A 114,338-nucleotide genomic window follows, 5' to 3' on the forward strand; every position below is an offset into this window, starting at 1 on the left:
TGCTTTCTTTGGTTACTTTCTTTGCAGCAGCAAAGAAAGTGACCCCCGCCCCGGGGAGGGGCAGTGCTAATAGACCGACACGAAACCGGGATCCGGCGAAACCCCCATCGACCTCTCCCGCGCCCTACCTCAATCGACGTGCGCAGCGAACCCCGTCCTCCCCACCGCCAGCTCCTCACGCAACGTGAGAAGAGGAATCGCATAATCCCCGTGATTCTGCTTGCGAAACGCGATAGGCGCGTCATCCCAGAGACGATCGAGCCGCTGCCCGAGCGCATCGTAAGTCGCACGAAGACGCGCATCGTCCATCATGCTCGTGTGATAGAGAACGAACGGCGGCAGCACATCGAACCCGGGATAGAACAACATCCCATGCTGGATCGGAAACAGAATATCGTCGATGGGTCCGTTGATCCCGCGCGGGCTGTAATGCGATTCCCACCCGCCCGTCGTGACGACGATCATCGCGCGCTTGCCCGCCATCATGCCTTCACCGTAACGGTCGCCCCAGTGCGTGTCCGAATGCTCGCCCACGCCGTAGCCGAAACCATACGCATACACGCGCTCGACCCAGCCCTTCATGATCGCGGGCATCGAAAACCACCACATCGGGAATTGCAGGATCAGGGCGTCGGCCCAGCGCAGCTTGTCCTGCTCGATTTCGATATCACGGCTCTGCAGACCGTTCTCGAATGCGTGCTTCGAGTCGAGGGCCGCATGAAACGGCGCATCGCCGTTACGTTCGCGGACGTCGTTGGCATCGAGCGAGGCTTTCCAGTTCATCGCGTACAGGTCGGAAACCTGCACCTCGTGGCCGTTGGCGCGCAGGCGCTCGACGGTGAAATCATTGATGGCGCCGTTCAGCGAACGACGTTCCGGATGGGCATACACGATCAGCACTTTCATCAGGCAATCTCCAAATCGGTTCAGGAATGATGGCCAGCTTAGAGACTGCGCGGGTATAGTGGAAATGAATATCTGAAATTGCAGGCATTGACATGAATAATATCTTGAGAAGGCTCGATCTCAATCTGCTCGTCACGCTCGATGTCCTGCTCGCCGAGCAGAATGTCACGCGCGCGGCCGAACGCCTTCATTTCTCGCAGCCGTCCGTGAGCGTGCATCTCGCCAAGCTGCGCGATATCTTCGGCGATCCCTTGCTGTTGCCCGGACCGCGCGGCATGCGGCCGACGGCGCGCGCCGAAAGTCTGCGCGAGCCATTGCGCGAGGCGCTCGCGTCGCTCGAACGCGCGGTGTCGCCGGAAGCCGCGTTCGATCCCGCGACCGCCGACAACACATGGCGCATCGCCGCCACCGACTACACCGAATCGACCGTGCTGCTGCCCGCGTTGAGCGGCTTGCGCGCGGCCGCGCCGCATACGCGGATCGCGGTGCTGGAGATCATGCCGCAGCGGCTCGCGAAGCAGGCGGAGAACGGCGAGATCGATCTCGCGTTTCACATCACATCGCCCGAAACGGCCGGCTTTCATCAGCAAGTGCTGTACACGGAAAGCTATGTGCTCGTGGGACGCAAGGATCATCCGCGATTGAAACGGCGGCCTACGCTCGCGCAGTTCTGCGCGTTGGAACACGTGATCGTGTCGCCCGATGGCGGAGGCTTCGCCGGGCCCACGGATGCCGCGCTCGCTACGCTCGGCATGACGCGGCATGTGGCGCTTTCGGTGCCGCACTTCCTGTTCGTGCGTTCCGTGCTCGCAACGACCGATCTCGTTTCGATGCAGCCGCTCAGGCTCGCGAAACACTGGCCCGAGTTGCGCAGTGTCGCGCCGCCCGTCGATGTACCCGGCTACGAGATGTCGATGTACTGGCACGAACGCGTCCATCGCGATCCGGCGCATCGATGGTTGCGCGACTTCATCGCGCAAGCTGTCTGAAAGCATTGCCAATCATTGATGACGTTTCCGCATGACCGTCTTTATCGTTAGTACCGATTCAGCGCATGAAACGTGAGTGCTACTGTTTGTCGGCAAATCCTTAATTGCTGCATGTGTCATGTGTCTGGTTGGCGTCGCTCCACGATCGTTTCGCGATTACAAAGAGGAGACTGATGATGTCAAAGGGCAAGTCGCGGCGGGGAATGAGTACCGTCATTGCAACGGGTACGGTGATGGCGGGGCTGGGCCTCTCGGCCACGGCGCACGCAGCGGGCGAGCCGATCAAGATCGGCGTCATCAGCGAAGAGTCCGCCGTGGCCGGTGCGTCGATCAGCAAGGCCGCGCAACTCGCCGCGGAAGAGATCAACGCCAAGGGCGGCGTCGATGGCCGGCAGATTCAGATCATCGCGTATGACGACCACTCGTCCGCGTCGGACGGCGTGCGTGCGTTTCAGCGCGCCGCGAGTCAGGACAAGGTGGTCGCGATCATCGGCAGTTATATCAGCGAAGTGGCGCTCGCGATGGAGCCGTGGTCCGCGCGCCTGAAGATGCCGTTCATCACGCCGGGCGCGGCGAGCAACGAAATCTCGAAGCGCGTCCACGACGATTACGCCAACTACAAGTACACCTTCCACGGCTGGATGACGTCCGCGTTCATCGCGCAATCGATCTGCGATTTCTCGCATGACGTGCTCGTCGGCGAGTTCAAGATGAAGACGACCGTCGTGATGAGCGAAGACGCCGCGTGGACCAAGCCGCTCGACGAACGCTACCTCGAATGCCTGCCGAAAGCGGGCCTGAAAGTGCTGGATCACATCCGCTTCAATCCGGACACGTCGGACTTCACGCCGATCTTCAATCAGATCGAAGCGAAGCATCCGGACACGATCACGACGGGCATCAGCCATGTCGGCGTGCAGCCGACCGTGCAATGGCACGATCAGCAAGTGCCGATTCCGATGTCGGGCCAAAGCTCGCAGGCCACGACGACGAGCTTCTGGAAAGACACCAACGGCGCGACCGAAGGCGTCATCACCGCATCGGCGGCGGCGCCCGGCGTCGCGATGACACCGAAGACCGTGCCTTTCGTCGAGTCGTACCAGAAGCACTTTGCCGGCGTATCGCCCGCATACGACGGCTTCACGAGCTATGACCTCGTGTACATCATCGCCGATGCGATTCATCGCAACCAGGGCTCGACCGATCCCGACAAGATGGTCGATGCGCTGGAGAAAACCGACTACGTCGGCACGATCGGACGCTGGCAGTTCTACGGCAAGAACGATCAGTTCACCCATGCGCTGAAGTACGGTGAAGGCTATATCACCGGCATCAACCTGCAATGGCAGAACGGCAAGCAGGTGGCGATCTGGCCGAAGTCGGTGGCGAACGGGAAGGTCAAGTTTCCGGCCTTCGTGAAGGTGCAGGCGGCCGCGAACTGAACGCCTTTGCGTCGCGCAAGGCGCGTGCGCCTTGCGCATGTTGCGGGGACCGGTTCCACGTGGACATCGACTAAAAAGGCCGCCATGCTGCCACTGCAAATACTCATCGATGGCTTCGCCATCAGTTCGCTCTATGCGCTCGGCGCGATCGGCTTCACGCTGATCTTCGGCGTCTCCGGCGTGCTCAATCTCGCGCACGGCGGCGTGATGCTGATCGCCGCGCTGCTCGGCTGGGCGCTCGCCGGCGAAGCGGGTCTGAGCACGTACATCGCCACGCCGCTCGGCGTGATCTGCGGGATGATCGCCGCTTTCATCACCTATTTCATGGTGGTGCGGCCGATTCAGAATTCCGCCGCGATTCCGCGTGAAGAGAAGGAGATCTTCGTGCTGACGGGCACGCTCCTCTGGGGCATCATGATCCAGCAGGGCATGGCCTATCTTTTCTCCGACAACCCCATCACGATGCGCCCGCTGATTCCCGGCGTCGCGAGCGTCGCGGGCGTGCGCGTGCCGTACAACGAGATCATGATCGCCGTAGTGTGCTGGGTCGTGATCGGCCTGTTGTGGCTCTTCGTGAATCGCACGAAAGCGGGCAAGGCGCTGCTCGCGGCATCGATGAATCCGCGCGGCCTCACGCTGCTCGGCTTCGAGCTGTCGCGCATCTATCTGCTCGCGTGGACGCTATACGGCGTGCTCGCGGGCATCGCGGGCGTGCTGCTCGCATCGTTTCTCGGTGTGAGCACGAACAACACGGGGCAACTCACGGCGAGCGCGTTTTCCATCGTCGTGCTGGGCGGTCTCGGGAGCGTCTCGGGTTCGTTGATGGCCGCTTATGTGGTGGGCTATCTTGAGACCGTCACCGCGTATCTCATCGCGCCGACGCTGCGGCCGCTGCCCGCGCTGCTGCTGCTCGTGCTCGTCGTGTATGTGCGGCCGCAAGGCTTTCTCGGACGGCGCTGATCATGAAAGACATCGTTCGCTCGCGCCTGACAATGTCCGCGATTCTGCTCGCGATCGTCGCCGCGACGCTGCCGTGGTGGCTCACCGGCTATATCCTCGGCGTGCTGACCGTCGCGTATTACTTCGGCGTCTTCGCGATGTCGTGGGACTTGCTGTTCGGCTTCGCCGGCGAGGTCAACTTCGGTCCGACATTCCTGATCGGACTCGGTGCCTATTCCGCCGCGATACTGAACGCGCACGCCGCCGCGCCGATACCCATATGCGTGATGGCGGGCGGCCTCGTCGCGCTCGTCGGCGGCCTGCTGCTCGCGGTGCCCGCATTGCGATTGCGCGGGCCGTACTTCGGCCTCGTCACGCTCGTCGCCGTATTGCTGCTGCAGAACGCGATCGTGATCTTCGCGGGCATCACGGGCGGCGAGATCGGCATGATGGTGCCCGACGTGATGTCCGTCGACGCAAGCAACAACTACTGGATCGCGCTCGCGTTCCTGATCGGCTGCGCGATCATCCTGTTCGGCCTGTCGCGCTCGGCGATCGGTCTCATTCTGCAGGCGAGCGGGCAGGACACCGTCGGCGCGCAGGCGCTCGGCTTCAACGTCGTGAAGCACAAGCTCGCGGCCTTCTGCATCAGCGCGGTGTTCTCGGGCGTCGCGGGCGCGATGCTCGTGTTCTATCAGGGCACGGCGTCGGTGAGCACGGTGGTCGATATCGGCATCGGCGTGCAGATCATCATCGCGGCCGTGCTTGGCGGGCGGCGCACGATACTCGGCGCGGTGCTCGGCTCGATCTTTCTCATCGTGGCGGGCGAATTCCTGCGTCCGCTCGGGCAGATCAACACGTTCGTGGTCGCGGCCGTCGCGCTCGCGGTCATCCTGTTCTTTCCGGATGGATTGCTCGGCAACATTCTCCGCGTGAAGGAGCGCGAATGAACGATTCACCTCTGCTCTCCGTGCGCGGTCTGACGAAACGCTTCGGCGGTCTCGTCGCGGTGAAGGATATCGGCTTCGATATCCAGCCCGGCGAGATACTCGGCCTGATCGGTCCGAACGGCTCGGGCAAGTCGACGGTGATGAAGCTCATCATGGGCATCGAGCGGCCCAACGCGGGTTCGATCAAGGTCGATGGCGTCGAGATGGCCGGCTGGCTGCCGCATCGCATCGCGCGCGCGGGCGTGGGCATCGTGTTTCAGCATTCGCGGCCGCTGCATCGGCAAACGGTGCTGGAGCACATCAAGCTCGCGCTGTTGCCCGACTCGCTCGTGAAGCTCGCCGCCGATCCGCATGTCAATCGCCGCGCGCGCGAGATCGCGGAGCGCGTGGGTCTCGCGAAAGTGATGCATCGTCATCCGGCGACGCTGCCCTTCGCCGATCTGCGCCGCATGGAAATGGCGAAGGCGATTGCGCGCGATCCGCGCGTCGTGCTCGTCGACGAGCCTTTCGCGGGACTCACCGCGGCCGAGTCGGAAACCTTCTCCGAACTGATCCGCGGCTTTCGCGCGGAAGGGCGCGCGGTGCTGCTCGTCGATCACAACGTGAAGAGCCTCGCGGCGCTCGCGGATCGCGTGCTCGCGATGTATCTCGGCGAGTATGTCGCGCAAGGCACCGCCGACGAGGTGATGCGAAACGAAACCGTGCGCCGCGTGTATCTCGGCGGCAAGATCGAGGCGCGCGAGCGCGGCGCGGAAGTGGTGAACAGCAAGCCTTCGATCCTTCAGGTCGACAATGTAGGCGTGCTGTACGGCAAGGCGCGCGCGCTCGATGGCGTGAACATGCATGTGCGCGAAGGCGAGTTCGTATCGGTCGTGGGATTGAACGGCGCAGGCAAGACGACGCTCTTCAACGCGATCTCCGGGCTCGTGCCTTACGAAGGAACCATCCACTACGGCTCGAAGGATCTGAAGGGCATGAGCGGCGCGGCGATCGCACGCGGGGGCATCGTGCAATGCCCGGAAACGCGCGAGCTTTTCGGCGATATGACCGTGCGCGAGAACCTCGATCTCGGCGGCTATCATCTCTCCGACAAGGCGCGCGCCGATCAGCTCAAATGGCTCTTCGAACTCTTTCCGATTCTCGAAGCGCGTGAGAAGCAGACCGCGCGCACGCTGTCGGGCGGCGAGCAGCAGATGCTCGCCATCGCTCGCGCGCTGATGATGCAGCCGAAGCTCCTCATTCTCGACGAGCCGACGCTCGGCCTCGCGCCGGTGATTCTGGAGCAATTGTCGAAGGCGATGGAACTGATGCAGAAGACCACGCCGATCACCGTGCTGCTCGGCGAGCAGAACGTCACGTTCGCGCTGCCTCATGCGGACCGGGTCTATGTGCTCGAACATGCGCGCATCGTGTGGGAGGGCAGCCCGTCGCGTTTCGAGAAGGAGATGGGGCGCGGGTTCCTCGAAGCGGTGCCGTCCGAGCCGATGCAAGCGAGAGCATGACGCCTTCGCTGTTGCGCAAAAACACCACACGTAGTGCACGAAACCACGCATCGCGACAATTGATGTGTTAAAAATCGCGTGCCTTCATGCGTCACGCCGAAGCCGCGTTCATCTAGACAGTGAACTGAAAGGCGACGCATCGAAGCCCCACAAAATCGCTAATAAATAGACGCTCCAACACATCATGAAGACAATCACATCGCGTGCCATCGCAGGAATGGGTGCATCGGTCATCGCGCTCGCCTGTCAGTCCGCATTCGCGCAAACCTCGGTCACGCTCTATGGCGTCGCCGACGTCAGCGTGCGTTATCTCACGAACGCCAACGCCAATAACGACGGCAAGCTGTTCATGACCAACGGCGCGATCACCAACAGCCGATTCGGTATGAAGGGCGAGGAAGATCTCGGCGGCGGCCTGAAGGCGATCTTCCGGCTGGAAAGCGGTGTGGAACTGGAGAACGGCCAGTACTCCGACAGCGCGCGCGCATTCAATCGCGCGGCCTACGTCGGCCTGTCGAGCCAGTACGGCACGGTGACGCTCGGCCGTCAGAAGACGCCGCTCTTCGACATGCTCGGCGACACGTATGATCCGCTCACCGTCGGCAACTACTTCGAGAACGCGTGGCTGCCGGTTGCACTGGGCGCGGGTCTCTATGCCGATAACGCGGTGAAGTACAACGGCACGTTCGCGGGCCTCACGCTCGGCGCGATGTACTCGTTCGGCACGAACTACACGGCGACGGGCGCGGGTGGCTTCTCCGGTCAGGTGCCGGGCCATATGGGCGCGGGCAACATGTACGGCTTCACGGCGTCGTACGCGATGGGCCCGTTGTCCATCGGCGGCGGTTATCAGCAGAACAGCGACAACTCGTCGAACAAGCAGAAGATCTGGAACGCGAACGCGGTCTATACGATCGGCGCGGCCAAGCTCTATGCGGGCTATCTGCATTCGACCGACGACACCGGCTTCGTCGACAGCATCCTGCAACAGCGCGGGCTCGTGTCGGGCACGGATATCCTGAAGGGCTCGGGCCGCCGCGACGACGGTCCGTTCGCGGGCATCACGTATCAGGTCACGCCGGCGCTGCTGCTCACGGGCGCGTTCTACTACGATCACATGAAGAACGCGGCCATCGGCGGCGGCGCGACGGGCAGCGGCAATCGCTACACGGGCGTCGCGCTGGCGGAGTATGCATTGTCGAAGCGCACCGAAGTGTATGGCACCGTCGACTTCAACAAGGTGACGGGCGCGGCGGATGTCGAATTGCCGGGCCGCTCGAATCAGACGGGCGTATCGATCGGCTTGCGCAACATCTTCTGATCGCGCGTCAGCGCACGCGCAAGGTATAGCGCGTGCGCTGACGATACACCGCGTCGGGACGCAGGACGGCACGCTCGCCGTCCATGTTGATCTCGTCCGGAAAGCCGCCTGCTTCGAGACACAGCCCCGCATGTTTGCGATAGCGCGACCCATTGCGCGCGCTCACGCCTTCCAGATAATTCCCCGAGTAGAACTGCAAGCCGCGCGCATCGGTGGCGACGCTCAATTCGCGTCCGCTCGACGGGTCGAACAGCACGGCGACCGTGCGCGGCTCTTGCGCGTCTTCGCCCAGCACATAGCAATGATCGAAGCCGCCCGCGAGCGCGAGTTGCGGATGCGATGCATCGAGACGCGCCCCGATCGATGCAGCCTCGCGCAAATCGAACGCGCTGTTCGCTACCGCTTCGCGTGCAACGGGAATCGACCTTGCATCGATCGCAAGATACGTGTCCGATGCAATCGATATTTCATGATCGCGAATGCTCGCGTCATTGCCCAGATTGAAGTACGCATGGTTCGTGAGGCTGACGGGCGTCGGCGCATCGGTGTGCGCTTCGTAATCGATCGATAACGTGCCCGCGTCGTTCAGTGCGTAGCGCACGGTCACGTCGAGATTGCCGGGAAAGCCCGCCGCGCCCGCGGGCGAGTGCAGCGTCATGACGAGCGCGTCATCGGCTACGTCCACGCGCCACATCTGCCGATGAAAACCCGCCGAGCCGCCATGCAGATGATTCGCGCCTTCGTTGCGCTCGACCTGATACGCGATGCCGTCGAGCATGAAGCGTCCATCGCGGATGCGATTGGCCCAGCGCCCGATGATCGCGCCCATGAATGCGCTGCCGTTCAGATAGTCGGCGGGCGTGTCGTGACCGAGCAGCACGTCGGCGAAATGTCCGTCGCGATCGGGCGCGAACCATGAGACGAGCGTCGCGCCCAGATCGCTGATCTCGATGCGCATACCCGACGCACTGCGCAGCGTGTAGAGATGCGCGTCGTCCCAGGGACGAATGTCGATGAGAGAAGAGGAGGTCATGCGCGCGATCATCTCACGGACGCGCCGCGACTTCATCGAGATGCAGCAGCAGATCCGCGGGATCTTCATACACGCGCAAGGCGCCCGAGCGCTCCAGTTCGTCGCTGCCATAGCCGCCCGAGAGCAGGCCGACGCCGAGCGAGCGGCATCGACGCGCGGCCAGCATGTCCCAGATGCTGTCGCCGACGACGACCGTATGTTCGATCGGCACGTTCAGGCGCGCGGCCGCGGCGAGGAAGAGATCGGGATCGGGCTTCGCGTACTTCACCATGTCGCGCGTGATGACCACCTGCTTCGACGGATCGACGCCCAGCGCTTCGAGATTGACCTGCGCGGTCTCCATGCGTCCGCTCGTCGCGATGGCCCATTTCGTACCGGCCTGCGTCAGCGCTGCGAGCAGCTCGCGCGCACCCGGCAGCGGGCAGACCTGCGCGCGCAGCCGCTTGTACGCTTCCGCATGCAACAGACGCAGCCGCTCGACGCGATCCGCGCTGATCTCGCCATGCGTTTCGCGCAGCAACTGATTGGTGAAGAGCCCGCCGCTCATGCCGATCTTGCGATGGATGCGCCACACGGACAACTCGATTCCTTCGGCGTCGAGCGCTTCCTTCCACGCGAGCACGTGCTGATAGACGCTATCGACGAGCGTGCCGTCCAGGTCGAACAGGAATGACGTTTCGATACGCATGATCTTCTCCCATGAGTGTGTCCGAGCGACTTCATGATACGCAGGATCGGGCAAGCGGGCTGCCGCAAGTGCGATAATGGATGCTTGCGCCGCGAGCCGGTTACCTCGCGGACAATACGCACAAAGTCCTTGAATTTTGCATCAATTACGCATGACGGAGCCTATCTTGACCCGCATCGACAATCCCTCCCGCGATCAGGAAGCAGGCGTGGCCGACGCCACGCAAGACACGACCCGTATCGACGATACGCGCATCGGCGCCGTGCGTCCGCTGATCTCGCCGGCCCTGCTGCTCGACGAATTGCCGGTGACGCCCGAGGTGCAGACGCTCGTCGAGGAAAGCCGCGGCGCGATCGCGAACATACTGCATGGCCGCGATGACAGGCTCGTCGTGGTCGTCGGTCCGTGCTCCATTCACGATCACGATCAGGCGATGGAATACGCGCAGCGTCTGAAGAAAGTCGCGGACCAGTTGCGCGACGATCTCTTCATCGTGATGCGCGTGTACTTCGAAAAACCCCGCACGACGGTGGGCTGGAAAGGCTATATCAACGATCCGCGTCTGGACGGCAGCTTCCGCATCAACGAAGGTCTGCGCCGCGCGCGCGAACTTCTGCTCGACATCAGCGCGCTGGGTCTTCCGACCGCCACGGAGTTTCTCGATCTGCTGAGCCCGCAATACATCGCCGATCTGATCGCGTGGGGCGCGATCGGCGCGCGCACGACGGAGAGCCAGAGTCACCGGCAGCTTGCATCGGGTCTGAGTTGTCCGATCGGCTTCAAGAACGGCACCGACGGCGGCGTGCAGGTCGCGGCGGATGCGATCGTCGCGGCGCGCGCGAGCCACGCGTTCATGGGCATGACGAAGATGGGCATGGCCGCGATCTTCGAGACGCGCGGCAACGACGACTGCCATGTCATCTTGCGCGGCGGCACGAAGGGACCCAACTACGATGCGGAAAGTGTCGCGGCGGCGTGCGGTGCATTGGCGAAGCTCGGCCAGCGCGAGCAGGTGATGATCGATTGCTCGCATGCCAACTCGAACAAGTCGCATCTGCGTCAGGTGGATGTTGCGCAGGACATCGCGCGGCAACTCGAAGCGGGCGAGCGACGCATCACCGGCGTGATGATCGAGAGCCATCTGGAAGAGGGGCGTCAGGATCTCAAGCCCGGCGTGCCGCTCAAGCATGGCGTGTCGATCACCGATGCGTGCCTGGGCTGGACGCAGAGCGAGCCGGTGCTCGAACTGCTTGCGCAGGCTGTGAGAAAGCGCCGCGCGGGGTGAGCCGGGTAATGCCGATGCGGGGGCGATATAGCGTTTTCGATGGAACGCTACCTCGCCACCGCCGCATTCAACGCATTGACCCAGTTGCCGAATGCGGCTGATTAACGCGCTGCAAGCGACTTGATGAACGATTCGTCATCGAGCAGCATGCCGATCAGCTTTCGGTACAAAGCTTCATACTGCCTCGCTGCTTCAGGAATCGCGATGGCACCCACAAACGGCGAGTCCCACGTCGAATCCACATGAAGTGTCCGATCGTACTGTACGGCCTCGGAACGCGTGACGACAAAGCGCGCCGTCAACGAGGCATTGCCTGTGCCAATAGGTCCATTCATGGTGCTGTCGAGAAGCGTGCCCGAGATTATCGTGTTGGCTTGCGGATCGAGTAGTCCTGCCGATTGCAACTGGACGCGCAATGCCTCACGCAGATATTGAGCCATCGAGTCCTTCACGGGAGAGGTCACGGTACTGCCACGGACGCTGACACTGCGGTCCATGCCTTCCGGTTGCGATGGGTCCAGCGCGAACGTGCCGATCTCCACCTTGCCGGGAGGGGGATTGGCGCGGCGCAGCTTGGCGACATTTTCGACGCTTGGTTGCGGGGCATGCATCGGGATCTGCACACATCCGGCCAAAAGCATGACCGCGCTCAAAGACAGCGGTGCTATCCAGTTGATTGCTCTCATGACGACCTCACTCGAACGCGGGATCGCGTGACAAGTCGTCAAGCGCGTTGCTCAGCACATCGAGCGTCATTTGATTGATGGCATCCAGCGCCGACGGCGACTTCTGCGCGTTCGCTGGCGCACTGGCGTTTCCAATAGTCGTGTGGATCGCGTGACGTGCCGTTTTGACGATCGGCGTGGTCCGATTGGGAGCGAGATAGCTGACGGTGCAGATATACCCATCCGTGACGGTATTGCCGGCGAGCCCGAAGGTCAGACCGGTGACAAAGCCTTTGGAAGCGGCGTCTTCCGTGATGGGGACGTTGTTGAGGGTGACGCTGAGCATGCCCGCGTTTGGCTGCGGGTTTGAGGAAACCGTGGAAAACAGCCCGGAATCCTTGACTTCCTTGCTTACCGCGCTGCTCAACGTATCCGTTGCCCGTGCATTGGGCGCTCCCTTAGTCTGGAACTCGAACACGAGTTGCACTGGTTTCGGATCGGCGACCTTTTTCATTTGGGCAACCGGCACTTGCTTCGTCTGTGTGTCGACATAGACGCTGGTGCACGCAGCGAGAAGCGTTGTAGCGAGTAACACCGATGCGGTGACGATGCGGCGAAAGATCGCCATATTCCCGGGCGTATTTGTTTCGTTATGCATAGTTATATGGATATTGTCATTGGTATTTTGTTCGTCGAACCTGGAGACATCCCGTGCGATGTCGAGCTCAGCATCGCCCACTAACGCACGGCGATGGTAGCAGAGCGAAACACCAAACTTGAAAGTCAAAAGATTGTTTTTTGTCAACGAAAAGCCGGACGAGGCTCTGGCTTTCGACTAGACGAGGGACGTTTCGGATGATCTCGATGTGGTTCGAGCGTGAGGATGGGTAATTGCCGCGAATGGCGCTGTCTGCCGACGCTACGCGATCGAAACGGGCTGCCGCCGAATGCGAGGTTTGCGGATCATCCCTACCTCGCCACCGCCGCATTCAACGCATCGACCAGCGCCAGCGGATCGAACGGCTTGCGCACCTGAACCGCTCTCGGCAACGCGCGCCGCTCGTCATCGCTGAGCGCGAGATCGTAGCCGCTCACGAACACGACGCCCAGCTCAGGCGCTTCGCGACACGCGGCGATGGCCAGATCCACGCCGGATTGCCCCGCGAGATCCACATCCGTCAGCAGCACTTCGAAGCGATACTGGCGCAACAGCGCAAGCGCCTCATCGACGCTGCCTGCATCGATCAGATCAAGCCCGAACGTGCGCAACAACTCGGCGGTGCTCGTGCGCACGAGTTCGTCGTCTTCGACGAACAGCACGCGCATGCACGACAGCGCATCGTTCTCGGCGACACGCGGCACATGCGTGTCGATGTCCGCGACAACGGCTTCCGACGCCTGCGCGGACAGCCCGAGCACATGCCGCACCTTGCGCGCCAGCGCCTCGTGCGTATAAGGCTTGCTCAACAGATCGATGCCTTCGTCGAGCCGCCCCGCATGCACGATCGCGTTATCGGTATAGCCCGACGTGAACAGCACCGCGATGCCCGGCACGCGTTCCCGCGCCTTGCGCGCGAGTTCGGTGCTGCGCAACGGCCCGGGCATCACGACATCGGTGAAGAGCAGATCGAGCGGCACGCCGCTCTCGACGATCGCGAGCGCGCTCTGCGCATCCTTCGCCCGCAGCACGCGATAGCCGAGATCGACGAGCAGCTCGACGACGGTGGCGCGCACTTCCTCATCGTCCTCGACGACGAGAATGGTTTCGCTGCCGCCCTTCGCCGGGCCCGCATCGATATTGATTTCGAGGTCCTCTTCGGCACGCGCGCGCGGCAGATAGAGGCGCACCGTCGTGCCGTGTCCCTGCTCGCTGTACACCTTCACGTGTCCGCCGGACTGCTTGACGAAGCCGTACACCATCGAGAGCCCGAGGCCCGTGCCCTGGCCTTCGCGCTTGGTCGTGAAGAACGGCTCGAACGCGCGTTCCTGCACTTCGGGCGACATGCCCGAGCCCGTGTCCGTCACGGCGACCATCACGTACTGGCCGACCGATACGTCGGCGTTGCGCATCGCGTAGGTTTCGTCGAGCGATGCGTTGCCCGCTTCGATCGTGAGCTTGCCGTGACCGTTCATCGCATCGCGCGCGTTGATCGCGAGATTGAGCAATGCGTTCTCGACCTGGAACGGATCGACGAGCGTATTCCACAAGCCGCCCGACACGATGGTCTCGATCTCGATGCCGTCGCCGAGCGCGCGGCGGAACATGTCGTCGAGGCCGCGCACGAAGCGCCCCAGATTCACGACCTTCGGCGCGAGCGGCTGACGTCTGCCGAACGCGAGCAACTGCGACGCGAGATTCGCGCCGCGCGCGACGCCCGCGAGCGCATTCCTCACGCGCTGCTCCGGCTTGTCCTTGCCGGCGACGTCCTTCGCGAGCAATTGCAGATTGCCGCCGATCACCTGCAGCAGGTTGTTGAAGTCGTGCGCGACGCCGCCCGTCAGCTTGCCGATGGCTTCCATCTTCTGCGCCATGCGCAGCGCTTCTTCGGCGTGACGCAGCGCGTCGGCGGTTTCGCGATCCGCCGTGACGTCGCGGCCCACGCCGTGAATGCGCCGCGTGCGCGGATCGAGCGACACCGTCCACGCGATCCAGCGCCAGCCGCCGTCCGAGCGGCTCAGACGGCATTCGTAGCGCACCGGCAGGCCGTTCGCGCGCAACTTGCCGAGTTCGGCCGTGGCGCCGTGCGAATCGTCCGGATGCACGAGGTCCATCACCGTGTGCGAATGCAGGCGTTGCGAATCGAAGCCGAGTACCGTCGTCCATGAAGGACTGACGCGCAACAGCGCGCCCTCGAAGCTCGCGACGAAGAACAGATCCTCGCTCAGTTCCCATAAGCGATCGCGGTCCGCGACGGCATCGGCCACGCGGCGTTCCAGCGTTTCGTTCAGATCGCGCAGCGCGTCCTGCGCCTTCGTGCGCTCGTCGATCTCGTCCTGCGCGGCCTGATAGAGACGCGCGTTGTCGATGGCGATCGCCGCCTGCGACGCGATGCCGGTCAGGATCCGCTCCGCGCGGTCCGTGAAGATGCCCGGCTCGGGATGGCCGAAGAAGAGTCCGCCGAGCACTTCGCCGTTGCGCGAGACGACCGGCGCGGCGAGATAGCTGCACACGGCGAGATGGCCCTTCGGCATGCCGTGATGCGGCGCGTTGTGACCGTAGCGCAGATCTTTCGTGATGTCGTCGGAGCGCACGATGCCTTCGCCCGCGAATGTCGGGCCGAACACGGCGGTATTGCGCGGCATCGGGAATCGGGAGAACGTGTCCTTCGGCACGCCCGACAGCGTGTAGAGCGTATAGCGGGCGCCCTTGTCGTCGAGCACGTTGTAGAAGAACGAGCCGAAGGCGGCGCCTGTCAGCTCGGTCGCGGCATCGACGACGACCTGCACCGCGCGGCTCAGTTCGAGTTCGCCCGCGACCGTCGTGCCGACGCGGTTGAGAATCTCCAGCGTGCGCGATTCGTCGCGCAGCTTCTGTTCGGTCGCGTGACGCAATCGCGCGAGGCGCAGATTGCTCGCCACGCGTGCGAGCAGTTCGCGCGCGGAGAAGGGCTTGGTCAGATAATCGTCCGCGCCCGCTTCGAGTCCGCCGACGCGCTCCTCCTCGCCCGCGCGCGCCGACAGCAGCACTACGGGCGTCTCGCGCAGCGCCTCGTCCTCGCGCAGCGCGCGCAGGAGCCCGAAGCCGTCGAGGCGCGGCATCATCACATCGGAGACGATCACCTCGGGATGCGCCGTTCGCGCGATGGCGAGCGCGGCTTCGCCATCGGCGGCGACGCTGACCTCGTGGCCCGCCGCGACAAGCATGCGGCGCATGTAGTCGCGCAGGTCGGCGTTGTCGTCGACCACGAGCACGCGGCCCGGCAGCGCGTCGGCGAGCGTCGGCTCATCGGTCGCGTTCACGCCGAGCGCCGTGTCGTCATCGCTCTCGACGACGGGCTGCTCATTCGCGTCGGGCATCCAGCGCATGGCGGCATCGACGTACGAACGCGCGCGTATGCTCGCTTCGGCATGCGGCGCGCCGTCTGCGTCAGCGGCGGGTTCGCGCGGCGCGGGCAACGTGACGGTGAAGCACGCGCCATCGCCGGGCGTGCTCTCCACACGGATCGTGCCGCCGTGCAGCTTGACGAGCTCCTGCACCATCGCGAGCCCGATGCCGCTGCCTTCCATCGAACGGCCCGCCGCGCCCGCGACGCGATGAAAGCGCTCGAACACGCGCGCAAGTTCCTGCTGCGGAATGCCGATGCCGGTATCGCTCACGCAAAGTTCGATGCCGTGCTCCGCGTTCTTGTGCAGCGCAATCCGGATGACGCCGTCGAACGTGAACTTGAACGCGTTCGACAGCAGATTCATCACGATCTTTTCCCACATGTCGCGGTCGATCTCCGCGATCACGGGCGCCGGTCCGGTGTCGATTTCCAGACGCAGGCCGGCCGTTTCGATCGCCGAGCGAAAGAGCGATGCGAGTTCGGCGGTGAACACGGCGATGTCCGTCGGCTGCCGATGAATCTCGATGCGCCCAGCCTCGATGCGCGAGAAGTCGAGCAGCGCGTTGACGAGCTTCAGGAGCCGCAAGCCGTTGCGATGCATGACCTCGACGTTTCGCATGTCCTCCCGGCTCACGCGGCCTGGACTCGCGAGCAGCTCTTCGAGCGGGCCGAGCATCAGCGTGAGCGGCGTCCTGAACTCGTGGCTGATGTTGGAGAAGAACGTGGTCTTCGCGCGGTCGATTTCGGCGAGCGCTTCGGCGCGCCGGCGCTCTTCGTCGTAGGCGTGCGCGTAGCCGATCGCCGCGCCGATCTGGCCCGCGACCAGATTGACGAACGCGCGATACCCTTCGTCGAACAGGCGATAGGGATTGAGCGCGGCGATCAGCACGCTCGAAAGGCCCGTTTCGCCCGAGGGCGCGATGGGCACGATCACCGCGCTCGCCGGCGCGACGCTCCATGCGCCGGTGGGCAGCGGCGCGTCGATGAGGCGATCCAGATGCGTGACGATGCGCGCCTCGTTGTCGCGCAGCACCTCGTGAAAGGGCCACGGGTTCGGGTGCGCCGCGTGCAGGATCGCGGGCGCGGCGCGATGCTCCGGCCCGATGCCGCAAGCGCCGACGAGCGCCGCCGTGTCGCCGCCGGGATCGACCGCATAGAGCAGCGCGAAGGGCATGTCGCGCGATGCGCCTTCGAGCGCGTTCATCGAACGTTCGCACGCCTCGCGCCAGGTGCGCGCGTCGGCCGCCGATGCCGCCAGCTCGCGCAGCACATTCAACTGGCGCTCGCCGAGCACGCGTTGCGTGTCGTCGCTGTTCGCGCAGATGATGCCGCCCGCGCCGCCGCGGTCGTCGGGAATCGGGCTGTAGGAGAACGTGTAATACGTTTCCTCGGGAAAGCCGTTGCGCTCCATGATGAGGAGCTTCTGTTCGACGTAGGTGCCTTCGACGCCCACGAGCGCGGTGTCGAGCAGCGGGCCGATCTCGTTCCAGATTTCGCGCCACACGACCGACGTCGGCCGGCCGAGTGCCTGCGGATGCTTGCCGCCGATGATTGGCTTGTACGCGTCGTTATAGAAGAAGAGCAGGTCGGGCCCCCAGCCGACCCAGATCGGCTGGCGCGACGTCAGCATGATGCGGATGGCCGTCTTGAGACTTTGCGGCCAGTGTTCGGGCGAGCCGAGCGCGGTTTGTGTCCAATCGATTTCGCGGATGAGCGCGCCCATTTCGCCGCCGCCCAGGAGAAAGCTCGGGTCCAGCCCGTTCATCCTCGTATCCGCGATCAGATTGTCAGCTTTCATCGACGCTTGGTCTCCTCGCCCGGTCTCGATGCGGCGACGTCATGTGCCGGCAATGCACGTATTAAGGTTCGAATCGCTTGCGCGATGGTTCACGGCACGCAGGCGATTTTCGAATTCTCGCATGGAAAACGGCTTCGGTTTGTGTCGGCCTTGTGCGCGGCAGGCCCGCCTGCAACCGCGCTCCGGTGTCTTTGCATCATCGGACGGGAACGCGCCGGACGTTCGGAACGCAATTTGCTGAACCGATACCGACACAAGCACATTGCGTACTCACGCAGCCACGACGTTCGAGAACATGTCCAGATCGATGCCCAGAACCACACTCACCTCCGAAGCAGGGACGTACGAAGGCTTCGACATCTACGCGTCGTATGTGGTCAACGCGACGGGCATGCACATCGGCACACTCAAGGTGGTTCGCAAGCGCGACAAGCGCGTGCTCTATCCATTCGATGGCTGCGAGACCATCGGCCCGTTCGAATCGAGCGAGGACGCGCGACATGCCGCCGAAGCGCTCGGCAGACGCATCGTCACGGCGGACATCGCCAATCCCGAGCCTTGATCGCGTGCCGGCGCGAATGTCCTATGACACGCGGTAAAAAGCCCGCGATATCGGCGACGCATCGGCAAGAATCGCCGGTGCTTCGGGGAAAACCCCAGCGTCCCGATCGTCCTAGGACATGCGAGGCATGCGGGATGCGTCTGTATCTTGAACTCAAGGCGGTGCGTGGCGCGCGAACTCGGGCGCAGCACCGGGCCACTGACGCACCCGGACAACGACTATGAGTTACGTGCAACCCTCCACGACGCAAGACGCGCAGTCGCGCGCACCCATCAGACGCGCGATGGCGGCGTCGGCCATCGGCAACGCGACCGAGTGGTTCGACTACGGCATCTACAGCTACGGCCTCACCTATATTTCAGCCGCGCTCTTTCCCGGCAGCACGGCGCAGGCCACGCTCTTCGCGCTCGCGACCTTTGCGATTTCCTTCCTCGTCCGGCCGCTCGGCGGACTCTTCTGGGGACCGCTCGGCGACCGGCTCGGGCGCAAGCATGTGCTCGCGCTGACCATCATCATCATGTCGATGGCGACGCTGCTCGTCGGCGTCCTGCCATCGTATGCGAGCATCGGCCTGTGGGCGCCGGCGTCGCTCGTCGCCTTGCGCATGATCCAGGGCTTCTCGACGGGCGGCGAGTACGGCGGCGCGGCGACCTTCATGGCCGAGTACGCGCCCGATCACAAGCGTGGCTTTTGCGGCAGTTTCCTGGAGTTCGGCACGCTGGCGGGCTTCTCGCTCGGCGCGTTCCTGATGCTCGGCTGCTCGGTCCTGCTCGGCAACGACGCGATGCACGCATGGGGCTGGCGCCTGCCGTTCCTCGTCGCGGCGCCGCTCGGTCTGATCGGACTGTATCTGCGCTCGAAGATGGAAGATACGCCGGTGTTCCGCGAGTGCGCCGAAGCGTCCGAACGCGAGCACCACGCGGGCCTGCCGTTGCGCGAGCTTTTCGCGAGCTACTGGAAGCCGCTGCTTCAACTCGGCGGGCTGGTCGTCGCGCTGAACGTGGTGAACTACGTGCTGCTCGCGTACATGCCGACTTTCATGAAGAAGGAACTCGGCATGAGCGACAACCTTTCGCTGCTGCTGCCCCTGATCGGCATGTTGTCGATGATGGTGCTGCTGCCGTTCGCGGGCGCGTTGTCGGATCGCATCGGGCGCAAGAAGGTGTGGTGGCTTTCGCTCGTCGGCATCTTCGTCGCGGCCGTGCCGATGTTCACGCTGATGTCGCATGGCATTGCCGGCGCGCTGATCGGTCTCGGCGTGCTGGGGCTGCTTTATGTGCCGCAACTCGCGAGCATCTCGGCGATGTTCCCCGCGATGTTCCCGACGCAGGCGCGTTATGCGGGGATGGCGATCGCCTATAACATTTCGACGTCGATCTTCGGCGGCACCGCGCCGATGGTCACCGACTGGCTCATCGGCCGCACGGGCAGCACGCTGGTGCCGGCGTATTACATGATGGGCGCTTGCGCGGTGGGGGCGATTGCGTTGTTGTTCGTTACGGAGACGGTGGGGTGCTCGCTGCGTGGGCGGGAGATTCCTGGTGCGAAGGCGGGCGGCGGGGTGCGGCGCGAGGATGCGCATGAGGGGTTGCCGGAGCATCGGCACGCTTGAGGGGTTTTGGTTTTTGGTTGGTTGGCGGCCCGGGCGCATTTGTGTGCTCGGGCTGTTTTTTTGTTAGCACTTGTGCAACGCGCGGGGATGCGTACGGTCATTGAGGGTGGAACGCCGTGGGCATCGCTCTGTTCGCTTTGTTCTCCATTTAAGACTTTTCCGTTTGGAAAAATGTTAGCAAACGTTTAATCTGAAACGCGCTAGAAGATCTCTCTGCGCGACTTGGAGATCGCGAAGCAACTGTCGTCTACGCGGTCAGTGCTGTTCGCGTTTAATGCTCATGGAGTCGCGGTCCAAGAAGGACGTGGGGTTAGGAAGGAATGGACCAGCAGTTTCTTGATGCTTATAACGCTCAGTTATCCTTCATGATGGAGCTCGCGGGCGAATGGTCCAAGGGGCATAAGAAGGTGGCCCGGCGTCTCGGCATGCAGGTCGAAGGCGAGATCGGCGACCCGTATATCGAGCGACTCATTCAGGCGTTCAGTTTCGTTGCGGCACGTGCGCAATGCAAGATCGACGATAGCTTCCCGCAGTTCACCCAATCGCTGATTGAAACAGTTTTTCCAAACTACAGCGCACCCACACCCGCGGTTGCCGTCGCCCGCTTTTACCCGGGCGAGTTCGAGGGCGATGTCCTGTCCGGATTCAAGATTGCACGTGGCGCGGTATTGACCAGCGCAGCGCCGGTAGGCGAAGACGTCGAGTGCGGGTTTTGCAGCACGCAGGACGTCACGCTCTATCCGCTTGAAATCGTTGCTGCTCAACTGACGGCGGCGCCACCGGATATTCCCTCCCTCGAACGGCGCTCGCCTGACTACCGAAAGGTCCGCGGCGCGCTCAGACTTCGCTTGCGCACCGCAGGCCGCGCAATCAAGGATTTGCTCAACCTCGACCGCCTGCCTGTGTATCTTTCGGGTGACGAAGCGATCGCCTCCAGACTCTTCGAGTTGGTGCATACCGCAGCGCTGGGTTGCGTAATCAGCGTGCCGGGACAGTTCGCGCAGCAGGATGGCGTGTTTCACGTCGTGACGCCCGAAGTGGTGGAGCACGAGGCACTGGAACCGGGACAAGGCGTCCTGCCATTGATTGCCGAGAAGTTCAATGGCCATAACCTGATCCACGAATACTTCAGCTTCCCTTCGCGATTCTGGTTCTTCACGCTGACCGGTTTGCGCACAGGACTGAGCAGAATCGCAGGGCATGAAGCCGAGATCGTCGTGTTGCTCAATCAGCCGCCGCGCGACCTTGCCGAACAGGTCGGTCTCAGCAACTTCGCGCTGTTCTGCACACCGGTCGTCAATCTGTTTCCGCTGGAGATCGAATCGATCGAATTGAGCAATGGCAAGCGCAGGTTTCAGGCCGATAACGAAGCCGTGGTGCGTCCGGTTGCGCCGGACTATGAAGTGTTTCGCATCGAGCGTCTCTTCGGTCATATCGAGTCGACTTCCGAGAAACTGGAATTCCTGCCGCGCCATGACGCCTTCAATCGGGACGAGTCGAACAGCGAGCGCTTCTATACCGTGCGCCGCACGCCGCGGGAGTCACGCGACGCCTCGCGTCGCTATGGCACGCGTACGCCCTATACCGGCTCGGACCTGATCGCGGCCCTGGTCGATCGGCATGAACAGCCTTATGCGTCGCCGCTGAGTTATCTGTCCGCGGACGTATGGGTCACCAACGGTGATTTGCCCAACCTGCTGACGTGCAACGGCAAGACCGATCTCGCTCCGCTCGAGTCGACACCCATCGGCAGTATCGGCCTGGTGCGCGCGCCGAGCGCGCCGAAGCCGCCGCTCGCGCAAGGCCGATCGGCCTGGGATTTGATCGGCCAGTTGAACGCGGGCATGGACACGCTGGATTTATTCGACGAAGACCGGTCGGCCGAAGCGCTGCGCAAGCTACTGCGACGCTTCGTGGAGGAAGGCACCGAGGCGCGCCAGCAGATCGAGTCGATCGTCAGTCTGAAGATTGAAGGCGTCACGCGCAAGCTGCCGGGGCGAGGTCCGATTCCCTTCGGTCGAGGCTACGGCATCCGTCTGACGGTGGATGAAAAGGGCTTCGGCGCGTCCAGTCCTTATCTCTTCGGCGTGGTGGTGGATCGCTACCTTGGCCGTCACGTGTCGGCGCATTCATTCGTCCAACTCGATTTGTACACCCTCCAACGCGGCCTGATCGCCAGTCTTCCGGTGCGCATGGGCGTGCGCGGGGTGGTCTGAGCGGATCGGACGAGAAAAGAAAAATGATGAACAACACAGTATTGCCTGATGTCTTTGGAGGTTCCCGTTGCTGACTTCGTTGCTGAATTTCCGCTCTACGCGCACGTTATCGGTCGATGGCACTGCGATGCCCAAATCGCCGACGGGCGGTCCGCTGCTGCAACTGCGCTCGATCAAGGGCGAGGAAGCGCTGTCCAAGGGGTTCGAATACACGCTGGAACTCACGACGCCCGCGGAAGCCTTCGTGCCCGAGCAAGTGGCGGCGAACATCGATCTGAAAGCGATGATCGCCAAGCCGCTGACGGTGATTGTTCAATGCGAGGGCTTCGGGAAGTACATTCCGGGGCTGCCCGGCGGTCTGGGCATGGGCAATATCGGCGCGTGCGAGCGCGAGATCACCGGTCTGGTGTTCGAGGCCCGATACCTCGGTCAGGGCAATCGGCAGGCGCGCTATGAGGTGAAACTCAAGCCTTGGATCGATTTAGCGCGGGAGCGCACCGATTTCCGTATTTTCCAGAATAAGTCGGTCGTGGACATCGTGCGAGACGTGCTGCGTCCGTACGCACATTCGTGCGATTGGCGCCTTGGTGAAAGCTATCCGGCGCTCGAGTATCAGGTCCAGTATGGAGAATCGGACTACGCATTCGTTCAGCGTTTGATGGCCGAGCACGGCTTGTACTGGTTCGTTGAGCATTCGAACGGCTACCACCGGGTGGTCATCGTCGACAACATCGGTGCGCACAAGCCCGTGGAGAGCGAGGCGTATCAAACGCTGTCGTACTACCCGCCGGGCAACAAGATCGACGAAGAGTACGTCAGCGAGTTCAGTGTCGCTCAGACGCTGCAACCGGGTGTGTGGACCTACAACGACTACGACTTCAGGCAACCGGGCGCCGATCTGACGGCAGAAAAGCAAATGCCGCAGGAGACCATCTGGAATGATCTGGAGCGTTACCAGTGGCCGGGCGATTACGCGGATCCGAAGGCCGGTGGGCGGTTGGCGCTGATCCGCATTCAGGAGCATCGTTCACGCGGTGAGCGGGCCTATGGTGCGGGAAACCTGCGCAATGTGGTGTGCGGCACGGTGTTCAGTCTCGAGGGCTTTGCGCAGAAAGACGCCAATCGCCGGTATCTGGTGATCAAGACCGGTGTCGACGCGCAGGAACGCGGCGACGTGACAGCGGCGGGCAAGACGGAATTCAAGACCACGTTCGAAGTGCAGCCCAACACGGTGATGTTCCGGGCGCCGCGTTCGGATGACAAGCCGCGCACGACGGGCCCGCAGACGGCGGTGGTGACGGGATACAACGATAGCGATATCTGGACCGACCAGTACGGGCGGGTCAAGGTCAAGTTTCAATGGGACAGGTCGCCCGCGAAGGATCACACGTCGTCGTGCTGGATACGCGTGGCGTATCCGGGCGCGGGCGCGCGTTATGGAAGCATCGGCGTGCCGCGCGTGGGGACGGAAGTGATTGTCGACTTTGAGAATGGCGATCCGGATCGTCCGATCGTGATCGGGCAGGTCTACAACGCACAGACCATGCCGCCGTGGAAGCTGCCACAGAACGCCACGCAAAGTGGTGTGCTTACGCGCTCGACCAAAGGTGGTGGGTACGAGAACGCCAATGCGATTCGCTTCGAGGACCGAAAAGGCGAAGAGGAACTCTGGATTCATGCGGAGCGCGATTTGGTCAGCGACGCCGAGCATAACGAGACGATCACGATAGGCAACGATCGCAGCATCACGGTCTCGCAGATGCAGACGACCGAAGTTGGCAAGAACTTCACCCTGCTGGCGGGCGATCGTATCGAAATGACGACCGGTGCGGCGACGCTGGTGATGGAGAAGAACGGCAGCATCACGCTTCGCGGCGTCACGTTGCTGATTGAAGGTGCGGGGCCGGTGCAGATCAACGGCCACGACGTGGACATCAACTAGAGGCTCACGTCGATGCAGTTTCAAAATTTCACGCCATTCCCGGCCATGGCGTTCGGCTCGGTCGCGCCCGGAAATCGACGCTTTCGCACGGTGGTATTGCGTCAGAGCTTCGAGTTGCGCAATGGCGTGCTCACGCTCGCGAAGGACCAGACGCCACTCGCTACCTCCGACATTTACTACGGGGAGCCGAATGAGTCGTCGGTGAAGGCTGAGAGTGATCTCGCGCCTTACAAGCCGCGCTGCGACGTGATCGTGTGCGCCGACGCTCACGTGCCCGGTGGTCGCGCCGTGTCGTGCTTCGATGTCAGCGCGACGTTGGTCGCCGCGAACGGCAAGTCGTTGTTGAACCGCCGCGTGCGGGTCTACGGATCCCGTGAGTTTGTGCGCAAGGGTAACGGTTGGGTATTGAACGACCCCGAACCCTTTGTGACGCTCCCGATGCGCTACGAGCATGCGCTGGGTGGCCAATGCTCAATCAAGCATGACGACGACTCGATGCAGCACGCGGCCTGCCAGAGCAACCCGCTCGGGACGGGCTTCATGACGCAATGGTACATCGATGCAGTGCGGCCTGATCGTGTGCCTGCCCCGAGAATCGAAGCGCCTGAGGCGTCGATCACATCGGAGCATTGGAACGCGTGGCTTGCGAATCCGGACGAATCGCTGCCCCCACCAGTTGGTCTCGGTGTAATGGGCCGCGCATGGGCGCCTCGTCTGCGAAGGGCGGGCACTTACGACGAGCGATGGCTTGAAAGTCAACATCCGGGTCTGCCTGATGACTTCGATTTCGCTTATTGGAACGGCGCGCATCCGGCGCTACAGACAGCGTATCTGAAGGGCGATGAGACGCTGGTGCTTACGAACCTCGTGCCAGTTGATCATCCGCAGGCGCGCGTCAATGCGAACGGCGACACGGAGTTGACCTTGCGCTTGCCGGGTCATCTACCGATGGGCTGGCTCTATATGAACGGTGATCTGACCGATGCGGCGCTGAATCTAGATACGCTGCACGTGGACTTGACACAAGCGGTGCCGCAGGTCGTGCTCGTGTGGCGCGCGGCGGTGTCGCATGAGGCTGAGCGATTCGAGGCCCGCTTCATCTCTAACCAAGAAAAGATACAAATGACGGGGCGGCCGCATGAGTGAGCCACTAGTGATTGTGATCGACCAGGATGCGGCCGACGCGTTTCGTGCGCATTACAAGATCGACAGTCTCAAGCAGGCGCAAGCGGCGCGCGCTAACGGCGACAGGCTTTGGCAGCAGCCGAATCCGTGGAATGAGCCACCGCGTCATGTCTATCGCGACATCTTCGACTGGGCGGCCGATCAGGTGGTTAAGCGCTTCCTGTCGGGGCGCTATAAGCCGCTGAAGTCGCCGCAGGAAGACAAGCACTTTTCGAAGGGTAATAAGCTCGCGGCGCGTCAAAGCGGCAGCTTCAAGGCCGTCAGTTCGACGCCGGATGTCTGCAAAACGCCCTGTGGCGGGGCGACGCCGCCGGTGCCCTATCCGGTCTTCGCGGATTTGTCGGGATCGACGGGCGTGGCGTCGAACGTGCGTTTCAACGGCAAATCGGCCTATACGCTGAGTGAGAGTGTGGTGCCCACCTGCACCGGAGATGAAGCGGGCTGCGCGACGGGGGTCAAGTCGGGGACGGTGGGCGGCGAGGTGAAACCCACCAGCGGCAGCGGCACGGTGAAGATCGGGGGCAATCCGATCATCCGCGACGGCGATCCCTGCACGATGAATAACGGCAATTGTACGGGCACCTATGTGACTGTGCCTCCGACCAGTGGCTCCATCGACGCTGAGGGAAACGTCGTAGGTGACACGAATCCGCCGCCGCAGAAGGGTTTGCTGCATCAGGCGACGGGTGTGGTGACGGGGTTCGGTTCGGCAGCATGGGATGCCGTCAAGGGCGTGGGCCATATGGCATGGGGCGCGACCAAGCTTACGCCCGTGTCGCAGGCCGCTGAAGGACTTTCAGACGCGACAGGTTGGTACGACTATCACGGGTATTCAGAGACGCAGAGGGCGGTCGGAGATACGGTCGACGCGATCCGCGACAACCCGAAGGCAATCGTGGAAGGCATCACCAGGCCGTATATCGAGGCGTGGAGCAACGGCGACTACGGCGAGGCGATCGGACGAGGGGTGTTTGATGTCGGCGGGGTGTTCGTTGGCGGTATTGGCGCCGTGGGTAAAGGCGGAGAGGTGGCCAACGCGGCGGTGAAGGCTGGAGAAGCGGCGAGTACGGCGAGTAAGACTGCAAAGGCGGCGAGTGCAACGGGCAAGGTGGACGAAACGAGCGAAGCCATTTCGCAAGTGGGAAAGGCGGCTGAAATCGGTGAGTCTGGGCCCGTGGGCGACGGAATTAAAGTTCAAGATCACGGAGCGGACGCGACAGAGAGTTTCCCATTAGATTCCTCAACCATTGATAGGATTAGAGCTATACCGAAAGGAGAGAGACCGCTTCCTGAAACCTACATGTCCGCGGAGGTTATCGAAAGCCATCTCAGTCAATTCGACGGCGGTGCCTCTCGCTTTATGAGCAAGAGTAACCTTGAAAAGTACGGGCCGGCGCAGAGGGACGGAACGTCATTCGTTATGACGAAGCAACAGGCCGACGTTCTGCTACAGTCTACAGGCGGCAATGCTCGTGCGATGGAAGAGGCGTTGGGATTGCCTGACGGTTTTCTGGACTCAAACGAACTTGTACGGGTCGATATACCTGATCCCCGAGATCTCGGGCTCCGTATCCCAAGCGGAAATGAAGCAGGAGCAAACGACTTGTGGATACCAGGCGGAAAATTGCCAACTGGTAGCCTGGAAGCCGTAGTCGATTTAGGCAATGTGTCCGCTGAGCGGTACTCGGTGAGTCCTTTGACGTTCTGAGGTTTGATAAAGTGAAATTTGTCGATAAGTATATATTTGTAGACGAGCGATTCAGTGTCGGAATTGAGCAAGCGACGGGGAAATTCTATATATCGATACCCGTCGCAAACTCTCTCGCAGAGTATGAGGAATATTACGAACTCGAACCTTCGGAGTATCACGCGTGCCCGAGAAACATAGACGATTTAGTGAAGATTGCGGAGAAATCCCGTGCAAGGAAAAATGATGCTCGACTTATTATGCAACCGGGGAAGTTACGTGGCAGTCCTGTTTGAGCACGTGCAGACTGCGTAAGCAATCGACGGCCTTTAGCCGTTGGATGTCCAACCGGTGTGAGGCCGGGCGCGATAGGCGGTGTGAGGTGAAGCCGACCAACGGCAGCAGCACAGTAAAGATCGGCGGCAATCGGATCATTTCGTGACGGCGATCCCTGCACGATGAACAACGGCAACTGTACGGGCACCTATGTTACGGTGCCGCTGACCAGTGGTTCCATCGACGCCGAGGGAAACGTCGTCGGAGACACGAATCCGCCGCCGGAGAAGGGTTTGCTGCATCAGGCGATTGGTGTGGTGACGGCTTCGGCTCGGCAGGGTGGGATGCGGTTAAGGGCTGGAGCCATGGTATGGGGCGCGGCGAAGCTTATGCTGCGTGTCGCAGACCGCTGAAGGATTCTCAGACGCGACAGGTTGGTACGACTATCACGGTTATTCGGAGGCGCAGAAGGCGGTCGGCGATACGGCGCAGGCGATCTACGAAAATCCGAAGGCGCTCGTGGACGATGGCTGCCGACATGATGCTCAATATCAAACGGGCCAACTGAGCCGTAAACGTTGGTTCAGTCATTGCGTCCTTCATTTGAATCCCCAACATTTCGCGTCCGTTTCGATGAATCCAGCTACTTGTTCAGCGTTGCCTTAGATCCAGCTAAAACCCACGAATCAACGCGCCACCTTCACCGCTTTTTTTCCACCCAACACCCGCGCCTGCAACACAATAACCAGCAACAAAAACAACCCACGTATCACCGACTGCCAATAAGCCGAAAGCGAGATATACCCCAGCCCGTTTTCAAAGTTCAAAAGATTGAACACGAGCCCAAGCAGCGCGACACCGGCGATCGTCATCGCGATGGAACCTTCGCCGCCAGTCAATCGCGTGCCGCCGAGCACCACAGCCGAAATCGCAAACAGCTCCCAGCCGACGCCCTCGTTCGGCTGCCCCGCGCCGAACTGCGCGGCGAGAATCGCGCCGGCGATGCCTGCTAGCAAACCCGAAACCGCATAAACGCAGACCAGCGTGCGATCGACGTTCAGGCCCATCAACCGCGATGCCTCTTCGCTGCCGCCGATCGCCAGCGCATGCCGCCCGAACCGCGAACTGCGCAACGCGATCCATCCGATCACCGCCGCCGCCGCGCAGACGATCCCGGGAATCGGCAGGCCCAGAAAATCGCCTTGCCCGAATGCGGCGAAGTTCGTATCCGACGATATCGCCACCGCATCGTTATGACCGAGCAAAAGCGCGAGCCCATGCGCGCCGAGGCTCGTCGCCAGCGTGACGATGAACGGCAGTATCCGCATATGCGTGATGACGAGCCCGTTCAACACGCCGACCGCCAACCCCGCGAACGACCCGGCGATCACGCCGGCCAGCGCGCCATGCGGACTCGCCAACGCCGATACGACGCTCGCGAGCGCAGCCACCGCTCCGACCGACAGATCGATGCCGCCCGTGATGATCACGAACGCCATGCCGATCGATATCAACAGGAACATCGAGTTGTATCGCCAGAACGACGTCACGTTATACGCCGACAGAAAATGCTCATAACGCGTGACGCCCAGCACGAGCAACGCGACGAGCGCGATCAGAATGGGCAGGTTCTTCTTCATGGAAAAGTCAGCCTCGCTTGCGTTGCACGTACACCGCGGCAATGATGATCGCGGCCTTGAGCACGAGCGCGGCGGCATCCGGAATGCCGTGCGCGAGCAGCGTGTAACGCAACAACTGAATGATGAGCGCGCCGATCAGCGTGCCCGTGATATACGCCTTGCCGCCGGTCAATGCAGTGCCGCCGACCGCGACCGCCGCGATCGCATCGAGTTCGACGCCGAGGCCCACCACGTTCGCATCCGACGACGAATTCACCGAGATCGAAATGAGCCCCGCAAGTCCCGCGAGCGCCGCGCATACCGTGTACGCGATCATCTTCACGCGCGCCGTCGGAATGCCGGAGAGATACGCGGCATCCTCGTTGCCGCCCGTCACGAGCAGATATTTGCCGAACAGCGTCTTGCGCACGATCCATGTGAAGAGTGCGACTAGCACGAGCATCAACAGGATCTGGAAGGGCACGCCCGCCACCTTGCCGAGCGCGATCCACTGAAACGCGGGATTGTTGAACGCCTGCAGGCTGCCATCGGTGACGACCTGCGCGATGCCGCGTCCCGCGATGAATAGCACGAGCGTCGCGACGATCGGCTGCACGTTCAGACGCGTAACGAGAAAGCCGTTGAACACGCCGCATAACGCAGCGGCGATGACCGGCAACGTGAACGCGAGAATGATGCCGAGCGGCCCGTCGATATTCATGAAGAGCATCGGCGCGAGCGCACCGGCAATCGCCATCGAAGCACCGACCGACAAATCGATGCCGCCCGTCGCAACGACGAGCGTCATGCCGATGCCGACGATCACGATCGTCACCACTTGCGTGAGATTCACGTTGAACGTCTGCAACGAAAGGAAGTGCTGCGTGAAGATCAGGTTGAAGACGATCATCGCGAGCAGCACCGCGACTTCGCGCTGGATCGCGACGCCGCGTTTCTTCTTCACGGGCGCCTGCACGATCGGTGCGGCGCGTTGCGTGTCATCGATCATGTTTCGCCTCCTCCACCGCCTCGGCGAGCGTCGATTCCGCGCCCGCGCCATACGCGATCGCGTCCATGATGGATGCCTCGTTCATCTGCGCGCCGTCGAGTTGCGCGACCGTTTCGCCATCGCGTATCACGACCGCGCGATCGGCCACGGCCGTGAGTTCTTCCAGTTCCGATGCGGACAGCAGCACCGCGAGTCCCGCATCGCGCAACTCGCGCACGATCTTTGCGACATCGGCTTTCGCGCCGACATCGATGCCGCGCGTGGGTTCATCGAGCAGCAGGAGGCGAGGGTGGGTCGCGAGCCAGCGCGCGAGCAGCACCTTCTGTTGATTGCCGCCCGAGAGCTCGCGTATCGGCTGATCCGGCGAACGCAGCTTGATGCCGAGCGATTCGACGAAACCATCGACGATCTCGCGCTGCTTCGCGATATCGACCACGCCGCGCTTCGTCAGCGCGGGCAGGCACACGAGCGTGAGGTTGTCGCGCACGGACAGCTCCGGCACGATGCCTTCGGCCTTGCGATCTTCCGTGAGATAAGCGATGCCGCGTGCAATCGCATCTTTCGGTGATTTGAACGCGGCATTCTCGCCGCCGACAGCGAGCGCGCCCTTCGCCGGACGGTCCGCGCCGAAGAGAAGGCGCATCGTCTCCGTGCGTCCCGAGCCGAGCAGACCCGCGAGACCGACGGCTTCGCCCGCATGCACATCGAGCGATACGTCCGTGACTTTCGTGCCCGCGGCGAGGCCTTGCGCGGAGAGCGCAACAGGTCCGCGTTTCGCGAGATTCGCTTCCTTCACCGCGCTATCTTCGTGCACGACGGCGGCGAGCGTGCGGCCGAGCATCGTGGTGACGAGCTTCAGCTTGTCCATCTCCTGCATCGAGTTTTCAGCGACGGTCTGACCGTCGCGCATCACGGTGACGCGATCGCACAGCGCATACAGCTCATCGAGCCGATGCGACACGAAGATCACCGCGCGCCCGTCGTCGCGCAAACGGCGCACGACAGTGAAGAGCAGTTCGACCTCGCGTTCGTCGAGCGAGGACGTCGATTCGTCCATGATGACGAGCTTCGCATCCGACGACACCGCCCGCGCGAGCGCGACCATCTGCTGGATCGCGGTGGAATATTCGCGCACGGGTTTTTTCACATCGATTCGCAATCCGAAGGATTCTAGCAATTCGGCCGCGCGCCGCTGCACCGTCTTCCAGTCGATGAGACCGAGACGGCGCGGCTCACGTCCGAGAAAGATGTTCTCCGCGACCGAGCGGAACGGCACGAGATTGATCTCCTGATAGATCGTGCTGATCCCTGCTTCGCGTGCGTCCTTCGGTGTGCGGAAATCGACCTCGCGGCCATCGAAGCGAATCGTGCCCGCGCTCTTGCGATATGCGCCCGTCAGAATCTTGATGAGCGTGGACTTGCCCGCGCCGTTCTGACCGATGAGCGCGTGCACTTCGCCCGCCGCGACCGAGAGGCGCGCGCGCTTCAACGCAGCGACGCCGCCGAACGCGATGTCGATGTCCTGCATGTCGAGAAGGGGAGTCTGAGCCATGCCGTGAGTCCGTCGAAATGAAAAAGCGAGCGCCTTCGATCAGGCGCCCGCAAGACACACACACTCCGCTCAGTACCCGTACTGCATGCTCGCGTCGACGTTGCTCTTGTCGTAGAAGCGATCCGAAACCTTCACCCACGGCGGAATCGTTTCGCCCTTCGCGTACTTCTGCGCGACATCGCATGCGAGCGGCCCGAAGAACGGGCTCGACTGCACGCTCGCGCCGAGTTCGCCCGCCTTGATCGCTTCGAGGCCGCCCTTGGTGCCGTCGATCGTCACGAGCACGATGTCCTTGCCCGGCTGCTTGCCCGCCGCCTTGATCGCGGCGATCGCGCCGAGCGCCATTTCATCGTTGTGCGCATAGACGGCGGTCACATCCGGATGCGCCTGCAGCAGCGTCTCCATCACCTGGCGGCCCTTGTCGCGGGCGAAGTCGCCGCTCTGCGACGCGACGATCTTCATGCCCGAATTCTTCGCGATGACTTCGTCGAAGCCCTTCTTGCGATCGTTCGCGGCGGAAGCGCCCGTCGAGCCTTCCAGTTCGATGATGGTCGCTTTGCCGTTGGTCGCCTTCACGAGCCAGTCGGCGGCGCGGTGCCCCTGATCGATGAAGTCCGAGCCGATGAACGTGATGTAGTCCTTGCCCGCCTTCGCCATCGACTGGTCGATGTTGCGATCGACGAGAATCACCGGAATGCCAGCCTTCTTCGCCTGCATCACGACGGGCACGAGCGGCTTCTCTTCACGAGGCGGAAACACCAGCAGATCGACGTGCTGCGCGATCATGCTCTGGATGTCCGAGACCTGCTTGGCCGCCGAGCTGTTGGCGTCGGTCATGACCATCTGCCAGCCGCATTTCGCGGCGATATCCTTGAAGCTCTTCGTTTCCGCGAGACGCCACGGGTTGTTGCTCTCCGTCTGCGCGAAGCCGACCTTCAACGGCTTCTTGTTCGGGATTTTCGGCAGTCCGTCATCGGCGGCGTGGGCGGCGGTGAAGCCGGCCGCGAGCGTCAGGGCGGTCAGTGCGGCGGCGAGCGGGCGCAGGCCCAGGCGCGATTTCTTCTCTAGCGACAGCATGTCTTCCTCCATAGGATGGTTTGCCTTTTTCTAGTAGTGCCGATGCTTGTGTTGCCCGGTCTGCCTGCTGCGAGAGTGGTCATGCGTACTGCGACTTCGGCGATTATTTCATCGCGTTTTATTACTGGTCAATCGTTAATATTATTAATTGCGAGCTGTTTTGCTACGGTGATTTCCCTGACCGAGCCGCGTTCGATCAGCGGACCGTCGAGCTTCACGGTGCGGCGTCGCACCGGCGCGCCCGCGGCACGGTTTTCTTCTTCCTGAAGCAGTGTCTCGACCGCCCAGCGCCCGAGCTCGTAGTTCGGCAGCACGACGGTAGAAAGCGGCGGATGCGTGTGCCGCGCGATTTCCTGATCGTCATAGCCGAGCACGGAGACGTCGTCGGGTACGCGCAGGCCGAGTTGTTTGAGCGCCTCGATCGCGCCGAGCGCCATCAGGTCGTTCGCGCAAAAGATCGCGGTCGGCGGATTCGGCTCGCGCATCAGCGAGAGCGTTTGTTCGAAGCCCGTGCCCGGACTCCAGTCGCCTTCGCGCACGAGCTCCGGCGCGTATGGCAAGTCGGCCGTCGCGAGCGCGGTCCGATAACCCTTCAGCCGATCGCGCGCCGCATCCTGCCACGGCTCGCCGTTGATATAACCGATGCGCTTGTGGCCTGCGGCCAGCAGATGATCCGTCGCGGTGTGGCCGCCCGCGACCTCCGCGGGCACGACCGACGACACGCTCGCATCGCTCGTATAGCAGTTGAGCAGCACGGTCGGAACCCTGGCCAGGAGCGCGGGCAAGGTCACCCGGCGCGTATAGACCGTCGCGTAGATCACGCCGAGCACGTTCGGATTGCCGAGCGTCGCGTCGAGCACGCGCGCCTCGATCTCCGCGTTGCCGTGCGTCGAATAGACCGCGAGCATGCGCCCGTTGGCGAACGCGGCATCGCGCGCGCCGTCGATGCTGACGACCGGATGCGGGCTCGTCGAAATTTCGTCGGCGAGATAGACGATCAGGTTGCGTTCGCCCTGACTCTCCAGTGCGGCGACCGGTTCGCGCTGCGTCATGCGATAGCCGAGCTCCTGCGCGGCGCGCAGCACCTTGTCGCGCGTAGTGTCGGAAAACTTCGCGCCGCTTGCGTTGTTCAGCACGAGCGAGACCGTCGATTGCGAGACTCCGGTGAGCTTCGCGATGTCGGTCATCGTCGGGCGGCGTTGCGTGGATTTTTTCATTGTGCGTGCCGCGTGCGGCGTCTGAAGCTTCCGCGAATCGTGTCGCGCGGGCCGGAGGAACTTGCCACTAATATTAGTGATGAATGCCGCGGAAAGCACGAGTTTATTGGTCATTTCGAATCAGGGTTTTCACCGGTTATTACTAATAATATTGACGAACGGATTACACGCGTGCGATTCTGTCCTCGCACTCGCAACGAGGAGAGGGCGCATGGGCAAATACGACGAGAGCACGCGAGACGCGTTCGCCGAAGCGTTCGAACGAGACGGCTTCGTGCTGTTGCGCGACCATTTCCCACGTGCCGCGCTCGAAGCCTGGAACGATGCCTTCGCGCCGCTCTTGCATCCGCATATCGAAGCCGCGCGCGAAGCATCGACGAGCGGTAATCGCGGACCGGGCCGCTACTACGTCACGCTGCCGTTCGAAGGCGCGTTTGCGGACCCGTCGATCTTTTGCGATGAAGACATCGTCGGGATCGTCGAGCGCGTGGCCGGGCGCGATCCGGTGATGTGTCAACTCGCCACCGATACGCCCGTGGCCGGCTCCGAATACCAGGACTGGCATCGCGATACGCCGGCACTTTTCGACGACGCGCCCGAGACGCCTTCATTTCAGCTTGCGGTGAATTTCCCGCTCGTCGATGTCGATGAGCGCAACGGTCCGCTCGAAACGACGCGCGGCACGCATCGCATGTCGCGGGACGACGCGCTCGCCGGTCTGGAGGCAGGGCGCTTCGCTGCCGAGCAGGTGCCGATGAAAGTCGGCGACGTGATGATTCGCGATGTGCGCGGGCTGCATCGGGGCACGCCGAATCTGAGCGGCGAGCCGCGTCCGATGGTGGTGATCGGCTACAGCCGCGCGTGGTACTTCCGGCCTGAAGTGCATATCGACGTGCCGCGCGACGTGTTCGCCGAACTGCCGGCGCGCGCGCGGCGTCTGCTGCGCTTCAATCCGCTGGTCGAGAAGACGGCGCGCACCTTCGACGAAAGTTACCGGCAGTTCGCATATTGAGCGCCGCACTGTCCGACACGCTCGTCGAGCTGCGTTACGGCGCACGGCGCGTGCTGCTCGCGCCGCATGTGGGCGGCTCGATCGCGGCCTTCGACGAAACACGCGATGGCCGTTCGATCGACTGGCTGCGTCCCGCGACGCCCGCCGCGCTCGCCGCCCGCGATCCGCTCGGCATGGCGAGCTTTCCGCTGCTGCCGTATTGCAACCGCATTCGCGATGCGCGCTTTCGGTTCGACGATGCGCTCGTCGATCTGTCCGGCGATGGCAATGCCTTTGCGCATGCGCTTCACGGCAACGCATGGCGCTTGCCGTGGCGCGTGGGCGAGGTGTCGGAGTCGCGCGCGTGCCTGCATCTTTTGCACGAACCGTCGCGCGCAGCGGCGCATCACTGGCCGTTTGCCTATGAAGCGACGCAGCAATTCGCGCTCGATGCCCACACGCTAACGGTCACGATCTCCGCGCGCAACCTGTCCGATCGGCCGATGCCCTTCGGCATGGGACATCATCCATACTATCCAAGGACGCGAAACACACGCGTTCACGCACGCGTCGCGGCGATGTGGCATAGCACGCCCGATCTGCTGCCGACCTATGCGGGAGCGCATCCGTGCGTCGATGCGATGGCGTCGAAAGAAGGCATGTCCGCCGATGCATTCGATCTCGACAACAACTTCGCCGGCTGGGCGCGCACGGCGACGATCGCGTGGCCGGACGAAGGGCGCGCGATCACGCTCGACGCCGAGACGCCGTTCGATCACATGGTGGTGTACGCGCCGGCGTCGCATCCCGATTTGCTCTGCGTCGAGCCGGTGAGCAACGTGGCGGATTGGGTGAACCTCGATACCGACCACGCGATGAAGGGCGGCGCGGTGCTGAAACCGGGCGAGTCGGTCACCGCGTCGTTCGCGTGGACGACTCGCGTCGGGTAGGACGATGTCCGCTTACTGACCGAAGAAGATGTCGCAGCGGGCCGCGTCGCGGCAGCCGCTCTGAGCGCGACCGCTCGCGGATGCGTTCGCGCCCGCGGCCATGCCGCCGTACGCGGCGTCATCAGTCTGGGCGGCTCGCATTGCGGCGGTCTGGTCTTGCTCGGGCGTGGCTTGCGACATGTACATCGGACGCATCGTCTGAACGAGTTGCTGCGCGTCGGAGGGCATACCCTGAGCGTGTGCCGTCCCGACATTGGCGACGATCGCGCACGCGGCCATCATCGCGAAGAGTTTTGGATTGACTTTTGCCTTCATGCTCCAGCTCCTTGAAACGAATGCACAAGCAGCCGGGAAACACGATTCTCGGACTTCTTGCAGCTTTATCGATGGATGGGATCGAGCGCAATGGCTAACTCGCCGAAACATGCTTCGCCCGACGCGGCGATAGAAGACGCATCGGCGCAATGGATAGCGCTCAGGGCTTAAGTTACGGCGATGCGGGAGCAGGAGAAATCCCTATCTCGTAGGGATACTTTGGTGGGGAGTGCCGCCGAGTGGAAGGAAAAACGCGCTCGGGCTCACGAAGAGGCCCGAGCGCGCTTAAGCATTAACGCTTCGATACGTTTAGTTCGACTTGCCGGCGCCGCCACTCGACGCACCCGAATCCATACTGCTCTTCTTGTTCTTGTGCATCTTGTTGCTATGCGACGAGTCCATTGTGCTCGCGCCTGAAGCGCCCGACGTCGTGCCCGTCACACCGTTTGCGTTCGGCGTGCTCATGCCGGTCCCGCCCTGGCCAGCGCCGTTGCCGCCGGCCGTACCGCCACCGGCACCGCCGCCCTGCGCGAACGCTGCGCCCGACAAGCCCAGCATCATTGCCGACACAAGCAGAGTTCTCTTCGCGTTTTTCATGGTGTCCTCCCGTTGATCGATGGTCTCGATGTGCGCCGCCTCGCAAAATGCTGCGGCGTCACCGTTTGAGTAGCGCAATCGCCGTGCCGCGCGCAAGCGCATGCGGCGGCGATGCGTCAGACCATGCCGAGGGAAGACACGCGATGACTAAGCGAGCGCCTCGTCACACCATTCGATGGCCCACGCCCGCGCGCAGTGGATAGCGTCCGATTCGCTCGCAAAGGAATCCAGTTCGCCGGATTCGAAAACTTCCACATGCGCCGTGTGTTCGTCCGGCAGATGTGTGATCTTCGCGTGGGCGTAGTAGCTGCCGTCCTGGTCGTGATGCGCGGTGCAATCGATATGGAACGTCTTGTAGTCGAATCGCATAAAGGGGCTCCGGGAAAATGACTCGCGGGCAGGCGCGAAGCGTGCGCAAGCATATTTGCGTTTGACTCCTTACCTCTCGTGAGATACTGTATATACATACAGTATCATATTCAAGATGGATCTCTACGAAAAGCTCGAAATCCTCGCCGACGCTGCTAAGTACGATGCGTCATGCGCGAGCGGCGGCGCGCCGAAACGCGAGTCGCGCGGCATCGACGGCCTGGGCGCCAGCACCGGCTCAGGGATCTGCCACAGCTTCACGCCGGATGGCCGCTGCGTCTCGCTGCTCAAGATTCTGCTGACGAACTTTTGTCTCTACGACTGCCGTTACTGCATCAACCGCCGTTCCAGCAATGTGCCGCGCGCGCGCTTCACACCGGACGAAGTCGTCAGCCTCACGCTGGACTTTTATCGCCGCAATTACATCGACGGACTTTTTCTCAGTTCCGGTGTAATTCGTTCATCGAACTACACGATGGAGCAGCTCGGTCTAGTCGCGAAGATTTTGCGCGAGAAGCATCATTTTCGCGGCTATATCCATCTGAAGACGATTCCCGATGCCGACCCCGGTCTCATCGCGCAAGCGGGACGTTACGCCGACCGCCTGAGCGTGAATATCGAGTTGCCGACGGAAATCAGCCTCGAGCGTCTCGCGCCCGAAAAGAGCGGTCGCACGATCAAGCTGGCGATGGGCAATATCCGCGTCGCGCGCGAGGAGTCGGAAGCGGAGCCGCGTGCGCCGCGTTTCGCGCCGGCAGGACAAAGCACGCAGATGATCGTCGGCGCCGACGACACCGACGATCGCACGATCCTCGGCACCGCGGAAACGCTGTACGGCTCATATCAGTTGAAGCGCGTCTATTACTCGGCGTTCAGTCCGATTCCCGACAGCCCGTCGGGCGTGCCGTCGAAAGCGCCGCCGCTTTTGCGCGAGCATCGGCTGTATCAGGCCGACTTTCTGATGCGCGGTTATGGGTTCGCGGCCGCCGAACTGCTCGCCGAGGCTGGCAATCTGCCGCTCGATATCGATCCGAAGCTCGGTTGGGCGCTTGCGCATCGCGACCGCTTTCCGGTCGATCTGAACACCGCGCCCGCGCGCATGATCGCGCGCGTGCCGGGCATCGGCATGCGTAACGCTAAGCGTATCGTCGAGTTGCGGCGCGCCCGGCGTGTGCGCTATCAGGATCTCGTGAAGTTGCGCTGCGCCATGGACAAGGTGAAGCCTTTCGTTGTCACGGCGGATTACCGGCCGCCGCTCGCCGAGGCGCCCTCTGACAATCTCCGGCGCGCGCTCGCCACAGAGCCCGTGCAGCTTTCGCTGATCTGATGCACGTCCTCATCATCGACGACGATTTCGACGCCTGGCGCGCCGCTGCCCTCGATGTGCTCGCGCGAGGACTCACGCCCGAATCGATCGACTGGCGCACACCGCAAGGGGAACCGGCGCTGTTCAGCGAACCGGCGCAACCGGTAAGCGGGGCAAACGCGGCGGACGCGCCGCAAATTCGCGTCTCACGTGAGCTCGCGTCGCTCTTGAAGGACGCCGCGCATTTCCGCGACGCGCATCGCTGGAGCTTTCTCTATCGCGTTCTCTGGCGTTGGGCGCAGGGCGACCGCGCGGTTGCATCGCCCGCCGATGAAGACGGCGCGCGCCTCTACAAGATGGCGAAGGCGGTGCGCCGCGCGCAGCACGACATGATCGCGTACGTGCGCTTCCGGCAGCGCGAGGCGTCGCTCGGCGCGCCCGAATATGTCGCGTGGTACGAGCCCGGGCACGACGTGCTCGCCTGGGGCGCGGAGCATTTCGCGGCGCGCATGGGACGCTCGACCTGGCTGATCGCAACACCCGACGGTGCCGCCATGTTCGATGGCGAGCGTCTGCAACTGGAACGCCGCCGCGCGCTGGCATCGGAACATGCGGTCGATACGCCCGACGCCGCCGAAGCGCTCTGGATGACCTACTACGGCAGTATTTTCAACCCCGCGCGCCTGAACGAATCCGCGCTCGAACAGCATATGCCGGTGCGTTTCTGGAAAGGGCTGCCGGAAGGCGCGCTCATTCCGAAACTCGTGAGCGATGCGCGCGGCGGCGCACGACGCGTCGCGCAGGCGCAAAGCGTCGGCGCGCTCGGCGGCAGGGCGGTGCAGGTGCAGGCGCAGGACGCACAGCCGGAACGCGACGCGCCCACGTCGCTCGACACCTGCCGCCGCTGCGATCTGTGGCGCAACGCGACGCAGGCGGTGCGCGGCGCTGGTCCGTCCGATGCGCGCATCATGCTGCTCGGCGAACAGCCCGGCGATCAGGAGGATTTGAAGGGCGAGCCGTTCGTCGGCCCGGCGGGGCAACTGCTTCACGACGCGATGCAGCGTGCCGGCATGCCGCGCGAGCAGGTCTATCTGACCAACGCGGTGAAGCATTTCAAGTGGGAGCCGCGCGGCAAGCGGCGTCTGCACAAGACGCCCGCGCAACAGGAAGTCGAAGCGTGCTCGTACTGGCTCGAACAGGAGTTGCACGAGGTCGGCGCGCGCGTGATCGTCACGCTCGGCGCGACCGCATTGGCGGCGCTCTTCGGACGACGCGCGACGTTATCGGCGCATATCGGGCGCGTCGTGCCGTATCGGGACAAATGGGTCGTCGCGACGTATCACCCTTCGTATGCGCTGCGGCAGAACGACGAAGCCGCGCGCGAACGAACCGTCGCGGCCATCGTCGAGGCGCTTGAAAAGGCGCGCGAACTCAGCCGCCGATAAGCTCAGAACGCCGCGCGAATCACGCCGCCGTCCGCGCGCAACGCCGCGCCGTTCGTCGCCGATGACAGTTCCGAGCACACATACGCCACCATGTTCGCGATTTCCTCGGGCGTGATGAAGCGCTTGAGAATCGACGTCGGACGCGCTTCCTCGAAGAACTGCGTCTCGAAGTCGTGAAAGCTCTTGCCGCCCGAGAGCTTTTCGACGAAATCGGTGACGCCTTCGGAACTCGTCGGCCCCGGCAGCACCGAATTGACCGTGACGCCCGTGCCCTCGCAGGTTTCCGCGAGGCCGCGCGCGATCGAAATTTGCGCCGATTTCGTCATGCCGTAGTGAATCATCTCGACGGGAATCTGGATGCCGCTTTCGCTGCTGATGAACACGACGCGGCCCCAGTTCTGCTCCTTCATCTTCGGCAGATACGCGCGCGCGAGCCGCACGCCCGACATCACGTTGGCGTTGAAGAAGCGCAGCCATTCCTCGTCGGCGATTTCCTCGAACGGTTTCGGATCGAAGATGCCCATGTTGTTGACGAGAATATCGACCTGCGGAAAGCGCTTCACGAGTTCCGCGACCTGCGCGGCGTCCGAGACGTCGCCGGCGAAGCCTTCGGCCTGCGCGTTCGGCACGAGTTCGCGCAGCTTCGCGAGCGCGGCATCGACGGAGGCCTGCGAACGGCCGTTGACGATCACGCGCGCGCCTTCGCGCGCCAGCGCCACGGCGATCGCATGACCGATGCCTTTGGTCGATCCGGATACCAGCGCGAGCCTGTTGGCGATCTTGAGATCCATCTGTGCTCCTTCGAACGAGTTTGCGGATTGCGTCGACGCGCCTGCGCGACGGGTTCCGAGGATGGTAACCATAAGCGGCGCGGTTTGCAGCAACCGTGCGCATCATTGAAGATATAAACTGCACTTAGGAGCTTTCTAGTTAGGATAGCAGAATAAAAAAACTATACTGCGCGTAATCGATCTTCTCCCGGTAAGCGTCATGAACGCGCATGTCAAGCCGAAGCCTATCTATGTGGGGTTCAACAACTTCGAAAGTCTGATCATGCACGGGCTTCTATCTGTCCGAGGATTACGCGTTCCAGTCTGAGCCATCAGGGCAGCATGAAATTCGAAGGCAGCTTCGGCCGCTGGTTCGAATCGAGGCGCAACGAAGCCGGTCACAACACGCCTGGATAGTGAGCGTCAATCCGATCGATCCGCTGGGTTCCAGAATCCGCGTAAGCCTTGTCCCACGGGCGTCAGCAGCGCGTGAAACCCCGCGACATAAATGCTCGATAGCCTCCGTCGCGGCCATCGCCCATAGTTGCGTCTGCGTGATCGAGAACGAAAGCAGCAGCGAGAACCGAGAGCCGTGTCACGCATCCACGAATCCACACATTAATCGCCGGCGCGGCCGGCACGGAGGCGCAACATGTCCAGCTCGATCAAATTCTCGTCGCTCAACGCGGTCTTCAAGAAAGCGCGCGGCGCGGCGCTGGCAGGCTTGGTCGTCGGCACGGCGCTGCTCGCCGGCTGCGCGAGCAATCCCGCGCAGGCATCGGGCCAATACAACCAGTACGGCGGCCAATATGTGCAGACCGTCGCGGCCGCGCCCGCCGTGCGTCCCGACAACATCTACGTCTACACCTTCGCGAGCGATGCGAGCGAGGTCAAGCTCGACAACCACGGCCTGATCTCGAAGATCGGCTCCGCGATGTCCGGTGACTCGCAGGCGCAGAAGCAGGCGCAGGACGCCGTCGCGGCGCGCGAGGAAGTCGCGAACGAGATCGTCGCGAAGCTCCAGTCGATGGGTCTGCGCGCGATCCGCGCCGACGTGCCGCCGCCGCAAGACCAGAACGTGCTGGTCGTCGAAGGCAGCATCAACACGATCGACGCGGGCAATCGCCGCCGCCGCATGGTGATCGGCCTGGGCGCGGGCGAAAGCAAGGTCGGCGCGACCGTGCAGCTCGTCTTCAAGCCGGCGCATGGCGCGCCGCAACTGCTCGAACAGTTCGACGCGAAAGCCGACAGCGGCCACGCGCCCGGCGTCGCGGAAATGGCGGGCGTCGGCGCGGCGGCGGGGCATGTCGCGAGTTCGCTGGCGGTGTCGGGCGGGCTGCATGCCGTGTCGGAGACGAAGCACGCGGGCGTGTCGTCCGACGAGAAGCGTCTCGGCGACACCATCGCCAAGCAGATCGCCAAGCTCGGCCAGGAACAGGGCTGGATGCCGGCGAAGAGTTGATCGAAGCGCAGCGAAGTCGAAACATGCGCGGTCCGGAACCTGCTTGCACTATGATTCCGGACGAATGTTCGCTTTGCGAGGCCCACGCATGCCGACGATTGCCCTGATTATCCTGACCGTTGTAGTGACGCTCGTCGTCGTGCTGGTGATCGCGAATCTGACGAGCGGCGAGAAAAAGATCGAGCACAAGATCGAACGGCTCTACACGAGCGACGATCCGCAATTCATCCGTTCGATGGGCCTGCTGCTCGGGCCGCCCGTCATCGGCGGCAACCGCTTCGAGGTGCTCGTGAACGGCGACGCGATCTTCCCGTCGATGCTCGAAGGCATCCGCGGGGCGCGCGAAACCATCACCTTCGAGACCTTCATCTACTGGTCGGGCGCGATCGGCGAGGACTTCGCGCGAGCGCTGTCCGACAAGGCGCGCGCGGGCATCGCGGTGCACGTGCTGCTCGACTGGGTCGGTTCGTCGAAAATGGACAAGCGCTATCTGAAGATGCTGCGCGACGCGGGCGCGGAGGTCATCCAGTATCACAAGCCGCACTGGACGGGGCTCGGGCGCATGAACGACCGGACTCACCGCAAGCTGCTCGTGATCGACGGGCACATCGGATTCACGGGCGGCGTGGGCATCGCGGAGGAATGGACCGGGCACGCGCAGGACGAGAAGCACTGGCGCGACACGCATTTTCGCGTCGAAGGCCCCACGGTCGGGCAGATGCAGGCGGTCTTCATGGACAACTGGATCAAGGTGACGGGCAACGTGCTGCACGGGCCGACCTACTTTCCGCACATCGAAGCCGTGGGCGAAGGCTGCGCCCATATGTTCAGCAGCTCGCCCTCGGGCGGCAGCGACGACATGCAGTTGATGTATCTCATGGCGATCACCGCCGCCACGCGCTCCATCCACTTGTCGAGCGCGTACTTCGTGCCGGACAAGCTGACCATCAACGCGATCGTCGAGGCGGCGAAGCGCGGCGTGCGCGTGCGCATCATCACGCCGGGCAAGCGCATCGACACGCACACAGTGCGCGAGGCGTCGCGTGCGTGCTGGGGCGACCTGCTCGCGGCGGGCGTCGAAATGTACGAATATCAGCCGACGATGTTCCACTGCAAGCTCATCGTCGTCGATGAATATCTCGTGTCGGTCGGCTCGACCAACTTCGACAGCCGTTCGTTCAAGCTCAACGACGAGGCCAACCTCAATATCTACGATCGCGATTTCGCGCGCCAGCAGACAGTGATTTTCGATGAAGACGTCGGCCGCGCGAAACGTATCACGCTCGACGACTGGCGCCGCCGTCCGCTCACCGAAAAGCTGCTGGAGCGCGTCGCCGCGCTGCTCGATTCGCAGCTTTGACGCGTGCGGAAAGCGCATTGCGAATATTTCCCGTCCGGGGCTAAAGATCGTCGGACGTAAGCCGATAAGACGCTCACGCAATCGAGTCTTCGGGCTATTCGCAACTATGCACGGCACATACAACCTCTGGCTGGTCGCGACATCGCTCGTAGTCGCGACGCTCGCCTCTTATACCGCGCTCGACATCTCGGGCCGGATCGCCTCGCTCGCGCAATCGCGCGTCCGGCACATCTGGCTCGCGGGCGGGGCGGCGTCGATGGGCATCGGCATCTGGTCGATGCATTTCATCGGCGTGCTCGCCTTCGAACTGCCGATTCCGCTCGGCTACGACTTCAAGATCACGGCCGGGTCGCTCGGCATCGCGGTGCTCGTGTCGTTCTTCGCGCTCTTCGTCATCACGAGCAGACGGCTGACGGCGCGACGCCTCATCGCGAGCAGCCTGCTGATGGGCGCGGGCATCGCGGCGATGCACTACACCGGCGATGCCGCGATGCGCATGCAGCCGGCGATCGTGTACGACCCGCGCCTGTTCGCCGCATCGATCGCAATCGCGGTGATCGCATCGGGCGCGGCGCTGTGGATCGCGCACACGCTCTCGGACGCGAACCAGACGAACGTGCTGGGGAAGCGCGCGGGCGCGGCGCTGGTGATGGGCATCGCGATCACCGGCATGCACTACACGGGCAATGCGGCGGCGGAGTTCCTGCCGGGCTCGATCTGCGGCGCGGCCAACGACGTCGATGCGAACTGGCTTGCGACGACCATCGTGCTGTTCACGCTGGCGATTCTGATCATCACGCTCGTGCTGTCGCGCTTCGACGCGCGCACGGCGCTGCTCGCCGGCTCGGTGTCGCGACTGAATGGCCAGATCGTGCGCATGGCGACCTTCGACACGCTCACCGACCTGCCGAACCGCCGCACCATGAACGAGCGCGTCGATCGCGCGATCAGGCACGCGAAACATAGCGGCAGCCGCTTCGCGATTCTCTTCATGGACATCGACGGCTTCAAGACCATCAACGATTCGCTCGGCCATACGGTCGGCGACGAAGTGCTCAAAGCGTTCGCGCGGCGCCTGCAGGAATGCGTGCGCGGCGGCGATACGGTGGCGCGCCTAGGCGGCGACGAGTTCGTCGTGATGCTGGAAAACCTGCACGCGCCGACCGATGCCGAGAAGATGGCCGAGCGCATCCTCGAAGCGATGAAACAAGGCCTGCTCGTCGGGAATCATCCGTTGCAGGTGATGCCGAGCATCGGCATCGCGCTTTATCCGCAGGACGGCGACAGCGTCGAATCGCTGCTCAAGCACGCGGACGTGGCGATGTACGAGGCGAAGCGCGGCGGGCGCAGCACGTACCGTTTCTTCGAGGCCAGCATGAACGAGGCGGCGGTGCGCACCTTGCAGATACAGCAGGCGCTGCACGAGGCGTTGAACGGCGGTCATTTCTATCTGCTGTTCCAGCCGAAGTTCCGCGGCAGGAGCGGCGAGCTGGCGGGCGCGGAGGCGCTGATCCGGCTGGATCATCCGGAGATCGGCACGCTGACGCCGCTCGAATTCATTCCGATTGCGGAACGTTCCGGTCAGATCGTGCAGATCGGCTACTGGGTCGTGCGCGAAACCTGCCGGCACCTTGGGCGCTGGCGCGCGGAAGGACGTCCGTCGGTGAAGGTGGCGATCAACCTGTCGCCACGGCAGTTGCACGAGGCGGATCTCGTCGAGAACATCATGGCGATCGTGCGCGAGGAAGGCGTGCAAAGCGAGCAGATCATGTTCGAGATCACCGAGACGGTGGCGATGCAGGACGCGCCGCGCACCATCGAGATGATCCGCGCGTTTCAGGACAATGGTTTCGAGATCGCCATCGACGATTTCGGCACGGGGTATTCGAGCCTCGCCTACTTGCAGCGTTTTCGCGCGAAGCAGTTGAAGATCGACCGCTTCTTCACGAACGGACTCGACGAGAACGGGCAGGAAGGGCGCGCGATCGTCTCGGCGATCATCGCGCTCGCGCATTCGCTCGATATGGATGTGGTCGCGGAAGGCGTGGAGACGGGCTCGCAGTTGGACCGATTGCAGGACATGATGTGCGACGAGATGCAGGGCTTTTTGCTGGCGATGCCGCTTTCGGCCGATGCGTTCGGGGTGATGCTGGAGCGGGGGGAGGTGAGTGTGTAGGGTGGGAGCGGCTTGGGCCGAGCCGTCCTCCGACACTGACTAACAATATTACTTAGCCATCCTTTCATCTGTGCAAAAATCCTCACGCCGCGACGAGGCATCATCGCGGCGTAATCGAAGAGGCTAATAGAACAGAGAGGCCAGGATGGTCAAGGGAAGTGCGCCGCATGTCTTGAGTTTCATCAACCTCAAAGGCGGTGTCGGCAAGACGACAACGGCGGTTGCCGTTGCGGAGATTCTCGCGCATGAACTGAAGCAGCGCGTGTTGCTGATCGATCTCGATCCACAGACCAATGCGACCGTGAATCTGATCACGGAGGAGGCGTGGGACGAACTCGACCGGGAAGGGCGCACCATCGCGCAACTGTTCAGCGACAAGATCAATCATCACCTGCCGCCGCGCTTCGATATCGAGCGTTCGATCGTGCGCGGCGTGTCCACGATCAACGGCGGCATCAGGTCGCTCGATTTATTGCCGTCGAGCATTCGGCTGATCGATCTGCAAGACCTCATCCCCACTATCGCCATGGCCGGAAACTACACGGTCAATCCGCGCGATATCCTGCGCATCGCGTTGCAGCCGGTGATCGACCGCTATGACTACGTCATCATCGATTGTCCGCCGAGCCTCGGCACGGTCACGAAGAACGGGCTCAACATTTCAGGCGGCTATGTCATCCCGACGATTCCCGACATCGTGTCGACATGGGGCATCTACCAGATCGTGGAGAAGGTGCGCCAGTTTGCGGAAGAGGTGAATCAGCCGATCGAGCCGCTCGGGATCGTCGCGACGAAGGTGCAGGGCAACAATCTGCATGAGCGCGTGATGACCGATCTCTCGCACCGCCGATTGGGCAAATTTGCGGAATCGGATGTCGCGCAGCCCCGGTTCTTCAAAAACACGATTTCACAGTCCGTCGCGGTCGCGCGTGGTGCAGACCCGGAGGCGGATTTGCGAACCTTCAACGGCAAGTACGGTAACCCGGCGTGCGAGCAGTTGCTGCGACTGACACTGGAGATTCACGAACTATGTCGAGCGAAAGTCCGCTGATCGAAGTGCTGCGAGGAGTCGTCGGAGGCTTCATCGACATCGTCGCCGCCGAAGCCAGGCGCAATCCGGACTTCGCAGCGCAACTCGAAACGCAACTCGAAGCGCTATTGCGCCCGCTTCGGGACACTGGCGCGGCGCGTCCGAAAGCGGCCGCGAAGCGTCCGGCCATCGATATCCCCGACGTGCACGCCGAACTCGCGGCGCGCGGCGATGAAGACTTCCGCGCGTGGCTATGCGCGCAGCCCGCAGATGTCCTCAAGGCCATCATCCGCCGACAGGACCTCGATCCCTCGCGCCGCTCTTCGAAATGGAAAGACGAGAAGAAACTGGCGAACTTCATCGCGGACGGGTTGCGCAGCCGCCTGTCACGAGGCTCGGCGTTCATCGGCCGGACACACGACCAAGACTGACGCCCTCAATCCATCGCCGCATGCGCAACCGATTCATCCGCGCCACTCTTGCCCGCCGGCCGGATCAGCAACAACAACGGCACCACCAGTAACGTCGCGACGAACATCAGCTTGAAATCGTTGAGATACGCGATCATCGACGCCTGCTGCGTGATGGTCTGATTGAGCATCGCCATGTCCTGCATGGAGCCGCCGGACAGGATCGACTGCATCGCCGGATTGAACGGCGTCACCTGCGCGGCGAGGTCCGCGTGGGCGACCTGCGTGTTGCGCGTCATCAGCGTCTGCACGATCGAAATGCCGATACTGCTGCCGATATTGCGCATGAGGCTGTAGGTGGCGGTGCCGTCGGCGCGCAGCTCGGGCGTGAGCGTCGAGAACGTCAGCGCCGACAGCGGCACGAACACGAGCCCCAGCCCGAAGCCCTGGATCACGCCCGGCCACACGATATCCGACGCCGACAGCACGATCGTGTAATGCATCATCTGCCAGAGCGCCAGCGCAGAAATCAGGAAGCCCGACAGCAACAGCAGACGCGCATCGATGTGCTTCAGAAGCCGCCCCGCGACGAGCATCGCGATCATCGTGCCCGCGCCGCTCGGCGCCGTGACGAGGCCCGTCGTCGCGACGGGATAGTTCATCAGGTTCTGCAGCATCGGCGGCAACAGCGCGCGCGTCGCGTACATGACCGCGCCGATCACGAAGATGAAGCACGTGCCCGTCGCGAAGTTGCGATCCTTCAGCAACTGGTATTTGAAGAACGAGCGCGCGCCGGCCGTCGCCGTATGCGCGATGAAGAAAACGAAACTGAGCGCCGCGAGCAGCGCCTCGATGCGGATTTCCATCGACCCGAACCAGTCGAGCTGTTCGCCGCGATCGAGCATTGCCTGGAACGCGCCGATCGCAAGGCCGAGCGTCGCGAAGCCGAACGCGTCGAACTTCACCGCGCGCCGCGCGGCCTGCGCGGGCAGGAACGTCGTCACGCCGAAGAGCGCGAACGCGCCGATCGGCACGTTGATGAAAAACACCCAGCGCCAGTTGTAGCTGTCGGTGAGCCAGCCGCCGAGCGTCGGACCGAGAATCGGCCCAACCATCACGCCCATGCCCCAGACGGCCATCGCCTGGCCCTGTTTCTCGCGCGGATTGATGTCGAGCAGGATCGACTGCGACAGCGGCACGAGCGACGCCCCGAAAACGCCCTGCAACAGCCGCGACGCGACGATCTGCGCCAGCGTCTCCGACAGCCCGCAAAACGCCGACGCCACCGTGAAGCCCGCAATCGAAATGCACAGGAGCTTTTTCACGCTCAACCGGTCGGAAAGCCAGCCGGTGAGCGGCGTCGCGATCGCCGCCGCGACGATGTAGGACGTCAGCACCCACGTGATTTCGTCCTGCGACGCCGACAGGCTGCCCTGCATATGCGGCAGCGCGACGTTCGCGATCGTGCTGTCGAGCGTCTGGATCAGCGTCGCGAGCATGATCGAGACGGTCAGCATGCCGCGGTTCAGGGGCGCCGCGGCGCTTTCCGTGGAGACTTCGGAGGACATGGACGTGGCCGCGAACGGGCGGCGTTTGTAAGTAGGGTGATGATAAGCAGGCTTATTATAGGCCGTGCGCGACGCGGCGCAATCGGTCAATTACCGGGTGCGCGCCGACTGCACGCATCGAAAGCTCTTACATATAATCGCGCGATGGAAACCCAACTCGACAAACGCTTCGGCTTTCTCGTCGCGGACGTGGACCGCCTGTGCGGCAATCGTTTCGACGTATTGGCGAAGTCATCGCTCAATCTCACGCGCGCGCAGTGCCGCGTGCTGGCCTATCTTTCGCATTACGGCGAAGTGAATCAGGCGCGGCTCGCGGAACTGCTCGAAGTCGCGCCGATCTCCGCCGGACGTCTGCTCGACCGCATGGAAGAGGGCGGATGGATCGAGCGGCGTCTCAATCCCGACGATCGCCGCGAACGCCAGGTCCGCATGACCGCGAAGGCGGAAAAGGCGCTCGACAAGGCGCGGCGCGTCGGCGACGAGATCACGTCGGAGGCGCTCGCGGGTTTCAGCCGGCAGGAGAGCGAGCAACTGATCGCGCTGCTGCAACGGGTGCGCGGAAATCTGAGCCGCATCGTCGACCGGTGAGCGGTCGTGACCGTGTCTGCCGGTTTCGGCGCGTCGTGCTAACGTGCCGCGCGTGGATCGCGGATTGCTTGCGCGATCCACGCAAGCGCTGTTGTCAACTGTCGCCATCCATCCGGAGAAGATCGATCATGAAGAAACGCACCGCACCGTTGGCCGTCCTCGCGCTGTCCGTCGCCGCATTCGTCGCGATACCCGTCGCGCAAGCACAGGACACGGCCGCATCCACGCCGAAGCAGATCAAGAAGGCCCAGCGCAAGGAAGCGCGCGCTAAGAAGAACGCCGAGCTGAAGCAATTGGAGCAAAACGGCTACAACCCGGCGGGCGAGCAGACGAACTATCCGCAGAATTTGCAAAACGCGCAGGCGAAGATCAACGCGCAGAAGGCCGGAAAGCCGGCCCCGGCGTCGGCGCCGTGATCGGTCGATCGTAGCGTGAGGACGCGGGACGCTTCCCGCGTTTTCAGTCGAGCTGATACGACAGCGTCGCGTTGATCCGCGGACTGCGCGACGAACTCTCGACCGGTGCGTCGCCCACGGCCTTCGCCACCGACAAATCGATGCTGTAGTGCTTCGCATCCGACACCCGAAAGCCGATGCCCACCGACGACAATCTGCGCGGATTCGCCGTTCCGCCGTGCAGAAACACGCGCGCGGCATCGACCATCACGTATGGCGTGAAGCTTCTGAGATACGTCGTGTCGACGGCGATCGGACGGTTCACTTCGAGCGACGCGCCCCAGCCCGAATCCCCCGACGCCTCGCCCGGCTGATAACCCAGCGCGAACCGCTGCGCGCCGAACGAGATCTGCTCGGAGGTCGGCAGCGTATCGGGCGAATACTGGCCGGTCATCGAAACGACCGTGCCGATTTTCCAGGGCCATTCGTTGCTTTGCGTGTAGCTCGCGCCGGTGCGCACGAACGTCAGTGAAACGGGATTGACCGGCGCATAGCCCGCGATATTGGTTTGCGCGCTCTTCGATGCGCCGAGCACGTCGAACGCCTTCGCGACATTGAAGCTCGCGCGCCGCACGACGCCCGCGCCGATGCCGGTGTAATCGAGCTGCACTTGCGCGACGCGAATCTGCGAGCGCTGCGACAGATAAGGATTGCCCGGCGCGATCGTGTTCTTCAGACGATCTTCGTCGTGCGACGCATACACGGTCGCCGTGCCGACGACGCTGCGCGCATTGCTCAGCATGAACGGATACACGCCGGAAAACGCGAGCTTGTCGTTCACGACCGTGCGCTCGATATAAGAGGGAAGCCCCGGATTGTCGACGGGATGGCCGTGGTAATGCGAGGCATCGATCTTCGCTGTGATGCCGTCGGCGCCGATGGGCAACGCGCCGTTCACCGCGTAATACGTCTGATCGTCGCGGCCTTTGGGCAGCAGCGCGGAAGCCGTCAGCGACTCGCCGAGGCCGAGCATGCCGTTTTCCGTCGCGCTGAGAATGCCCTGCACGCCCGGATGATTGAAGTCGATGCCGGTGCTGACATTGAACGGCTTGCGTTCGACATCGAGTTCGAGCGCGGTCGCGCCGTCGGTGTTCTGCGGCGGCGCGACGGTCGCTTTGGTCTTCACGCCCGGAATCATCCCGAGCACGTTGATATAGCGCTCGAAGCTCGCCTGCGTGAGCGGCCGGTCCGCTTGCAGACGCTCTGCGACCGCGCGGATGCGTTTCTCCGCCGCGCCCGCATTGCCCTTCACGACGACCTTCGCGATATATCCCTCGACGATGGTCACGCGCACGACGCCGTCCTGAAACGTCTGCGCCGGCACGAACGCGAACGACAGCGCGTAGCCGTGCTCCTTGTAGAGCGCGGTGACGCCGTTCGCGGCCTCGATCAACTGACCGATGGTCACGTCCTTGCCGACGAACGGCGTGAAGCGCGCGGCGATCTGCGCGAACGGCAGCGCCTTCACCCCTTCGATCTCGATCTTCGTCGGCGTGAGATGACGCGCGAGCAGCGCATCGAGCGCGGGGGCGGGCGGCGCGACGCTCACCGAGACGGGCGCTTTGGGCGGCGCGTTGACCTGCGGCAGCGCGTCGAGCGGATTGCCGCCCAGATTCGCGCGCGGCGCGGGCGGGGTCTGAGCGTAGGCGTGATGCGATGCGATCGGCGCCGCAAGCGCGGCGAGCATGAGCGCCCGTGTCCATTCACGGATCTTCATTGTGATGCCCTCGTAGGGTTGCGAGAACGTCGTTGCGTTCTTCGTCGATGCGGGAAGCGAGGCCGTTCATCGACCTCGCGACCCGGTGAGCGTGATGACTAGCGCCGCGTGCCTCCCAACACGCCGCCGACGAGCGAGCCCACCGCGCCCAGCAAGCCGGTGTTGTTCGCGCTGCCGTTGGTGGCGCTGCCGGTGTTGTTGCCGGTGGTCGTCGAAAGACCCGCGCCCGCGCCCGCGCCCGCCGTCGCCGATCCCTGGTTGGCCGCGACGCTCACGCCGACCACGCCTGTCACCGATGTCACGGTGCCGAGCACGGAGCCTGCGGCGCCCGGCGAGCCGGTCAATGCGCCGACGACGCCGGTGACAGGCGCGAGCACGCCGCCTGTTGCGCCTGTTGCGCCGGTCGCGCCCGTCAGTCCGCCGACGACTCCCGTGACGGGCGCGAGCACACCGCCCGCACCCGATCCGCTCACCCCGCCGAGCACGCCTGTCAGCGGCGCGAGCGGACTCGCACCCGGCGCGCCGTGCACCAGTCCGCCCGCCGATGCCACCGTCTGTCCCGTCGTCGATACGAGATTGCCGACGCCCGCCGTGACCGGATTGCCGCCCGTCGCGGCGATGTTCTTGCCCGCGTTGTTGAGCGTGCCGCCGAGCGTCGTCAGCAGAGTGTTGACGGGCGTGCCGAGTCCGGTCGCCGCGCCCACGGTCTGCGTCGTCGAGCCGGCGAGCGCGGTGATCGGCGTGATCGCCTGGCTGGTCGTCTGCGTGAGTTGCTGCACGGGCGCGCTCGTGAGCGTCTGGCCGAGCACGCCGCCCGTCTGCGTGACGGCGTTCCCCGCGATCCCGACGATGCTGCCGACAGGCGTCGTCACGGGCGCGAGCGGCGACAGCGCGCCGCTGCCGACGCTCGACACGAGCGTGCCCGCGCTCGATACCGTCGCGCCCGTCTTTTCGACGACGCCGCCGAGGCTCGCCGCCGTCGTGCCCACCGGATTCGCGCTCGTGCCGATGGTGCCGAGCCCGGCCGAGACGCCATCGCCGAGCGTGGACACAGCCCCGCCGAGATTCGATACGACATCGCCCGCGGCTTTCGTGGTGCCCGCGCCGACGCCGGGCGCGGCCGTCGAGCCGATCGCCGTGCCGACGCCCGATACCGTGCCGCCGGCGGCGGACACCACGTTGCCGGTCTTGTCCGCGACGGCGGCGACGGGTTGCGGGGTCGTGCCGCTGCCCGATCCGCCGCTGCCGCCGCTTCCGCCGCCGGTCCCCCCGCTGCCGCCACCGGTGCTGCCGGTGCTGGTCCCCGAACCGCCGCCCGACCCCGTCCCCGTTCCCGAACCGCTGCCGCCAGCCGAGCCCGAACCGCCGCCATCGCCGGTGGAGATCGCGCCGGACCCCGCGCCCGAACCCGCCGACTTGCTCATCGTTCCTGATCCGCCGCATGCGCTGAGTGCGAGCACGCTGGCGACCGCCGCCGCGACGATCGTCTTCGCCAGGATTTCGCGTCCGATATTCCTCGTATTCATTTGGCCCTCGATGTCTTGTATTGAACGAACCGCGGGCGATTAACTGCATTAGGTGTGCCATCGCACGGACAGAAAAGGTGGTCGATGAATGCGTGGGCGATTTGATCCCGCGCGTCAAGAACTTACGTAAAGGCGTGGGCTTAAGCGGCGCTAGTGAAATCGGTTCCGAAGCGCTTTATGTAACGTTACGAACGATTGGTGGTGTTACGGCGCGACGGGTTACGCGTCGCGCCGTACTGCCGATAAGCAGGAAATAAATGCTCTGCGTCATCGCGCGAAGCAGTTGCTTCTACTGATATTCCGGATACGGTTGCCAAAATGCAGCATTCGTAAAGCGCGCATCCAAATAAACGGTCAGACAATAATTGATTTTGAGATAGGCTTGCGTTATAAATCGGCTAACCGAAACCTCTTTCCCTGGCAAACGTTCGCGAGGTGTTATCGAGAGAGAAGAAGGCGACAAAAAATCAGAGTTGTAATGCACATTCGACGTGTGGTCCGGGCGGAGGCGTTGCACGCGCCTGCCCGACGCACGGCGGAAAAACATATGCGGCCAGAGAGAAGCAGCACCAGACCGAGGACATAAAAATGACAGCAAACATCCTGCAATTCATTCGCGACCGCCGCGGGATTACCGCCATCGAATATGGATTGATCGCCGGTGTTCTCGCACTCGGGATCATGACGGCGGTCGGCGATGTCGCCACTCAACTGAAAAGCACGTTCGAGGCGATCAAGACGGAGCTGTCGAAAACCACGTCTTGAAGCGATGAACGGCATTCGCCGTTATTCGACTCGCGCCTGATCGGCTAATCGCGGAAATTCGCGCCGGTTAATTCCGGCGCGGGCATTCCCATTATCGGGCGTCTCTCAATCAAGCATCCGTATTAAACCGGATGAAGGTTTTCGCATTGCCATGCTTTCAATCGAATCCGCGATATTTATCGCCTGGGCGCTCGCGATCGTCATATTCGACTGGCGGCGCAGGCTGATTCCGAATGCGCTCATTATCGTGGGTGCATCGTGCGCGCTCGCGTTTGCCGCCGCGCGTATTTCTCCTTTCGATACGTCCATCGGCGTCGCGTTGATCGGCCTTGCCGCGGGATTCGTCGCGCTGATGCCGTTTCACGTGCTCGGCATGATGGGCGCCGCCGACGTCAAGGCGTTCGCCGTGCTCGGCGCGTGGTGCGGACCGCGCGCGCTCGTCGGGATCTGGGTGGCAGCGAGTCTCGCGGCGTTCGTGCATGCGCTCGTGCTGCTCGCGCGCCGCCGCGCCGTGTTCGCATTGCGCGATCTCCCCGACACGGCGACGCTCGAACAACGCAGGCGCAACAGCACGCCGTACGGTGCGTTGCTGGCGGCGGCCGCTATCGGGCATCTCGCGCTTTTCGCGACCGGAGCGCACGCATGACGCGCCGGCCCGGCCGTCACGCTCAACGCGGCAACATGGCGATCGAATTCGCGATCGTGTTTCCGCTGTTCTTCGCCGTCTTCTACGAGATCGTCACTTACAGCCTCATCTTCGTAGCGCAGCAATCGCTGACGCTCGCGGCCGAAGAGGGCGCCCGCGCCGCGCTGCGCTTTCAGGCGAACGCGCAGAGCGTCGACGACGCCCTCGCGCGCCGCGGCGCCGCTGCCTGCGAGACCGCGAAGGGCCTGACGAACTGGCTCGCGGGCTTCGCGCAATGCACCGCCGCGCCCGCGCCGTGCACGTACGACGCGACGCTGCGCTGCATCGAGATCACGCTCGATTACGGCTACGCGCAACGGCCGCTCGTGCCGACGCTGCCGCTCTTCGATCTGGCGCTGCCCGATGCGCTCGTCGCGCGCGCGATGGTTCAACTCGATCCGGACAACGTGCTATGAGCGCGCGCGTCCGCATCCTTTTTTGATGACGTCATGGCCCATCTCACCCGCACCTTCGCCATCCTCCTGTTCGGGCTCGCGCTCGTCCTGGGCATCTTCGCGGTGATGCTCGCACGCGAACCCGCGCCCGCGCCGGAGCATGACCTCGCGCCCGCGCATGCATCGGCGATGGCGACGCCGCAGCGCCTCGTGCCGGTCGTCGTCGCCGCGCGCGATCTGCCCGCGGGCAAGGCCATCGACGCCGACGCCCTCACGCTGCGCATGCAGGCGGAATCGTCACCGGGCGCGTTCGGCGACAGCGCCGCGCTCGTCGGACGCGTGCCGCTCACGGCGGTGCAAAAGGGCGCGCCGCTGACCGCCGACGTGTTGTCGAGCGGCCTCGCCGATGTCGTCGTGGCGGGCGAGCGCGCGGTGGCCGTGCGCATCGACGAGACGAATGCGGTCGGCAACTACGTGCGTCCGGGCGATTACGTCGATGTGTTCTTCACGCTGAAGCGCGAGGGCGGCGCGGCGAACGGCGATGCCGAGATCGCGGCGACGCAGGCGCGGCTGCTGTTGTCGAAGGTGCGTGTGCTGAGCATGGGCGACGCGTCGCTCGGATCGGGCGAGACCAAAGGAAAAGGCGCGGCTCAGGCGAGCCCGCGCACGGCGGTGCTCGCGATCCGCACCGCCGATATCGACGCGCTCACGCTCGCGGAAAGCGCGGGCCGGCTCGTGCTCGCGCTGCGCAATGCCACCGACGACGAAGCGCCGGCGCCGCCCGCGTTCGCGCCGCTGCATGCATCGGCGCGGCCCGACAGCGCCGCCGATCGCGCAGCCGCAGGCATTTCGCTCGGCACGCTCGCGGGCGCGCGTGTCGCAGCGCGTGCCGTCGATAAGCCGCGCAGCGCACGTCCGCCCGCGAGCGACGAGATCGAAGTGATTCGCGGCGGGCGCGCGGAACGCGTCGCGTATTGAACGAACCGCAGGCCACACATAACGATGACAAGAAAACGGCAACGCAGCACCGGATCGAATCGATGGAAGAGAGCGGCGCTCGCCGCATGTTTGGCGGCTGCGCTCGCCGTCGATGTGTACGCGGCATCGCGCGATGCTTCGCAAGCCGAAGCGCCGTCAGCCGCCGACGCGAACGTCATCGCGCTATCGACGGGCGCGCAGAAGTCGCTCGCACGCGGCCGGACGATCACGCGCGTCGCGGTCGGCGATCCGTCGGTCGCGGATGTGAACGTGCTGAAGGGCGGCGGCGTGCTGCTCGTCGGCAAATCGGCCGGAACGACGAACCTGATGCTGTGGGAACGCGGCCGCGATGCGCCGCTGTCGTACACGGTCGAGGTCGCGGCGGCCGCCAGCGCCGCGCTCGCCGACGCCGACGCGCCGCAAGTGCGCGTGCTGGGAAAAACCGCCGTGCTCACCGGCACCACGCCGACGATGGACAAGCATCAGCGCGCGGTGGCGGCGGCGCGCGCGTCGGTGGGCAAGGACGGCGCGCTCGTCGATGCATCGGCGGTGGCGACGAAAAGCGTCGTCCAGGTCGATGTGAAAGTGGTCGAGTTCAGCAAGACCGTGCTCAAGGAAGCGGGCTTCAATCTGTTCTCGCAGAACCACGCGGGCTTCGCGTTCGGCACCTTCGCGCCGAGCGCGCTCACGAGCGTCACGGGCGGCGCGACCAGTCCGCTCGCCGTGACCGCGACATCGCCGATCGGCTCCGCGTTCAATCTGCTGCTCAACTCGACTTCGCGCGGGCTGTTCGCGAACCTGAGCCTGCTCGAAAGCAACAACCTCGCGCGCGTGCTCGCGCAGCCGACGCTCGTCGCGCTGTCGGGGCAAAGCGCGAGCTTTCTCGCGGGCGGCGAGATTCCGGTGCCGGTGCCGCAATCGCTCGGCACGACGACCATCGTCTACAAGCCCTACGGCATCGGACTTGCGCTGACGCCGACGGTGCTCGGGCCGGCGCGCATCGCGCTCAAGGTCGCGCCCGAGGCGAGCCAACTCGACTTCGCGCACGCGATCACCATCGATGGCGTGTCGGTGCCCGCGCTCACCACGCGACGCGCGGAAACCGCCGTCGAACTCGGCGACGGCGAGAGCTTCGTGATCGGCGGACTGGTCGATCGCGAGACGGCTTCCAACGTCAACAAGGTGCCGCTGCTCGGCGATCTGCCGATCATCGGCGCGTTCTTCAAGACCTTGCAGTACTCGCAGCAGGATCGCGAACTCGTGATTATCGTGACGCCGCATCTCGTCGCGCCGATCGCGAAGAATGCGGCCTTGCCGTCGACGCCGGGCCAGCAATCCGAACAGCGCGACGGTCCGGTGTGGCGCTCGTTCATCGGCGGGGCGCTGTCGTCCGATGCCGCGCCGGGGTTCTCGCGATGAGCGCCGCCGCCGCGCCGCCGCCGCGCTTTCTCTGCGCGAGCCCCGACGCCGCGCGCCGCGACTGGCTGCAACGCGCGCTGGCGGACGCGGGCGCGGTCGACGCCGCGCCGTGCGATGCCGCGGGATTCGTCGCGCGCATCGGTGAAAGCGCGCCGGCGATCGTGTTCGTCGATTTCAGCAACGCCGGCGCGAGCACGCTCGCCGACGCCGCTCGCGATGCCTTTCCCGGCGTGCCGATCGTCGCGCTCGGCACGCTCGAGACACCCGCGCCGGCGCTCGCGGCGTTGCGCGCGGGCGTGCGCGATTTCATCGATATCGGCGGTCCCGGCGACGATGTTCTCGCGATCGCGCAGCGCCTCATCGACGAGCGGCCGCTTGCGCGCGGCGAGCCGCCAAGCCGTCACGGCAAGCTGACGGTGCTGCTCGGCGCGCGCGTCGGCGTGGGCGTGAGCACGCTCGCCGCGAATCTCGCGGTGAGTCTGCAAAGGCGCGGCACGCGGGCGGGCCGCGCGATGGCGCTGCTCGATCTCGGCCTGCCCGCCGCCGACAGCGCGCTTTTGCTCGACATGCGCTGCGAGCTGCATTTCGTCGATGCCGTGCGCAACCTGCGCCGCTTCGACGACACCTTCGTGAACACCGCGTTCGCGCGTCACGCGAGCGGCCTCGCGCTCACCACGCTGCCCGCCGATCTCGCGGAGATGCGCGCGATCTCGTTCGCGTCGGCGGTGAGCACGTTGAATCGGCTGCGCGCGTATTTCGATCATCAGATCGTCGATCTGTGCGGCTTCTCGAATACGGAATTCGTCGGAGAGACCTTGCAGGCCGCGGACGAAGCATGGCTCGTCTGCGATGCGAACGTCGCGTCGGCGGTATCGGCGATGTCGCTGCTCGACGCCTTGCGCCCCGCCGATGAAGACACGCCGCCCGCGAAGATCGGCCTCGTCGTGAACAAGTTCGACGCCGCGCTGAATTTCGGCGCGGACCAACTGGCGCAGCGGCTCGATCTGCCGCTCGTCGGCGTGTTGCCGGAGCGCGCGCAGGCGCTGGGCCGCGCGGTGAATCAGGGCCGCCTGCTCGCCGATTGCGCCGAACGCGATCCCTACGTGCGCGCGCTCGCACCGCTGGTCGCGCGTCTCGCGCGTCTGCATGGCGAGCTTCCCGATGAAGCCGCGCCCGAGCCGAAGGCGCGCGGCGGCGGGCGGCTGAGCGCACGCGCGGCGCTCGATGTCGCGCATCTCCTTCCCAACTTTCTCAGACGGTCATAGACGATGGCTCAGGACTTCAGCAAGGACATCGCGTTCGCGAACGATCTGGCCGAAGACGCCGTCGCGTTCGCGCATTCGCAGCAGTTTCAGGATGTGGCGACGGCGGCGCACGAGCATCTGCTTACGCGCATCGAGGAACTGGGCGCGGAGTTCGGCCGATGGTCGCGTCAGGCGATCCAGCAATTCGTCGATCTGGAGATGGACAGCTTCGTACGTCTGCGGCGCGTGCCGCTGAACGAGAGCGAAGTGCGGCTGGTTGCGGCGGCTTTGACGAAGGAACTCGCGGGCTTCGGTCCGCTGGAAGACCTGCTCGCCGATGCCGCCGTCGAAGACATCCTCATCAACGGCTATAGCGACGTGTATGTGTCGCGTCACGGCATGCTGGAAAAGATTCCGGTGCGTTTCGCGGACAACGCGCATCTGCTGCGCATCGTGCGGCGCATTCTCGCGCCGATCGGACGGCGGCTCGACGAATCCAATCCGATGGTCGATGCGCGCCTGCCCGATGGCGGCCGCGTGAATGTCGTGATCGAACCGCTGTCGATCGACGGTCCTGTCGTATCGATCCGCAAGTTCAGGCGCGATCCGCTGCGCCCCGACGATCTGCTCGCCAACGGCACGTTCGATCAGGACATTGCATCGCTGTTGCAGGCGGCGGTGGACGCGCGCTGCAACGTGCTCGTGTCGGGCGGAACGAGTTCGGGCAAGACATCGCTGCTGAATGCGCTCGCGTTCTTCATTCCTAAGCACGAGCGCGTCGTGACGATCGAGGATACGGCGGAACTCTCGCTGAATCATCCGCATGTGGTGCGGCTCGAAAGCAGGCCCGGCGGTTTCGATGGCGCGGGCGTCGTGTCGATCCGCGATCTGTTGCGCAATACGTTGCGGATGCGGCCGGACCGGATCATCGTCGGCGAAGTGCGCGGCGGCGAAGTGCTCGAAATGCTTCAGGCGATGAACACCGGCCACGACGGCTCGATGGGCACCATTCACGCAAGCTCGCCGCGCGAATGTCTCTATCGGCTCGAAATGCTCGCGGGCTTCGCGGGTTTTCAGGGCACCGAAGCGAGCCTCAGACGACAGATCGCCAACGCGATCGATTTCATCGTGCAGATCGGACGGCTCTCGAACGGGCGGCGGCGCATTCTCTCCGTGACCGAAGTCACCGGCCTCTCCGACAACATCATCGCGATGCAGGAGTTGTATCGCTACGAGCCTTCCGTCGATGCCAGCGGCAACGAAGCAGACCGCTGGGCCTGGCTCGGCATCCATCCGAGTTCGCCGAAGCTCGCGAAGTTCCGGCAGGCGCTCGGCGTCGCGCTGTCGGAAGGCTTCGGGCAATCGGGGCGTTTCGGCGGAGGCTTCAATGTATAGAGCCGTCGCCATCATCGCGATGCTCGCGCTGCTGTGCGCGGCGGCGGCGCTCATGCTGTGGCGGCGCGGCACGCATACGCGCGAGCGCGCGCTGACCGAGCGCTTCGTCGATCGGCAAGTGCAGGCGCCTCGGCCGCAACACGCTCCACGGCCCGTCGCGAGCGCGCCGGCCACGGCGGCGCCGAAGGGTGTCGCGTCCGGCATCGCGCGTGGGCGTGCGGCGTTCGCGAATCTGATGCATCGCGCGGGCATCGAACGTCCGCGCGGGCTCGCGGGCACGACGCTCGGCATCGCCGCGTGCGCCGGGCTCTGGTGCGCGCTGCGCGCCGGTCCGGTGATCGGCGCGGGCGTCGCCGCGCTCGTGCTCGCCGCCGTGTATGCATGGCTCGCGTGGCGCGCGCAGAAGCGCCAGCAGCGCATCGTGCGGCAACTGCCGCCGTTTCTCGATGGCATCGTGCGCATGATCGTCATCGGCCATAGCGTGCCCGCCGCGTTTCAGGCCGCGCTCGCGAGCGCCGAAGCGCCGCTTTCCGACTGCCTCCAGCGCGCGCTGCCGATGTTGCGCACCGGCGCGCAGATCGATCACGCGCTCGGCGCGGTCGCGCGGATGTATCGCGTGCGCGAGCTGGAGCTCGTCGGCTCGGTGCTGCGCGTATCGGTGAAATACGGCGGCCGCTCCGACGTGATGCTCGACCGCATGGCCGCGATGATGCGCGATCTGGAGCAGGCGAGCCGCGAGCTGGTCGCGCTGTCGACGGAAACGCGGCTGTCGTCGTGGGTTCTCGGACTCCTGCCGATCCTGCTCGGCGCGATGGCGATCGTGACCAATCCCGCCTATTTCGATGCGATGTGGAGCGACGCGCTCGGCAAGCGCCTCGTATATGTCGCCATCGCGCTTCAGATGCTCGGCGCATGGTTGCTGTACCGGCTCGCGAGGCTCAGGACATGAACATGACGCCCGCCTTGCTCGGCGCTTTCGCGCTCGCAGCCGCCGCGCTCGGGGCGGGTCTGTGCGGCGTGCTCGCGCTCGGCCGCTACGCGCGCATGCAGCGTTCGGCGCGCACGCTCGATCATGCGTTGAAGGAGCGCACGACGACGCCGCCCGCGCAGGAGACGACGCCGCGAATAGGCGTAGGCGTGCTCGCCGCGCTCGGCCGCGCGAGCGCCGCGTGGCTCGATACGCCGTTCGGGCGCATCGCGGTCGCGGAGGAGGATCGTAGGCTGCTCGAACGCTGCGGCTATCTCGACGCCGGCGCGCGCGGCCATTTCCTCGCGGCGCGCATCGCGGGGGCGCTCGCGGCGCCGCTCGCATTGCTCGTGTTCGGGCACAGCGCGGCGCAGGGCGCGCGCTTCGTGCTGCTGCTGTTCATGGCGCTGTCGGCGGGCTTCATGGCGCCGAAGTGGTTCGTGCGCCGCCGCGCGAACGCGCGTCAGAGTGCGGTGAACGGCGAACTGCCGATGTTCGTCGATCTGTTGCGGCTCCTGCAAGGCGTCGGGCTGTCGCTCGATCAGAGCCTGCAAGTGATGATTCAGGACTTCAGGAACGTGCTGCCCGTGCTGTCGATGGAACTCGCGCTCGCGCAGGCGCAGTTCGCCACCGGCCGCACTCGCGAGCAGTCGATGAAGCGCCTCTCGACGAGTTACGACAACGAGGATCTCGCCGCGATCGTGCGGCTCATCGTTCAGGTCGAAAAGCATGGCGGCGCGGTGCAGGAGCCGCTTAAGCAATTCGGCGACCGCCTGCGCGAAACGCGCCGCGCGCGGCTGCGCGAGCGCATCGGCAAGCTCACCGTGAAGATGACGGGCGTCATGGTCATCACGCTCCTGCCTGCGTTGCTGATCGTCACGGCGGGGCCGGGCTTCATCGCGGTGGTGCGTTCGCTGTCGGCGCTTCATCGATAAAGGGATGCTCATGATTCGTGCACTCGTTTTGCCCCTGATCTGCGCGACGCTCGCCGGCTGCGCGACGAAGCAGGAAAACGGCTATGGCGTCGGCATTCAGGCCGAGCGTCAGGCCGCGCTCGATCAGGCGCAGCAGAAGGACGCCGCGCCCGATACGCCCGGCATGTATCTCGCGCTCATCGACCGGATGCAGACGCAGGGGCTCTGGTTCGCGTCGCTCGCGCATATCGACGCATACGAGCAGCAATACGGCGAATCGCCCGACACGATTCTTCTGCGCGCCGACGCGCTGCGGCAGACCGGCCAGCCCGACGCGAGCGCCGCCGCCTATGCGCGCCTTGCCGGCACGCCGCTCGCCGCGCGCGGCCTGCGCGGTCTCGGCCTGCTCGCGGGCGAGGCGGGCGATTTCGCGGGCGCGACGCAGCGCTTCGAGGCCGCATCGACGCGTGCGCCGACCGATGCGCTCACGCTGTCCGATCTCGGTTACGCGCGGCTGCGCATGGGCGATGTCGCGGGCGCGCGCGTGCCGCTCATGAAGGCCGCCGAACTCGCGCCGAACAATCCGAAGATCCTGAGCAACGTCGCGCTGTTTCTGCTCGCGAGCGGCCAGGCGGCGAACGCGCAGGGCCTGATGACGCAGCAGAAGTTTTCGGCGGATGTGCAGCAGGCGATTCGCGGCGATGCGAAGCGCGTCGCCGATGCGGCGCGCGCAAGCGTCGCGTCACGCTGATATCGACGATGAGGAGAAGCGGATGAAACGAATCGGCATGCTCGTGCTGTGCATGGCTTGCGGCGCATTGCAGCACACGGCGCGCGCGCAGAGCGCAAGCGAGATCGGCCACGCGACGCAGACCTGGCTCACGCTTCAGGCGAGCAACGCGGCGTCGGCGCCCGCGCAGCCGATGCCCGGCGCGCAGGCGGGCGCGGCCTACGAGCGCTACCTCAAGTCGTTCGACACGCCGATTCCGGCGCGCTACGGCTCTTCGTTCGAAGACGCCGGGCGGCCATCGCTCGACGTGAACTATCGCGACATGAACTGACCGTTGATGACGACGCATCGATACATCGTGTCGGCCCAGCAGCGCCAGCGCGGCGCGGCGGGCACGCTCGCGGCGATCTGGCTCGTGGTCGCCGTCGCCGCGCTCGGTGCGATCGATATCGGCAATCTCTTTTTCGCGCGGCGCAGCCTGCAAAGCGTCGTCGATCTTTCGGCGAGCGCGGGCGCGCAAGTCGTCGATGCCGCCTGCACGCGCGCGACGGCCACCGCGAACGGCAGCGCGACGAGCAACGGCTTCGATCCATCGGCCACGGGCCACGGCCTGACGGTCTCCTGCGGGCGCTGGGACGCGCAGACGAACGCAGCGCCCGACTACTTCTCGACGAGCGGCACGCCTGCCAACGCCGTGAAAGTGACGGCCTCGCGCACGGTGCCTTACTTCTTTCTCGGACCCGCGCGGCAAGTGACGGCGACGGCCATCGCCAAATCGACGGACGTCGGCGCGTTTTCGATCGGCACGACGCTCGCGAGCATCGGCGCGGGCACGGTGAATAGCCTGCTCAATGCGCTCTTCGGCACGAATCTCAATCTGTCGCTGGTGTCGTATCAGGGGCTCGCGGATGCGCGCGTGCGTGTCGGCGATCTCGTCACGGCGGCGGGCGTCGGCACGGTCGATCAACTGCTCGCGACGAAGCTCACCGCCGCGCAGATCGCCAGACTGATGCTCACCGCGCTGCAGACGACGAACGTGGCGAACGCGAATCTCTCGACCGCGCTCGGCGCGATGGGCGCGATCGTCGACGCGAACATCCCCGGCAACCAGACGATTGCGCTCGGCAGCATCGGCGGCGCGCCGGGACTGCTGTCGGTCGGGCTCACGAACACGCAAAGCGCGCTCGATGCCACCGTCAGCCCGCTCGAAGCCTTGCTCGTGACGGCGGAGATCGCGCAGGCGGGCAAGGCCGCCGCGACCGTCGGCGCGGGGCTGACGCTGCCGGGGGTGATTGCGGCGGCGCTCAAGGTGCAGATCGTGCAGCCGCCGGTGCTCGCCATCGGCGAAGCGGGCAAGGACGCGAGCGGCAACTGGCGCACGCTCGCGCGCACCGCGCAGGTGCGTGCGTTCGTCGATGTCAGCGTGCTGCAATTGCCCTTGCCCGTGGGCTTCGGCGGCGCCCAGCCGATGGTGCATCTGCCGCTCTATATCGAAGTGGCGCCCGGCGCCGCGTGGCTCGTGTTGACGCAATGCCAGGGCGCGGCGTCGGCGCGCCGCTCGGTGATCGGCGTGCAGACGGGCATCGCGAACGTCTGCGTCGGCGATACGCCCGCGAACATGGGCGCATTCAGTTGCACGCAGCCCGCCACGCTCGTCACCGTGCCAAATCTGCTGACCGTGAGCCTCGCCGCGAGCCTGCCCGCGACGATGCCCGCGTCCTCCGCGACGCTGTCCTTCGACGGCGTGAGCGGCAACGGCGACGACTATCAGGCGGTTCCGTCGGCGCCGGGCGCGTCGCTCGCCAATGCGCTCTCGGGCCTCGGCGCGAGTCTCTCGGCGCCGGGCGGCCTCGCGGTCACGTCGCCGATCCTGCCGCCCTTGCTGCTCAACACCGTCGCGCCGCTGTTGCTCGGCCTTCTGGTGCCGATGCTCGCGACCGTGCTCACGGGCCTCGATCAGGTGCTCGTGCCTGTCCTGCAACTGCTCGGCGCGCAAGTGGGAACGAGCATGATTCACGACTTGTCGCTCACGTGCGGCGAGTCGCAACTGGCTTATTGAACGACATGAGACAGAACAGCAAAATCGATGGTCTCGATATCCACGTATGGGAGGGCAAGGCCGACGTCGTCGAACGCGTGGTGCGTGCGATGTCGGGTCAGGACGTGGACGTGCTGCGCGCGGACGGCACGTCGATCAGCGCGCCGCGCGAGTCCGACCGTCCCGCGCTCGCGATCATCAGCGTGAGCGTGATCGATGGCGGCGCGTTCGTGTTGCGCGACTGGGAAGCGCGTCATTCGATGCCGGTGGTCTGGGTCGGTGCGGCACCGCGCGAGCGCGATCCGTCGATGTTTCCGCCGGACTATTCGCATATCCTGCCGCTCGATTTCACCGGCGCGGAATTGCGCGCGATGGTCGCGAAGCTCGCGCGGCAACTGCGCGCGCACGGCGAGGACACGCAGGCGTCGCACGCATTGATCGCCCATGCGGAGTGCATGCAGACGCTGCTGCACGAAGTCGATACCTTCGCCGATTGCGACACGAGCGTGCTGCTGCATGGCGAGACGGGCGTCGGCAAGGAGCGCATCGCGCAACTGCTGCACGAGAAGCACACGCGTTATCGCGACGGTCCGTTCGTGCCGGTGAACTGCGGCGCGATCCCCGATGGTCTTTTCGAATCGCTCTTCTTCGGACATGCGAAAGGTTCGTTCACGGGCGCGGTGCTCGCGCACAAGGGCTATTTCGAGCAGGCGAACGGCGGCACGCTTTTTCTCGACGAGATCGGCGACTTGCCGCTCTATCAGCAAGTGAAGCTCCTGCGCGTGCTGGAAGATCAGGCGGTCACGCGCATCGGCTCGGCAACGCCCGTGCGGCTCGAATTCCGGCTCATCGCGGCGAGCAACAAGTGCCTGCCGCAACTCGTGAAGGAAGGCGCGTTTCGCGCGGACCTGTATTACCGTCTCGCGGTGATCGAGCTGAAAATTCCTTCGCTCGAAGAGCGCGGCGGGACCGACGAGATCGCGCTCTTCAAGGCGTTCATCAGCGATGTCATCGGCAAGGAGAAGCTCGATGCGTTGCCCGAGCTGCCGTACTGGCTCGCCGATGCCGTCGCCGATGTGTATTTCCCCGGCAACGTGCGCGAGCTGCGCAATCTGGCGGAGCGTGTGGGCGTGACGGTGCGGCAACTCGGCGCGTGGGACGAAGCGCGCGTGAAGCGCCTGCTCGTGCTCGCACGCAATGCGAGGGCCGCGCCGGAAGGCGGATCGGACTTGCTGGTCGATCGTAGCAAGTGGGACATGAACGAGCGCAATCGCGTGATCGCGGCGCTCGACGCAAACGGCTGGAGAAGACAGGATACGGCGCAGTATCTCGGCATCAGCCGCAAGGTGCTGTGGGAAAAGATGCGCAAGTTCCAGATCTTCGACGAAGAGCCGGAGACACGGCCGATGTAGCGCGGAGGATACGAGCATGCGATGGCGAGCGTGGCTGTTGATCCTGGCGTTGTGCGACGCGCATGCCGCGTCGCGCTATTACGCGCCGATGACCTTTTATCCGCACGACGCCGTGCGCGTTTCGCGCTTTGCGGTGATGCCCGGCGCGATGCAGGTGCCTTACGGCGCGGGCGTGAAAGTCGGCGAAGGCGAGTTCTATATCGTGTCGAACGCTTCGTTCAAGGCATTGACGGCGCACCAGCAAGCGGACGGCACGATCGCGCTCGTCCAGTCGAAGTGGACGCCCGAGCTGGCCGCGGCGCAGATATGGACTGTCGATAAAGAGGGCAGCGGCTTTCGCCTGTATTCGAAGCTCTACGGACGATACGTGACGCTCGGCGCGCGCGTGGATCTCGAAGCGCCATCGGGCGAAGCGCGGCAGAACTGGAGCATCGAAGCCGATGCGAACGCGGTGACCATCGCGGCGACCGGCACGAGGACGGGCCTCGTCGTCGCGCATCATGCGCTGCGCGACGGCGCGTTGGTCGAAGCGAACGCGCAGGCCGGACAATGGCGTCTGTACGAGGTGCACAACGAAGACGCCGAACATGCGTATCGCACGCTCGATGCAGCCCCGCAATCGACCTATGACAACGCCGCGAAGCGCTATCACCTGAGCGCATATGCGCCCGATGCGATCGAAGCCGGCAGGCTCGGCGGCTTTCGCTGGACCGATTCTCATCCGTCGGGGCTGTATGTGTCGAAGGGCGAGTCCGTCGTGATCGACGTGAGCGGTCTCGCCGACGATGGCCCCGATGGCCTCGTCATCATGGTCGGCAACAAGAACGGCTTCTACCGGCGTCAGCCCGCAGGCGATCCGCAGACGATCCTCGCGACGGAAGGGCGCAATGAATTCGTCGCGTCGCGCGATGGCTTGCTTTACTTCGAATATATCGATAGCGGATTCAACGAGCGGCCGCGTACTTCCGTCGATGTCTTCGTGCGCGAAGGCGGCCGTGCCGTGCCGTTCTACGTCGAAGGCACGACGACGCTCCTCGAATGGCGCGCGATGCTGCAACGTTATGCCGATGCGCCGCTCGTCGAGATGGTCGGCAGGCGCACGATGTTCACCGTCGCGCGTTCGATGTACGACAAGGCGGGCGCGGCGGACCCGGCCACGCTGCTCGGCTACGTCGAGCGCATCATGGGCTATCACGATGAACTGTCCGGGCTCGACGGATTCAGCGCGCTCGATGCGCCTTCGCCATTGCGCGTGCATTTCGTGCAGGACGCGATTTCCACGCACGCGGAGTTGCAGAACACGTATCTGTACGCGACGTACTACATGATCGGCCTGCCTTTGAACAGCGCCGCCGAGACTTTGCTTCAGCCCGCGAAGGCCGATGAATGGGGCGTGTGGCACGAGATGGGCCACATGTATCAGCAATGGGACTGGACGTGGCCGGGCGTCACGGAGACGACGGTGAACCTCTACTCGCTGCATGCGCTGCAACGTCTCGGCACGCCGATGGCTTCGCCGTTGCTACAGGTCGTCGATGCGCGAGGCAGAAAGAATCGGCTGGATCTCGCGGCGCTTTATCTTGCGCAGCCGTCGCGCAATTTTCTCGACGATGCGTCGTTTCCGGTGCCGTCCGAAGCGCTCTGGATCAGGCTCGTGATGTACGAACAGTTGCGCCGCGCGCTCGGCGACGGCTTCTATGCGCGGCTGCACAAGTATTATCGGCTGCATCCGCTGACGGAGGATGAAGGCGGCGAGAAGCGCGAAGTGCAGACCTTCGTGCTGCGCGCGTGTATCGCGGCGAATCTGGATTTGAGGGAGTTCTTCGAGCGATGGGGACTGCCGGTCGATGCGGGCACGCGCGCGGCGATCGGTGGGTTGAAGCTGAAGGCGCCCGCGATGGATTTGACGCGTACGAGGATTTGAAGCCAAAAAAGACGCCGACGCGCGAGGCGTCGGCCAAGTTCTGGCTTTACGAGGGCTGCCAGAAACGCTTCGATACTTCACGCCGCATCGGCAAGCCGCATGCTCCGGGACTCGTCGCGCCGCGTCGTCCTGCGCCGCGTCATCGCGCGGCCGGTACGCGCACCAGGCACGTTATCGATGCCGAATGCGGGCCGCGCGAGAAAGAAGCCCTGCGCGAGCACATGCGGCCATTGTGCGAGCCACTGCGCCTGCGCCGCCGTCTCGACACCCTCGACGACGATCGCTACCTTGAGCCGCGTCAGCAGCGCGAGCACCGACGAAAACACCAGACACGCATTCGGGCAGCGCGGCGCTTCGGCCAGCAGTTCCCTTGCGATTTTCACAGTGCCGAAGTCGATCGGACCAAGCGCGGCGAGACACGAATAGCCCGTGCCGAAATCGTCCATCGCCACGCTCACGCCCTTGTTCTTGAGATGCCTCACCACCTTCGGCATCGACGGCATGCGCGCCAGATCCTCGCTCTCCAGCAATTCGAGTTCGATGCAATCGGGCGTAACGCCGTGCGCGCGGCAGATCGAGTCCATGCGATCCGCGAAGCCGGGCAGCGCCGCGACCGAAGGCGGCACATTCACCGCGACCGAATAATGCTTGCCGCCGCGTGCTCGCCATGCCTCGATCTCGGACGCGACGGCGTCCAGCACGAACCATGTGAGTTCGCGCATGATCTCCGCGTCCTTGAACGCGTCGCTGAATGCGCCCGGCAGCAATACGCCGTATTCCGGATGACGCCAGCGAATCAACGCTTCCATTTGCGCGAGTTCGCCGCTGTCGACTCGGTATATTCCCTGATAGGCGATGCAGAATTCTCCGGCCTTGAGGCCATCGAGTATGCGATGCCTGAATGCATGATCCGAGTTCGGCGCGGCTTTCGCGACAGGCGAGCCGTGTGTCGTTCTGTTCATGCTTGAGCCATCCCCTCCCAGTTGGTCGTGGGAGCGGTTGCACGACTCATGCCAGAGGCGGCGTCTGTGCGCGATACGAAGCGTTTCACGCCGGTCTTCCATGCGGGATAACGTTTGCGCGCCGTTGCAGACCGTCACGCTTGCGCTACAAGGCGTTACCAAGGCGTTACGTTGCGTTCAGGGTTACGTAACGAATTCGTGACGTGTTACGCGCTATGTGGGGTGCCGCACATAAGCGGCTGTTGCATCGAGCGGCATTCTGATGCGGTTTTGCAGTTTGTGCCGAACGATCCTGGAACATTTGTAATCCCGACTAGCGGCATATGGACCGCGCGTGCCGGTCATCTCGCGATCAAAAAGCAATCTCCCGCAAACTCGACCGTCAGGCGGTCGCGGTCTGCTCCACTGGCCGCATCCGTTCGAGCGCGCTGCCGTCCTCGCGGAACAGATGCACGTGGCGAATGCTGAAGCCCGCGTTCAGCCGCTGTCCTTCGACGGCCGTCGATTCACCCGAGCCTTTCACCTGAATCACGAGCTCGTTAGGCAGCCGCACATGCAACAGCGTCTCGCCGCCGAGATGCTCGATCACCATGACTTCGCCGGACAGGCCGCTATCGATATCGCCGCCGCATGCTTCGATGAAATGCTCGGGCCGTATGCCGAGCGTGAGCGTTTCGCCCGCTCTCACGGTGGAAGCGGCGAACGGCAGCGTGAGCGGCTCGCCGCCGGGCAATTCGATGGTGACGCCCGCGGCATCGACGCGCATCACGCGCACGTCCATGAAGTTCATCTTCGGCGAGCCGATGAAGCCTGCAACGAAGCGATTGTGCGGCGTGCGATACAGTTCGAGCGGCGAGCCGATCTGCTCGACGCGGCCGTGATTCAGCACGACGATGCGATCGGCCATCGTCATGGCTTCGGTCTGATCGTGCGTGACGTAGATCATCGTCGCGTTGAGCTGCTTGTGCAGCTTGATGAGTTCGAGGCGCATCTGCACGCGCAACGCGGCATCGAGATTGGAGAGCGGTTCGTCGAAGAGAAAGACCTTCGGTTCGCGCACGATCGAGCGGCCGATCGCGACGCGCTGACGCTGCCCGCCCGACAACGCGCGCGGACGTCGTTCGAGCAACTGGCCGATCTGCAGAATTTCCGCCGCGCGATGCACGCGCTCCTTGATCTGCGCTTCGGGCAACTTGAGCATACGCAGCCCGAACGCGATGTTCTCGTACACCGACATATGCGGATAGAGCGCATACGACTGAAACACCATCGCGACGCCGCGTTGCGAGGGCTCGAGGTCGGTGACATCCTCGCCGCCGATCAGCACTTGCCCGGAATCGCTGCGCTCCAGTCCGGCGATGGTGCGAAGCAAGGTGGATTTTCCGCACCCCGAAGGACCGACGAAGACCATGAACTCGCGATCGGTCACCTCGATGTCCACGCCCTTCAGAACATCCACGCCCGCAAAGGCCTTGCGAATTTGCTGCAAATGAACTGCGCTCATACGTTGTCTCCCTGTGCCGCTGCGGCAATGCAGCATCGGACGCATCGTCGAATTCTTCTTGACAACCTGTTCGCGCCAAAATATACAATTGTAAAACCGAAATTACAAGTGAAACGACGCAGGACGAAACCGAACCCGCAAGCCTCACCCGCTCGATAAAAACCAAGGAGACAGGCATGAAGAAGCGCTTCATCCCGGCCACGCAGCTCGGGCCGATCAAACACGTCGCGGCAGTCGCGCTCTTGGCGGCGAGCGCGGCGTTCGCCGCATCGAACGCGCAGGCCTGGACTCTGAAGGAAGCGGCGCAGCCGTATTCGGGCACCACGATCAAGGCCATCTTTCTCGATCGCCCCGGCTACAAGGCCGCGCAGCAACTGATCCCGCAGTTCGAGAAAGAGACGGGCATCAAGGTGCGCTGGGAAGTGATTCCGTACGAGAACACGCGCGAGAAGGAAGTGCTCAACTTCGTGGGCGGCGGCGATCAGGACATCGTGCTCGTCGATGTCGTGTGGATCGGCGAATTCGCGAGCAACAAGTGGCTCGTGCCGATCAAGAAGTTCACCGACGATCCGAAGCTCGCGGACCCGAACCTGAATCTGAAGGGCTTCTTCCCGATCCTGCTCGATTCGTTCGGCACATGGGACAAGGTCGCATACGGTTTGCCGTTCGATAACTATTCCGGCCTCATGTTCTACAACAAGTGCATGTTGAAGGACGCCGGTTTCGACGAGCCGCCGAAGACCTGGGACGAGTTGCTCAACACCTATGCGCCGAAGCTCACGAAGGGCGACAAGTTCGCCTTCGCGTTGCAGTCGCGGCGCGGCGAGACGCAATCGGCGGATAGCTTCATGCGCGTGCTGTGGCCGAACGGCGGCTCGCTGCTCGATGCGAAGTTCAAGTCGAATCTGATGTCGCCGCAATCGCAGGCGGGCCTCGAATATCGGCAGAAGCTGATGAAGTACATGCCGCCGGGCATCGTCGACTTCGATCATGCTGAAGCGGTGAACGCGCTTGCGCAAGGTCAGGTCGCGATGATCACCGAATGGTCCGCGTTCTATCCGACGCTGACCGATCCGAGCAAGTCGAAGCTCGGCAACTGTCTTGCGATCACCACCGAGCCGAAGGGTCCCGCCGGCCTCAAGCCCGCGCTCGGCGGCTTCTCGCTTGCAGTGAACGCGAAGTCGAACGCGAAGAAGCAGGCGGCGTCGTGGCTCTTCATTCAATGGATCACGTCCGAAGCGATGGCGAAGCCTTATCTCGAAGCGGGCGGCGTGCCGGCGCGCATGGCGATCTATCAGGACAAGGCCGTGCAGGACAAGTACCCGTTCGTGAAGCCGATGGTCGAATCGTGGCAGGGCGGCGTGCCGGATTATCGTCCGCGCTTCCCGGAATGGCCTGCCGTGTCGGAGGTCATCGGCGAATGGGGCAGCAAGATGATGCTCGGTCAGGTGACGGTGAAGGAAGGCGCGCAGACCATCGGTCAGAAGACCGAGGACATCCTGAAGAAAGCGGGCTATTACGACGGCAAGAAGCCTTTGCTGAAGTAATTTCATTCAAGGAACCGGAGGCGATCGAATGGCATCACCTGCAATGCGTGCGCGAGGGCCGCGCAAGCCCGCGCGCTATTTCGGCGTCGTGCCGCGCTCGCCCGCCTTCTGGTTCCTGATACCCGCGATCGCCGCGCTCGCGATCATCGGCATCTATCCGCTGCTGCTTGCGCTCTATAACTCGTTTCATCAATACAAGCTCGCGGATCTCGCTTCGGGCACGCCGTTCATCGGCTTCGACAACTATGTTGCGACGCTGACCGATCCGAGCTTCTGGGGCGCGCTCGGACGCACGGCATTGTTCCTGTGCCTCACGTTGCCGATCGAGATCGCGCTCGGGCTCTTCGCCGCGCTCATGCTTCATCGCATGGAATTGCCGTGGATGCGCGCGGCGGCGCGCGTGAGCCTCGTCATTCCGATGGCGACGACGTATGCGGTCGTCGGCCTCATCGGCCGCTTGATCTTCAATCGTCAGTTCGGCGTGGCGAACTATCTGACCGGCCTCATCGGCATTCCGCCGCAGGACTGGCTCGCGGACCCGACACTCGCGTTCGTCTCCGTGATGATCATGGATATCTGGCAATGGACGCCGTTCTGCGCGCTGATCCTGCTCGCCGGACTCTCGATGGTGCCGAAGGAAGCCGAGGAAGCCGCGCGCCTCGAAACGCCGAAGTGGAGCATGATTCTCTGGCACTTGCAGCGTCCGTATCTGCTTCCGGGTCTCACGGCCATTCTCATTCTTCGCTCCGCCGACATGCTCAAGATGTTCGACGCCGTCTTCACCATGACGCGCGGCGGACCCGGCGCCGCGACGGAATTCATCAGCGTCTATATCCAGCGCGTGGGCTTTCGTCTCTTCGATCAGGGCATGGCGTCCGCACAGGCGATCATCCTGCTCATCCTGACGATCGTGCTGTCGCGTCTTTATATCCGTTTCGTGTATCGGGAGGCCGCGTGAGTTCGATCGACATGCCAGTCACGCAACGCGCAAAGCGCGCACGCGCCGCAAGAACACGCGCCACGGTATGGCATTTTCTCGGTCTCGTCGTCGTGTTTCTGTCGTCGGTGTTTCCGTTCTACTGGATGGTCACGACGAGCCTGAAAAGCCAGGCCGATGCGCTCGCGTATCCGCCGAAGTGGCTCTTCTCGCCGACATTTCATCACTACTCGGCGGCGCTCTTCGAGCATGACGTCGCGGGCAGCCTGCTGAATTCGCTCATCATCGCGAGCAGCACGACGGTGCTCGCGATCCTGCTCGGCACGCCCGCCGCGTATGCGCTCGCACGCTACGAATTTCGCGGCAAGGAAGACCTGTGGTTCTGGTTCATCTCGAACCGCATGGTGAGCCCGGTCGTGCTCGCGGTGCCGTTCTTCCTGATCGCGACGAAGCTCGATCTCGTCGATACGCATATCGTGCTGATCCTGCTGTATCTGACGTTCTCGTTGCCCATCGTCGTATGGATTTGCACCGATCAGTTCCGCAACATTCCGGTGGAACTCGACGAGGCCGCGCGTCTCGACGGCGCGTCGCCGTGGCGCGTGTTCTGGCGCATCAATCTGCCGCTCGCGATGCCGGGCATCGTCGTCTCCGCGATCTTCGCGTTCATCTTCTCGTGGAACGATCTGCTGTACGCGCTCGTGCTGACGCGCAGCGACGCGATCACATCGCCCGTCGCCGCGACGAGCTACATGAGCGGATATGAATTGCCGTGGGGCGAGATCATGGCGACGGGCACGCTGATCGTGCTGCCGATGGTCGTGTTCGCGTTGCTCGTGTCGGGCCGGCTGGTGCAAGGACTGACGATGGGCGCGGTGAAATAGAATGCCGCGGCCTTTCACCAAACAACGGACAGCATGACCACAAGCATGAGCAAGAGCGCACCGCCCATCGCCATCGCGGAAGCGGACGATTCCATCGACTCGGAAGAAGAGCTGCAGGCGCGCGTCGCGTGGCATTACTACGTCGGCAATCTGACGCAGCAGGAGATCGCGCAACGCATCGGCAGCAACCGCGTGCGCGTGAACCGGCTGCTTGCCGCGAGCCGCGAATCCGGTCTCGTGCAGATCACGATCAACAGCAAGATCGCGCCGTGCGTCGCGCTGGAAGAAGCGCTCGCGAAACGCTTCGGCCTCGAATGCGCGGTCGTCGTGCCGACCGGCGCGAACAACGAAGCGAACAACGCGGCGCTCGGCATCGGCGCGGCGTCGTACTTCGCGAAGCAGATAGTGGCAGGGCAGACCATCGGTCTCGGCTGGGGCCGAACGATCCGCGCCGTGCTGCGCGCGATGCCGCAGCGCACGTATGGCGCGGTGTCGGCGGTGTCGTTGCAGGGCGGCCTGTCGCATTGCCCGAGCATCAATACGTTCGATATCGTGTCGGACTTCGCGAACATCTGCCGCGCCGATGGTTATCTCTTCGCCGCGCCGATCTACGTGAGCAGCCAGAAGGCGCGCGACGTGATCCTTCAGGAAGAAACCGTGCGCGAAACCTACGAACTCGCGCGCAACGCCGACCTCGCATTGCTCACGTGCGGCGATCTGACGGAATCGCTCGTCGTGACTTACGGCATCGACAATCCCGAGCAACTGCGCACGTTGCAGAAGGCGGGCGCGGTCGGCGACATGCTCGGTCATTTCATGGATGAAGACGGCGAGCTGATCGATCATCCGCTGAACCGCCGTACCGTCGCGATCACGCTGGACGACTTGCGCCGCGTGAAGCGTGTGATTCTCGTGAGTGGCGGCAAGAAGAAATTCCATGTGACGCGTGCGGCGTTGCGCGGGCGCTATCCGTCGGTGCTCGTGACCGACGAAGACACCGCAAGACGTCTGTGCGACGAGCCTTGAAGACGACACCATGACAGCCATCGACAGAAACCGCGAATTCGCGGGCAAGACCGTGCTCGTGACGGGCGCGGGCAAGGGCATCGGTCATGCGACGGTGCATCTGCTGATCGAGCGCGGCGCGCGCGTGATCGCACTGAGCCGCAGCGCCGCCGATCTCGATGCGTTGAAGAACGAGACGGGCTGCGAAACCATCGCCGTCGATCTCGCGGATGCTCACGCTGCCCGCGATGCGGCGCGTGCGGTTCAGCCCGTCGATCTGCTGGTGAACAACGCGGGCATCGCTATCCTGGAGCCGTTTCTCGACACGACCGTCGAAGCCTTCGACATGACGATGAACGTGAATCTGCGCGCCACGATGATCGTCGCGCAGGAGTGCGCGAAGAGCATGATCGCGCGGGGCGTGGGCGGGTCGATCGTCAACGTGTCGAGTCTGTCGGCGAATGTTGGCTTTGCGCTGCACGCCGCGTATTGCGCATCGAAAGGCGGACTCGACGCCATGACCCGCGTGATGGCGAACGAACTCGGTCCGCATGGCATCCGCGTGAACGCCGTGCTGCCGACCGTCACGATGACGCCCATGGGCGAGCGCGCCTGGAGCGATCCCGCCAAGTCCGCGCCGATGCTCGCACGCATACCGATGAACCGCTTCGTGCAGCCGGTCGAAGTGGCGCGAACGATCGCCTATCTGCTCTCCGACGATTCGAGCATGGTGAGCGGCGTGAGTCTGTTGGTCGACGGCGGATTCCAGTCCTGTTGAACCCGCCTATTTCTCTAATCAAAGGAACGACGATGGAAGCACTGGTTCTCGAGGAAGCAAGACGCATCAGCTTGCGTCCGTTCAGCCTGCCGCAGGTCGTGGGTCCGCGCGACGTGCGCATCAAGATTCATACGGTCGGCATTTGCGGCAGCGATATTCATTACTACCAGCATGGCCGCATCGGACCGTTCGTCGTCAACGAGCCGATGGTGCTCGGGCACGAGGCATCGGGCACGGTGGTCGAAGTGGGCGACGAAGTGAAGCATCTGAAGGCCGGCGATCGGGTCTGCATGGAGCCGGGCGTGCCGGACATGGAATCGCGCGCGTCGCGAGAAGGTCTGTACAACCTCGATCCGAAAGTGCGCTTCTGGGCGACGCCGCCCGTCAACGGCTGTCTCGCGCCTTATGTCGTGCATCCGGCCGCGTTCACGTACAAGCTGCCGGATAACGTGAGCTTCGCGGAAGGCGCGATCGTCGAGCCGTTGTCGATCGGCCTGCAGGCCGCGAAGAAAGCCGCGATCAAACCGGGCGATGTGGCCGTCGTGCTCGGCGCGGGCACGATCGGCATGATGTGCGCGCTCGCGGCGCTCGCGGGTGGATGCAGCCGCGCGATCGTCTGCGATCTCGTGCAGGAGAAGCTCGATCTGATCGGCGCTGTGCAAGGCGTGACCGCTGTGAACATTCGCGACCGGCGTGTGCTCGATGTCGTCAACGAACTGACGGACGGTTGGGGCGCGGACATCGTGCTTGAGGCGAGCGGCAACGAGAAGGCGTTCGACGGCATCGTCGATCTGCTGTGTCCCGGCGGCTGCCTCGTGCTCGTCGGCATGCCTCAGCACGCGATTCCGCTCGATGTGGTCGCGGTGCAGATCAAGGAGGCGCGCATCGAATCGGTGTTTCGCTACGCCAATATCTTCCCGCGTGCGATTCAGTTGATCGCATCGGGCAAGCTCGATGTGAAGCCGTTCATCTCGCGCACCTTCCCGTTTGCGGAAGGCATCAAGGCGTTCGAGGAAGCGGCGAGCGGCGTGCCGACCGACGTGAAGGTGCAGATCGTACTGGAAGAATGAGATCGCGATTCATATGACGCGCCACATGCTGCATCGGCGCGTCAGAATGGCGCCTCGGCCACATGCCACAGCACGCCGGAGGGATCGAACACGAAGCCGACCTTCATTCCCCAGCTCTGCATCGCGGGCGCACGCGCGGGATTGACGGCGAAGCGCTCGCTCAGGCTTTCGGGATTCACGTCGCGCCACCACGCGTCGACATCGCGCACGAGCAGTTGCAGCATGCAGTTTTCCGCGAACTCCTTCACGTAGAAGTTCTGCAGAATGAAGCTGAAGCTTTCGGCTTTCAGCATCGCGATGTTGTCGTCCTGATGCGTGATGCGAAAGCCCAATGCTTCATAGAAGCGCTTGGACAGTTCGAAGTCTTTGGCGGGAACGAAAGGGCGCAGTGAGAGAAGTTGGCTCATCGGGAAGGATCAAGTGAGATAAAAGGCGTAGTGTAGTGCCGCAAGCATGTCACGAAAGCGACACGCCCAGCAACTTGCCGAGTCCGAACGTGCAGCCCGCGGCGACCATGCCGATCAGCACTTGCCGCGTCGCCGAAAAGATCGCGCCGCGTCCATTGAACAACGACGTGAACACGCCGATGCCCGCCAGGCCGAGTCCGCTCAGCACGATACATTGCGCGATGCCGCTGGCGCCGCTCGCCCACAGAAACGCGATGGCCGGAATGATCGCGCCCACCGCGAACAATGTGAAGGATGCGAGCGCGGCGGTCCAGGGATTGCCGCCAAGCTCGCGCGGATCGAGGCCGAGTTCCTCGCGCGTCAACGTATCCAGAGCCTTGTCCTTGTCGCGCATGATCTGGGCGGCGACGCGCCTGGCTTCCGCGGCGTCGATGCCCTTCGCCTGATAGATGAGCGCGAGCTCGTGGCGCTCCGCATCGGGCATGTGGTCCAGCTCGTCCTTTTCCTTCGCGATCTGCGTGCGCGCGAGTTCGCGTGCGTTGGTCACGGAGAGCCACTCGCCGAGCGCCATCGACGCTGCGCCTGCAACAAGGCCCGCGAATGCCGTAAGCAGCACGGTCCTGCTGTCGCTGCCCGCGCCCGCGACGCCCATGATGAGGCAGAAGTTCGACACGAGGCCATCGTTTGCGCCAAGTACGGCTGCGCGCAAATCATTGCCCGACGCCACGCCGCGATGCCATGATTCCGCCGCTGCGATCGCGCCGCCCTTGCTCAGGCCTTTGTTGCGATTCGCGACGTCCTGCACGATATCCGCGTGATGCCTTTCTTCCGCCGACATCTGCGCCGCATCGGGTTGTCCCGCATATTTGTCGCGATCGGCCATTTCGCCGGCGGCGACCGAGCGCAACACGAAGTCCGGTCCGAACGTCCGGGCGAGCGTGCGCATGATCCGCGTTTTCGCGCTGATGCGATGCGTTCGCACCGACACGCCGTTCGCCCGCAATTTCGCGGCCCATATGTCGGCGTGACGCCGCTCGGCCTCGGCCAGTTCCGCATAGACGCGCCGCTTGTCTTCCTGCTTTTCGGCTTGCGCGAGCGTGTCGTACAGCGCGGCGCTGTCGAGTTCGTCGGCGAGATTGGAGGTAAAGCGCCTGAGTTCGGTCTGGGACGCCATGACGTCACCTTTTATCGTTCGTCTCGTTGATTCAAAGAGTAAAGACGAACGACGTGTCTCGTCGCTAATACCCCTAAGATACGCGTTGAGTGAGAATTGAATCGCGTCTCATCGTCGTCATTGTTTAGTCGCAGCCTGCTTGCGATGAGACGGCAGCATGCGCGCCAGCGTGTTATCGCGCAAGACGAACTGATGAAACAGCGCCGCACCGACATGCAGGCCCACGAGCGCGAGCAGCACCCACGCGAACACGCGATGCCAGTCGCCGAGCGCGTGGCCGACCGGCGATCCGGTGGGCGAAAGCGGCGGCATCGGGATCGACGCGAACAGCGTGACGGGCCAGTCGCGCGACGACGCATTGGCCCAGCCCATCAACGGCACCGCGATCAGCAGGAGGTAAAGCAGCCAGTGCGTGTATCGCCCGAGCGCGCGCAAGGCGGCCGGCAAGGTTGCGGGCTCGGGCGGCGCGGCATGCATGCTGCGCCAGAGAAGGCGCACGAAGACGAGCAGAACGATCGCGACGCCGACGCCCAGGTGCCACGCGATCAAACCAACGGGCTTCGTGTCGCGATGTACGTCCGGCATCGTCCAGGCGAGCACGTACTGAACGAGCAGGAGCAGTGCGGTAATCCAGTGAAAGAGACGTGCGGGCGTATTGTAAGCAGACGCGGATTCAAGTCGCATGGGCCGATCCTCCGATGAGACCGCAATTGTCGGAGATGAGGCTTAACGCAGCCTTAGGGCCACGGCTTTCCGTGATTCATCGGTCAGGCAACTGAGATAGTATGGCTTTCAGGGCTGGCGGCATAAAGGTGCCCCCAGCGACCGCGCTCCTTCCCGACTACACGCATCACGATGACTGCCCATACGATCCGCGAGACTTCGCCCGCTGCCGCGTCGTCGAGCGAAATGAATACGTGCGGCGTCCCGCCCGTGCCCACTTCGTTCGCGCTTTTCAAGGCCTTCTTTTTTATCGGACTGACGGGCTTTGGCGGCGTATTGCCGTGGGCGCGGCGCATGCTGGTGGAGCGTCTGGGCTGGCTCACGAATCGCGAGTTCGCGGAGTTATTGCCGCTCGCGCAATTGCTGCCGGGACCGAATGTCGCGAATATCGCGACCGTGCTCGGGCGGCAATATCACGGCGCGAAGGGCGCGGCGATCGCGGTGTTCGGGCTCTATCTCGCGCCGACCATCATCACGATCGGCATCGCCTATCGTATGCCCGATGGGGACATGCGGCGATCACCGAACATCTTTTCGCGGGACTCATGCCAGCCGCGACGGGGCTCGTGATCGCGACCGTGCTCAAGCTCGTGACGAGCTTGCCCCGTAGCGTAGCGAGCATCGTGCTCGTGGCGGCGACGTTCATCGGCATTGCGCTCATGAAGATTCCGCTTCTGATCGTGCTTGCCGTGCTCGGGCCGCTCGGCACGTTTGCGATGCTGCGCCGCGCGCGCAAGGATTGACGCGATGTGGAACACGCTCGCCGATCTTTTCCTGCATGGCTCGATCTGGTCATTGCTCGCCGTGGGCGGCATGAATGCAACGCTCGCCGATATCCAGCGCTATGCGGTCGATACGCGTCACTGGGTCACGGGCGAGCAGTTCGTCACGTTCTTCTCGATCACGCAGGCCGCGCCGGGTCCGAACGGCATGGCGGTCGCATTGATAGGCTTTCAGGCGGCAGGGCTTGCCGGCGCGCTCGTTTCGACGGCCGCGAAGATTCTGCCTTCTTCCCTGATGGCCTACTTCGTGAGCGCATGGGTGGAGCGCAAGCAGGACTCGCGCATCGTCACGGCCATTCGCAAGGGACTCGCACCCGTGACCGTGGGCCTGCTCGTATCGGCCGCTTATGTGTTTGCACGCGAGACGGATGTGAACGTGTCGCGCGCGCTATGCACGGTCGTATGCGCGGCGGTGGCTTATCGCAGCAAGCTCAATCCGATCTATCTCGTCGCGGCGAGCGCGCTCCTCGGTCTCGCGGGCGTATTCGGCTGATTGCCTAGCCGACGAGCGCCGCATCCACATCGACGATGATCTTGCCGCGCGCCGTGCCATCCAGCAGCGCTTCATAAGCACGCTCGGCGCTGTTCAAGTCGAAGCGTCTCGCATCGATGCGGGGCGCGAGCTTGCCCGCTTCGGCAAGCCGCTTCGCTTCATACAGCATCTCGCCATGATGCGCGCGATGCTGTCCCGTCAATAGCGGATGCAGCGTGAACACGCCCGAATAACTTGCCTCGCGAAACGACAACGGCGCGAGCGCATGAGTGCCCCATCCCAACGCGCTGACCACATGGCCGAAGTGCTTTACCGCTGCAAACGATGCATCGAGTGAAGCGCCGCCGACCGTATCCACGACGAGATCGAAGCCCGCGCCATTCGTATGCGTGGCGACGTATTGCTCGACGCTCGTCTTGCGGTAATCGATCGGCGTCGCATCGAGGCTATGAATGAAGGCGTGATCACGCTCGCTTACGGTCGCGAATACATGCGCGCCGAGTGCACGCGCGAGTTGCACGGACACGTGCCCGACGCCACCGGCGCCGCCTTGCACGAGCACGGTTTGTCCCGCCTGTAAGCGCGCACGATCGACGATGCCCGCATAAGACGTGATGAAAGCGAGCGGCAGCGCGGCCGCGTGGCGCATCGAAAGATTCGCGGGCTTATGCGCGAGAAGCGCGGCATCGACCGCGGCATATTCCGCGAGCGAACCCTGAATGCCGCCGACACCACCGGTCATGCCATAGACCGCATCGCCCGGCTTGAACGCATCGACGCCCGCACCGACTGCTTCGACGACACCGGCCATATCGATGCCGAGCACGAGCGGAAGCGGATGTTTCGCATGGGCCGCTGCGCCCGCGCGGATCTTCGTGTCGAGCGGATTGAGCCCGCTCGCCGCGATGCGCACGAGTACTTGCCCCGGCCCAGGTTCGGGACGATCGAGCCCGACGAGTTCGAGCGGGCCGTTATGACGATCGAGTACGAGTGCTTGCATGGTGGACATCGCGGGCTCCCGGAAACATTGAAGGTTGATTGCAATGCGCTCATACTCCGCCATGCATGTTGGCATGTAAATCGACAGAACTGCACGGCGTTCATGCGAAAATGAATGGACCGAATCTCGAATGGAGCGACGTTCGCATCTTCCTTGCGATTGCGCGAAGCGGTACGCTCGGCGCGGCCGCGAGGATGATCGGGCAAACTCAGCCGACGATGGGGCGGCGACTGCGCGCGCTCGAAGAATCGCTGGGTCATGTGCTTTTCCAGCGTACGAGCGATGGTTTCGTATTGACCGACGAAGGCGCGGCCGTGCTTTCGTATGCCGAGCGCATGGAAGAAGAAGCGCTCGGCTTCACGCGCGCACTCGCGGGTCAGGACGCGAAGCTCACGGGCTTGCTGCGGGTTTCATCGTCGGACTGGTTCGGCGTGCATGTGCTTACGCCGATATTCGCGCGCTTTCTCGCGAAACATCCCGAGGTATCGATCGAACTCGTCACCGATGCGCGGCGCTATAACCTTGCGCGGCGCGAGGCGGACCTCGTATTCCGCATCACGCCATTCGATGAACTGGATGTCGTACAGCGCAAGCTCATGCATATCGATTACGCGCTCTATGGACGCGCCGATCTTGCATCACCGAAAGTGGGCGATGGAAAAGGGCAGACGCTCATCAGCATGGATAGCGCATTCGATCAGTTGCCGGACGTGCTTTGGGTAAAGCGCATGTTGCCCAGGGCGAAGATCGTTTTCGGCAGCAATAATCGCGACGCGCAAGCGCATATGTGCGCACAAGGCGCGGGCTACGCGGTTTTGCCATGTCCTCTCGGCGATGCCGATACGCGCCTTGCGCGCTTCGATCTTGGCGAAGCGCCGCCTGGAAGGGACGTATGGCTGGGTTATCACCGTGATCTCAAACGCGTCGCGCGACTGCGTGTCTTGCTGGACGAAACCATGGCAGCACTTGGCGAAAAGTAAATTGATTTACGCTGCAACTAACTGTCTTGTCAATTAGCATTCTTTAAATCCGTAAGGCTCGCGTCATTACCGGAGTTTCAGGCAATCAGGGCAATCAAAATAGCGCGCACCAATGTTAAGCGCGAGAACAAAGTTATCCGTGAGCGCGCCGCCATCCAAGCCTGATTTTTTAGTCGGCGCTACAATCCGGATGCCTGAAAACCGACTGCCGCCCCACGCAGTCGGCCATCTGCGATATCCGCCAAAACCTTATAAGCCGGAGCCGCTCATGACTACGCTTTCCATCAACGGCCAGAACCATACGGTCGATGCGCCGCCCGACATGCCGCTACTTTGGGTATTGCGCGACATCGTGGGACTCACAGGCACCAAATTCGGCTGCGGTATCGCGCAATGCGGCGCATGCACCGTTCATCTCGATGGCGTCGCCGTTCGTTCATGCGTGTTGCCGGTCGCAGCGGTCGGCGATCGCAAGGTGACGACGATCGAAGCAGTCGGCGACACGCCCGCCGGCAGGAAAGTGCAAGAAGCATGGCGTCGGCTCGATGTCGTGCAGTGCGGTTATTGCCAGTCCGGACAAGTCATGTCCGCGGCGGCATTGCTCACGACCGTTCCCGATCCCAACGATTCCGATATCGATGCCGCAATGGCGGGCAATATCTGTCGCTGCGGCACTTATCACCGCATCCGTGCGGCCATCAAGCAGGCCGCGAAGGAGGCGTGACATGTCGCAAGGATTGATTGAAGCGGGACGTCATGCGGCGCGCGCGGGGTTCTCGCGTCGCGCGTTTCTGAAGTTCGGTGTGACGGCGAGTGTCGCCGCAAGCGGCGGATTGCTGATCGGCTTCAGCTTGCCGGCCGCGAGCCAGGATCAGAACAAAGGCAAATCGGTGATCGGCGGCGATGGCGTCGAGTCTCCGCAAGACGGCGTATTCGCGCCGAATGCTTTCGTGCAGATCGACAAGAGCGGCAAGATCGTGCTCATCATGCCGAAGGTCGAAATGGGTCAGGGCGTTTATACCGCGTTGCCCATGTTGATCGCCGAGGAACTCGACGTGCCGCTCGACAGCGTCACGATCGATCATGCACCGCCCAACGAAAAGCTATTCACAGACCCGCTATTGGGCGGCCAGTTGACGGGCGGCTCGACTTCCGTGCGCTATGCATGGGAGCCATTGCGCCGTGCGGGTGCGGCCGCGCGCATGATGCTCGTCGCGGCGGCGGCGCAGCAATGGCAATGCGATCCGTCGTCGTGTGTCGCGCAGGGCGGCAAGGTGATGCATGCATCGGGCGATCGTAGCGCGAGTTATGCCGATCTCGCCGAAGCCGCCGCGAAATTGCCAGTGCCGCAAGACATCAAGTTAAAGGATGCGAATAACTTCAAGATAATCGGCACGCCGGTCAGACGTCTCGATTCGCCGGAGAAAGTCGACGGCACCGCGATGTTCGGTCTCGACGTGCGCTTGCCCGACATGCTTTATGCGGCTATCGTGAATTGCCCTGTATTTGGCGGCACGCTCGCATCGGTCGACGATAGCAATGCGAAGAAGATTCCCGGCGTGCGTCAGGTAGTGAAATTCGACAATGGCGTCGCAGTGATCGGCGACCATACGTGGGCTGCCAAGCGAGGCGCCGCCGCATTGCAGATTCAATGGAACGAAGGCCCGAGCGCCGGCGTTTCGACGAAGCAGATCGTCGATGACATGGCGAACGCATCGCAACATACGGGCGCTGTCGCGCGCAAGGAAGGCGACGTAAACGACGCGTTTTCGAAGGCGAAAACGCGAGTCGACGCTGTCTACGTCCAGCCTTTTCTCGCGCATGCGACGATGGAGCCGATCAACTGCACCGTGCACGTACGCCCCGATGGCTGCGATATCTGGCTCGGCACGCAAGTGCCTACGCGTATTCGCGATGCCGGAATGAAAGCGACCGGCTTGCCCGCAGACAAGATCGTCGTGCATAACCATCTGCTTGGCGGCGGCTTCGGCCGGCGGCTCGAATTCGACATGGCCACGCAAGCGCTCAAGATCGGCAAGGCGCTCGGCGTGCCCGTCAAGGTGACATGGTCGCGTGAGGAAGACATTCAGCACGACATGTATCGGCCATGCTATTACGACAAGCTATCCGCGGGACTCGATGCGGGCGGCAAGCCGGTCGCATGGACGCATCGCATCGTCGGGTCATCGGTGCTCGCGCGTTTTGCGCCGCCGGCTGTCAAGGACGGTGTGGATCCCGACGCGGTCGAAGTGGCATCCGATCTTCCTTATGATTTGCCCAACCAGCTCGTCGATTATGTGCGGCTCGAACCGCATGACGTGCCCACCGCGTTCTGGCGCGGCGTGGGACCGACGCGCGGTACGTTCGTCGTCGAAAGCTTTATCGATGAACTCGCGGTTCAGGCGAAAGCGGACCCCGTCGAATACCGGCGCGCGTTGCTCGGCAAGTCGCCGCGCGCACGCAACGTGCTCGACGTCGCGACGCAGGCGGCCGCCTGGGGAAAGCAATCGGTCCCGCAAGGTCAAGGGCGCGGCGTCTCGGTCATGCATGCGTTCGGCAGCTTTTTCGCGATCGTCGCGGATGTCACGGTCGATAAGGACGGCGCGGTGAAGGTGAACCGTATCGTGTGCGCGGTGGATTGCGGCATGGTCGTGAATCCCAATACAGTCGAAGCGCAAGTGCAGGGCGGCATCATCTTCGGCATCACGGCGGCGCTTTATAGCGAAATCACGATCAAGGACGGGCGCGTCGAGCAAAGCAATTTCACCGATTATCGAATGCTGCGCATTCACGAAACGCCGCCGGTGGAAGTGCATATCGTAAAAAGCACGGAAGCGCCGGGCGGCATTGGCGAACCTGGCACGGCGGCGCTCGCGCCGGCTATCACCAATGCGATCCATGCAGCGACAGGCAAGCGTATAAGGCAGTTACCGGTAGGCAATCAATTGCAAAGCGCTTGAGGAGGCTGTCATGAGAAATGCATTCAAGCCTCTGATTGCGACGATGTTCGCATTCACGGCTTCGGCCCACGCGGCCGACGATGCGCTGGTCGCGCGTGGCGCGTATCTCGCCAAGGCGGGCGATTGCGTCGCGTGCCATTCGGCGCCGCGCGGCAAACCACTTGCCGGCGGCTTGCCGATGACGACGCCATTGGGCGCGATCTACACGACCAATATCACGCCCGATCCGGACACCGGCATCGGCCGCTACACGGAAGAGGATTTCGCGCGGGCATTGCGTGAGGGCGTGGCTAAGGACGGCCACAATCTTTATCCGGCGATGCCCTATCCGTCTTATGCAAAGATCAACGACGAGGACATGCATGCCCTCTACGCTTATTTCATGCATGGCGTCACGGCTGTCAAGCAGGTGAATCGCGAGCCGGATATCAAATGGCCGCTCAATATGCGCTGGCCGTTGAAGCTCTGGAATGCGGTGTTCCTCGATAAAGGCATTTATCGAAGCAAGGCAGGCCAGGATGTCGCGTGGAATCGCGGCGCTTATCTGATTCAGGGCCTCGGACATTGCGGATCGTGTCATACCCCGCGTGGCATCGCGTTTCAGGAAAAAGGTCTGGACGAAAGCAGCAGCGCATATCTGACGGGCGGCTTGCTCGATAACTGGTTCGCTTCCAATCTGACGGGCGAGCACAATACAGGACTCGGACGCTGGTCCGAACAGGACGTTGCCACTTTTCTAAAGACGGGCGCGAATGCTCATGCGTCGGCATTCGGCTCGATGACGAGCGTCATCAACAACAGCACGCAAGGATTAAGCGATGCCGATGTCGGCGCAATGGCGCGATACCTGAAATCATTGCCTGCATCGGGCGGGAATGGCGGTGCGCAGTATTCATATGATCCTAAAGCCACTAAAGTGTCATTGACACGCCCGGCCGCGACGGACTCGGGTGCGCGCGTCTACACGGCCTATTGCATGCATTGTCATGGCGTGGACGGCCGGGGCTTTGCACCGATGCTCGCACCGCTTGCGGGTAATCCGAACGTTCTGGAAAAGGACCCGTCTTCGCTCATCAACGTCACACTGAACGGTACCGGCGATCTCGTGCTGAATGGCGTACCCGCGCCGTATCCAATGCCTCGCTATGCGCCGGTGCTGAGCGATCAGCAAGTCGCCGATGTGCTGACTTTCATTCGCGGCGCCTGGAACAACAACACGGCGGCGGTCCAAACCGAGGACGTGGCGAAGATGCGCAAGGCGACGCAGGCAGCGCGCTAAGAAGAAAAATCGATGACATCCAGATGAATCGAACTGGATGGATGCGCGAGAAACTTTCGATGCACGCGAGCGCTGATTCGTTCGTAGCCGTCGCTGAGCGCCTTTAACAGGCGCTCGTCGCTGGCGCCGGCCGGCGCCCAGAAGCACTGCTCCAATGCCTTGCGCGTGATGTTGCACTGAATCGCCTGCTCGCGAGAGAACGCGACAAAGCTTACCGAGGCGCGGTCTGCCGAGATCGTGGCATGGATCGAGAGCTTGCTTGTCATGTTCCGGCAGGAGAAATGCGGTTCGCTGGTTTTATTGTGTCAGAAATCTGCGAGTTCGCGCATCCTCGATTCAGCGTGAAACGTGCGCAAACGGCCAGAAGCAGGCGCAACGCGCGTGCCACACAGAGAACATCAGATGATTTAAGCGAACGTTCGTTCGTGACGATTCCGCGTTAAATGGCTGCTGAGTAGCGCGGGTTGCACCCGCCCGGGCGCAACATGTCACGCCGATCCCAAATGTCAAAGCCGGCGTGCACATCGAACTATGTCCAAGAAAAATGAAAACAAAAGCATGCTCAGGTGTACTACTCTAGGAACGATCATCCGAAGCGGCGCGGCATACCGGCTCAGGAAGCGGGTCGTGCGGCGCATTCCCCGGAACTCCACCGGCAACGTCCCCCGGCTTTCGTCGCGGCGGACTTGCCGCCAGCAGGAGCGGAACATGAAGCATCCATCGTTGATGGATCCCTGGAGCCGTACTCTGGCAATGCTCGACAGCCGTGCGAGTCGCCCAACGGAAGCAAACGAGAAGCTCGCACTGATGACACGGTCGCTCGTGCGCAACGTGCCGGTCAAGAGTGCATGCTTCGGGCTGCCCGAAGAGCATTGCGTCAGTATTCGCGTGCTGGAACGCCTGAGCGAATCGACGCTGGCGCTCTCATGGCACGATCCCACGTCGTTCAACTATTCGGAGCAGGTCTGGGCGCTTTGCACCGCCCGCAAGCGCGGAACATGCGCATTGAGCGGACAGGCAATCAGGCGCGGACAACCGGTCTATAGGCCGAGGCGTGTCGGCAGTTCGGTGCCGCTCAATAGCGGCGCGATGATTCTGGCGCTTGCACTGACACCGGCCGAACAGGAGTCAGGCGTCGTTTCCGAGTGATCGATTTCAACCCGGCATGACGCGTGCGCAACGCACGCGTCTTTGTCGCTTGCACGGTCCGCGCGAGTCACCAATCGTATGACGAGCGCGCTTTAGAGAAATCGATCTGGCTCCATGTCCCGCAAGCGCGCAAGTGACGCGCTTATGATATGCGGCATTTCAAATAGAAGTATTGCAAAGCAATCTTTTAACAAGAGTGCTTAGCGTGCCGTTATCCATATAAGATCTGCTTGTGACGGAAATCGGCGTCAAGGGTACTTATTAGACAAACGCCTTGCGATCCATCACGCAACGATCCGGGAGGGGACATGGCTACATTGGCGCAATTGGAAATCCAGATTCGGAAATTGCAGCAGCGCGCGGATGCATTGCGGGCAAAAGAGTCGGTCGAAGTGATCGCCAAGATTCGGGCAATGATGGATGAAGTTGGCTTGACGACAGCAGATCTCGCCAAGGCAGGCCTGGGAACAATGAAGCAGCGCGGCCGTCCGGCTGGGTCGAAGAAATCGGCTGCTTCAAAGAACGGCGCGGTCAAATCCAAGCTTCCACCGAAGTATCGCGATCCGGTATCGGGCGCGACCTGGAGTGGTCATGCGCGCCCGCCGGCATGGATCAAGGATGCGCCCGACCGCAGCGCTTATCTGATCGATGCCGCATCAGGCAAGAACGGCGCTGCGAAGAAAGGCGCGCGGCGGGGGCGTGCGGCATCGACATCGCGGACTTCTAGCCCGAAGCGGCCTGGCCGACCGGCCGGGAAGAGCACTTCGCGCAAGAGTGCGCGGAGCGCCGCGGCCTAAGCGTTACATGCTCTAGGCGAGCAAGGGACTGCGCGCGCTTGAGAATCCGCTTGCGCGATCGTAAGCGAGCCCGAGTTGCAGCACGCCCAGATCGCCTTGTGTCGGACCGATGATCTGCAATCCGGCCGGCAAGCCTGCGGGGCCAAAGCCGGCCGGTGCGCTCAATGCGGGCAGCGATGCCATCGTCGCTGGAACGACAGCTTCCATCCAGCGATGATAGGTATCCATCTCGCGGCCAGCGATAGCATGCGGCCAATCCAGTTCCGCGTCGAAAGGAAAGACCTGAGCCGATGGCATCAATAGATAGTCGAAGTTATCGAATAGCGCGTTGATCGCCTGATACCATGCGGCACGGTCGCGAATTGCGCGCGAGACATCTTCGCCCGATAACTTCAGACCTCGTTTTATTTCCCATACCGCTTCGGGTTTGAGCAGCTTGCGCTTTGCGGCGTCACGATAGAGCGGCGCGTTGGTGCCGGAGAACGTGAGGCTGCGCAGATCGAGCCATGCATTCCAGAGACGATCGAGATCGAAATCGATCCTGGCCGTCTCGATGCTGCAACCCGCTGTTTCGAAGTGATGCAGCGCCGATGCATACGTGTCCATCAAGCCTGCTTCCATCGGCAGATGTCCATTCATGTCGCCTAGCCAGCCGATGCGCGTGCCGCTCATGTCGCGATCGAGCGCGTTCGCGAAATCGGCGGGCTTGTCGCTTCTGCGGGACAGCGGCGCGCGCGCATCGAAGCCCGCCTGCACCGACAATAACAACCCAAGATCGGGAATGTTTCGCGCGATCGGGCCCGCGACGCTGAATTGCTGAAAGAACACGTCGTCGCTTGGCGCATAAGGCACGCATCCCGGTGTCGTGCGAAAGCCGAAAACGTTATTGAACGCGGCGGGCGTGCGCAAAGAACCCATCATGTCGGAGCCATCCGCGCATGGCAGCATGCGCAGTGCGACCGAGACGGCCGCGCCGCCGCTGCTGCCGCCTGCGGAGCGCGATTGTTCGAACGCGTTGCGCGTGGTGCCGTACACCGGGTTATAGGTGTGTCCGCCCAGGCCGAATTCCGGCGAATTCGTGCGGCCGATGAATATCGCGCCTGCCTTGCGCATGCGTTCGAACACGACTGCATCGACCCGCGTGATTTCGTTTGCATATATAGGCGAGCCCTTCGTCGTGACCATTCCGGCGACGGGCAGGATGTCTTTGGGCGCCTGCGGAAAGCCGTGCAGAGGTCCGAGGCTTTCGCCTTGGGATAACTGCGTATCGCGTTCGGTGGCGAGCGTGTGCAGGACAGCGCGATCCTGCATCGCGACGATCGCATTGACCGCGGGATTGATGCGATCGATGTGCGTGAGATAGGCGTTCAATACTTCGACGCACGAGACCTCGCGTGTTTGAATCGCTTGCGAGAGCGCGATGGCGTCGAGTGAAACGATATCGTCGTCGGGCGATGATGCGGTCATGGCTTTGTCGTGAATGAGAGGACGGATTCAGCGATGAAACTCGGGAAGCACATAGGCGGCAACCTCTTCGATGATACCGCGTGCAGGTCGTCGTTCCGATGCGATGTTGAGCGTCACATGATGTGTACCGCTCTCGCGCATCTCGTGCAAAAGCGCCACGAGCGCGCGACGCCCGGTGCGATAGCCGAGGGAAATATCGGTTGCGGGCTCGTTGGCATCGTTGCTGAGATCGAGTCGCATCGCGACGCCAAACGCGCGAAAGGCGCCGGACGCTGCGCGATCGACCGCTGCGCGCCACATGCTGTATCGGCCGCGCTGCGCTTGCGGTTCGCGATGATAAGTCATCCAGCCAAGCGAATGACGTGCGATCCAGTCGACGCTCTGACCGCCGGAACCGACGGCGAGCATCGGAATGGAAGCGTTCTGGCGAGGCAGAAGATAGAACTCGGGCGCGCCTTCGGGTGCCTGGTCGGGCATAACACGAGACGGCAAGGTAACGGCTGCGGCGAGCGTGGCCCAATGCTGTCGATATAGATCGCGCCGTTCATCGGGATCTTGGCCGAACGCCGCATATTCCGGCGGACGGTCGCCCGAACCGACGCCGAGAATGAAGCGACCGCGAGAGAGTGTATTTACGGAGATCGCGCCCTTCGCGACATGAAGCGGATGTCTGAGCGTCAACACGATCGCGCCGCTGATCAGTGCGATGCGCTCCGTATTCGATGCTAGCGCGCCGAGCATGACCCACGGATCGAGATGTCCGACCGGGTCGGGATAATCGATGCTATTGAGCGGAACATCGCGAACCCAGAGCGCGCGAAAGCCGAGTTGATCGGCGAGTCGCGCGATGGCCATCTGCTCGTTGAAGTCGACGATGCTTTCGTTGTCGCGTGTGATCGGCAATGTTATGCCGATGGAAAGCTTGTCTTGCGCGAATACCGCATTCGCGATGGGAGACGAGGCCAGAGTGTTTTCGCTTGCGGTCATGACACGCATTGCGTCAAGGAAAGGTCTTGACGCCGATGGTATCACCGGCGTCGTGTGACCAGCGAAACGACATACGTCACGACGATATTCACGACGAGTGCAATCAGGCCGATGTAGACCGGCCATGAAGCGTCACCGAGATGCATGACATAGACCGGCTTGAGTCCCTGCGAGATCGCGAGGCCCGTGCCCAATACGATTCCGAATAGCCAGCCGAGAAAAAGGCCGGGCGTCGTGAGCCGGCGCGTGAAGAGCGTGAACACGATGGCCGGGAAGATTTGCAGAATCCACACGCCGCCGAGCAACTGCAGGTCGATCGCATATTGCGTCGGAAGGAACACGATGAACAGCAACGCGCCGAACTTCACGACGAGCGACACGAGCTTAGCAGTCGATGCTTCCGCCGCCGACGACATATCGGGCGAAACGAGCGGACGCCACAAGTTGCGGGTGAACAGATTCGCCGCGCCGATCGACATGATCGCCGCCGGCACGAGCGCGCTGATCGCGATAGCCGCAGCCGCGAAGCCCACGAACCACGATGGAAACAGCGTGCCGAACAGGGCCGGCACGACATCCGATGCCGACTTCACATGCACGCCCGCCGCGATCGCCATATAGCCGAGCAGCGCGATCAGCCCGAGCAACAGCGTATAGGCGGGCAGAAAGATGGCGTTCTTGCGCACGGTCGCCGCGGACGAAGACGAGAGCACCGCGGTCATCGTATGCGGATACATGAAGGCGGCGAGCGCTGAACCCAGCGCGAGCGATGCATATGCCGTGAATTGACCGGGCTGGAGGATGATGCCCGTCGGACCGCCCTTCGTCTTGAAGTATTGATCGGCCGCGTCGAATACGTGTGCATAACCGCCGAGCTTCACAGGAATGAGCCATATCGCCGCGATCACGACGATATAGATCATGATGTCCTTCACGAAGGCTATCATCGCGGGCGCGCGCAGGCCACTCGTATAGGTATAGAGCGCCAGAATCACGAACGCGATGATGAGCGGCAGCTCGCCCGTCACGCCGAGACCCTTGATGACCACTTGCATGCCGACGAGTTGCAGCGCGATATAAGGCATCGTCGCGACGATGCCCGTGACCGCCACCGCCGCCGGAAACCACTTGCCGCCGTATTCACCCTGAACGTAATCCGCGCCGGTGATGTGGTTTTTCGCATGTGCGATCTTCCACAACTTCGGCATCACCGCGAATACGAACGGATAAACGATGATCGTGTAAGGCAGCGCGAAGAAGCCATAAGCGCCCACCGAATAGACGAGCGCCGGCACGGCAATCACCGTATAGGCGGTATAGAAATCGCCGCCTACGAGAAACCATGAAATCAACACGCCGAACTGACGGCCGCCCAGACCCCATTCGTGAAGCTGCGTGAGATCGCCGCGCTTCCAGCGCGCGGCAAAGAAGCCTACGACGGTCACGAGCGCAAAGAACGCGATGAAGATCGTCATCGCAACCGGATCGACCGGTGTGAGATCGTTCATTTCAGGCCCCTGTACACGACATAAAGCAGGAGCGACGTGAGCGGCACCCACAAGAACTGATACCAGTAGAAGAACGGGAATCCCGCGAGTGAAGGGCGTGTGTCGTTATAGAACGGCAGCCAGAGCAGGGCGACGTAGGGTATCAATAGCACGATCCAGAGCCAGGGGCTGCCGGGCGTATCGTTGTTGGATTCCAAAGCCTGTCTCCTCATGAATCAGCGCTGACAAGATGCGAGCAAAGGCCGCGCCGCTAAGGCTGCGCATTATCCAACTTATTCCGCTTTGTTGCCCAACCGATAAATGGGGGGAGAAGTTATCCGGCTTTCACAAAAACACGACCAACGCTTACGAATCAATAACCGATCGAGATTGAACTCGATTGCCGACAAGCATGGCGCGCTTGCCGCCGAAGCCTGCGACCTTGAGATAGTCGAATCCGTTATCCCTGAGCGCGCGTTTGACGAGGCCCGCGCTGGTATAGGTCGCGAATGTCGCATCTTCTCTGGCAATGCGTGCCAGCGACGCGAAGATCGCGGGCGTCCACATGTCGGGGTTTCTGGCTGGCGCGAAGCCGTCGAGATAGATGGCGTCGGCTGCAAGGCCGTGGTCGGCGAGATGCGGCAAGAGCGTGCCCGCATCGCCGAAAGCGAGTGTCAACGTGACCGCGCCAGCGAGGAATGCCAGCCGATGCACGCCGGCTTCGAGCGGCGGCCATGCCGAAGCGAGCGCATCGGCGAGCTGTGCGACAGCGTTGTCGTCGATGATTGCGGCATGCGCGGCACGCAAATCGCTCGCGCTGAATGGATGCTTCTCCACCGACACGAATTCCAGCGCCGGCGAGCGTTGCGGATCGTCACGCCATGCCGCCCATGTCGCAAGGAAGTTGACGCCCATGCCGAAGCCCGTCTCGACCACCGTGAAGCGCGGCTTTTTGCGCCAGCGCGCGGGCAAGCCATTGCCGTCGAGAAAAACATGGCGCGCCTGAGCGAGCGCGCCTGCCGCGCTGTGATAGATGTCGTCGTGACGCGGCGAGTACGGCGTTCCGTCGTCGCGGAACACGAGCGGCGCGCAGCTCAGCGGCTCATCCATCCTTCAGTCACCGGACGACGACTGATTCAGCGTAATACCCAATTCGCTCGCCATTTGCTGAACCATCGCGCGCAATTGCGCGACTTCGTGAGTCAGGCGCTTTTGCTCGGACTTCAATGCTTCGAATTCGGAAAGCGAAAAGGATTCGCCGCCCGGCGTTTCGCGCAAAGGGATGTCGGCCAGGCTCACCTCGCCGCATAGCAAATGCATCCAGCGGCTTTCGCGCTCGCCGGGTGTGCGTGACAGCTTCACGACGCGCGGCGGATCGTTGGCGGCAAGCTCGTCGAGAAAGCTTTCCACCGATGATATGTCCGCAAACGAATGCAGCCTCGCACTGTTCGCGCGCAGTTCCGCCGCCGTTTGCGGGCCGCGCAGGAACAAGGTTGCAAGCAGCGCAACCGATTGGCTCGGCACGCCGAGCACGCGATTCACGTTATGTTCGAAGCGCGGCACCCGGCTACTGCTTCCTTCGAAAACGAGGCTCAGGCGCTTCAGGCCATCGATGGTCGTCAACACCTCGTCTTCGCTCACGTTCATCACCGGCGCGCGTGCGGTCTTCTGATTGCAGCCCGAGGTTAGGGAATTCAGCGAAAGAGGATATGTGTCCGGCACGGTATGCTGTTTCTCGACGAGCACGCCGAGCACGCGTGCTTCGAGAGGCGTAAGTTCGCGTAGAGTGGGACGGGGTGCGGCTTCGGAAGGGGTGTTCATGGGCGTGATTGGCGTGCGATGAGACGCCTATGATACCGGCGCCGCACAGGGTTTCCGTATTCCGCGCACCGTCATGCAGCATGAAAAGCAACCTTCGGCTGTGCAACCGTCCTGCGCGATGCGCTTTTTTGGTGCAAACGGTTAAAAAAACCTGGCGCAGACGTACTTTATTCAAGGAGGTGAACCGCTCATATCATTGGCATTGAAGTTGCTTTTTCTCATTCGGCACTGGGCTGCCCGCGCAATCGATGTTCCACACTAAAAGGTGTGAGAGATTAAGAGAGCATCGCGCTACGAGGTCGCCTGTCGACGTATCCGGAAGGCCGGATACGCCGCGTCTTTTGGCTCTTCAAGCGTTTCGCGAGTGCAACCAGTAAAACGAGCGACGGGAACCGCCACCCGGCATGCACTTCATTTGGAAGACCGGCTATGACGCAAGCATTCTTCAACGAGATGTTCGAGCGCAGCGATCTGGAGGCGCGCGGCCTGACGGCAGTGGCATTTCGCGGCGTCGGCGATCCACGCACGCACTACCGCGACTTCATGAACTGGCTCGCCGCACAGAGCGAGCAGCAGATCGACATCAAGCGCGCGGAGGCGGATCTCAACTTCAGACGCGTTGGCATCACATTCGCGGTCTATGGAACGAGCGATCTGCCGGGCATCATTCCCGAGCGCACGATTCCCTTCGATGTCATTCCACGCATCTTTCCGGCCGACGAATGGCGCTCATTGGAGCGCGGCTTGCGACAGCGCGTCAACGCGCTAAACCGCTTCATCCACGACATCTATCACGATCAGGACATCATCCGCGCGGGCATCATTCCCGAGGCGCAGATACTCGGCAACGCGCAATATCGTCCTCAGATGCGCGGCGTCGATGTCGCGCGCGATATCTATGCGCATATCGCGGGCATCGATATCGTGCGTGCGGGGCAGGGCGAGTTCTATGTGCTCGAGGATAACCTGCGCGTTCCGTCGGGCGTGTCGTACATGCTGGAAAACCGCAAGATGATGATGCGGCTCTTTCCCGACCTCTTCGCGCGCAATCGCGTTGCGCCGGTCGCGCATTACCCGGACTTGCTGCTCGACACCTTGCGCGCGTCCGCACCGGCCGCCGCCGCGGAGAATCCGACGATCGTCGTCATGACGCCGGGCATGTATAACTCGGCCTATTTCGAGCACGCGTTTCTCGCGCAGCAGATGGGCGTCGAGCTTGTCGAAGGTCAGGATCTCTTCGTCGAGAACGACTACTTGTATATGCGCACCACGCAAGGGCCGCAGCGTGTCGATGTGATCTATCGCCGCGTAGACGATGATTTTCTCGATCCGCTGGTGTTCCGCCCGGATTCCGCGCTCGGCGTGCCCGGATTGATCGGCGCATATCGCGCGGGCAATGTCTCGCTGTGCAATGCAGTGGGCACCGGTATCGCGGACGATAAATCGATCTATCCCTACGTGCCGGACATGGTGCGTTTCTATCTCGGCGAAGAGCCGATCCTGAATAACGTCCCGACGTGGATGTGCCGCAAGCCCGACGATCTCGCATACGTTCTCGATCATTTGCCCGAGCTCGTCGTCAAGGAAACGCATGGCGCGGGCGGTTATGGAATGCTGGTGGGACCTGCATCGACAACCGCGCAAATCGCCGAGTTTCGTGCGGTGCTCGAAGCGCATCCGGAGAAATACATCGCGCAGCCGACGCTCGCGCTCTCCACATGTCCGACGTATGTCGAGTCGGGTATTGCGCCGCGTCATATCGACCTGCGGCCCTTCGTGCTGTCGGGCACCGAAGTGCGCATGGTCCCCGGCGGTCTGACACGTGTTGCGTTGCGCGAAGGCTCGCTTGTCGTGAATTCATCGCAAGGCGGCGGCACGAAGGACACGTGGGTACTGGAGCGCTAAGGAAAAGTTCTGAAGAAATCGCGGCGCCATTAAAGACAACGACAAACAACCGGAAACACCCATGCTGAGCCGTACCGCGGATCATCTCTTCTGGATGGCGCGCTATACCGAGCGCGCCGAAAACACTGCCCGGATGCTCGATGCGAACTATCAGCTCTCGCTCTTGCCGCAGTCCGACGAATATGCGGAACTCGGCTGGCGCGCGATGCTGTCGATATCGGAATTGAGCGGCATCTACTCGGCTGCGCACCACGGCATGAAAAGCCGCGAAGTGATCGACTTCATGGCGCGCGATTTATCGAACCCTTCATCGATCGTCAGTTGTTTGCGGGCCGCGCGCGAGAATGCTCGGGCCGTGCGCAGTTCCACCAATAGCGAGTTATGGGAATCGCTCAACACGACCTGGCTAGACTGCCAGCGCATGCTCGCTGACGGCATTCTTGAGCGCGAACCTTATACCTTCTTCGAGTGGGTAAAGTTTCGCTCGCATCTATCGCGTGGGGTTCAGCTCGGCACGCTCGTGAAGGACGACGCGTTTTATTTCATGCGTCTCGGGACTTTCATCGAACGCGCGGACAATACGGCGCGCATTCTCGACGTCAAGTTCGAAATGATGGAACAGCGCGCCGATACTTCGGCACAACCGTTCGATTATCACCACTGGGTGGCGGTACTCGGCTCGGTATCGGGCTTCGAGGTGTATCGGCGCGTTTATCGCGATGTCATTACGCCGGAACGCGTTGCGGGGCTTCTGATTCTTTATGGCGACTGGCCGCGTTCACTCGCAGCGAGCATCGCGGAAGCGGAGCAACTGATCGGGCAGGTGACTAAAGGGCGCGACACCGAAGCGACGCGGCTCGCCGCGCAACTGAGCGCGGAATTGAAGAACGGGCGCATCCGCGACATTCTCCGCGGCGGGTTGCACGCCTACCTCGTGGATTTTCTCGCTCGCGTGAACGATCTCGCGGGCCGCGTGAGCCGCGAGTTTCTGTTGCCGATCGCGCCGGAGCCGGAGCCCGAGCCGCCCACGCAGACTCAGACCCAGACCCAGACGCAGACTCAAACTCAGACGCAAGGCAAAGGCTGAGCGCGTGCCTTCAGCGCTTGGCCGCCGCCGCGACGACGCGATGCACGAAGCGCAGCTTGTCGATGACGGCCGGCGCAAGCGTGAAGGGATATCCGTCCGGCATGCCGAGACTGCGATTCAAACTGTTCAGGACATAAGTGAGCGGAAACCAGCGTTTCATCAGGTTATCGAACGTAGTTTCCTCGACCGGCGTCTGGTCGGTGAGCGTGGGCTCGTGCGGACTGTCGGGCACGAGCACGAGGCCGCAGGAAACAGCGGTGTCGAGCGTATCGACGATATGCAGGTAATGCGCCCACGTTTCCGCCCAGTCTTCCCACGGATGCATCGTGGCATAGGCGCTGATGAAGTTGTCTTCCCATTGAACGGGCGGACCTTCCTTGTAATGACGATCGAGCGCGGCGGCGTAGTCGGCTTGTTCATCGCCGAATGCGGTGCGAAACGGCGCGATACGCGCGGTGTCGCCGATCAGCCGATCGAAAAAGTAATGCCCGGATTCATGGCGGAAATGACCGAGCAATGTGCGATACGGCTCGTGAAGCGCGGAGCGCGTTTTCTCGCGATGCGCGTCGTCGGCTTCGGCGATGTTGAGCGTGATGATGCCGTTGTTATGACCCGTCATCACGCCGTGACCTTGCGCATCGCCTTCGAGAAACTGAAATTCGAGGCCGCGTTCGGGATCTTCCTGACGCGACTTCACGGACAGGCCCAGCTCGGCAAAGGTGTACAGCAGGCGGCGCTTGGCGGCTTCGATGCGATACCAGTAGACGCGATTCTCCGGATTCGAGAGGTTCGGAATGGTGCTCGTCAACTGGCACGAGCAGCAGAGCGTATCGAGAGTATCGGGCGTATTGGCATCGGGCGCGGGGACGACCCAGTTGCAGACATTTTCGACCGCGTAGTTATGGCACGGCCGGTAGAAGAGATCGCTCGCAAGAGGATGAAGGCTGCGCCAGCGGCCGTCTTCGGTGTCCTCGAAGGCGCTGATCTGATTGATCTCGGGCACGTAACCGAGCCGCGCGCCGCAGTTTTCGCAATGCGTGTTTTCGAAGAAAACGAGTTGGTTGCAACGGTTGCAGTGAAAGGTCTTCATCGTGTGGTCGGTGGAAGTGTTATCGCGCGATGTGCGGTGCGCGCCGTAGGCGGTGTAGACGCAATCATCATGCCGCGAAAAGGCCGTTTTTCCATGACAAGCAGAAAAAGCGTTGCAGCGCGCGTTGCGTGCACGGCGTCAATTGAACAAAGGAGTCCGGCGTGTCCATTCGTGTCGCACTGAACCATGTCACGCATTATCGTTATGACCGGCTCGTCGGTCTGTCGCCGCAGGTTGTCCGTTTGCGGCCCGCGCCGCATTGCCGTACGCCGATCGTGTCGTATTCGATGCGCGTCGAGCCCGAGGACCATTTCATCAACTGGCAGCAGGACGCGTTTGCGAACTATCAGGCGCGCCTTGTTTTCCCGGAGAAAACGCGCGAATTCAAGGTGACGGTCGATCTCGTCGCCGAAATGGCCGTGTATAACCCGTTCGATTTCTTTCTCGAACCGTCCGCTGAAAAGTTTCCGTTTGCATACGCGCCCGAGTTGCTGCACGATCTCGCGCCCTATATGGTCAAGTGCGAGCTGACGCCGCGCTTTGCGGCATTCGTCGAAAGTATCGATCGCTCTCCGCGCGCCACGATGGATTACCTCGTGGCGCTCAATCAGCGGCTCTCGCATGAGATTCGTTATCTGATCCGCATGGAGCCGGGTGTGCAGACACCCGAGGAAACGCTCGAAAGCGCGGCCGGCTCGTGCCGCGATTCGGGCTGGCTGCTCGTCGAGACGCTGCGCCATCTCGGACTGGCCGCGCGCTTCGTGTCGGGTTATCTGCTGCAACTCGCGCCCGATGTCAAATCGCTCGATGGTCCTAGCGGCACCGAAGTGGACTTCACCGATCTGCATGCATGGTGCGAAGTGTTTCTGCCGGGCGCGGGCTGGATCGGTTTCGATCCGACGTCCGGACTGCTCGCGGGCGAAGGACATATTCCCGTCGCGTGCACGCCGGAGCCGGACAGCGCGGCGCCGGTCTCGGGCGCGGTGGAAAAATGCGAAGTCGAATTCGATCACGCGATGTCGATCGAGCGTGTGCGCGAAACGCCGCGCGTCACGAAGCCGTATAGCGAGGAAGACTGGAACGCGGTGCTGCGCATGGGCGAGCAGGTCGATGCGCAATTGAGCGCTTCGGACGTGCGCCTCACGATGGGCGGCGAACCGACTTACGTCTCGGTACGCGACCGCGACGAGCCGGAATGGAACACCGACGCGCTCGGCCCGACCAAGCGCGCCTACGCTGTTTCGCTGATGGACAAGCTGCGCGCACAGTACGGCGCGCGTGGCTTCCTGCACATCGGACAGGGCAAGTGGTATCCGGGCGAGCAATTGCCGCGCTGGGCGCTGTCGCTTTTCTGGCGCGCGGACGGCGAACCGTGCTGGCACGATCCGGCGCTCTTCGCGGATGAACGTCAGCCCGCGTCATACACGTCGGATGACGCCGCGCGCTTCATGCATCATCTCGCGGGCAAGCTTTCGCTGGATTCAAAATACATTCAACCGGGATACGAGGATACGCTGTACTACCTGTGGCGCGAGCGCCGCTTGCCGGTGAATGTCGATCCGTTCGACTCGCGCCTCGGCGACGAACTGGAACGCGCCCGCCTGCGTCGTGTGTTCGACGCGGGTTTGCCGTCTGTCACGGGGTACGCATTGCCGATCGCGCGTGAAGAAGGCGCAGGAGCGCAGCCGGCGCGCTGGGTGAGCGGGCCGTGGTTCTTCCGCGACGAGCGCATGTATCTGGTTCCGGGCGACTCGCCGATGGGATACCGCGTGCCGCTCGACTCGCTGCCGTGGGTCTCGGAAGGCGATTACCCGTGGCAGCACACGCACGACCCGTTCGCGCCGTCCACGCCATTGCGCACGGCGACTGAATTACGCATGCAATATGCGGATCTGGATAATGAATCGCGCATGCAAAATGCCGACGCGGGCGTGGCGGGACGCGCCGGAGCATCGGGTGAATCGGGTAAATCGGGTAGATCGGGTGCGCTTGCATCGGGTGAATCGCGCGATCGCATGCCGCAACGAGGCGAATCGGCCGGCTGGATCGCACGCATCGCGCTGTGCGTGGAAGCGCGCGATCCGTCGCGTGCGGCCGGTCCCAAAGCGGAAGCCGACGCCCTCAAGAAGCTCGGCAACGGCAACAAGCTCATGCATGTCTTCATGCCGCCGCTTACCTCGCTCGATGACTATCTCGATCTTCTGACTGCCGTCGAAGCGACCTCCGCCGATCTGAAGATTCCGGTGATCGTCGAAGGCTATCCGCCGCCGCGCGATGCGCGCCTCAAGATGTTGCAGGTCACGCCCGACCCTGGCGTGATCGAGGTGAATATTCATCCGGCGGCGAACTGGAACGATCTCGTCGAACACACGGAATTTCTCTATAACGCGGCGCACGAGTCATATCTGAGCCCGGAGAAATTCATGCTCGACGGCCGCCATACCGGAACCGGCGGCGGCAATCACTTCGTGCTCGGTGGCGCGACGCCTGCCGACAGTCCGTTTCTACGCCGCCCCGATCTGCTCGCAAGCCTCATCCGTTATTGGCACAACCATCCATCGTTGTCGATGCTGTTCTCGGGCCTGTTCATCGGTCCGACCAGTCAGGCGCCACGCGTCGACGAAGCGCGCAACGATCAGGTTTATGAACTGGAGATCGCGTTCGCCGAACTGCAACGTCAGCTCGACCTGCTCGGCGGCCGCGACAATGCGACCGTGCCGCCGTGGCTCATCGACCGCATTCTGCGCAACATCCTGATCGATGTGACCGGCAATACGCATCGCGCGGAATTCTGCATCGACAAGCTGTATTCGCCCGATGGCCCGACCGGCAGGCTCGGCCTGCTGGAACTGCGTGGCTTCGAGATGCCGCCACATGCCCGCATGAGTCTCGTGCAGCAACTGCTGTTGCGCGCGCTCGTCGCGCGATTCTGGGACACGCCCTATACCGCGCGCCTCACGCGCTGGGGCACGGAACTGCATGATCGCTTCATGCTCCGCACCTTCGTGCAGATGGACTTCGATGACGTGCTCGCCGAACTGCGCGAAGCAGGCTTCGCATTCGAGCAAAGATGGTTCGCGCCGCACTTCGAATTCCGTTTCCCGCTGGTCGGTGGATACGATACCAACGGCATCGCACTCACGATTCGCAATGCGCTCGAACCGTGGCATGTGATGGGCGAGGAAGGCGCCATCGGTGGCACGGTGCGCTTCGTGGACTCGTCCGTCGAACGTCTGGAAGTGCGCGTGCTCGGGCTGAATGGCAAACGACATGTCGTGACCGTGAACGGCGAGACATTGCCGCTGCAACCGACTGGACGCGTCAGCGAATACGTTGCGGGCGTGCGCTTTCGCGCATGGTCGCAGGCGGCGTCGCTGCATCCTACGATCGAGGCGCATGCGCCGCTCACGTTCGATATCGTCGATACATGGACGGGACGCGCGATCGGCGGGTGCCAGTATCACGTCGCGCATCCGGGCGGGCGCAACTATCAGACCTTCCCGGTCAACGCATATGAAGCGGAAAGCCGCAGGCGCGCACGTTTCTTCGCGACCGGCCATACGCCCGGTGCGATGCACGTCGAAGCCCGCAAACGCAGCCTCGAATTCCCGTTCACGCTCGACCTGCGCTATCGTTGAAATGCATTCATCATTCGAATAAAGAGCAGAGACGACTTTGGCTTATCAATCGACCTTGCCCTTCGATACCGCCGCGGCGCGCATCGATGCGCTCGCGCTGCTGCGCACGCTGCCCGCGCGTGAAGGGCACTGGGACGAACTGCGCGACACGGCGGGACAGTTGCGCGAGCCGTGGCGGCACTTCTTCGAGTTGCTCGGCGAGCAGGGCATCGCGCGGCTCGACGATGGCGTAAGCGCCGTCGCGCAGCAAGTGCGCGACAACGACATCACGTACAACGTCTATGCCGACAACGGCAAGCCGCGCGCGTGGTCGCTCGATCTCCTGCCGCTCATCATCGATGAAGAAGAATGGGCGTCGATCGAACGCGGCGTCGCGCAACGCGCACGCTTGATGGAAGCGATCGTCGCGGATGTCTACGGCCCGCAGACGCTGCTGCAACGCGGACTATTGCCCAGCGCGCTCGTGTTCGGACACCCCGGCTATCTGCGCGCGGTGAAGGGTTTCGTGCCGCCCTTCGGCCGCTTCCTGCAGATCGTCGCGGTGGATCTCGCGCGTGCGCCATCGGGCGCGTGGACGGTCGTCGCGCACCGGACGGAAGTGCCTTCGGGGCTCGGCTATGCGCTGGAAAATCGCATGATCGTCGCGAGCCTCTTTGCCGAACCGTTTCGTGCAATGCGCGTGAGCCGTCTCGCGGCGACCTATTCGCAACTCATCGCGACCATCGCGCAAGCCGCGCGCGCGACGATGCGCGATGACGAAGACGGCCGCAGCGATGCATCGAACGACGCGCCGCATATCGCGTTGCTGAGTCCGGGTCCGTTCAGCGAAACTTATTTCGAGCATGTGTTTCTCGCGCGTTATCTCGGCGTGACGCTCGTCGAAGGCAAGGACCTCACGGTTCGCCATGACAAGCTCTATCTCAAGACGCTTGCCGGCCTGTCGCGTGTGCATGCTGTCTTGCGACGCCTGGACGATGCGTTTTGCGATCCCGTCGAATTGCGCGCCGATTCCACGATCGGCGTGCCTGGTCTGTTGCAGGTGATGCGCGCGGGCAATGTGATGGTGTCGAACATGCCGGGAGCGGGCTTCACGGAATCGCCCGCGCTCAATGCATTTCTGCCGGGCATCGCGCAGGCATTGCTGGACGAAGAACTCGAATTGCCGACCGTGCCGACATGGTGGTGCGGCGAGCAGGCCGCGCGCCGCGAGGTCTTCGAGCGCGTCGACAGCGCGCTCATTGCGCCGACATGGCCGGGCCCCGAGGCCGAGCACGTGCCGGGCATCGATGCGGGCGTCCAGGATATTGCGGCATGGCGCGAGCGCATCGAACGCGCGCCCGATGTCTTCACGGTGCAGGAGGATCTGCCGTTCTCCAGTGCGCCGCGCTTTCACGATGGCGCGATCGGATCGCGTCCCTGCGTGCTGCGCGCCTACGCGATCGCGAACATCGACGGAAGCTGGAGCGTGATGCCGGGCGGCTTCACACGACTCGCGGCCGACAAGCGCGCGACGGTGTCCATGCAATTCGGCGGCAGCAGCGTCGATACCTGGGTGATGTCGAGCCAGCCCGGAGGGTCGGTTTCGTTACGACCCACGCCGATGAAGCCGGGCGATTTGCGCAAGCATCGCATCGTATCGAGCCGCGCCGCAGAAAATCTCTTCTGGGCCGGGCGTTACGGCGAACGCGCAGAAAACAACGTGCGGGTGTGCCGGCTCTTGCTCGGGATGCTCGATGGCAGTGTCGCCGAGGAACTCTTCCCGACACTCGTGGAACTCGCGTCGGAATGCGGGCTGATTCCATCGGTCGATACGCTCGCGCGCAGCACGCCGCAAGCATTCGAGCGCGTGCTCGTCGCAGGATTGCCGGAATCGGGCAGGGCGACGAGCATCGGCAGCAATCTCGCGGATCAGGCACGCGCATGCGGCGAGATACGCGACCGGCTTTCGACGGATCACTGGCGCACGATTCTCGCGTCGCGCAACGACTTTCGCGATGCGCTCGCGCGCCTCGTGTTCAGCGATCCCCCTGACGCAAGCACGGTGCGCATCGGTCGCGACTATGATCGTCTGATGCTTGCGAGCGCACTCGAACAACTCGCGACGCAACTGTCCGCGATCAGCGGCGCGCAGGGCGATCGCATGACGCGCGATCAGGCGTGGCGGCTCTTGTTCATCGGGCGGCACATCGAACGCGTCTCGACGATGGCGACGATTCTGCGCGTGGTCGCCGAGCGCGGCACGCTCGCATCGCCTGCCGTCTTCGATCTGCTCCTGCAACTCTTCGACAGCACGCTCACGTATCGTTCGCTCTATCCGGGCAGGCTCGAAGTGCCGGCGCTGATCGATCTGATCGTGGTGGATCAAACCAATCCGCGCGGACTCTATGGCGTGTACGCGCGCCTGCGCACGAAGCTCGACGAGATCGCAGCCGCTGCGGGCGGCGCACGCCGCGCACAAGCGACGCGTTTCGCGGACCTGCTCGTTCACGCCGATGCATTGCCGGATCTCACCGCGCTGTGCGAGACGGATGAGAACGGCCTACATGATGCATTGATCGCGCTATGCGACAGGCTCGTGGCATCGGTTTTCGCGGCATCGAATGAAGTGAGCGCGCGCTACTTCAGTCACGCGAACACGCTTTCCGCGCAGGTGTCGTCATGAGTCTCGGCATGAACGATACCGTGCTCGCGGTGACGCATCGCACGACCTATCGCTATTCGACGCCAGTCGAAATCGCGCAGCATCTCGCGACCATTCGTCCGCTGCATTGTCCGTGGCAGCAGGTGATTTCGCATACGGAGCGCATCGAGCCGGTGCCGTCTTATGTGCATAGCCGCGTCGATGCATTCGGCAACGACGTGCTGTACTTCTCGCTCGACGCGCCGCACGAGCGTCTTTCGATGACGAGCGAAACCACGGTGCGGCTCACGCCGCGCTGGAATGCGCTCGATGCAGAGGCCACGCCGCCGTGGGAAACCGTCGCGCAACGCATGCGCTATCGGGCCGGCGAGTCATTCTATCCGGAGAGCGAGTTTTGTTATGCGTCGCCTAACATCTCGCTCGATCATGCATTGCGCGCCTATGCGCAAGCCAGTTTCGATGCGGGCACGCCGCTCGTTGCGGGCGCCATCGATCTGATGCATCGCATTCACGAGGACTTCGAATACAAGCCATCGGCCACCGCGTTCGATACGCCCGCATCGCGCGCGTTCGAATTGCGTCATGGCGTGTGTCAGGACTTCTCGCAAGTGATGATCGGCTGTCTGCGTTCGCTGGGGCTGCCGGCGCGCTACGTGAGCGGCTACTTGCGCAACGATCCGCCGCCGGGACATGCGCGTCTTATCGGCGCGGATGCATCGCATGCGTGGGTATCGGTGCATTGTCCGCAAAGCGGATGGATCGATCTCGATCCGACCAATGACGTGCTCGCGGACCTCGATCATGTCACGCTCGCGACGGGGCGCGATTACAGCGACGTGTCGTTATTGCGCGGGATGATTCTCGGCGGTGGCGCGCATCATGTGGATGTGGCGGTGAATGTGCTGGCGCTTTGATGGTCGATTCGCTCGCGATGCATCGATCTTCGCGCACGGCCGACAGGGTTCGGGAAAGCAGGCTGCGCAATAGTGAGTTAATGTTCTACGCTTCGTCGTTCATGCGCGAGCGCGCCTGCGCATACCCTTTCGCTTTGCAAGGAGATTTCGCACGATGGAATACGTGAAACTGGGTTCGACCGGCCTCGACGTGTCGCGGCTCTGTCTTGGTTGCATGACCTATGGTGTGCCCGATCGCGGCACGCATCCGTGGACGCTGGATGAGGAAAAGAGTCGTCCGCTCATCAAGGAAGCGCTCGAAGCGGGCATCAATTTCTTCGATACGGCCAACACGTACTCGGACGGCACGTCGGAAGAAATCGTCGGACGCGCGCTGCGCGATTTTACGAAACGCGACGATATCGTGATCGCGACGAAAGTCTTCAATCGCATGCGTCCCGGACCGAATGGCATGGGGCTGTCGCGCAAGGCGATCTTCAACGAGATCGATAACAGCCTGAAGCGTCTGGGCACCGATTACGTCGATCTCTTTCAAATCCATCGCTGGGATTACCGGACGCCGATCGAAGAAACGCTCGAAGCGCTGCATGATATCGTGAAGGCAGGCAAGGCGCGTTATATCGGCGCGTCATCGATGTATGCGTGGCAGTTCAGCAAGGCGCTCTACACTTCACGCGCGAACGGCTGGGTCGAGTTCAAGACGATGCAGAATCATTTGAATCTGCTGTATCGCGAGGAAGAGCGGGAGATGATTCCGCTTTGCAAGGACCAGGGCATCGGCATGCTGCCGTGGAGTCCGCTCGCGCGCGGACGTCTTACGCGCGAATGGGACGCGACGAGCGCGCGTCAGGAATCGGATGCGTTCGGCAGCACGCTCTATCGCACGGACGACGCCGATCGCGCGGTGGTCGAAGCCGTGGCCGCGGTGGCGAAGGCGCGCGGCGTGCCGCGTGCGCAAGTGGCGCTGGCGTGGGTCGCGCAGAAGGCGCCAGTGAGCGCGCCGATCATCGGGGCATCGAAGCCGAATCATGTGAGCGATGCGGTCGCCGCGTTGACGCTCAATCTCACGGACGACGAGATCGCGCAACTCGAAGCGCCCTACGTGCCGCATGCGGTCGCGGGCTTCAAATGAAGCAGCAATGAACGCCGGGAAGCGCGCGGCTCACAACTGCGATTCGATCGGCAGGATGCTCAGCATCCAGATGCCCGCGCGCTTCATCGCAGACACGTCCGGCTCGCTGTCGAGCCGGGTCGTGTTGCCATTGGCGTCGGTGTCGATCCATACCATGCGCGTGCCGCCGTTGCCGTCATCTTGCAACTCGACACGCCACGCGATGCGATCGATATTCGCGCCGATGCCATCCGCCACTTGTTCGGCCGCTTCCGCGCTTTCGCAATAGACGCCGATCTCCGTATTCAACTCCACGGAACGCGGGTCGAGGTTCATCGAGCCGATGAAGATGCGCTTGCGGTCGAACACATACGTCTTCGCATGCAGCGACGCCTTCGACGATCCGAACGTGGACTTCTTCACGCTCTTGCCGTTATCCGTGGATGCGACGGGCTTGAGCTCATAGAGGCGCACGCCTGCTTCGAGCATGTCCTTTCGATAGCGCTGATAACCCGCATGCACTGCGGCGACATCGGTGGCGGCGAGCGAATTCGTGAGCACGGTGACGCGCACGCCGCGCGATGTCATCGATCGCAGCCATCGCACGCCTTCCTCGCGCGGCACGAAATAGGGCGACACGATCAGCATGTCCTTGTCGGGATCGAGATTCAATGCCTTGAATTGCGACATCAGATGGCCTTCGGTGTCGCCGGGCGCGCGCGTGATCTTCGCGGGATCGTCGTAGAGCAGCGTCGCCTTGCCCCACGAAAACGAGGCGTCGCGCTGCTGGATCACGCTCGCGAGACGCTCGCGCACTTGCGCCACATAAGGCGAATGCGTCTCCGACAACAGATAGGCATTGAGCTTCTCGCGATAGCCCGCAAGGGCATCGGGATCGGCGTGACGTCGCATCAGGTTATCGATCGGATAGGCCGCATCCGAGTTCCAGTAAAGATCGAATGCAGTGGATACCTCGGGCACGACAGGCCCGTGCACAAGCACGTCGAGATCGCCGAACGCGACCGTGCTCGATGCGCCGAAGTATTCGTCGCCGATATTGCGGCCGCCGAGAATCGCAGCCTGGTTATCGGCGATGAGCGCCTTGTTATGCATGCGGCGATTCACGCGAAAGAACTCGGCCGCCGAGCCCAGTTTTTTGAAGGTGCGATTCGCCACCGGGTTGAAAAGCCGCACCTGCACGTTCGGATGCGATGCGAGCGCGAGCAGGAACTGATCGTCGGCGTTGGTACCGAGGTCGTCGAGCAAAAGGCGCACGCGCACGCCGCGATCGGCTGCGCGCATGATCGATGCGGCCATCTCGCGGCCCGTCAGATCGTCGTGCCAGATGTAGTACTGGAGATCGAGCGTGCGATCGGCGGTCTCGCTCAGGATCACGCGTGCAATGAGCGCGTCCGTGCCATCCGATAGCAAGTGAAACGCATTGTCGCCGGGATGCGCGGCCTCGCTCGCGGCGAAGGCTGTGCCGAGGCGCGTGTTCGCGGTGTCGGTGAGGGCGTGTGTTTCCATGCGTCCGGTTTGAGGCGGAAGGCTCGCGCATGCCGACATCAGCAGCATCGACGCAACGGCGAACCATGTACGAAGTTTCATCGCGCACCCTCGGTTAGGCCATGCTCTTGTCCCGCCGAGCCCCTTCAGTCAAGCGCGAGCGCACGAAGCTGACGTGCTCGCGCAGGACGTAGAGCGCATCGGCGTGAGCGAGCGGCAGCCTGATCGTATCCAGCGATTCTTCTATGTAATCGAGTTCGACCAGCAGCGCGCGCCGCTCTTCTTCACTGGTGACGCGCATCGCGCCGCGCTCCACTGCGATCAGCGCGCCGTAATAGCGATAGATGCGCGAGCGCACGCGCCATCGATACAGCGCGGGCACGAGACGTAGCGCGGGAAAGATCAGCACCGCGACGGGCAGCAACAGCACGAGCGCGCGATCCGCGATATTCGCGAGCCAGAACGGCAGCGTTCGATAAAGAAAGCTCTTGCCCGAGCGGTAATAACGGCTGGCATCCTCGCTGATCGGAAATTCATGCGCGACAGGACTCGGGAACTGACCCGCGCGTTGCAGCAAGCCAGCCGTGCCGTGCACTTCCTGCGCCGCTTCGATGAGCAAGTCGGACAACGCCGGATGCAGAGTCGGCCGCGCGACCAGTTCGACGGTCGGGCTGATCAGATGCACGGACTCCGGCGGGATGCGCCGGCCGAGATCGAGCACGCCTGGGGGCAGTTCGATATCGTCGAGATAAGGGAAAAGGCGCGTATATGCGAGGGCTTCGTTGAAGTCCATCACCGAGATGCCGGGTACGCGCAAGAGGCGCAGCATCAGGCCGCGCGTCGCGGAGTCGCCGGAGAGAAAGACCGCGTCGGCTTCGTTGCTGACGAGTTGCGTGGCGGCTTGCAGGCCGTCTGTCGGCAGAAGTTTCGTATCGCCACCCGGATAGATGCCGTTGGCTTCCAATAGCTTCAGTGAGAGCGTGCGTGTGCCGCTACCTTCGCGGCCGATAGCGATGCGCTTACCTTCCAGTTGCGACAGCAGCGTGAGCCCCTTGCCGCGATAGAACACGACGAGCGGCACATACGACACGCTGCCGAGCGATATCAGATTCGACGCTTCTTCCCTCGTCGCGATGCCGCCTTGCACGAGCGCGAGATCGACGTGCTGCTTCGGATCGAGCAGGCGTTCGAGGTTCTGCACGGAGCCGTCCGAGGGCAGCACTTTCAGCGTGATGCCGTTACGCGCGAGCAGCTTCGCGTATTCCTGCGAGATGACGTAGAACGAGCTGTCGGGCTGGCCCGCGCTCATCGTGATGGTTTTGGGCGGCGCGGGATCGACGAGCCAGTAGACGAGCGCGACGATGATCGCAATGACCAGCACGACAGGACCGGCCGTCCACGTGATGTCGTGCAGGACGCCTTTTGCATGATCGCGAGGCAGATGCGGGCGTTTCATGCCATGCCTCGTCATGCGCGTGCGGTGGTGACTGCTTGTGTGCCGGGAAAGACATGGAGCATGTCGTGTCTGTGTCGGAAGCGGCGTTGATTCGCAGTGTAACGCGAGGTGCGCACAAAACGAGAAGGCCGGCGCGCATGCGGCCGGCCTTCGTATTCACCGATGCCCGCTTATGCCCAGTGAGCGGGAATCCAGAAGCGGCCGACCCAATGGCCCGGGATCAGGACCGCGCGGTGCGGCACGACATAAACCACCTTCGCGGGCGGCGGCGGCGCGACATACACCGTCTTGACCGGAGCCGGGGCCGGCGCGACCACCACCGTCTTGACCGGAGCCGGGGCCGGTGCGACGACCACCGTCTTGACCGGAGCCGGGGCCGGTGCGACGACCACGGTCTTGGCGGGCGGCGGCGGAGGCGGCGTGACCACGACCGTCGACGAAGCCGGGGGCGCTGCGACTACCACGGTCGTCGAAGACGGCGGGGGCGGCACGATCACCGGCGCGGCCACGACCGTCGTCCCGGTGACGACCGGCGCGGTGGCGACCACCGTCGTGCTCGACGTGACCGTGCCGCCGCCGACGACCGTCGTGCTATGCGAGCCGTTCGTGACCGTCGCGGTGCCCGAGGTCGTGACCACGCCCGGCGCTACGCTCGTCGCGCTGCCCGAATGCGCCACCGTGCCGCCGTTCGCCGTGTTGACGGTGCCGGAGCGGTTGCACGTGTAACCCGCGCAGTTGGTCGATGCGGAGTGCGTCGACGTGTTGCCGTTGGGCCCCGTCACCGAGCCCGACGACGAGTATTGTCCGGGCGCCGTGCGCGTCACGGTATCGCTGCCGGTCGCGGTCTTGCCGTTCGGGCCGGTCGCGCTGCCGTTGTGCGTGCAACTGCCGCCGGCGCAGCTCGTGTCGCCTGCGTGCTGCACCGAGCGGCCGTTCGGGCCGTAGGCGGTGCCGGAGTTGGAGAACTGGCCGGGCGCGGTGCGCGTCACGGTGCCGGAGTTGGTGCCGACGCGGCCCCACGGATTTTCGACCGCGCCCGCATGCGAGCAGCTTCCGCCGCCGCAGGAACCGACGTGCGCGCCCTGATATTCGCCGCGGCCGGTGTAGGCTGTGCCGCCGCGCGCCCAGCCGGCGAAGGCGGAGCTGCTGCACAGCGTGAGGGCGGCGGCGGCCGCGACGACCAGCAACTGGCGCACGCGGCGCTTGCTGGAATTCGCGTCGGAGGCGGAAGCAACGCGGACGTTTGAAGCGAAAGTCGATCTGTTTTTCACGGGATGTCCTTCTCGGTTCTCAAGGCCACGTTGCGTTTCGTGTGGCGACGGAAGTGACTATAGAGAAGGGCTCGCGTGAAGTCCCGCGGTAACTTATTTCACGCCATGTCACGCATTCGGAGATGGCGCGCGGGCTTATGCAGCAAGGCTTTGCCGGGTTTCATGGAGGCTCGCCGAGGCCGCGCGCGACATAAATTAGCGCATTGCGTCACACTGGCGGCTGCCGCTCGATCCATTCGTAATAACATATCCGACGAAACCATCATGGCCACATCCGATCCGATCAAGGTCGCCGTTCTCGACGACTATCAGCATGTCTCGCTTTCCATGGCCGACTGGTCGCCGCTCGACGGACGCGCGACGATCACCGTGTTCAACGATCACATCGCCGAACGCGACGCGCTGCTCGAACGCCTGCGCCCCTTCGACGTCGTGTGTGCAATGCGCGAGCGCACGCCGTTCTCGCGCGACATCATCGACCATCTGCCGAACCTGAAGCTGATTGCGTCGACGGGCGCGGCCAATGCATCGATCGATCTCGAAGCCGCGGCCGCACGCGGCATCGAAGTGCGTCACACGGGCTACGCGTCCACACCGACGATCGAATTCACGTGGGCGCTGATTCTCGCGATGATGCGCAACATCCCCGCCGAAAACCGCTCGCTGAAGGAAGGCGGCTGGCAGGTGGGTCTCGGCACCGAACTGGCGGGCAAGACGCTCGGCCTGCTCGGGCTTGGGCGCGTGGGATCGGCGGTCGGCGTGATCGGCCGCGCGTTTCGCATGAACGTGATCGCGTGGAGCCAGAACCTCACGCGCGAGCGCGCCGAAGAAAAGGGCGTGCAACTCGTCGACAAGGACACGCTCTTCAGGACTTCCGATGTGCTCTCGGTTCACGTGCGGCTGAGCGAGCGCACGCATCATCTCGTCGGCGTGAAGGAACTCGCGCAGATGAAGCCGACGAGCCGTATCGTGAACACGTCGCGCGGGCCCATTGTCGATAGCGCTGCGCTCGTCGACGCGTTGAAATCGGGCAGGCTCGCGGGCGCGGCCATCGACGTGTACGACGAAGAGCCGCTCGCTGCGAACGACCCGCTGCGCGCGCTGCCGAACGTGCTGGCGACGCCGCATATCGGCTATGTATCGGAGGAGCTGTATCGCACGTTTTATGGCGATACGGTGCGCAATATCGTCGAATGGCTCGACGCGCGCAAGGCGTGATCGTCCTGCTTACGAAGGCTTCGACTGGTCGGGCAGCAGCGAGAACAAGGTTTCGATTGCGCTGCTCGCGCGGCGCTTGCCGTCCGAGCGGCCCATCGCGAGATCGATGACCGCAAGCCCGACGACGAGCGCATGCACCATCGCCACATGCTCTTTCGTCACGGCGAGGCCCATTGCTTCGAGCATGCGCGTGATGCGCACCGCGACGCCGTCCGCGAGTTCGCGAAAGAGGCTGCGGATGGTCGGCTCTTCGTCGGCGGCTTGCGCGAGCGCCATCAGCACGCGGGTGTTCTCGTGGCGTATCGCGACATTGGCGATGGATGCCGCCGTGACCTTGGGCGACGCTTCGCCCGCGAAGGCATCGACGGCGGCGAGCTGGCCGTCGATCGCGGTGCGCGCGACGGCTTCGATCAACGCGAGACGCGTCGGATAATAGTACGTGAGATGACTCTGACGCACGCCCGCGCGCGCGGCGACGCGCGGTTGCGTGAAGCCCGAATAGCCTTCTTCGCGCAGAGTGGCGAGCGCGGCTTCGAGTATGGTTTGACGACGATCCTGCACGGGGCGCATTCCGGATTTTGGTTGATTTACCAAACCTTAGCGCGAGCGATGCACGACGTCAACCTCGTGAATTGTTATACGAAGGCGGTTGCGGATTGTTTGCGGGGTTCGTGTCGAGCTTGCGGATATCGATGATCGCATCGCTCGCGAGTAACCGAAGCGCTTCCTCCAGTGCATCGGCGAGCGCCTTGTCATAGACTTCGTCGCCATTCACATAGAGCGTGAACGCTTCGAGATACTTCGCCTTTTTAGCGGGATTTTCGATGGTTTCGCGCGTCCACCGATAAAGCGGATAGTGCTCGATGCCATCGCGCTCCGCCTGCGCCACGTAGTCGGCGAAGGCGTCGTACTGGCATTTCAATTGGGCAGCGTGCCTGATGAGCACTCCGTTGATCGGCGCGAGCTTTTCGCTCGCAGGGTCTTGACGCGCCAGAGCCGCGTATTCGGGCGCGAGCCGGATTCGAACTTGATATTGCCAGGATTCGGTCATGATGTCCTTTCAGCATTGAAAGCGGTAAAAGCACGCGCATGTGAATAATGCGATTCATGCACTACACTTCCTCTCGCATCGCGAAGCAAGCCGACCATCGATGTTCATCATTGCAGGCGACGAACAAGAGGAGGGTAACAGTGAGTCTTCGACACTCGATGTACTGCCCATGTTGCGACATGACGCCAGGCGCTGCAAGCCGCCGGCGCTTTCTGATGCTAGCGGGCCAGAGCGCCGCCGCGCTCGCGCTCTTTCCGCATCTCGCTTACGCCGACAACGACGTGCCGGCCATTGCCTACGACTCCGTTCCCGATCCGGTGCGCTTGCCGCGCGACGTGTATTTCGGCGAATGCTCCGGCGTCGCGCTCAATTCGGCGGGACATATCTTCGTGCTTTCGCGCGGCAATAGCATCGGCCCCGCATATGGCGCGGCCGCGGCGCAATTGCTCGAATTCGATCGCAACGGACGTTTCGTGCGCGAGATCGGCCATAACCTTTATGCGTGGTCGTTCGCGCATACGGTCAAGGTGGATCGGCAGGACAACGTGTGGGTAACGGACAAGGGCTCGGACATGATCATCAAGTTCACGCCCGAAGGCCGTGTCGCGATGGTGTTCGGACGCAAGCAGGAAGCATCGGATGAAGACACCGCGCCGCTCAAGCATCCGAATCCGCCGTTGCCTTCGGAGCCCGGCCGCTTTCGACAAGTCACGGATGTCGCTTGGGATGCCGCGGGCAACACGTACATCAGCGACGGATACATCAATTCGCGCGTCGCGAAGGTCGACAAGGACGGCAACTGGCTCAAGTCCTGGGGCGAGCGCGGCAAGGAGCCGGGCCAGTTCCATACGCCTCACAGCATTGCCGTCGACAGAAGTGGCCTGGTCTATGTCGCCGATCGCAGCAACCGGCGCATTCAGGTCTTCGACGGAGAAGGGAATTTTCAGCGGCAATTCACGATCGACGTGCCCGTGCCGCCTGATGCGCGCCCGGCTATCGGCAACATGCCCGATGAAGCCGCGATCGCGGCGGGCACGTTTGCGCCGGGATCGCCGTGGGCCATTTGCATTTCGCCGGGTCCGACTCAGTTCCTGTATTCCGCCGATGCATTTCCCGGCAGGATCTACAAGTTATCGCTCGATGGAAAACTCTTGGGCGTGCTCGGTCGATCGGGCAAGCAACTGAAGCAGTTCGGATGGATTCACGAAATGGCGTGTCCGGCGGAGAACACGTTGTTCGTCGCGGAATTGCTCAACTGGCGAGTGCAGAAGCTCGTACTGCATGGATGAATGCGGCATCGCTTCCCGGCATTTTGCATGCATACGGAATGCACGCAACATGCGATCGCGGTAAATGCATGCGATATCAGCCGCCGCGCGCAAGTCCCGTTTCCATCGCCACGCCGTTCCACAGGTGCATCGCCGCATAGGCGCGCCACGGACGCCAGCGCTCGGTGCGCGCGCGCTGCTGGGCAGGCTTCGCAAGCGACGGATCGCGTCGCGCGATCGCCTGCATGAGAACGAGATCGGCGTCGGGCCACGCGTCGGGATCGCGTAGCGCGCGCATCGCGACATAGCCGACGGTCCACGGCCCGATGCCCGGCATCGCGAGCATGTCCCGTTTCAGCAGTTCGATGTCGGCGCCTGGTTCGTCGAGCGGCAATGCGCCGGTCGCCACCGCGTGGGCGAAGCGTTGCACGGTCTCGATGCGCTTCGTCGGCATGCCGATCTTCTCCAGGTCGGCTGCGGCGAGCTCGGCGGGCGTGGGAAAGCGCCACGCGGTGCCTTCGTGCGGATGGCCCGCGATCTTTTTCCCCGCGCGCTGCACGATGCGGTTCG

The 114,338-nt window shown here is 63.1% G+C and carries 99 protein-coding genes and 1 pseudogene (1 of these 100 running past the window's edge); 62 read left to right on the forward strand and 38 right to left on the reverse strand.

What is annotated here, in order from left to right; all coding sequences use genetic code 11:
- Positions 1 to 129 precede the first annotated feature (129 nt).
- Positions 130 to 906 (reverse strand): NAD(P)H-dependent oxidoreductase, encoded by a 777-nt coding sequence (locus QCE73_RS19835; RefSeq protein WP_309883225.1) that lies wholly within the window; start codon positions 904 to 906, stop codon positions 130 to 132.
- A 92-nt stretch (positions 907 to 998) separates the two neighbouring features.
- Here QCE73_RS19835 and QCE73_RS19840 point away from each other — a divergent pair, with 92 nt between their 5' ends.
- The 6 genes from QCE73_RS19840 (at position 999) to QCE73_RS19865 (ending at position 8,049) form a co-directional block, all read left to right on the forward strand.
- Positions 999 to 1,895 (forward strand): LysR family transcriptional regulator, encoded by an 897-nt coding sequence (locus QCE73_RS19840; RefSeq protein WP_309883226.1) that lies wholly within the window; start codon positions 999 to 1,001, stop codon positions 1,893 to 1,895.
- A 203-nt stretch (positions 1,896 to 2,098) separates the two neighbouring features.
- Positions 2,099 to 3,337 carry an ABC transporter substrate-binding protein gene (locus QCE73_RS19845; protein ID WP_238215122.1) on the forward strand — a complete coding sequence of 413 codons (1,239 nt, stop codon included), beginning with the start codon at positions 2,099 to 2,101 and terminating at the stop codon, positions 3,335 to 3,337.
- An 84-nt stretch (positions 3,338 to 3,421) separates the two neighbouring features.
- Positions 3,422 to 4,297, forward strand: coding sequence for a branched-chain amino acid ABC transporter permease (locus QCE73_RS19850; RefSeq protein ID WP_309883227.1), 876 nt, complete (start codon positions 3,422 to 3,424; stop codon positions 4,295 to 4,297).
- A 2-nt stretch (positions 4,298 to 4,299) separates the two neighbouring features.
- Positions 4,300 to 5,226: a branched-chain amino acid ABC transporter permease gene (locus QCE73_RS19855; RefSeq protein ID WP_309883228.1), complete on the forward strand. Its 927-nt coding sequence runs from the start codon at positions 4,300 to 4,302 to the stop codon at positions 5,224 to 5,226.
- On the forward strand, positions 5,223 to 6,728 hold the full coding sequence (locus QCE73_RS19860; RefSeq protein WP_309883229.1) for an ATP-binding cassette domain-containing protein: 1,506 nt from the start codon (positions 5,223 to 5,225) through the stop codon (positions 6,726 to 6,728). Before QCE73_RS19855 ends, QCE73_RS19860 begins: the two co-directional genes overlap by 4 nt.
- 184 nt (positions 6,729 to 6,912) lie before the next feature.
- Positions 6,913 to 8,049, forward strand: coding sequence for a porin (locus tag QCE73_RS19865; RefSeq protein ID WP_309883230.1), 1,137 nt, complete (start codon positions 6,913 to 6,915; stop codon positions 8,047 to 8,049).
- A 7-nt stretch (positions 8,050 to 8,056) separates the two neighbouring features.
- Here QCE73_RS19865 and QCE73_RS19870 read toward each other — a convergent pair whose 3' ends face one another.
- Both QCE73_RS19870 and QCE73_RS19875 read right to left on the reverse strand, forming a co-directional pair.
- Positions 8,057 to 9,082, reverse strand: coding sequence for an aldose epimerase family protein (locus QCE73_RS19870; RefSeq protein WP_309883231.1), 1,026 nt, complete (start codon positions 9,080 to 9,082; stop codon positions 8,057 to 8,059).
- Positions 9,083 to 9,095: 13 nt separating this feature from the next.
- Positions 9,096 to 9,770, reverse strand: a complete 675-nt coding sequence (locus QCE73_RS19875) for an HAD family hydrolase (protein ID WP_309883232.1) — start codon at positions 9,768 to 9,770, stop codon at positions 9,096 to 9,098.
- 166 nt (positions 9,771 to 9,936) lie between these two features.
- Between QCE73_RS19875 and QCE73_RS19880 the strand changes: the two genes are divergently transcribed.
- Positions 9,937 to 11,055: a 3-deoxy-7-phosphoheptulonate synthase gene (locus QCE73_RS19880; protein WP_035509695.1), complete on the forward strand. Its 1,119-nt coding sequence runs from the start codon at positions 9,937 to 9,939 to the stop codon at positions 11,053 to 11,055.
- A gap of 101 nt (positions 11,056 to 11,156) precedes the next feature.
- On the opposite strand, the gene QCE73_RS19885 is transcribed toward QCE73_RS19880, so the two are convergent.
- The 3 genes from QCE73_RS19885 to QCE73_RS19895 all read right to left on the reverse strand — a co-directional run bounded on the left by QCE73_RS19885 (position 11,157) and on the right by QCE73_RS19895 (position 17,564).
- Positions 11,157 to 11,741: a hypothetical protein gene (locus tag QCE73_RS19885; RefSeq protein ID WP_309883233.1), complete on the reverse strand. Its 585-nt coding sequence runs from the start codon at positions 11,739 to 11,741 to the stop codon at positions 11,157 to 11,159.
- A gap of 7 nt (positions 11,742 to 11,748) precedes the next feature.
- Entirely contained in the window at positions 11,749 to 12,525 is a 777-nt protein-coding gene (locus tag QCE73_RS19890) for a hypothetical protein (RefSeq protein WP_309883234.1), read from the reverse strand.
- 164 nt (positions 12,526 to 12,689) lie between these two features.
- Positions 12,690 to 17,564: a response regulator gene (locus QCE73_RS19895; RefSeq protein WP_309883235.1), complete on the reverse strand. Its 4,875-nt coding sequence runs from the start codon at positions 17,562 to 17,564 to the stop codon at positions 12,690 to 12,692.
- A 307-nt stretch (positions 17,565 to 17,871) separates the two neighbouring features.
- Here QCE73_RS19895 and QCE73_RS19900 point away from each other — a divergent pair, with 307 nt between their 5' ends.
- The 7 genes from QCE73_RS19900 (at position 17,872) to QCE73_RS19930 (ending at position 27,457) form a co-directional block, all read left to right on the forward strand.
- Positions 17,872 to 18,126, forward strand: a complete 255-nt coding sequence (locus QCE73_RS19900; protein WP_035509638.1) for a DUF6723 family protein — start codon at positions 17,872 to 17,874, stop codon at positions 18,124 to 18,126.
- Positions 18,127 to 18,346: 220 nt separating this feature from the next.
- A complete protein-coding gene (locus QCE73_RS19905; RefSeq protein ID WP_309883236.1) occupies positions 18,347 to 19,738 on the forward strand; it encodes an MFS transporter in 1,392 nt (463 codons plus the stop codon).
- A gap of 320 nt (positions 19,739 to 20,058) precedes the next feature.
- Entirely contained in the window at positions 20,059 to 21,954 is a 1,896-nt protein-coding gene (gene tssF / locus QCE73_RS19910; protein ID WP_309883237.1) for a type VI secretion system baseplate subunit TssF, read from the forward strand.
- Positions 21,955 to 22,081: 127 nt separating this feature from the next.
- Positions 22,082 to 23,896 carry a type VI secretion system tip protein TssI/VgrG gene (locus QCE73_RS19915; protein ID WP_309884170.1) on the forward strand — a complete coding sequence of 605 codons (1,815 nt, stop codon included), beginning with the start codon at positions 22,082 to 22,084 and terminating at the stop codon, positions 23,894 to 23,896.
- Between the two features lie 12 nt (positions 23,897 to 23,908).
- The gene (locus QCE73_RS19920; RefSeq protein ID WP_309883238.1) at positions 23,909 to 25,042 is read left to right on the forward strand and encodes a DUF2169 domain-containing protein; all 1,134 of its coding nucleotides are present in this window, start codon (positions 23,909 to 23,911) and stop codon (positions 25,040 to 25,042) included.
- A complete protein-coding gene (locus QCE73_RS19925) occupies positions 25,035 to 26,789 on the forward strand; it encodes a DUF4150 domain-containing protein (protein WP_309883239.1) in 1,755 nt (584 codons plus the stop codon). Before QCE73_RS19920 ends, QCE73_RS19925 begins: the two co-directional genes overlap by 8 nt.
- 437 nt (positions 26,790 to 27,226) lie before the next feature.
- The gene (locus QCE73_RS19930) at positions 27,227 to 27,457 is read left to right on the forward strand and encodes a hypothetical protein (RefSeq protein WP_309883240.1); all 231 of its coding nucleotides are present in this window, start codon (positions 27,227 to 27,229) and stop codon (positions 27,455 to 27,457) included.
- A 273-nt stretch (positions 27,458 to 27,730) separates the two neighbouring features.
- Here QCE73_RS19930 and QCE73_RS19935 read toward each other — a convergent pair whose 3' ends face one another.
- The 5 genes from QCE73_RS19935 to QCE73_RS19955 form a co-directional block, all read right to left on the reverse strand.
- Positions 27,731 to 28,684 carry an ABC transporter permease gene (locus QCE73_RS19935; RefSeq protein WP_309883241.1) on the reverse strand — a complete coding sequence of 318 codons (954 nt, stop codon included), beginning with the start codon at positions 28,682 to 28,684 and terminating at the stop codon, positions 27,731 to 27,733.
- 7 nt (positions 28,685 to 28,691) lie between these two features.
- Positions 28,692 to 29,672, reverse strand: coding sequence for an ABC transporter permease (locus tag QCE73_RS19940; protein WP_035509646.1), 981 nt, complete (start codon positions 29,670 to 29,672; stop codon positions 28,692 to 28,694).
- A complete protein-coding gene (locus tag QCE73_RS19945; RefSeq protein WP_238216194.1) occupies positions 29,662 to 31,224 on the reverse strand; it encodes a sugar ABC transporter ATP-binding protein in 1,563 nt (520 codons plus the stop codon). Before QCE73_RS19945 ends, QCE73_RS19940 begins: the two co-directional genes overlap by 11 nt.
- 69 nt (positions 31,225 to 31,293) lie before the next feature.
- The gene (locus QCE73_RS19950; RefSeq protein ID WP_035509698.1) at positions 31,294 to 32,301 is read right to left on the reverse strand and encodes an ABC transporter substrate-binding protein; all 1,008 of its coding nucleotides are present in this window, start codon (positions 32,299 to 32,301) and stop codon (positions 31,294 to 31,296) included.
- 128 nt (positions 32,302 to 32,429) lie between these two features.
- Complete coding sequence (locus tag QCE73_RS19955; RefSeq protein WP_309883242.1) at positions 32,430 to 33,518, reverse strand: LacI family DNA-binding transcriptional regulator; 1,089 nt, start codon at positions 33,516 to 33,518, stop codon at positions 32,430 to 32,432.
- 211 nt (positions 33,519 to 33,729) lie between these two features.
- Between QCE73_RS19955 and QCE73_RS19960 the strand changes: the two genes are divergently transcribed.
- Both QCE73_RS19960 and QCE73_RS19965 read left to right on the forward strand, forming a co-directional pair.
- Positions 33,730 to 34,530: a phytanoyl-CoA dioxygenase family protein gene (locus QCE73_RS19960; RefSeq protein ID WP_309883243.1), complete on the forward strand. Its 801-nt coding sequence runs from the start codon at positions 33,730 to 33,732 to the stop codon at positions 34,528 to 34,530.
- Positions 34,527 to 35,459 (forward strand): aldose 1-epimerase, encoded by a 933-nt coding sequence (locus QCE73_RS19965; protein ID WP_309883244.1) that lies wholly within the window; start codon positions 34,527 to 34,529, stop codon positions 35,457 to 35,459. The genes QCE73_RS19960 and QCE73_RS19965 overlap by 4 nt, the downstream gene beginning before the upstream one ends.
- Before the next feature lie 12 nt (positions 35,460 to 35,471).
- On the opposite strand, the gene QCE73_RS19970 is transcribed toward QCE73_RS19965, so the two are convergent.
- From QCE73_RS19970 to QCE73_RS19980, 3 genes are all read right to left on the reverse strand, one after another.
- Positions 35,472 to 35,774 (reverse strand): hypothetical protein, encoded by a 303-nt coding sequence (locus QCE73_RS19970; RefSeq protein WP_309883245.1) that lies wholly within the window; start codon positions 35,772 to 35,774, stop codon positions 35,472 to 35,474.
- A gap of 309 nt (positions 35,775 to 36,083) precedes the next feature.
- A complete protein-coding gene (locus QCE73_RS19975; protein WP_404989791.1) occupies positions 36,084 to 36,449 on the reverse strand; it encodes a hypothetical protein in 366 nt (121 codons plus the stop codon).
- Positions 36,450 to 36,518: 69 nt separating this feature from the next.
- Positions 36,519 to 36,740, reverse strand: coding sequence for a hypothetical protein (locus QCE73_RS19980; RefSeq protein ID WP_035509665.1), 222 nt, complete (start codon positions 36,738 to 36,740; stop codon positions 36,519 to 36,521).
- 115 nt (positions 36,741 to 36,855) lie between these two features.
- Between QCE73_RS19980 and QCE73_RS19985 the strand changes: the two genes are divergently transcribed.
- The gene (locus QCE73_RS19985; protein ID WP_309883246.1) at positions 36,856 to 38,067 is read left to right on the forward strand and encodes a putative DNA modification/repair radical SAM protein; all 1,212 of its coding nucleotides are present in this window, start codon (positions 36,856 to 36,858) and stop codon (positions 38,065 to 38,067) included.
- Positions 38,067 to 39,491, forward strand: a complete 1,425-nt coding sequence (locus QCE73_RS19990) for a UdgX family uracil-DNA binding protein (RefSeq protein WP_309883247.1) — start codon at positions 38,067 to 38,069, stop codon at positions 39,489 to 39,491. Before QCE73_RS19985 ends, QCE73_RS19990 begins: the two co-directional genes overlap by 1 nt.
- A 2-nt stretch (positions 39,492 to 39,493) precedes the next feature.
- On the opposite strand, the gene QCE73_RS19995 is transcribed toward QCE73_RS19990, so the two are convergent.
- Complete coding sequence (locus QCE73_RS19995; RefSeq protein WP_035509673.1) at positions 39,494 to 40,282, reverse strand: SDR family NAD(P)-dependent oxidoreductase; 789 nt, start codon at positions 40,280 to 40,282, stop codon at positions 39,494 to 39,496.
- A 631-nt stretch (positions 40,283 to 40,913) separates the two neighbouring features.
- Between QCE73_RS19995 and QCE73_RS20000 the strand changes: the two genes are divergently transcribed.
- The 5 genes from QCE73_RS20000 to QCE73_RS20020 all read left to right on the forward strand — a co-directional run bounded on the left by QCE73_RS20000 (position 40,914) and on the right by QCE73_RS20020 (position 46,720).
- Complete coding sequence (locus tag QCE73_RS20000; RefSeq protein ID WP_035509676.1) at positions 40,914 to 41,723, forward strand: DUF4410 domain-containing protein; 810 nt, start codon at positions 40,914 to 40,916, stop codon at positions 41,721 to 41,723.
- A gap of 88 nt (positions 41,724 to 41,811) precedes the next feature.
- Positions 41,812 to 43,083 (forward strand): cardiolipin synthase, encoded by a 1,272-nt coding sequence (gene cls / locus QCE73_RS20005; protein WP_309883248.1) that lies wholly within the window; start codon positions 41,812 to 41,814, stop codon positions 43,081 to 43,083.
- Positions 43,084 to 43,189: 106 nt separating this feature from the next.
- On the forward strand, positions 43,190 to 45,259 hold the full coding sequence (locus QCE73_RS20010) for an EAL domain-containing protein (RefSeq protein WP_309883249.1): 2,070 nt from the start codon (positions 43,190 to 43,192) through the stop codon (positions 45,257 to 45,259).
- 145 nt (positions 45,260 to 45,404) lie between these two features.
- Positions 45,405 to 46,310: an AAA family ATPase gene (locus QCE73_RS20015; protein ID WP_309883250.1), complete on the forward strand. Its 906-nt coding sequence runs from the start codon at positions 45,405 to 45,407 to the stop codon at positions 46,308 to 46,310.
- Positions 46,289 to 46,720, forward strand: a complete 432-nt coding sequence (locus QCE73_RS20020) for a hypothetical protein (RefSeq protein WP_309883251.1) — start codon at positions 46,289 to 46,291, stop codon at positions 46,718 to 46,720. The genes QCE73_RS20015 and QCE73_RS20020 overlap by 22 nt, the downstream gene beginning before the upstream one ends.
- A gap of 5 nt (positions 46,721 to 46,725) precedes the next feature.
- Here the strand turns inward: QCE73_RS20020 and QCE73_RS20025 are convergent, their stop codons facing one another.
- Entirely contained in the window at positions 46,726 to 48,267 is a 1,542-nt protein-coding gene (locus QCE73_RS20025; RefSeq protein ID WP_309883252.1) for a DHA2 family efflux MFS transporter permease subunit, read from the reverse strand.
- Between the two features lie 144 nt (positions 48,268 to 48,411).
- Between QCE73_RS20025 and QCE73_RS20030 the strand changes: the two genes are divergently transcribed.
- Positions 48,412 to 48,855 (forward strand): MarR family winged helix-turn-helix transcriptional regulator, encoded by a 444-nt coding sequence (locus QCE73_RS20030; protein ID WP_035509686.1) that lies wholly within the window; start codon positions 48,412 to 48,414, stop codon positions 48,853 to 48,855.
- Positions 48,856 to 48,983: 128 nt separating this feature from the next.
- Positions 48,984 to 49,271, forward strand: a complete 288-nt coding sequence (locus QCE73_RS20035) for a DUF4148 domain-containing protein (protein WP_035509689.1) — start codon at positions 48,984 to 48,986, stop codon at positions 49,269 to 49,271.
- Positions 49,272 to 49,314: 43 nt separating this feature from the next.
- On the opposite strand, the gene QCE73_RS20040 is transcribed toward QCE73_RS20035, so the two are convergent.
- Both QCE73_RS20040 and QCE73_RS20045 read right to left on the reverse strand, forming a co-directional pair.
- Positions 49,315 to 51,027 carry a POTRA domain-containing protein gene (locus QCE73_RS20040; protein ID WP_309883253.1) on the reverse strand — a complete coding sequence of 571 codons (1,713 nt, stop codon included), beginning with the start codon at positions 51,025 to 51,027 and terminating at the stop codon, positions 49,315 to 49,317.
- A 98-nt stretch (positions 51,028 to 51,125) separates the two neighbouring features.
- A complete protein-coding gene (locus tag QCE73_RS20045) occupies positions 51,126 to 52,553 on the reverse strand; it encodes a collagen-like triple helix repeat-containing protein (RefSeq protein WP_309883254.1) in 1,428 nt (475 codons plus the stop codon).
- A 588-nt stretch (positions 52,554 to 53,141) separates the two neighbouring features.
- On the opposite strand from QCE73_RS20045, the gene QCE73_RS20050 reads away from it, so the two are divergent.
- From QCE73_RS20050 to QCE73_RS20115, 14 genes and pseudogenes are all read left to right on the forward strand, one after another.
- Positions 53,142 to 53,318 (forward strand): Flp family type IVb pilin, encoded by a 177-nt coding sequence (locus QCE73_RS20050; RefSeq protein WP_035511817.1) that lies wholly within the window; start codon positions 53,142 to 53,144, stop codon positions 53,316 to 53,318.
- Between the two features lie 151 nt (positions 53,319 to 53,469).
- A complete protein-coding gene (locus QCE73_RS20055; protein ID WP_309883255.1) occupies positions 53,470 to 53,964 on the forward strand; it encodes an A24 family peptidase in 495 nt (164 codons plus the stop codon).
- Positions 53,961 to 54,419: a pilus assembly protein gene (locus QCE73_RS20060; protein ID WP_309883256.1), complete on the forward strand. Its 459-nt coding sequence runs from the start codon at positions 53,961 to 53,963 to the stop codon at positions 54,417 to 54,419. The genes QCE73_RS20055 and QCE73_RS20060 overlap by 4 nt, the downstream gene beginning before the upstream one ends.
- 33 nt (positions 54,420 to 54,452) lie before the next feature.
- Positions 54,453 to 55,376 carry a Flp pilus assembly protein CpaB gene (cpaB, locus tag QCE73_RS20065; protein ID WP_309883257.1) on the forward strand — a complete coding sequence of 308 codons (924 nt, stop codon included), beginning with the start codon at positions 54,453 to 54,455 and terminating at the stop codon, positions 55,374 to 55,376.
- 24 nt (positions 55,377 to 55,400) lie between these two features.
- A complete protein-coding gene (locus tag QCE73_RS20070; RefSeq protein ID WP_309883258.1) occupies positions 55,401 to 56,795 on the forward strand; it encodes a type II and III secretion system protein family protein in 1,395 nt (464 codons plus the stop codon).
- Complete coding sequence (locus QCE73_RS20075) at positions 56,792 to 58,060, forward strand: fimbrial protein (protein ID WP_309883259.1); 1,269 nt, start codon at positions 56,792 to 56,794, stop codon at positions 58,058 to 58,060. Before QCE73_RS20070 ends, QCE73_RS20075 begins: the two co-directional genes overlap by 4 nt.
- Positions 58,061 to 58,063: 3 nt before the next feature.
- On the forward strand, positions 58,064 to 59,434 hold the full coding sequence (locus QCE73_RS20080; RefSeq protein ID WP_309883260.1) for a CpaF family protein: 1,371 nt from the start codon (positions 58,064 to 58,066) through the stop codon (positions 59,432 to 59,434).
- A complete protein-coding gene (locus tag QCE73_RS20085; RefSeq protein WP_309883261.1) occupies positions 59,427 to 60,383 on the forward strand; it encodes a type II secretion system F family protein in 957 nt (318 codons plus the stop codon). Before QCE73_RS20080 ends, QCE73_RS20085 begins: the two co-directional genes overlap by 8 nt.
- Before the next feature lie 2 nt (positions 60,384 to 60,385).
- Complete coding sequence (locus QCE73_RS20090; protein ID WP_309883262.1) at positions 60,386 to 61,336, forward strand: type II secretion system F family protein; 951 nt, start codon at positions 60,386 to 60,388, stop codon at positions 61,334 to 61,336.
- Between the two features lie 10 nt (positions 61,337 to 61,346).
- A pseudogene (locus QCE73_RS20095) lies at positions 61,347 to 62,048 on the forward strand (pilus assembly protein); the annotation flags it as partial.
- Between the two features lie 40 nt (positions 62,049 to 62,088).
- On the forward strand, positions 62,089 to 62,376 hold the full coding sequence (locus QCE73_RS20100; protein WP_404989792.1) for a DUF3613 domain-containing protein: 288 nt from the start codon (positions 62,089 to 62,091) through the stop codon (positions 62,374 to 62,376).
- Positions 62,377 to 62,382: 6 nt separating this feature from the next.
- Positions 62,383 to 64,104: a TadG family pilus assembly protein gene (locus tag QCE73_RS20105; RefSeq protein ID WP_309883263.1), complete on the forward strand. Its 1,722-nt coding sequence runs from the start codon at positions 62,383 to 62,385 to the stop codon at positions 64,102 to 64,104.
- A 5-nt stretch (positions 64,105 to 64,109) separates the two neighbouring features.
- Positions 64,110 to 65,495, forward strand: a complete 1,386-nt coding sequence (locus tag QCE73_RS20110) for a sigma-54 dependent transcriptional regulator (RefSeq protein WP_309883264.1) — start codon at positions 64,110 to 64,112, stop codon at positions 65,493 to 65,495.
- A 16-nt stretch (positions 65,496 to 65,511) separates the two neighbouring features.
- Entirely contained in the window at positions 65,512 to 67,419 is a 1,908-nt protein-coding gene (locus QCE73_RS20115; protein WP_309883265.1) for a M60 family metallopeptidase, read from the forward strand.
- A gap of 77 nt (positions 67,420 to 67,496) precedes the next feature.
- Here the strand turns inward: QCE73_RS20115 and QCE73_RS20120 are convergent, their stop codons facing one another.
- Positions 67,497 to 68,381, reverse strand: coding sequence for an EAL domain-containing protein (locus QCE73_RS20120; protein WP_309883266.1), 885 nt, complete (start codon positions 68,379 to 68,381; stop codon positions 67,497 to 67,499).
- 382 nt (positions 68,382 to 68,763) lie between these two features.
- Positions 68,764 to 69,885 carry an ABC transporter ATP-binding protein gene (locus QCE73_RS20125; RefSeq protein ID WP_187604344.1) on the reverse strand — a complete coding sequence of 374 codons (1,122 nt, stop codon included), beginning with the start codon at positions 69,883 to 69,885 and terminating at the stop codon, positions 68,764 to 68,766.
- 176 nt (positions 69,886 to 70,061) lie between these two features.
- On the opposite strand from QCE73_RS20125, the gene QCE73_RS20130 reads away from it, so the two are divergent.
- The 6 genes from QCE73_RS20130 to QCE73_RS20155 are packed head-to-tail and all read left to right on the forward strand — an operon-like array spanning position 70,062 to position 76,106.
- Positions 70,062 to 71,432 carry a sugar ABC transporter substrate-binding protein gene (locus tag QCE73_RS20130; RefSeq protein ID WP_309883267.1) on the forward strand — a complete coding sequence of 457 codons (1,371 nt, stop codon included), beginning with the start codon at positions 70,062 to 70,064 and terminating at the stop codon, positions 71,430 to 71,432.
- A gap of 28 nt (positions 71,433 to 71,460) precedes the next feature.
- Positions 71,461 to 72,390: a sugar ABC transporter permease gene (locus QCE73_RS20135; RefSeq protein ID WP_309883268.1), complete on the forward strand. Its 930-nt coding sequence runs from the start codon at positions 71,461 to 71,463 to the stop codon at positions 72,388 to 72,390.
- Positions 72,391 to 72,401: 11 nt separating this feature from the next.
- Positions 72,402 to 73,253, forward strand: coding sequence for a carbohydrate ABC transporter permease (locus QCE73_RS20140; RefSeq protein WP_309884173.1), 852 nt, complete (start codon positions 72,402 to 72,404; stop codon positions 73,251 to 73,253).
- Between the two features lie 45 nt (positions 73,254 to 73,298).
- Positions 73,299 to 74,279, forward strand: coding sequence for a sugar-binding transcriptional regulator (locus QCE73_RS20145; RefSeq protein ID WP_035505675.1), 981 nt, complete (start codon positions 73,299 to 73,301; stop codon positions 74,277 to 74,279).
- Positions 74,280 to 74,289: 10 nt separating this feature from the next.
- Positions 74,290 to 75,036 (forward strand): SDR family oxidoreductase, encoded by a 747-nt coding sequence (locus tag QCE73_RS20150; RefSeq protein ID WP_309883269.1) that lies wholly within the window; start codon positions 74,290 to 74,292, stop codon positions 75,034 to 75,036.
- Between the two features lie 32 nt (positions 75,037 to 75,068).
- The gene (locus QCE73_RS20155; protein ID WP_187604341.1) at positions 75,069 to 76,106 is read left to right on the forward strand and encodes an NAD(P)-dependent alcohol dehydrogenase; all 1,038 of its coding nucleotides are present in this window, start codon (positions 75,069 to 75,071) and stop codon (positions 76,104 to 76,106) included.
- Positions 76,107 to 76,147: 41 nt separating this feature from the next.
- Here QCE73_RS20155 and QCE73_RS20160 read toward each other — a convergent pair whose 3' ends face one another.
- The 3 genes from QCE73_RS20160 to QCE73_RS20170 all read right to left on the reverse strand — a co-directional run bounded on the left by QCE73_RS20160 (position 76,148) and on the right by QCE73_RS20170 (position 78,371).
- Positions 76,148 to 76,513: a VOC family protein gene (locus tag QCE73_RS20160; RefSeq protein WP_238216256.1), complete on the reverse strand. Its 366-nt coding sequence runs from the start codon at positions 76,511 to 76,513 to the stop codon at positions 76,148 to 76,150.
- A gap of 49 nt (positions 76,514 to 76,562) precedes the next feature.
- Positions 76,563 to 77,687, reverse strand: a complete 1,125-nt coding sequence (locus tag QCE73_RS20165; protein ID WP_309883270.1) for a VIT1/CCC1 transporter family protein — start codon at positions 77,685 to 77,687, stop codon at positions 76,563 to 76,565.
- Positions 77,688 to 77,804: 117 nt separating this feature from the next.
- Complete coding sequence (locus QCE73_RS20170) at positions 77,805 to 78,371, reverse strand: cytochrome b (RefSeq protein WP_309883271.1); 567 nt, start codon at positions 78,369 to 78,371, stop codon at positions 77,805 to 77,807.
- A 171-nt stretch (positions 78,372 to 78,542) separates the two neighbouring features.
- Between QCE73_RS20170 and QCE73_RS20175 the strand changes: the two genes are divergently transcribed.
- The 3 genes from QCE73_RS20175 to QCE73_RS20185 are packed head-to-tail and all read left to right on the forward strand — an operon-like array spanning position 78,543 to position 79,685.
- Positions 78,543 to 78,980 (forward strand): chromate transporter, encoded by a 438-nt coding sequence (locus QCE73_RS20175; RefSeq protein WP_309883272.1) that lies wholly within the window; start codon positions 78,543 to 78,545, stop codon positions 78,978 to 78,980.
- Positions 78,956 to 79,153, forward strand: a complete 198-nt coding sequence (locus QCE73_RS20180) for a hypothetical protein (protein ID WP_309883273.1) — start codon at positions 78,956 to 78,958, stop codon at positions 79,151 to 79,153. Before QCE73_RS20175 ends, QCE73_RS20180 begins: the two co-directional genes overlap by 25 nt.
- Before the next feature lie 4 nt (positions 79,154 to 79,157).
- Positions 79,158 to 79,685 carry a chromate transporter gene (locus tag QCE73_RS20185; RefSeq protein ID WP_309883274.1) on the forward strand — a complete coding sequence of 176 codons (528 nt, stop codon included), beginning with the start codon at positions 79,158 to 79,160 and terminating at the stop codon, positions 79,683 to 79,685.
- A 4-nt stretch (positions 79,686 to 79,689) separates the two neighbouring features.
- Here the strand turns inward: QCE73_RS20185 and QCE73_RS20190 are convergent, their stop codons facing one another.
- Positions 79,690 to 80,694, reverse strand: coding sequence for a zinc-dependent alcohol dehydrogenase family protein (locus tag QCE73_RS20190; protein ID WP_309883275.1), 1,005 nt, complete (start codon positions 80,692 to 80,694; stop codon positions 79,690 to 79,692).
- A 101-nt stretch (positions 80,695 to 80,795) separates the two neighbouring features.
- Between QCE73_RS20190 and QCE73_RS20195 the strand changes: the two genes are divergently transcribed.
- The 4 genes from QCE73_RS20195 to QCE73_RS20210 all read left to right on the forward strand — a co-directional run bounded on the left by QCE73_RS20195 (position 80,796) and on the right by QCE73_RS20210 (position 85,904).
- Complete coding sequence (locus QCE73_RS20195; protein ID WP_309883276.1) at positions 80,796 to 81,665, forward strand: LysR family transcriptional regulator; 870 nt, start codon at positions 80,796 to 80,798, stop codon at positions 81,663 to 81,665.
- Positions 81,666 to 81,933: 268 nt separating this feature from the next.
- The gene (locus QCE73_RS20200; protein ID WP_309883277.1) at positions 81,934 to 82,389 is read left to right on the forward strand and encodes a 2Fe-2S iron-sulfur cluster-binding protein; all 456 of its coding nucleotides are present in this window, start codon (positions 81,934 to 81,936) and stop codon (positions 82,387 to 82,389) included.
- Between the two features lies 1 nt (position 82,390).
- Positions 82,391 to 84,625 carry a xanthine dehydrogenase family protein molybdopterin-binding subunit gene (locus tag QCE73_RS20205; RefSeq protein ID WP_309883278.1) on the forward strand — a complete coding sequence of 745 codons (2,235 nt, stop codon included), beginning with the start codon at positions 82,391 to 82,393 and terminating at the stop codon, positions 84,623 to 84,625.
- A gap of 10 nt (positions 84,626 to 84,635) precedes the next feature.
- Positions 84,636 to 85,904, forward strand: a complete 1,269-nt coding sequence (locus QCE73_RS20210) for a cytochrome c (protein ID WP_309883279.1) — start codon at positions 84,636 to 84,638, stop codon at positions 85,902 to 85,904.
- On the opposite strand, the gene QCE73_RS20215 is transcribed toward QCE73_RS20210, so the two are convergent.
- Entirely contained in the window at positions 85,901 to 86,170 is a 270-nt protein-coding gene (locus QCE73_RS20215; RefSeq protein ID WP_035505640.1) for a DUF1488 family protein, read from the reverse strand. The genes QCE73_RS20210 and QCE73_RS20215 overlap by 4 nt on opposite strands.
- Positions 86,171 to 86,435: 265 nt before the next feature.
- On the opposite strand from QCE73_RS20215, the gene QCE73_RS20220 reads away from it, so the two are divergent.
- Both QCE73_RS20220 and QCE73_RS20225 read left to right on the forward strand, forming a co-directional pair.
- Entirely contained in the window at positions 86,436 to 87,053 is a 618-nt protein-coding gene (locus QCE73_RS20220) for a DUF3331 domain-containing protein (protein WP_309883280.1), read from the forward strand.
- A gap of 308 nt (positions 87,054 to 87,361) precedes the next feature.
- On the forward strand, positions 87,362 to 87,850 hold the full coding sequence (locus QCE73_RS20225; protein WP_309883281.1) for an H-NS histone family protein: 489 nt from the start codon (positions 87,362 to 87,364) through the stop codon (positions 87,848 to 87,850).
- 12 nt (positions 87,851 to 87,862) lie between these two features.
- On the opposite strand, the gene QCE73_RS20230 is transcribed toward QCE73_RS20225, so the two are convergent.
- From QCE73_RS20230 to QCE73_RS20255, 6 genes are all read right to left on the reverse strand, one after another.
- Positions 87,863 to 89,317 carry an amidase gene (locus QCE73_RS20230; protein ID WP_309883282.1) on the reverse strand — a complete coding sequence of 485 codons (1,455 nt, stop codon included), beginning with the start codon at positions 89,315 to 89,317 and terminating at the stop codon, positions 87,863 to 87,865.
- Between the two features lie 27 nt (positions 89,318 to 89,344).
- Positions 89,345 to 90,304 (reverse strand): LLM class oxidoreductase, encoded by a 960-nt coding sequence (locus tag QCE73_RS20235; RefSeq protein ID WP_309883283.1) that lies wholly within the window; start codon positions 90,302 to 90,304, stop codon positions 89,345 to 89,347.
- A 41-nt stretch (positions 90,305 to 90,345) separates the two neighbouring features.
- Positions 90,346 to 91,812, reverse strand: coding sequence for a monocarboxylate uptake permease MctP (gene mctP, locus QCE73_RS20240; RefSeq protein ID WP_309883284.1), 1,467 nt, complete (start codon positions 91,810 to 91,812; stop codon positions 90,346 to 90,348).
- The gene (locus QCE73_RS20245; RefSeq protein WP_309883285.1) at positions 91,809 to 92,009 is read right to left on the reverse strand and encodes a DUF3311 domain-containing protein; all 201 of its coding nucleotides are present in this window, start codon (positions 92,007 to 92,009) and stop codon (positions 91,809 to 91,811) included. The genes mctP and QCE73_RS20245 overlap by 4 nt, the downstream gene beginning before the upstream one ends.
- A gap of 148 nt (positions 92,010 to 92,157) precedes the next feature.
- A complete protein-coding gene (gene mnmD, locus QCE73_RS20250) occupies positions 92,158 to 92,901 on the reverse strand; it encodes a tRNA (5-methylaminomethyl-2-thiouridine)(34)-methyltransferase MnmD (protein ID WP_404989793.1) in 744 nt (247 codons plus the stop codon).
- A gap of 3 nt (positions 92,902 to 92,904) precedes the next feature.
- Complete coding sequence (locus QCE73_RS20255; RefSeq protein WP_035505621.1) at positions 92,905 to 93,612, reverse strand: YceH family protein; 708 nt, start codon at positions 93,610 to 93,612, stop codon at positions 92,905 to 92,907.
- A gap of 429 nt (positions 93,613 to 94,041) precedes the next feature.
- Between QCE73_RS20255 and QCE73_RS20260 the strand changes: the two genes are divergently transcribed.
- A complete protein-coding gene (locus QCE73_RS20260; protein ID WP_035505619.1) occupies positions 94,042 to 95,517 on the forward strand; it encodes a circularly permuted type 2 ATP-grasp protein in 1,476 nt (491 codons plus the stop codon).
- Positions 95,518 to 95,578: 61 nt separating this feature from the next.
- Positions 95,579 to 96,604: an alpha-E domain-containing protein gene (locus tag QCE73_RS20265; protein WP_238216280.1), complete on the forward strand. Its 1,026-nt coding sequence runs from the start codon at positions 95,579 to 95,581 to the stop codon at positions 96,602 to 96,604.
- 10 nt (positions 96,605 to 96,614) lie between these two features.
- Here the strand turns inward: QCE73_RS20265 and QCE73_RS20270 are convergent, their stop codons facing one another.
- Positions 96,615 to 97,694 carry a putative zinc-binding metallopeptidase gene (locus QCE73_RS20270; RefSeq protein WP_187604323.1) on the reverse strand — a complete coding sequence of 360 codons (1,080 nt, stop codon included), beginning with the start codon at positions 97,692 to 97,694 and terminating at the stop codon, positions 96,615 to 96,617.
- 161 nt (positions 97,695 to 97,855) lie between these two features.
- On the opposite strand from QCE73_RS20270, the gene QCE73_RS20275 reads away from it, so the two are divergent.
- From QCE73_RS20275 to QCE73_RS20290, 4 genes are all read left to right on the forward strand, one after another.
- The gene (locus QCE73_RS20275; protein ID WP_309883286.1) at positions 97,856 to 101,332 is read left to right on the forward strand and encodes a transglutaminase family protein; all 3,477 of its coding nucleotides are present in this window, start codon (positions 97,856 to 97,858) and stop codon (positions 101,330 to 101,332) included.
- Between the two features lie 37 nt (positions 101,333 to 101,369).
- Complete coding sequence (locus tag QCE73_RS20280) at positions 101,370 to 103,994, forward strand: circularly permuted type 2 ATP-grasp protein (protein ID WP_309883287.1); 2,625 nt, start codon at positions 101,370 to 101,372, stop codon at positions 103,992 to 103,994.
- Positions 103,991 to 104,887 carry a transglutaminase family protein gene (locus tag QCE73_RS20285; protein WP_404978617.1) on the forward strand — a complete coding sequence of 299 codons (897 nt, stop codon included), beginning with the start codon at positions 103,991 to 103,993 and terminating at the stop codon, positions 104,885 to 104,887. The genes QCE73_RS20280 and QCE73_RS20285 overlap by 4 nt, the downstream gene beginning before the upstream one ends.
- A 154-nt stretch (positions 104,888 to 105,041) precedes the next feature.
- Complete coding sequence (locus QCE73_RS20290; RefSeq protein ID WP_309883288.1) at positions 105,042 to 106,019, forward strand: aldo/keto reductase; 978 nt, start codon at positions 105,042 to 105,044, stop codon at positions 106,017 to 106,019.
- Between the two features lie 30 nt (positions 106,020 to 106,049).
- On the opposite strand, the gene QCE73_RS20295 is transcribed toward QCE73_RS20290, so the two are convergent.
- The 3 genes from QCE73_RS20295 to QCE73_RS20305 form a co-directional block, all read right to left on the reverse strand.
- A complete protein-coding gene (locus QCE73_RS20295) occupies positions 106,050 to 107,606 on the reverse strand; it encodes a phospholipase D family protein (protein ID WP_309883289.1) in 1,557 nt (518 codons plus the stop codon).
- Between the two features lie 13 nt (positions 107,607 to 107,619).
- A complete protein-coding gene (locus QCE73_RS20300; RefSeq protein ID WP_309883290.1) occupies positions 107,620 to 108,960 on the reverse strand; it encodes a TAXI family TRAP transporter solute-binding subunit in 1,341 nt (446 codons plus the stop codon).
- Positions 108,961 to 109,130: 170 nt separating this feature from the next.
- Entirely contained in the window at positions 109,131 to 110,231 is a 1,101-nt protein-coding gene (locus QCE73_RS20305; RefSeq protein WP_309883291.1) for a hypothetical protein, read from the reverse strand.
- A gap of 264 nt (positions 110,232 to 110,495) precedes the next feature.
- Here QCE73_RS20305 and QCE73_RS20310 point away from each other — a divergent pair, with 264 nt between their 5' ends.
- Positions 110,496 to 111,449, forward strand: coding sequence for a D-2-hydroxyacid dehydrogenase family protein (locus QCE73_RS20310; protein ID WP_309883292.1), 954 nt, complete (start codon positions 110,496 to 110,498; stop codon positions 111,447 to 111,449).
- 9 nt (positions 111,450 to 111,458) lie between these two features.
- Here QCE73_RS20310 and QCE73_RS20315 read toward each other — a convergent pair whose 3' ends face one another.
- The gene (locus tag QCE73_RS20315) at positions 111,459 to 112,019 is read right to left on the reverse strand and encodes a TetR family transcriptional regulator (protein ID WP_309883293.1); all 561 of its coding nucleotides are present in this window, start codon (positions 112,017 to 112,019) and stop codon (positions 111,459 to 111,461) included.
- A 49-nt stretch (positions 112,020 to 112,068) separates the two neighbouring features.
- Positions 112,069 to 112,500, reverse strand: a complete 432-nt coding sequence (locus QCE73_RS20320) for a hypothetical protein (RefSeq protein WP_035505592.1) — start codon at positions 112,498 to 112,500, stop codon at positions 112,069 to 112,071.
- A gap of 179 nt (positions 112,501 to 112,679) precedes the next feature.
- Here QCE73_RS20320 and QCE73_RS20325 point away from each other — a divergent pair, with 179 nt between their 5' ends.
- On the forward strand, positions 112,680 to 113,789 hold the full coding sequence (locus QCE73_RS20325) for a peptidyl-alpha-hydroxyglycine alpha-amidating lyase family protein (protein ID WP_187604516.1): 1,110 nt from the start codon (positions 112,680 to 112,682) through the stop codon (positions 113,787 to 113,789).
- A 76-nt stretch (positions 113,790 to 113,865) separates the two neighbouring features.
- Here QCE73_RS20325 and QCE73_RS20330 read toward each other — a convergent pair whose 3' ends face one another.
- Positions 113,866 to 114,338, reverse strand: the 3' portion of a protein-coding gene (locus tag QCE73_RS20330) for an AlkA N-terminal domain-containing protein (protein ID WP_309883294.1). The gene runs 451 nt beyond the window's last position; the window shows 473 of its 924 coding nt (coding positions 452-924); its start codon lies off the right edge, out of view; the stop codon is at positions 113,866 to 113,868.

This window comes from Caballeronia sp. LZ029 (genome assembly GCF_031451275.1).
Taxonomy (GTDB): domain Bacteria; phylum Pseudomonadota; class Gammaproteobacteria; order Burkholderiales; family Burkholderiaceae; genus Caballeronia; species Caballeronia jiangsuensis.

Excerpts from the sequence above, each read along its gene's own strand:
- QCE73_RS19970 (WP_309883245.1), bottom strand. The coding sequence starts at position 35,774 with ATGAAGGCAAAAGTCAATCCAAAACTCTTCGCGATGATGGCCGCGTGC.
- mctP (WP_309883284.1), bottom strand. The coding sequence starts at position 91,812 with ATGAACGATCTCACACCGGTCGATCCGGTTGCGATGACGATCTTCATC.
- QCE73_RS20270 (WP_187604323.1), bottom strand. The coding sequence starts at position 97,694 with ATGAAGACCTTTCACTGCAACCGTTGCAACCAACTCGTTTTCTTCGAA.
- QCE73_RS20320 (WP_035505592.1), bottom strand. The coding sequence starts at position 112,500 with ATGACCGAATCCTGGCAATATCAAGTTCGAATCCGGCTCGCGCCCGAA.
- QCE73_RS20050 (WP_035511817.1), top strand. The coding sequence starts at position 53,142 with ATGACAGCAAACATCCTGCAATTCATTCGCGACCGCCGCGGGATTACC.
- QCE73_RS19930 (WP_309883240.1), top strand. The coding sequence starts at position 27,227 with ATGAACAACGGCAACTGTACGGGCACCTATGTTACGGTGCCGCTGACC.
- QCE73_RS20150 (WP_309883269.1), top strand. The coding sequence starts at position 74,290 with ATGACAGCCATCGACAGAAACCGCGAATTCGCGGGCAAGACCGTGCTC.
- QCE73_RS20120 (WP_309883266.1), bottom strand. The coding sequence starts at position 68,381 with ATGAACAGAACGACACACGGCTCGCCTGTCGCGAAAGCCGCGCCGAAC.
- QCE73_RS20185 (WP_309883274.1), top strand. The coding sequence starts at position 79,158 with ATGTGGAACACGCTCGCCGATCTTTTCCTGCATGGCTCGATCTGGTCA.
- QCE73_RS20210 (WP_309883279.1), top strand. The coding sequence starts at position 84,636 with ATGAGAAATGCATTCAAGCCTCTGATTGCGACGATGTTCGCATTCACG.
- QCE73_RS19945 (WP_238216194.1), bottom strand. The coding sequence starts at position 31,224 with ATGGCTCAGACTCCCCTTCTCGACATGCAGGACATCGACATCGCGTTC.
- QCE73_RS20205 (WP_309883278.1), top strand. The coding sequence starts at position 82,391 with ATGTCGCAAGGATTGATTGAAGCGGGACGTCATGCGGCGCGCGCGGGG.
- tssF (WP_309883237.1), top strand. The coding sequence starts at position 20,059 with ATGGACCAGCAGTTTCTTGATGCTTATAACGCTCAGTTATCCTTCATG.
- QCE73_RS19885 (WP_309883233.1), bottom strand. The coding sequence starts at position 11,741 with ATGAGAGCAATCAACTGGATAGCACCGCTGTCTTTGAGCGCGGTCATG.
- QCE73_RS20230 (WP_309883282.1), bottom strand. The coding sequence starts at position 89,317 with ATGACCGCATCATCGCCCGACGACGATATCGTTTCACTCGACGCCATC.
- QCE73_RS20015 (WP_309883250.1), top strand. The coding sequence starts at position 45,405 with ATGGTCAAGGGAAGTGCGCCGCATGTCTTGAGTTTCATCAACCTCAAA.
- QCE73_RS20100 (WP_404989792.1), top strand. The coding sequence starts at position 62,089 with ATGAAACGAATCGGCATGCTCGTGCTGTGCATGGCTTGCGGCGCATTG.
- QCE73_RS20070 (WP_309883258.1), top strand. The coding sequence starts at position 55,401 with ATGACAAGAAAACGGCAACGCAGCACCGGATCGAATCGATGGAAGAGA.
- QCE73_RS19985 (WP_309883246.1), top strand. The coding sequence starts at position 36,856 with ATGGATCTCTACGAAAAGCTCGAAATCCTCGCCGACGCTGCTAAGTAC.
- QCE73_RS20190 (WP_309883275.1), bottom strand. The coding sequence starts at position 80,694 with ATGTCCACCATGCAAGCACTCGTACTCGATCGTCATAACGGCCCGCTC.
- QCE73_RS20310 (WP_309883292.1), top strand. The coding sequence starts at position 110,496 with ATGGCCACATCCGATCCGATCAAGGTCGCCGTTCTCGACGACTATCAG.
- QCE73_RS20180 (WP_309883273.1), top strand. The coding sequence starts at position 78,956 with ATGCCAGCCGCGACGGGGCTCGTGATCGCGACCGTGCTCAAGCTCGTG.
- QCE73_RS19990 (WP_309883247.1), top strand. The coding sequence starts at position 38,067 with ATGCACGTCCTCATCATCGACGACGATTTCGACGCCTGGCGCGCCGCT.
- QCE73_RS20295 (WP_309883289.1), bottom strand. The coding sequence starts at position 107,606 with ATGAAACTTCGTACATGGTTCGCCGTTGCGTCGATGCTGCTGATGTCG.
- cls (WP_309883248.1), top strand. The coding sequence starts at position 41,812 with ATGCCGACGATTGCCCTGATTATCCTGACCGTTGTAGTGACGCTCGTC.
- QCE73_RS20075 (WP_309883259.1), top strand. The coding sequence starts at position 56,792 with ATGAGCGCCGCCGCCGCGCCGCCGCCGCGCTTTCTCTGCGCGAGCCCC.
- QCE73_RS20090 (WP_309883262.1), top strand. The coding sequence starts at position 60,386 with ATGACGCCCGCCTTGCTCGGCGCTTTCGCGCTCGCAGCCGCCGCGCTC.
- QCE73_RS19960 (WP_309883243.1), top strand. The coding sequence starts at position 33,730 with ATGGGCAAATACGACGAGAGCACGCGAGACGCGTTCGCCGAAGCGTTC.
- QCE73_RS19870 (WP_309883231.1), bottom strand. The coding sequence starts at position 9,082 with ATGACCTCCTCTTCTCTCATCGACATTCGTCCCTGGGACGACGCGCAT.
- QCE73_RS19925 (WP_309883239.1), top strand. The coding sequence starts at position 25,035 with ATGAGTGAGCCACTAGTGATTGTGATCGACCAGGATGCGGCCGACGCG.
- QCE73_RS19915 (WP_309884170.1), top strand. The coding sequence starts at position 22,082 with ATGCCCAAATCGCCGACGGGCGGTCCGCTGCTGCAACTGCGCTCGATC.
- QCE73_RS20060 (WP_309883256.1), top strand. The coding sequence starts at position 53,961 with ATGACGCGCCGGCCCGGCCGTCACGCTCAACGCGGCAACATGGCGATC.
- QCE73_RS19955 (WP_309883242.1), bottom strand. The coding sequence starts at position 33,518 with ATGAAAAAATCCACGCAACGCCGCCCGACGATGACCGACATCGCGAAG.
- QCE73_RS20000 (WP_035509676.1), top strand. The coding sequence starts at position 40,914 with ATGTCCAGCTCGATCAAATTCTCGTCGCTCAACGCGGTCTTCAAGAAA.
- QCE73_RS20160 (WP_238216256.1), bottom strand. The coding sequence starts at position 76,513 with ATGAGCCAACTTCTCTCACTGCGCCCTTTCGTTCCCGCCAAAGACTTC.
- QCE73_RS20035 (WP_035509689.1), top strand. The coding sequence starts at position 48,984 with ATGAAGAAACGCACCGCACCGTTGGCCGTCCTCGCGCTGTCCGTCGCC.
- QCE73_RS19875 (WP_309883232.1), bottom strand. The coding sequence starts at position 9,770 with ATGCGTATCGAAACGTCATTCCTGTTCGACCTGGACGGCACGCTCGTC.
- QCE73_RS19855 (WP_309883228.1), top strand. The coding sequence starts at position 4,300 with ATGAAAGACATCGTTCGCTCGCGCCTGACAATGTCCGCGATTCTGCTC.
- QCE73_RS19995 (WP_035509673.1), bottom strand. The coding sequence starts at position 40,282 with ATGGATCTCAAGATCGCCAACAGGCTCGCGCTGGTATCCGGATCGACC.
- QCE73_RS20195 (WP_309883276.1), top strand. The coding sequence starts at position 80,796 with ATGAATGGACCGAATCTCGAATGGAGCGACGTTCGCATCTTCCTTGCG.
- QCE73_RS20300 (WP_309883290.1), bottom strand. The coding sequence starts at position 108,960 with ATGAAACGCCCGCATCTGCCTCGCGATCATGCAAAAGGCGTCCTGCAC.
- QCE73_RS20325 (WP_187604516.1), top strand. The coding sequence starts at position 112,680 with ATGACGCCAGGCGCTGCAAGCCGCCGGCGCTTTCTGATGCTAGCGGGC.
- QCE73_RS19845 (WP_238215122.1), top strand. The coding sequence starts at position 2,099 with ATGAGTACCGTCATTGCAACGGGTACGGTGATGGCGGGGCTGGGCCTC.
- QCE73_RS20220 (WP_309883280.1), top strand. The coding sequence starts at position 86,436 with ATGTCCAAGAAAAATGAAAACAAAAGCATGCTCAGGTGTACTACTCTA.
- QCE73_RS19840 (WP_309883226.1), top strand. The coding sequence starts at position 999 with ATGAATAATATCTTGAGAAGGCTCGATCTCAATCTGCTCGTCACGCTC.
- QCE73_RS20285 (WP_404978617.1), top strand. The coding sequence starts at position 103,991 with ATGAGTCTCGGCATGAACGATACCGTGCTCGCGGTGACGCATCGCACG.
- QCE73_RS20215 (WP_035505640.1), bottom strand. The coding sequence starts at position 86,170 with ATGACAAGCAAGCTCTCGATCCATGCCACGATCTCGGCAGACCGCGCC.
- QCE73_RS20175 (WP_309883272.1), top strand. The coding sequence starts at position 78,543 with ATGACTGCCCATACGATCCGCGAGACTTCGCCCGCTGCCGCGTCGTCG.
- QCE73_RS19865 (WP_309883230.1), top strand. The coding sequence starts at position 6,913 with ATGAAGACAATCACATCGCGTGCCATCGCAGGAATGGGTGCATCGGTC.
- QCE73_RS19835 (WP_309883225.1), bottom strand. The coding sequence starts at position 906 with ATGAAAGTGCTGATCGTGTATGCCCATCCGGAACGTCGTTCGCTGAAC.
- QCE73_RS20155 (WP_187604341.1), top strand. The coding sequence starts at position 75,069 with ATGGAAGCACTGGTTCTCGAGGAAGCAAGACGCATCAGCTTGCGTCCG.
- QCE73_RS19860 (WP_309883229.1), top strand. The coding sequence starts at position 5,223 with ATGAACGATTCACCTCTGCTCTCCGTGCGCGGTCTGACGAAACGCTTC.
- QCE73_RS20130 (WP_309883267.1), top strand. The coding sequence starts at position 70,062 with ATGAAGAAGCGCTTCATCCCGGCCACGCAGCTCGGGCCGATCAAACAC.
- QCE73_RS20055 (WP_309883255.1), top strand. The coding sequence starts at position 53,470 with ATGCTTTCAATCGAATCCGCGATATTTATCGCCTGGGCGCTCGCGATC.
- QCE73_RS19895 (WP_309883235.1), bottom strand. The coding sequence starts at position 17,564 with ATGAAAGCTGACAATCTGATCGCGGATACGAGGATGAACGGGCTGGAC.
- QCE73_RS20315 (WP_309883293.1), bottom strand. The coding sequence starts at position 112,019 with ATGCGCCCCGTGCAGGATCGTCGTCAAACCATACTCGAAGCCGCGCTC.
- QCE73_RS19850 (WP_309883227.1), top strand. The coding sequence starts at position 3,422 with ATGCTGCCACTGCAAATACTCATCGATGGCTTCGCCATCAGTTCGCTC.
- QCE73_RS20045 (WP_309883254.1), bottom strand. The coding sequence starts at position 52,553 with ATGAATACGAGGAATATCGGACGCGAAATCCTGGCGAAGACGATCGTC.
- QCE73_RS20080 (WP_309883260.1), top strand. The coding sequence starts at position 58,064 with ATGGCTCAGGACTTCAGCAAGGACATCGCGTTCGCGAACGATCTGGCC.
- QCE73_RS20030 (WP_035509686.1), top strand. The coding sequence starts at position 48,412 with ATGGAAACCCAACTCGACAAACGCTTCGGCTTTCTCGTCGCGGACGTG.
- mnmD (WP_404989793.1), bottom strand. The coding sequence starts at position 92,901 with ATGGATGAGCCGCTGAGCTGCGCGCCGCTCGTGTTCCGCGACGACGGA.
- QCE73_RS20040 (WP_309883253.1), bottom strand. The coding sequence starts at position 51,027 with ATGAAGATCCGTGAATGGACACGGGCGCTCATGCTCGCCGCGCTTGCG.
- QCE73_RS20255 (WP_035505621.1), bottom strand. The coding sequence starts at position 93,612 with ATGAACACCCCTTCCGAAGCCGCACCCCGTCCCACTCTACGCGAACTT.
- QCE73_RS20290 (WP_309883288.1), top strand. The coding sequence starts at position 105,042 with ATGGAATACGTGAAACTGGGTTCGACCGGCCTCGACGTGTCGCGGCTC.
- QCE73_RS20010 (WP_309883249.1), top strand. The coding sequence starts at position 43,190 with ATGCACGGCACATACAACCTCTGGCTGGTCGCGACATCGCTCGTAGTC.
- QCE73_RS20265 (WP_238216280.1), top strand. The coding sequence starts at position 95,579 with ATGCTGAGCCGTACCGCGGATCATCTCTTCTGGATGGCGCGCTATACC.
- QCE73_RS19905 (WP_309883236.1), top strand. The coding sequence starts at position 18,347 with ATGAGTTACGTGCAACCCTCCACGACGCAAGACGCGCAGTCGCGCGCA.
- QCE73_RS20235 (WP_309883283.1), bottom strand. The coding sequence starts at position 90,304 with ATGACCGCAAGCGAAAACACTCTGGCCTCGTCTCCCATCGCGAATGCG.
- QCE73_RS19950 (WP_035509698.1), bottom strand. The coding sequence starts at position 32,301 with ATGCTGTCGCTAGAGAAGAAATCGCGCCTGGGCCTGCGCCCGCTCGCC.
- QCE73_RS19940 (WP_035509646.1), bottom strand. The coding sequence starts at position 29,672 with ATGATCGATGACACGCAACGCGCCGCACCGATCGTGCAGGCGCCCGTG.
- QCE73_RS19980 (WP_035509665.1), bottom strand. The coding sequence starts at position 36,740 with ATGCGATTCGACTACAAGACGTTCCATATCGATTGCACCGCGCATCAC.
- QCE73_RS20200 (WP_309883277.1), top strand. The coding sequence starts at position 81,934 with ATGACTACGCTTTCCATCAACGGCCAGAACCATACGGTCGATGCGCCG.
- QCE73_RS20260 (WP_035505619.1), top strand. The coding sequence starts at position 94,042 with ATGACGCAAGCATTCTTCAACGAGATGTTCGAGCGCAGCGATCTGGAG.
- QCE73_RS20165 (WP_309883270.1), bottom strand. The coding sequence starts at position 77,687 with ATGGCGTCCCAGACCGAACTCAGGCGCTTTACCTCCAATCTCGCCGAC.
- QCE73_RS20145 (WP_035505675.1), top strand. The coding sequence starts at position 73,299 with ATGAGCAAGAGCGCACCGCCCATCGCCATCGCGGAAGCGGACGATTCC.
- QCE73_RS20085 (WP_309883261.1), top strand. The coding sequence starts at position 59,427 with ATGTATAGAGCCGTCGCCATCATCGCGATGCTCGCGCTGCTGTGCGCG.
- QCE73_RS20110 (WP_309883264.1), top strand. The coding sequence starts at position 64,110 with ATGAGACAGAACAGCAAAATCGATGGTCTCGATATCCACGTATGGGAG.
- QCE73_RS20170 (WP_309883271.1), bottom strand. The coding sequence starts at position 78,371 with ATGCGACTTGAATCCGCGTCTGCTTACAATACGCCCGCACGTCTCTTT.
- QCE73_RS19935 (WP_309883241.1), bottom strand. The coding sequence starts at position 28,684 with ATGAAGAAGAACCTGCCCATTCTGATCGCGCTCGTCGCGTTGCTCGTG.
- QCE73_RS19900 (WP_035509638.1), top strand. The coding sequence starts at position 17,872 with ATGCCCAGAACCACACTCACCTCCGAAGCAGGGACGTACGAAGGCTTC.
- QCE73_RS20135 (WP_309883268.1), top strand. The coding sequence starts at position 71,461 with ATGGCATCACCTGCAATGCGTGCGCGAGGGCCGCGCAAGCCCGCGCGC.
- QCE73_RS20225 (WP_309883281.1), top strand. The coding sequence starts at position 87,362 with ATGGCTACATTGGCGCAATTGGAAATCCAGATTCGGAAATTGCAGCAG.
- cpaB (WP_309883257.1), top strand. The coding sequence starts at position 54,453 with ATGGCCCATCTCACCCGCACCTTCGCCATCCTCCTGTTCGGGCTCGCG.
- QCE73_RS19920 (WP_309883238.1), top strand. The coding sequence starts at position 23,909 with ATGCAGTTTCAAAATTTCACGCCATTCCCGGCCATGGCGTTCGGCTCG.
- QCE73_RS20025 (WP_309883252.1), bottom strand. The coding sequence starts at position 48,267 with ATGTCCTCCGAAGTCTCCACGGAAAGCGCCGCGGCGCCCCTGAACCGC.
- QCE73_RS20020 (WP_309883251.1), top strand. The coding sequence starts at position 46,289 with ATGTCGAGCGAAAGTCCGCTGATCGAAGTGCTGCGAGGAGTCGTCGGA.
- QCE73_RS20125 (WP_187604344.1), bottom strand. The coding sequence starts at position 69,885 with ATGAGCGCAGTTCATTTGCAGCAAATTCGCAAGGCCTTTGCGGGCGTG.
- QCE73_RS20115 (WP_309883265.1), top strand. The coding sequence starts at position 65,512 with ATGCGATGGCGAGCGTGGCTGTTGATCCTGGCGTTGTGCGACGCGCAT.
- QCE73_RS20140 (WP_309884173.1), top strand. The coding sequence starts at position 72,402 with ATGCCAGTCACGCAACGCGCAAAGCGCGCACGCGCCGCAAGAACACGC.
- QCE73_RS20105 (WP_309883263.1), top strand. The coding sequence starts at position 62,383 with ATGACGACGCATCGATACATCGTGTCGGCCCAGCAGCGCCAGCGCGGC.